Source organism: Photobacterium salinisoli, from assembly GCF_003614885.1.
GTDB lineage: Bacteria > Pseudomonadota > Gammaproteobacteria > Enterobacterales > Vibrionaceae > Photobacterium > Photobacterium salinisoli.
Genome location: NZ_QZMS01000007.1, coordinates 460,033 through 575,375, shown reverse-complemented (window position 1 = coordinate 575,375; position 115,343 = coordinate 460,033). Strand labels below are relative to the sequence as shown.

The 115,343-nt window shown below is 49.5% G+C and carries 93 protein-coding genes (1 of these 93 running past the window's edge); 36 read left to right on the top strand and 57 right to left on the bottom strand.

Features of this window, described 5'->3' with window-relative positions:
• From D6M16_RS03305 to D6M16_RS03290, 4 genes are all read left to right on the top strand, one after another.
• Positions 1-1,882, top strand: partial view of a hypothetical protein gene (locus D6M16_RS03305; protein ID WP_120510554.1) — the 3' portion only. Its footprint begins 980 nt before the window's first position; only the last 1,882 of its 2,862 coding nucleotides appear in the window; its start codon lies off the left edge, out of view; its stop codon occupies positions 1,880-1,882.
• 207 nt (positions 1,883-2,089) lie between these two features.
• Complete coding sequence (gene asnS, locus D6M16_RS03300) at positions 2,090-3,490, top strand: asparagine--tRNA ligase (protein WP_120510553.1); 1,401 nt, start codon at positions 2,090-2,092, stop codon at positions 3,488-3,490.
• 439 nt (positions 3,491-3,929) lie between these two features.
• Positions 3,930-5,474, top strand: coding sequence for a methyl-accepting chemotaxis protein (locus D6M16_RS03295; RefSeq protein WP_120510552.1), 1,545 nt, complete (start codon positions 3,930-3,932; stop codon positions 5,472-5,474).
• A 196-nt stretch (positions 5,475-5,670) separates the two neighbouring features.
• Complete coding sequence (locus tag D6M16_RS03290) at positions 5,671-7,842, top strand: tetratricopeptide repeat protein (protein ID WP_162940912.1); 2,172 nt, start codon at positions 5,671-5,673, stop codon at positions 7,840-7,842.
• A 105-nt stretch (positions 7,843-7,947) separates the two neighbouring features.
• Here the strand turns inward: D6M16_RS03290 and D6M16_RS03285 are convergent, their stop codons facing one another.
• From D6M16_RS03285 to D6M16_RS03245, 9 genes are all read right to left on the bottom strand, one after another.
• Complete coding sequence (locus D6M16_RS03285) at positions 7,948-10,323, bottom strand: arylsulfatase (protein ID WP_120510550.1); 2,376 nt, start codon at positions 10,321-10,323, stop codon at positions 7,948-7,950.
• A 221-nt stretch (positions 10,324-10,544) separates the two neighbouring features.
• Positions 10,545-11,288, bottom strand: coding sequence for a hypothetical protein (locus D6M16_RS03280; protein ID WP_120510549.1), 744 nt, complete (start codon positions 11,286-11,288; stop codon positions 10,545-10,547).
• A gap of 293 nt (positions 11,289-11,581) precedes the next feature.
• Positions 11,582-13,795 (bottom strand): chitinase, encoded by a 2,214-nt coding sequence (locus tag D6M16_RS03275; RefSeq protein ID WP_162940911.1) that lies wholly within the window; start codon positions 13,793-13,795, stop codon positions 11,582-11,584.
• 9 nt (positions 13,796-13,804) lie between these two features.
• Positions 13,805-15,745, bottom strand: coding sequence for an immunoglobulin-like domain-containing protein (locus D6M16_RS03270; protein WP_420812227.1), 1,941 nt, complete (start codon positions 15,743-15,745; stop codon positions 13,805-13,807).
• A gap of 426 nt (positions 15,746-16,171) precedes the next feature.
• Positions 16,172-17,140 carry a DUF3137 domain-containing protein gene (locus tag D6M16_RS03265; protein ID WP_120510548.1) on the bottom strand — a complete coding sequence of 323 codons (969 nt, stop codon included), beginning with the start codon at positions 17,138-17,140 and terminating at the stop codon, positions 16,172-16,174.
• Entirely contained in the window at positions 17,137-17,724 is a 588-nt protein-coding gene (locus D6M16_RS03260) for a LemA family protein (protein WP_240435516.1), read from the bottom strand. The genes D6M16_RS03265 and D6M16_RS03260 overlap by 4 nt, the downstream gene beginning before the upstream one ends.
• Positions 17,725-18,422: 698 nt before the next feature.
• The gene (locus D6M16_RS03255) at positions 18,423-19,445 is read right to left on the bottom strand and encodes a DEAD/DEAH box helicase family protein (RefSeq protein WP_120510547.1); all 1,023 of its coding nucleotides are present in this window, start codon (positions 19,443-19,445) and stop codon (positions 18,423-18,425) included.
• Positions 19,430-20,995, bottom strand: coding sequence for an ATP-dependent nuclease (locus D6M16_RS03250; RefSeq protein WP_120510546.1), 1,566 nt, complete (start codon positions 20,993-20,995; stop codon positions 19,430-19,432). Before D6M16_RS03250 ends, D6M16_RS03255 begins: the two co-directional genes overlap by 16 nt.
• A gap of 407 nt (positions 20,996-21,402) precedes the next feature.
• The gene (locus D6M16_RS03245; RefSeq protein ID WP_120510545.1) at positions 21,403-21,936 is read right to left on the bottom strand and encodes a DUF1488 family protein; all 534 of its coding nucleotides are present in this window, start codon (positions 21,934-21,936) and stop codon (positions 21,403-21,405) included.
• 134 nt (positions 21,937-22,070) lie between these two features.
• On the opposite strand from D6M16_RS03245, the gene D6M16_RS03240 reads away from it, so the two are divergent.
• Complete coding sequence (locus tag D6M16_RS03240) at positions 22,071-24,353, top strand: YgiQ family radical SAM protein (RefSeq protein ID WP_120510544.1); 2,283 nt, start codon at positions 22,071-22,073, stop codon at positions 24,351-24,353.
• 87 nt (positions 24,354-24,440) lie between these two features.
• On the opposite strand, the gene D6M16_RS03235 is transcribed toward D6M16_RS03240, so the two are convergent.
• The 6 genes from D6M16_RS03235 to D6M16_RS03215 all read right to left on the bottom strand — a co-directional run bounded on the left by D6M16_RS03235 (position 24,441) and on the right by D6M16_RS03215 (position 30,702).
• Complete coding sequence (locus D6M16_RS03235) at positions 24,441-25,874, bottom strand: aspartate kinase (RefSeq protein WP_120510543.1); 1,434 nt, start codon at positions 25,872-25,874, stop codon at positions 24,441-24,443.
• Positions 25,875-26,011: 137 nt separating this feature from the next.
• On the bottom strand, positions 26,012-26,407 hold the full coding sequence (locus D6M16_RS03230) for an ectoine synthase (protein WP_046219278.1): 396 nt from the start codon (positions 26,405-26,407) through the stop codon (positions 26,012-26,014).
• Positions 26,408-26,418: 11 nt separating this feature from the next.
• A complete protein-coding gene (gene ectB, locus D6M16_RS03225) occupies positions 26,419-27,684 on the bottom strand; it encodes a diaminobutyrate--2-oxoglutarate transaminase (protein ID WP_120510542.1) in 1,266 nt (421 codons plus the stop codon).
• 23 nt (positions 27,685-27,707) lie between these two features.
• On the bottom strand, positions 27,708-28,244 hold the full coding sequence (gene ectA, locus D6M16_RS03220; RefSeq protein WP_027252511.1) for a diaminobutyrate acetyltransferase: 537 nt from the start codon (positions 28,242-28,244) through the stop codon (positions 27,708-27,710).
• Between the two features lie 342 nt (positions 28,245-28,586).
• Positions 28,587-28,742 carry a hypothetical protein gene (locus D6M16_RS22145; RefSeq protein WP_162940910.1) on the bottom strand — a complete coding sequence of 52 codons (156 nt, stop codon included), beginning with the start codon at positions 28,740-28,742 and terminating at the stop codon, positions 28,587-28,589.
• Positions 28,743-28,845: 103 nt separating this feature from the next.
• Complete coding sequence (locus D6M16_RS03215; protein WP_120510541.1) at positions 28,846-30,702, bottom strand: diguanylate cyclase; 1,857 nt, start codon at positions 30,700-30,702, stop codon at positions 28,846-28,848.
• 225 nt (positions 30,703-30,927) lie between these two features.
• On the opposite strand from D6M16_RS03215, the gene D6M16_RS03210 reads away from it, so the two are divergent.
• A complete protein-coding gene (locus D6M16_RS03210) occupies positions 30,928-31,770 on the top strand; it encodes a UDP-2,3-diacylglucosamine diphosphatase (protein WP_120510540.1) in 843 nt (280 codons plus the stop codon).
• 59 nt (positions 31,771-31,829) lie between these two features.
• On the opposite strand, the gene ydiJ is transcribed toward D6M16_RS03210, so the two are convergent.
• Positions 31,830-34,889, bottom strand: a complete 3,060-nt coding sequence (gene ydiJ / locus D6M16_RS03205) for a D-2-hydroxyglutarate dehydrogenase YdiJ (protein ID WP_120510539.1) — start codon at positions 34,887-34,889, stop codon at positions 31,830-31,832.
• A gap of 180 nt (positions 34,890-35,069) precedes the next feature.
• Positions 35,070-36,587, bottom strand: a complete 1,518-nt coding sequence (locus D6M16_RS03200; RefSeq protein WP_120510538.1) for a bifunctional NUDIX hydrolase/phosphatase PAP2 family protein — start codon at positions 36,585-36,587, stop codon at positions 35,070-35,072.
• A gap of 186 nt (positions 36,588-36,773) precedes the next feature.
• Here D6M16_RS03200 and D6M16_RS03195 point away from each other — a divergent pair, with 186 nt between their 5' ends.
• Positions 36,774-38,429, top strand: coding sequence for a VRR-NUC domain-containing protein (locus tag D6M16_RS03195; protein ID WP_162940909.1), 1,656 nt, complete (start codon positions 36,774-36,776; stop codon positions 38,427-38,429).
• 122 nt (positions 38,430-38,551) lie between these two features.
• Entirely contained in the window at positions 38,552-39,397 is an 846-nt protein-coding gene (locus D6M16_RS03190; protein WP_240435515.1) for a pirin family protein, read from the top strand.
• 98 nt (positions 39,398-39,495) lie between these two features.
• Here the strand turns inward: D6M16_RS03190 and D6M16_RS03185 are convergent, their stop codons facing one another.
• Complete coding sequence (locus D6M16_RS03185; RefSeq protein WP_120510535.1) at positions 39,496-39,972, bottom strand: DUF2947 domain-containing protein; 477 nt, start codon at positions 39,970-39,972, stop codon at positions 39,496-39,498.
• Between the two features lie 169 nt (positions 39,973-40,141).
• On the bottom strand, positions 40,142-40,360 hold the full coding sequence (locus D6M16_RS03180; protein ID WP_120510534.1) for a hypothetical protein: 219 nt from the start codon (positions 40,358-40,360) through the stop codon (positions 40,142-40,144).
• Between the two features lie 477 nt (positions 40,361-40,837).
• Between D6M16_RS03180 and D6M16_RS03175 the strand changes: the two genes are divergently transcribed.
• Entirely contained in the window at positions 40,838-41,620 is a 783-nt protein-coding gene (locus D6M16_RS03175; protein WP_162940908.1) for a DUF3108 domain-containing protein, read from the top strand.
• 14 nt (positions 41,621-41,634) lie between these two features.
• Here the strand turns inward: D6M16_RS03175 and D6M16_RS03170 are convergent, their stop codons facing one another.
• From D6M16_RS03170 to adhP, 13 genes are all read right to left on the bottom strand, one after another.
• The gene (locus D6M16_RS03170) at positions 41,635-41,886 is read right to left on the bottom strand and encodes a hypothetical protein (RefSeq protein WP_120510532.1); all 252 of its coding nucleotides are present in this window, start codon (positions 41,884-41,886) and stop codon (positions 41,635-41,637) included.
• Entirely contained in the window at positions 41,879-42,439 is a 561-nt protein-coding gene (locus D6M16_RS03165) for a gamma-glutamylcyclotransferase family protein (protein ID WP_120510531.1), read from the bottom strand. Before D6M16_RS03165 ends, D6M16_RS03170 begins: the two co-directional genes overlap by 8 nt.
• Positions 42,440-42,490: 51 nt before the next feature.
• On the bottom strand, positions 42,491-43,417 hold the full coding sequence (locus D6M16_RS03160) for a 5-oxoprolinase subunit C family protein (protein ID WP_046219288.1): 927 nt from the start codon (positions 43,415-43,417) through the stop codon (positions 42,491-42,493).
• Positions 43,399-44,097 (bottom strand): 5-oxoprolinase subunit PxpB, encoded by a 699-nt coding sequence (pxpB, locus tag D6M16_RS03155; RefSeq protein ID WP_046219289.1) that lies wholly within the window; start codon positions 44,095-44,097, stop codon positions 43,399-43,401. Before pxpB ends, D6M16_RS03160 begins: the two co-directional genes overlap by 19 nt.
• The gene (locus tag D6M16_RS03150; protein WP_120510530.1) at positions 44,094-44,834 is read right to left on the bottom strand and encodes a 5-oxoprolinase subunit PxpA; all 741 of its coding nucleotides are present in this window, start codon (positions 44,832-44,834) and stop codon (positions 44,094-44,096) included. Before D6M16_RS03150 ends, pxpB begins: the two co-directional genes overlap by 4 nt.
• Positions 44,835-44,911: 77 nt before the next feature.
• Positions 44,912-47,098, bottom strand: a complete 2,187-nt coding sequence (locus D6M16_RS03145) for a methyl-accepting chemotaxis protein (RefSeq protein WP_120510529.1) — start codon at positions 47,096-47,098, stop codon at positions 44,912-44,914.
• A gap of 311 nt (positions 47,099-47,409) precedes the next feature.
• Positions 47,410-48,135, bottom strand: coding sequence for an amino acid ABC transporter ATP-binding protein (locus D6M16_RS03140; RefSeq protein ID WP_046219292.1), 726 nt, complete (start codon positions 48,133-48,135; stop codon positions 47,410-47,412).
• A 19-nt stretch (positions 48,136-48,154) separates the two neighbouring features.
• Positions 48,155-49,102: an amino acid ABC transporter permease gene (locus D6M16_RS03135; RefSeq protein WP_046219293.1), complete on the bottom strand. Its 948-nt coding sequence runs from the start codon at positions 49,100-49,102 to the stop codon at positions 48,155-48,157.
• 78 nt (positions 49,103-49,180) lie between these two features.
• Positions 49,181-49,978, bottom strand: a complete 798-nt coding sequence (locus D6M16_RS03130) for a transporter substrate-binding domain-containing protein (RefSeq protein ID WP_046219595.1) — start codon at positions 49,976-49,978, stop codon at positions 49,181-49,183.
• 346 nt (positions 49,979-50,324) lie between these two features.
• A complete protein-coding gene (locus D6M16_RS03125) occupies positions 50,325-50,822 on the bottom strand; it encodes a hypothetical protein (protein WP_046219294.1) in 498 nt (165 codons plus the stop codon).
• A 186-nt stretch (positions 50,823-51,008) separates the two neighbouring features.
• On the bottom strand, positions 51,009-51,581 hold the full coding sequence (efpL, locus tag D6M16_RS03120) for an elongation factor P-like protein EfpL (RefSeq protein ID WP_027252527.1): 573 nt from the start codon (positions 51,579-51,581) through the stop codon (positions 51,009-51,011).
• A gap of 169 nt (positions 51,582-51,750) precedes the next feature.
• Entirely contained in the window at positions 51,751-53,934 is a 2,184-nt protein-coding gene (locus D6M16_RS03115; protein WP_120510528.1) for a vWA domain-containing protein, read from the bottom strand.
• A 331-nt stretch (positions 53,935-54,265) separates the two neighbouring features.
• A complete protein-coding gene (gene adhP, locus D6M16_RS03110) occupies positions 54,266-55,282 on the bottom strand; it encodes an alcohol dehydrogenase AdhP (protein ID WP_120510527.1) in 1,017 nt (338 codons plus the stop codon).
• Positions 55,283-55,752: 470 nt separating this feature from the next.
• Here adhP and xapA point away from each other — a divergent pair, with 470 nt between their 5' ends.
• The 4 genes from xapA (at position 55,753) to D6M16_RS03090 (ending at position 60,050) form a co-directional block, all read left to right on the top strand.
• Positions 55,753-56,583, top strand: coding sequence for a xanthosine phosphorylase (gene xapA / locus D6M16_RS03105; protein WP_120510526.1), 831 nt, complete (start codon positions 55,753-55,755; stop codon positions 56,581-56,583).
• Positions 56,584-56,741: 158 nt separating this feature from the next.
• On the top strand, positions 56,742-57,677 hold the full coding sequence (locus D6M16_RS03100; RefSeq protein ID WP_120510525.1) for a DMT family transporter: 936 nt from the start codon (positions 56,742-56,744) through the stop codon (positions 57,675-57,677).
• A gap of 239 nt (positions 57,678-57,916) precedes the next feature.
• Entirely contained in the window at positions 57,917-59,248 is a 1,332-nt protein-coding gene (locus D6M16_RS03095; RefSeq protein ID WP_120510524.1) for a DUF2252 family protein, read from the top strand.
• Positions 59,249-59,345: 97 nt separating this feature from the next.
• Positions 59,346-60,050 carry an SDR family NAD(P)-dependent oxidoreductase gene (locus D6M16_RS03090; protein ID WP_120510523.1) on the top strand — a complete coding sequence of 235 codons (705 nt, stop codon included), beginning with the start codon at positions 59,346-59,348 and terminating at the stop codon, positions 60,048-60,050.
• Here the strand turns inward: D6M16_RS03090 and D6M16_RS03085 are convergent.
• The 7 genes from D6M16_RS03085 to D6M16_RS03055 all read right to left on the bottom strand — a co-directional run bounded on the left by D6M16_RS03085 (position 60,037) and on the right by D6M16_RS03055 (position 63,449).
• On the bottom strand, positions 60,037-60,189 hold the full coding sequence (locus tag D6M16_RS03085; RefSeq protein WP_120511849.1) for a DUF2256 domain-containing protein: 153 nt from the start codon (positions 60,187-60,189) through the stop codon (positions 60,037-60,039). The genes D6M16_RS03090 and D6M16_RS03085 overlap by 14 nt on opposite strands.
• Before the next feature lie 132 nt (positions 60,190-60,321).
• Positions 60,322-61,083: a metallophosphoesterase gene (locus D6M16_RS03080; RefSeq protein WP_162940907.1), complete on the bottom strand. Its 762-nt coding sequence runs from the start codon at positions 61,081-61,083 to the stop codon at positions 60,322-60,324.
• Between the two features lie 121 nt (positions 61,084-61,204).
• A complete protein-coding gene (locus tag D6M16_RS03075; RefSeq protein WP_120510521.1) occupies positions 61,205-61,525 on the bottom strand; it encodes a DUF7709 family protein in 321 nt (106 codons plus the stop codon).
• A 69-nt stretch (positions 61,526-61,594) separates the two neighbouring features.
• On the bottom strand, positions 61,595-62,125 hold the full coding sequence (locus tag D6M16_RS03070) for a cytochrome b (protein ID WP_120510520.1): 531 nt from the start codon (positions 62,123-62,125) through the stop codon (positions 61,595-61,597).
• Positions 62,126-62,283: 158 nt separating this feature from the next.
• Positions 62,284-62,541, bottom strand: coding sequence for a putative hemolysin (locus D6M16_RS03065; RefSeq protein WP_120510519.1), 258 nt, complete (start codon positions 62,539-62,541; stop codon positions 62,284-62,286).
• 199 nt (positions 62,542-62,740) lie between these two features.
• Positions 62,741-63,064, bottom strand: coding sequence for a hypothetical protein (locus tag D6M16_RS03060; protein ID WP_120510518.1), 324 nt, complete (start codon positions 63,062-63,064; stop codon positions 62,741-62,743).
• Positions 63,065-63,089: 25 nt separating this feature from the next.
• Positions 63,090-63,449, bottom strand: coding sequence for a hypothetical protein (locus D6M16_RS03055; RefSeq protein WP_120510517.1), 360 nt, complete (start codon positions 63,447-63,449; stop codon positions 63,090-63,092).
• 189 nt (positions 63,450-63,638) lie between these two features.
• On the opposite strand from D6M16_RS03055, the gene D6M16_RS22140 reads away from it, so the two are divergent.
• On the top strand, positions 63,639-63,815 hold the full coding sequence (locus D6M16_RS22140; RefSeq protein ID WP_162940906.1) for a hypothetical protein: 177 nt from the start codon (positions 63,639-63,641) through the stop codon (positions 63,813-63,815).
• A gap of 295 nt (positions 63,816-64,110) precedes the next feature.
• On the opposite strand, the gene D6M16_RS03050 is transcribed toward D6M16_RS22140, so the two are convergent.
• The 3 genes from D6M16_RS03050 to D6M16_RS03040 are packed head-to-tail and all read right to left on the bottom strand — an operon-like array spanning position 64,111 to position 66,669.
• Positions 64,111-64,236, bottom strand: coding sequence for a DUF2474 domain-containing protein (locus tag D6M16_RS03050; RefSeq protein ID WP_120510516.1), 126 nt, complete (start codon positions 64,234-64,236; stop codon positions 64,111-64,113).
• Positions 64,237-64,253: 17 nt separating this feature from the next.
• Positions 64,254-65,261: a cytochrome d ubiquinol oxidase subunit II gene (gene cydB / locus D6M16_RS03045; protein WP_120510515.1), complete on the bottom strand. Its 1,008-nt coding sequence runs from the start codon at positions 65,259-65,261 to the stop codon at positions 64,254-64,256.
• A 40-nt stretch (positions 65,262-65,301) separates the two neighbouring features.
• On the bottom strand, positions 65,302-66,669 hold the full coding sequence (locus tag D6M16_RS03040) for a cytochrome ubiquinol oxidase subunit I (RefSeq protein WP_120510514.1): 1,368 nt from the start codon (positions 66,667-66,669) through the stop codon (positions 65,302-65,304).
• A gap of 150 nt (positions 66,670-66,819) precedes the next feature.
• On the opposite strand from D6M16_RS03040, the gene D6M16_RS03035 reads away from it, so the two are divergent.
• From D6M16_RS03035 to fdhD, 5 genes are all read left to right on the top strand, one after another.
• Positions 66,820-68,241 (top strand): aminotransferase-like domain-containing protein, encoded by a 1,422-nt coding sequence (locus tag D6M16_RS03035; RefSeq protein ID WP_120510513.1) that lies wholly within the window; start codon positions 66,820-66,822, stop codon positions 68,239-68,241.
• 286 nt (positions 68,242-68,527) lie between these two features.
• Positions 68,528-70,738 carry a catalase/peroxidase HPI gene (gene katG, locus D6M16_RS03030; RefSeq protein ID WP_120510512.1) on the top strand — a complete coding sequence of 737 codons (2,211 nt, stop codon included), beginning with the start codon at positions 68,528-68,530 and terminating at the stop codon, positions 70,736-70,738.
• A 293-nt stretch (positions 70,739-71,031) separates the two neighbouring features.
• Complete coding sequence (locus tag D6M16_RS03025) at positions 71,032-71,244, top strand: hypothetical protein (RefSeq protein ID WP_120510511.1); 213 nt, start codon at positions 71,032-71,034, stop codon at positions 71,242-71,244.
• Between the two features lie 147 nt (positions 71,245-71,391).
• On the top strand, positions 71,392-71,982 hold the full coding sequence (mobA, locus tag D6M16_RS03020; protein WP_120510510.1) for a molybdenum cofactor guanylyltransferase MobA: 591 nt from the start codon (positions 71,392-71,394) through the stop codon (positions 71,980-71,982).
• A gap of 172 nt (positions 71,983-72,154) precedes the next feature.
• Positions 72,155-73,006, top strand: coding sequence for a formate dehydrogenase accessory sulfurtransferase FdhD (fdhD, locus tag D6M16_RS03015; protein WP_120510509.1), 852 nt, complete (start codon positions 72,155-72,157; stop codon positions 73,004-73,006).
• Between the two features lie 53 nt (positions 73,007-73,059).
• Here fdhD and D6M16_RS03010 read toward each other — a convergent pair whose 3' ends face one another.
• On the bottom strand, positions 73,060-73,569 hold the full coding sequence (locus D6M16_RS03010; protein ID WP_120510508.1) for a hypothetical protein: 510 nt from the start codon (positions 73,567-73,569) through the stop codon (positions 73,060-73,062).
• 496 nt (positions 73,570-74,065) lie between these two features.
• Between D6M16_RS03010 and D6M16_RS03005 the strand changes: the two genes are divergently transcribed.
• The 8 genes from D6M16_RS03005 to D6M16_RS02975 all read left to right on the top strand — a co-directional run bounded on the left by D6M16_RS03005 (position 74,066) and on the right by D6M16_RS02975 (position 83,729).
• Entirely contained in the window at positions 74,066-74,428 is a 363-nt protein-coding gene (locus tag D6M16_RS03005) for an adenosine deaminase (RefSeq protein WP_120510507.1), read from the top strand.
• Positions 74,429-74,462: 34 nt separating this feature from the next.
• Positions 74,463-76,277, top strand: a complete 1,815-nt coding sequence (locus tag D6M16_RS03000) for an Lnb N-terminal periplasmic domain-containing protein (protein ID WP_162940905.1) — start codon at positions 74,463-74,465, stop codon at positions 76,275-76,277.
• A 191-nt stretch (positions 76,278-76,468) separates the two neighbouring features.
• Positions 76,469-76,609, top strand: a complete 141-nt coding sequence (locus D6M16_RS22370) for a hypothetical protein (protein WP_205576822.1) — start codon at positions 76,469-76,471, stop codon at positions 76,607-76,609.
• Between the two features lie 237 nt (positions 76,610-76,846).
• The gene (locus D6M16_RS02995; protein ID WP_120510505.1) at positions 76,847-77,836 is read left to right on the top strand and encodes a DUF1852 domain-containing protein; all 990 of its coding nucleotides are present in this window, start codon (positions 76,847-76,849) and stop codon (positions 77,834-77,836) included.
• A gap of 26 nt (positions 77,837-77,862) precedes the next feature.
• Positions 77,863-78,891: a methionine synthase gene (locus D6M16_RS02990; RefSeq protein ID WP_205576821.1), complete on the top strand. Its 1,029-nt coding sequence runs from the start codon at positions 77,863-77,865 to the stop codon at positions 78,889-78,891.
• Between the two features lie 585 nt (positions 78,892-79,476).
• Entirely contained in the window at positions 79,477-80,550 is a 1,074-nt protein-coding gene (locus D6M16_RS02985; RefSeq protein WP_205576820.1) for an alcohol dehydrogenase family protein, read from the top strand.
• 200 nt (positions 80,551-80,750) lie between these two features.
• Positions 80,751-82,649 (top strand): monovalent cation:proton antiporter-2 (CPA2) family protein, encoded by a 1,899-nt coding sequence (locus D6M16_RS02980; protein ID WP_120510504.1) that lies wholly within the window; start codon positions 80,751-80,753, stop codon positions 82,647-82,649.
• Positions 82,650-82,745: 96 nt separating this feature from the next.
• Positions 82,746-83,729: an LLM class flavin-dependent oxidoreductase gene (locus D6M16_RS02975; protein WP_120510503.1), complete on the top strand. Its 984-nt coding sequence runs from the start codon at positions 82,746-82,748 to the stop codon at positions 83,727-83,729.
• Positions 83,730-83,764: 35 nt separating this feature from the next.
• On the opposite strand, the gene D6M16_RS02970 is transcribed toward D6M16_RS02975, so the two are convergent.
• The gene (locus tag D6M16_RS02970) at positions 83,765-84,685 is read right to left on the bottom strand and encodes a DMT family transporter (RefSeq protein WP_120510502.1); all 921 of its coding nucleotides are present in this window, start codon (positions 84,683-84,685) and stop codon (positions 83,765-83,767) included.
• Positions 84,686-84,778: 93 nt separating this feature from the next.
• Here D6M16_RS02970 and D6M16_RS02965 point away from each other — a divergent pair, with 93 nt between their 5' ends.
• Positions 84,779-85,675, top strand: a complete 897-nt coding sequence (locus D6M16_RS02965; protein ID WP_120510501.1) for a LysR family transcriptional regulator — start codon at positions 84,779-84,781, stop codon at positions 85,673-85,675.
• Between the two features lie 66 nt (positions 85,676-85,741).
• Here the strand turns inward: D6M16_RS02965 and D6M16_RS02960 are convergent, their stop codons facing one another.
• A complete protein-coding gene (locus D6M16_RS02960) occupies positions 85,742-86,899 on the bottom strand; it encodes a multidrug effflux MFS transporter (RefSeq protein ID WP_120510500.1) in 1,158 nt (385 codons plus the stop codon).
• Between the two features lie 99 nt (positions 86,900-86,998).
• Between D6M16_RS02960 and D6M16_RS02955 the strand changes: the two genes are divergently transcribed.
• Positions 86,999-87,775 (top strand): AraC family transcriptional regulator, encoded by a 777-nt coding sequence (locus D6M16_RS02955; RefSeq protein WP_120510499.1) that lies wholly within the window; start codon positions 86,999-87,001, stop codon positions 87,773-87,775.
• A gap of 16 nt (positions 87,776-87,791) precedes the next feature.
• Here the strand turns inward: D6M16_RS02955 and D6M16_RS02950 are convergent, their stop codons facing one another.
• Genes D6M16_RS02950 through D6M16_RS02940 form a run of 3 tightly spaced genes read right to left on the bottom strand, consistent with a single transcriptional unit; the run spans position 87,792 to position 92,518 of the window.
• Positions 87,792-88,073, bottom strand: coding sequence for a hypothetical protein (locus D6M16_RS02950; protein ID WP_120510498.1), 282 nt, complete (start codon positions 88,071-88,073; stop codon positions 87,792-87,794).
• Positions 88,070-91,249 (bottom strand): efflux RND transporter permease subunit, encoded by a 3,180-nt coding sequence (locus D6M16_RS02945; protein WP_120510497.1) that lies wholly within the window; start codon positions 91,247-91,249, stop codon positions 88,070-88,072. The genes D6M16_RS02950 and D6M16_RS02945 overlap by 4 nt, the downstream gene beginning before the upstream one ends.
• A 12-nt stretch (positions 91,250-91,261) precedes the next feature.
• A complete protein-coding gene (locus tag D6M16_RS02940; protein ID WP_205576819.1) occupies positions 91,262-92,518 on the bottom strand; it encodes an efflux RND transporter periplasmic adaptor subunit in 1,257 nt (418 codons plus the stop codon).
• 356 nt (positions 92,519-92,874) lie between these two features.
• Between D6M16_RS02940 and D6M16_RS02935 the strand changes: the two genes are divergently transcribed.
• A complete protein-coding gene (locus D6M16_RS02935) occupies positions 92,875-93,798 on the top strand; it encodes an AraC family transcriptional regulator (RefSeq protein WP_162940904.1) in 924 nt (307 codons plus the stop codon).
• Positions 93,799-93,909: 111 nt separating this feature from the next.
• On the opposite strand, the gene yghU is transcribed toward D6M16_RS02935, so the two are convergent.
• The gene (yghU, locus tag D6M16_RS02930; RefSeq protein WP_120510494.1) at positions 93,910-94,767 is read right to left on the bottom strand and encodes a glutathione-dependent disulfide-bond oxidoreductase; all 858 of its coding nucleotides are present in this window, start codon (positions 94,765-94,767) and stop codon (positions 93,910-93,912) included.
• A 933-nt stretch (positions 94,768-95,700) separates the two neighbouring features.
• Between yghU and D6M16_RS02925 the strand changes: the two genes are divergently transcribed.
• The 5 genes from D6M16_RS02925 to D6M16_RS02905 all read left to right on the top strand — a co-directional run bounded on the left by D6M16_RS02925 (position 95,701) and on the right by D6M16_RS02905 (position 101,545).
• A complete protein-coding gene (locus D6M16_RS02925) occupies positions 95,701-96,723 on the top strand; it encodes a TRAP transporter substrate-binding protein (protein WP_046219326.1) in 1,023 nt (340 codons plus the stop codon).
• 57 nt (positions 96,724-96,780) lie between these two features.
• Positions 96,781-97,362, top strand: a complete 582-nt coding sequence (locus D6M16_RS02920) for a TRAP transporter small permease (protein ID WP_046219327.1) — start codon at positions 96,781-96,783, stop codon at positions 97,360-97,362.
• A 26-nt stretch (positions 97,363-97,388) separates the two neighbouring features.
• Positions 97,389-98,675 carry a TRAP transporter large permease gene (locus D6M16_RS02915; RefSeq protein ID WP_120510493.1) on the top strand — a complete coding sequence of 429 codons (1,287 nt, stop codon included), beginning with the start codon at positions 97,389-97,391 and terminating at the stop codon, positions 98,673-98,675.
• A gap of 308 nt (positions 98,676-98,983) precedes the next feature.
• The gene (locus D6M16_RS02910) at positions 98,984-100,420 is read left to right on the top strand and encodes a 6-phospho-beta-glucosidase (RefSeq protein ID WP_120510492.1); all 1,437 of its coding nucleotides are present in this window, start codon (positions 98,984-98,986) and stop codon (positions 100,418-100,420) included.
• 96 nt (positions 100,421-100,516) lie between these two features.
• On the top strand, positions 100,517-101,545 hold the full coding sequence (locus tag D6M16_RS02905) for a LacI family DNA-binding transcriptional regulator (protein ID WP_120510491.1): 1,029 nt from the start codon (positions 100,517-100,519) through the stop codon (positions 101,543-101,545).
• 62 nt (positions 101,546-101,607) lie between these two features.
• On the opposite strand, the gene D6M16_RS02900 is transcribed toward D6M16_RS02905, so the two are convergent.
• Positions 101,608-102,870 carry an SGNH/GDSL hydrolase family protein gene (locus D6M16_RS02900; RefSeq protein WP_420812226.1) on the bottom strand — a complete coding sequence of 421 codons (1,263 nt, stop codon included), beginning with the start codon at positions 102,868-102,870 and terminating at the stop codon, positions 101,608-101,610.
• Between the two features lie 439 nt (positions 102,871-103,309).
• Between D6M16_RS02900 and D6M16_RS02895 the strand changes: the two genes are divergently transcribed.
• On the top strand, positions 103,310-103,762 hold the full coding sequence (locus D6M16_RS02895) for a hypothetical protein (protein ID WP_120510489.1): 453 nt from the start codon (positions 103,310-103,312) through the stop codon (positions 103,760-103,762).
• A 274-nt stretch (positions 103,763-104,036) separates the two neighbouring features.
• On the opposite strand, the gene D6M16_RS02890 is transcribed toward D6M16_RS02895, so the two are convergent.
• From D6M16_RS02890 to D6M16_RS02860, 7 genes are all read right to left on the bottom strand, one after another.
• A complete protein-coding gene (locus tag D6M16_RS02890) occupies positions 104,037-104,666 on the bottom strand; it encodes a hypothetical protein (protein ID WP_162940903.1) in 630 nt (209 codons plus the stop codon).
• Positions 104,667-104,675: 9 nt separating this feature from the next.
• Positions 104,676-105,401: a hypothetical protein gene (locus D6M16_RS02885; RefSeq protein WP_120510487.1), complete on the bottom strand. Its 726-nt coding sequence runs from the start codon at positions 105,399-105,401 to the stop codon at positions 104,676-104,678.
• 301 nt (positions 105,402-105,702) lie between these two features.
• Positions 105,703-106,785, bottom strand: coding sequence for a toxic anion resistance protein (locus D6M16_RS02880; RefSeq protein WP_120510486.1), 1,083 nt, complete (start codon positions 106,783-106,785; stop codon positions 105,703-105,705).
• An 11-nt stretch (positions 106,786-106,796) separates the two neighbouring features.
• Entirely contained in the window at positions 106,797-107,501 is a 705-nt protein-coding gene (locus D6M16_RS02875) for a phospholipase D-like domain-containing protein (protein ID WP_120510485.1), read from the bottom strand.
• Positions 107,498-112,369 carry a DNA repair ATPase gene (locus D6M16_RS02870; protein WP_120510484.1) on the bottom strand — a complete coding sequence of 1,624 codons (4,872 nt, stop codon included), beginning with the start codon at positions 112,367-112,369 and terminating at the stop codon, positions 107,498-107,500. Before D6M16_RS02870 ends, D6M16_RS02875 begins: the two co-directional genes overlap by 4 nt.
• Positions 112,370-112,429: 60 nt before the next feature.
• Entirely contained in the window at positions 112,430-114,517 is a 2,088-nt protein-coding gene (locus tag D6M16_RS02865; RefSeq protein ID WP_120510483.1) for a flotillin family protein, read from the bottom strand.
• Between the two features lie 16 nt (positions 114,518-114,533).
• A complete protein-coding gene (locus D6M16_RS02860; RefSeq protein WP_120510482.1) occupies positions 114,534-115,154 on the bottom strand; it encodes a DUF1449 domain-containing protein in 621 nt (206 codons plus the stop codon).
• Between the last annotated feature and the right edge of the window lie 189 nt (positions 115,155-115,343).

Sequence of the window (115,343 nt, the reverse complement as noted above, 5' to 3'; positions counted from 1 at the left end):
GCAAATTCTGACCTCCACCGGCTGGAAAGATCTGTACGAGTATTTCAAAGTGCTGATTTCTTCCAGCAGCACCGCCAGCATGACTGATGCCGGACTTGAAGAAGCCGATGGCCGCAACATCACCATGCGGGTCAACAGCTATTCACTGGCTGGCCTGAAAATGCATGACTTTCTCACCACCAAAGAAAACCATTTCATGACCCGTTACGTGCCCGCAGACACCACCTTTGGTGAAGCCGCCAAAGGCTACTATTTCACCTGGAACCCGGTGGCCACCCGTATGCTGCTGTGTAACACTCAGGTCGGTGGCGACGAGTGTACTGTAGCGCCCAGAGACAACCCGACCGTCCCTTATACCTCCCTTGAGGACATGGTGTCGGTAGAACGCGCTGGCAGTATTGAGCAGGTCAACGGTTATCATCTGACCGATAACGTGGTGGTGGAATTAGTGCTTAATGGCACCCATCAGGCCAACTATTGGGTCAATGTCGGCGGTGATGACTGGATTGTGGTTGAAACCGGTATCTGGGGTGCGGTGTCTGCACTGGGTAAAGAAATGTTCCAGTTCGCCGTGCCTGATGTCATCAAACAGCTGGCTAACCACTATCCCTTTGATACGCCCTACTTATTTTTAGTCGTCGAACAAGGTGCGGTACATCAGGGTCAGGCGATTCTGAAAGACACCGACTACCACTTCGCCGGCTTTAATCACGCCGCCAAAGAAGAGATCTATGCGGTGACCTCCCGCGATAATCTGCCTGCTTTTGGCGACTGCAGCTTTGGCAACATCTCCCCGGCCACTGAAGATCAGTTCCTCAATTCAGTAACAGAATGTGGCGGCGACGAGCGTTTCGTCACTGACAGCGTCAACAGCCTGGTTGATCAGCATCTGGTGCAAATCTCCACTGACCCGGGCTCGCTGGGCGAGCTGGAAACGCTGATCCTGAAAAGCGACAACACCTGGGAGTATTACCTCAATACCGTCTTACAACCGGGCAGCAGCAACCGCAGCTGGACACTGAATGACAATGGTTTTCTGCGCCTGACTGAAAACAGCAATGATACATTCAGCGATTACCAGTTATGGGCGCTCACCCACAAGAAATATCAGGACCGTCCGATTCTGGCCATTAAATATTTCAGCCAGACCGACTTAGGCGGGGCCAATAACAGCCTGATAGATAACCTGATGACCAAGCAATATGCTCCTGACACGCTGGTTGCCTGCACAGCCAATGATTCCGGTTGGAACAGCAGCACCCAGATGCCTGCAACAGCGAAAACCAAGGCAGCCTTCACCAGCCAGGCAGCCAGTTGCACCGTCAGCTGGGAAGGCAGAACACCCCGCTTCACCCAAAGCATGCTGGCAGGTAAGGCTCTGACATTCAGCGACACCTCACGACATTTGGTCCTGAATGCACAGGCAGACAGTCAGAGCGGCTTTAATACCGGTCGCTACAAAGACAGTGACGGCTGCGGTTTTGACATCCCGATCCGCTGGAAACTTGAAGCGGATGGCACGCTGTATTACGAAAATGCCATGGCCCAATCGGAGATCGACGCAGTGTTCACCAACGGCGCCAAACGATTCCCGACCGGCAATTTCAAAGAGTGGATTAAGGTCTCTGATACCGATGGATTGATGCTAACGGTCAAAGGCTTCAATCACTTCACCCGCTGGCAGAGTGCGACACCCGCACTGGGTGCAGACGACGGCGAGATGTGGAGCGATGTGGTTGCGCTGATCCCGGCGGCCAATGTGCCAGCAGTGACGGTGCAGACACCCACGGAAGCCCCGTTGCCTGACAGCCCATACCCCGGCACTATCTTAAGGGACGGAGAAACGTGCGACTTAACACCACCAGCGACACCCTCGCCTTAGGGTAAAAATCAATCTGGCGGCCTGAAATCGGCCGCCAGATTTGCCTCAGCGATTATTTAATCAACACAAAACACGACACAATGTGATTATTTCCCATCAGGTAATGCATCAAGGCTTGATGCTTGTGTCAAGACAGGTAATATTGCTGTTTTGGACAGTAAATTAAGCACAGCACTCAGTCGTGCCTAAACGGAGAATAATGACATCATGACTTACGCGCCTGTTTCAGACGTACTGAGCGGTAAGATTGCGGTAGACAGTGAAATCACTGTACGCGGTTGGATCCGTTCACGTCGGGATTCCAAAGCCGGAATCTCTTTCCTTGCCCTCTATGACGGCTCTTGTTTCGACCCGATTCAGGCCGTGGTCCCGAATTCACTGAATAATTACCAGGAAGAAGTACTGAAACTGACAACTGGCTGTTCAGTGGAAGTGACCGGTAAAGTGGTTGAATCTCCGGCTCAGGGCCAGGACTTCGAACTGGCAGCGACTGAGGTCAACGTCGTTGGCTGGGTTGATGACCCAGACACCTACCCAATGGCGAAAACACGTCACTCGATTGAGTACCTGCGTGAAGTGGCTCACCTGCGCCCGCGTACCAATGTCATTGGCGCGGTAGCCCGGGTACGTAACTGCCTGTCTCAGGCCATTCACCGCTTCTATCACGAACAGGGATACTTCTGGGTATCTGCCCCGCTGATCACTGCTGCTGACGCAGAAGGTGCCGGTGAAATGTTCCGCGTGTCTACGCTGGATCTGGAGAACCTGCCACGCACCGAACAAGGCAAAGTCGATTTCAACGAAGACTTCTTCGGTAAAGAGACTTTCCTGACCGTTTCCGGCCAGCTGAACGCTGAAGCCTACGCCTGTGCTCTGAGTAAAGTGTATACCTTCGGCCCGACCTTCCGTGCTGAAAACTCCAACACCAGTCGTCACCTGGCTGAATTCTGGATGGTTGAGCCAGAAGTGGCCTTCGCTGATTTGAACGATGTCGCCAAACTGGCTGAAGACATGCTCAAGTATGTATTCAAAGCCGTGTTGGCCGAGCGCCGCGATGATCTGGAATTCTTCGCACAGCGTATCAACAAAGAAGCGATCACCCGTCTGGAAAAATTCGTTGAATCTGATTTTGCTCAGGTGGATTACACGGATGCCATTGAGATCCTGAAAGCGTCCGGCCGTCAGTTCGAGTTCGACGTTGAGTGGGGTATCGACCTGTCTTCCGAGCACGAGCGCTATCTGGCCGAAGAGCACTTTAACGCCCCTGTTATCGTGAAGAACTACCCGAAAGACATCAAAGCCTTCTACATGCGTATGAACGATGATGGCAAGACGGTAGCGGCAATGGACGTTCTGGCACCTGGCATTGGTGAAATCATCGGTGGTGCTCAGCGTGAAGAACGTCTGGATATTCTTGATCAGCGCATGCGTGCAATGAACATCGACCCGGAAGATATGAACTGGTACCGCGATCTGCGCCGTTACGGCACAGTGCCGCATGCCGGTTTCGGCCTGGGCTTTGAACGTCTGGTTTCTTACGTAACTGGCGTGGCTAACGTCCGTGACGTGATTCCATTCCCACGTACACCGCGTTCCGCGAACTTCTAATCAGCCATTCGTTTGCTGAACCCTCAAACCCTGCCGGCTTTCGCTGGCAGGGTTTTTTATTATCTTTCCGTCTATATCTTCACCGCATGAGACAAAATTCAGACAAACACTCACTCAAATATCTCAGCGCCACACTTTCTATTAAATGTTAACTCAGAATTGACGCACTATTAATGCGGAATTATGGAATCCAATACATCTGACACGTTAACTGCAAAAAGATACCTGGTGAGCATAGATAATAATCGCTGATTTCAGCTTTGCTTACTTTTTATGCCACTAAATTTGCATTCTTTGAGGAAATTCAAATCCCCGGCATTTGTCCTGTGCGGTTAAATATCCCTCATCTAGAGTTGAGTCAGACGTGTCATATAAATAAAAGAACTGCAAACAGTTCAACAATGCTTACCATCTATTGCGTGACGAAGAGGGACAATTCATGCGTAAAAATCGCCAGGTCAATGACCGGGAAGTGGTGCTGGATCCTAACGCTCAGTTAGTGACAACAACGGATTTACAGGGTGTTATTACCTATGCCAATGACGAATTTGTCGAAGTCAGTGGCTACAGCTTCGACGAATTGGTTGGTCAGCACCACAATATTATCCGCCACCCGGACATGCCAAGAGCGGCATTTGGTGATTTGTGGAGCCACCTCAAAGCAGAGAAACCCTGGCGGGGCATTGTCAAAAACCGCTGTAAAGACGGCAGTCATTACTGGGTAGATGCTTACGTCACCCCGCTATACGAAAACAATCGGGTTTCTGGCTATCAATCGGTACGCCGCAAGCCAACTCAGGACATGATCAGCACAGCTACGCATGTCTATCAGCAACTGAACAATGAAAAAAATCCTTATGGATTCCGTTTATCCAGCTGGGCCAAGCTGGGACTGTCTGCTGTGCTCACCGCGCTGTGCGTGGCATTTACGCACTTTTATATCCCTCAGTTCGAATTCCTATCCGCTGCTGTTCCATTGATCTTCATTGCGATCCTTTGTAGGGGTGAACTATTTGCTGTACCCCGTTTTTTTCAGCAGCTATCCAGTGACTATGATGCCCTCACCCGCATTGTCTATAGCGGTGACAACCTGACATCGATTGCCGATTTCCATTTGAAATTAAACGATGCCCGGCTGAAAACTGTGCTTGGCCGGGTCGATGATGCCGCGCTGACCATTCGCGAAGTCACAGATGAACTCAGTAATGCCACCATATCCACCCGAGACTCGATCTCCAATCAGGACAAAGATACCCAGCATATCGCAACGTCCATTACCCAAATGTCTGCTGTCGCGAGGGAAATTGCGCAGAATACTCAGCTGACGACAGACAAAGTGCTTACCGCGCAGCAAAAATGCGCCAATACCACCAAAGTGCTGCAACTCACGCAAAACAATATCAATGATTTGGCCAAAGACACCGAAAATGCCGCTCAAACTGCCCAGTCACTGGTTAAAGTGTCGGAACAGATTGAAACCATGATGATGGAAATTCAGGGCATTGCAGAGCAAACCAACCTGCTAGCGCTCAACGCCGCGATTGAAGCGGCACGGGCCGGCGAACAAGGTCGAGGTTTTGCGGTAGTGGCTGACGAAGTGCGCGCCTTGTCTCAGCGTACCCATGGCGCGACTGAAAATATTAAAACCAGCATTGTTAATATCAACGCCACCCTGAACCAATGGCAGGCAACCTCTTCCGAGAGTATTGAAAAGACCCAACAATGTGTCACCCATACCAATGACACGGCAGCCAGTATTCTGGAAGTAGTGTCCATGGTGGATGAAATTGCTGAAATTTCAACGCAAATTGCTGCAGCCGCGGAGGAGCAAGGTACTGTGGCCCAGGAAATCAGTAACAACGTCCATCAAATTTCCACCTCTTCGTCTGACAACCTGGCGATGATGTCACGCATGGAACAGGCGGCAAGCCAAATGCGCGAGAAAGTCACGTTTCTGGAAGGATTGAGTAAATCTTTCGGTTAACCCTTTTCCCCCTGAAAAAGCAGTGCTCTACCCGACCACTGCCGTGAAATCACAAGGCCGCAATGCGGCCTTTTTATTCCTTCGTAAGCGCTCTGACGAAATCATTAGGTGAACGTCCCAACATGGCATTTACCGCTGACCTCACTTAATCTTTATTCAACGTGCTGACATTTAAAGAATAGTGAAAGGAATAAATGTGGCTACCCTTTGGATAGTACTCTGCCTGACTTTGCTTTCTCCCTTTGTCGTCGCTTCGGAATACGCCGGCTCAGAAAGTTGCCAGCAATGTCATCAGCAAGCCTATCAGGACTGGTCAACCAGCCATCATCAGGCGGCGATGCTCAAAGCCACAGACGAATCTGTTCAGGGCGATTTCAATAACACTTCCTTCACTTATGGCAAAATCACCTCCACTTTTTACCGCAAAGGCAAAGAGTTTTGGGTAAAAACAGATAATGCACTTGGCCAGTTAGAAGACTTCAAAATCAGCTATACATTCGGGGTATTTCCTCTGCAGCAATATATAGTGGATTTTGATGACGGCAGAAAACAAGTCCTGAGTATTATCTGGGACAGCAGACCCGCCTCCCAGGGCGGGCAACGCTGGTATCATTTATACCCTGAGCACGAAAGTCTCTCGCATGGTCTTCCCGCACAGTCTGCCGTTGACTTCAACGATCCGTTTCACTGGACAGGTACTCAGTTCAACTGGAATACCCGCTGTGCCAGCTGCCATTCAACCGGGTTGGTGAACAAGTTCGACGTAAAAACCAATACGTTTAATACGACCTGGAATGAAATCAACGTCAGTTGTGAGTCATGCCACGGTGCTGGCAAAGACCACATCGCCTGGGCGCATTCAGATTCGCAAGTATCTCCTCAGCATTTCGGCTTTAAACACACCATCAGCAATCCGGCACTGTGGCAATACCCAAATACCCATCACCGCATTAAATACCGTTCAAGCAGCAATAATCCGCATCAGGTCGATGTGTGCGCGCATTGTCACTCTCGCCGCCAGGAACTCAGCCAGTGGGAACCAGACCGCAGTTTTGCCGAACAGCATATTCCCCGCTTAATAGAAGCCGAGCTTTACTACCCGGACGGTCAGATGCTTGATGAAGTTTACGTGTATGGCTCATTTATGCAGAGCAAGATGCATGCAAATGGCGTGGTGTGCTCCGACTGCCATAACCCGCACAGCTTAGCACTCAAAAAACCAGGCAATCAGGTGTGCAGCCAGTGCCATAATCCTGACGTGTTCGATACTGTGGCTCATCATCATCACACAAATGACAAAGCCAGTCAGTGTGTTAACTGCCATATGACAGAGACCACCTACATGGGGGTGGATGCCAGACGAGACCACAGTTTTCGTGTTCCTGATCCGTTGTTAAGTCACCAGGTCGGCAGTCCGGACGCTTGCACGTCCTGCCACACAGAACAGACTCCCGCCTGGGCAACGAAAAAAATTCAGGCATGGGTGGCTGATTTACAAAAGCCACCTCAGAAACCTGAATTTGCGACCACCTTCATGGCTGCCGATCAGGGAATAAACAAGGACAAAGCACTGTTAAACATTGCCAATGACGGTGGTTACAGTGCCATTGTAAGAGCCAGCGCGGCACTGCGTTTAAGCCCGGTCCAAGTGGACAATGATCAGCAAAGTATCGCGGATTTGCTCAATGACGAGTCCTGGATGATCCGGCTTGGCACCGTACGCTCTTCGATGCAGTTACCTGTTTTGCAACGCTGGCAATTGTTGTCTGCGCACCTGGATGAACCCGTCAGGGCAGTACGCTATGAAATAGCCCGAGCCTTAGCTGGATTGCCGCTTTATCAGCTGACCAAAGCACAAAGCGACCAGGTGCAGATGTTGTATAAAGAGTTCATCACTGATTCAGAGTTCAATTCAGGTATGCCCGACATGCAGGTTATTCTGGGTGTGTTCAGCCTGAATCAGCAAGATACACATAGCGCCGAAACCTATTTCCGTCAGGCCCTGACCATTGCGCCTGACTATCAGGATGCTTTACTGAACCTGGCGGATTTATACCGTGCAACGGGCCGGGACGACAAAGCAGGTGATCTTCTCAAGCTTGCCGTAAAAGAGCATCCGAATGCGGTCGATCCTCACTACGCACTGGCGTTATGGTATATCCGGCAAAAATCCTTACCGGATGCTCAGGTTGAATTACAAAAAGCCTATGAGATTCAACCCGGTTTCCGGCCAACAACCCTGGCCTTGGCGTTGGTGATGGAGCAACTCAATCAAAGAGAGAAAGCCTATAAACTGGTGTCGAGCTGGCTGACAACCTATGGCAGTGACCCGCAGTTGGAACAATTACGGCAGCGGCTAGGTGACTGAAACGGTTTAATGCGCTGAGTCAATCGCCGCTCTACATGCAGTCCTGTCTTTCCCTGCGGCCTATCACTGGTGCATAAAAGCACCAGTGACTGACTTAGATTTGATTCATTTCACCTCGATCACTATCTTGTGGATCTTGCCAGTAAACTTAGTTTCCTCCGGACCATAACCTATGCCGTTGGCAACAGGCGTCTGGTTATCAAGACCCACATCAGCTGTTTCATCTGCCGAGAAAATATTGGGCTGCGTTTTTTCCACCCTGCCTTTTGCCACTTCTTTCCCATTGATCAGTAAGGTCGCTTCACCTCCCTTACCGAGCCCCCCTCCGTCGTAATCAAAGTTAAGCACGACAGTCGACTTACCACTTGGTAAAGCATCAGGGCTCTCGATAACGTAACGTTGTAGTCCGAGCCAGTTGTATTCATAGCCCGGCTTACCCTCTCGCACATGCAGCGACCAACCACCATAGCGGCTGCCCTGAACAAGTAATGCGCCTGAGGCACCACCTTCGGGAATTTCAATTTCAGCCGTGATGGTTTTAGAGCGGTTTTTCACGTTGATAAACGTATTTTCTAACATGCCATCCATACCCTCGTAGAGAGTCAATGACTTGCGATCACCGATCAAATCCGGTCGTCCGGCCAGTGCCGGATTCGTGCGCTCAATTGTGCGGTCGTCGATAGGCAACACGTGGTATTTCTCTGCTTCAGACATAAACAGTGCCTGTAACTCTTTGAGCATTTCTGGATGCTTATCCGCAAGATTATTAGCCAGGCTGAAATCCTCCCTGACATTATACAAATCCCAGATATCATCTTTCAGAGGTGTCTGTTTGCCTGTCTGCCAGGGCGCACGATGAATTGTGCGTGCAAACCAACCTTCACTGTAAATGGCACGATTTCCGAACATCTCAAAATATTGCACAGTGTGACGTTCCTTCGCTTCAGCGTCATTGAAGCTGTAGAGCATACTCGTCCCTTCCATCGGCACTTGCGGCGTACCATTGACTACGGTAGGTTCCGGCAGTTTGGCCGCTTCTAATACTGTCGGAGCAACATCAATCACATGACTGAACTGATTTCGTAACCCGCCGGGTACTTTAATGCCTTGCGGCCAGTGGACGACGAGACCGTTGCGGGTACCGCCAAAGTCGGAGGCGACCTGTTTTGTCCAGGTAAAAGGCGCATCAAAGGCCACAGCCCAGCCAGCTGACATATGCGGAAAAGTCTCAGGGCTGCCCCACTTGTCAATCAAAGGTAACAAATCTTCTACCTTTTCCTGCACACCATTAAAGTAGGTCATTTCATTGAACATCCCGACCATACCGCCTTCGGCACTGGTGCCATTATCACCAGCAATATAGAAGATCAAGGTGTTGTCCATTTCGCCGATGGCAGCCACTGCATCCATGAGTCGGCCTACGTTATGGTCAGTGTGAGCCACAAATCCAGCAAAGGTCTCAGCCTGACGACGAAACAGTTTTTTCTCATCATCAGAGAGCTGCTCCCAAGCCTTGATATCGTCAGGTCGTGGTGGCAACTGGGTATTTTCCGGAATGATGCCTGCCTTTTTTTGCCGTTCATAACTTGTTTGCCGTATCAGGTCCCATCCCTCGTCAAACTTGCCATGAAATTTCTCAATCCACTCCTTAGGTACATGGTGAGGAGCGTGCGTGGCACCCGTGGCAAAGTACATAAAAAATGGTTTGTCCGGGGTCATTGACTGCTGCGCTTTCATCCAGTTGATAGCCTGATCAGTCATGTCTTCAGTGAAGTGATATCCTTTGGTACGTGGCGGATTAATTCGTTTGACGCCATCAAAGATCAACGGTGACCACTGGTCTGTCTCACCGCCAATAAAGCCATAGAACTTGTCGAATCCCTGCCGGGTCGGCCAGCGATCAAAGGGACCGGAGACACTGGTTTCCCAGGCTGCCGTTTCGTGCCATTTACCAAACGCGCCAGTGCTGTACCCGTTCAGACGCAACATCTCCGCAAGCGGTGCAACACGATTAGGAATAGCGCCCGTGTTGCCCGGGTACGCTGTAGAGGTCTCCATAATGGAGCCGGCATTGGCTGTGTGATGGTTACGTCCGGCTTTAAGTGCTACACGGGTCGGCGAACAAAGAGAAGTAGTATGGAAATTGTTATAGCGTAATCCCCCCTGAGCAAGCTCATCAAGCGTTGGCGTTGGAATGGGACCACCGAACGTGGACGTCGCTCCAAAACCCAGATCATCGATCAGGACAATAATCACATTAGGTGCACCTTCAGGGGCTTTCACCTCAAACCGGGGAGGCGGTTTGGCGTCTCGCACATCAAGCTCTGTATAGGTTGGTGGTTCAGGTTCTGCAATGGGTAAGGTGGTACGATCCAATTCCCTGCTTGCCGCCTGACCAGGAGGCGATAGCGAAAAGCCTGACAAGGTGGCTATCATCGCTACCATCAGGATTTTCCGTGATATAACTTTGTTCACTTGCATAATCAGTCTCCTCGCTCACCCGTTCTGTATCATTGGGTTGTCAGATTTATCTTTAAATGCGTGAAACGGTAGTAACAACAGAAGGGAAGGTTGTAATTTTACACCTTAAATTGAGTCATTCAGATACAACGTCATCTCCACAGCTATTACCGAAAAAACAACTCATAGACCCGAGAATATGCTTACAAATCAGTATGAGGCTGCAAAAAATGTATAGTGAACTACCAATGAAATCGAAGTCCTAATGCCGGGCCTGCTATTTCCAGTTCATCTAATACCATTTCATCAAGCTGCCATTTAAGGTATTGATACCCAAAAGTAACATCAAGATTCTCGAAACGATAACCCACTAAAGTCGCTGCCTGCCAGGTTAAGTCAGAATCACCAGTACCAATATCCGCATAATATGACAGATACCATTGGTTAGATAACTCTGCTCGGCCCTGTACTCCTATTACTGCGTCCCAAACGTCAGTGGATTCATTAACGTTACTTGCACCAAGAGAATCTACTTCAGCAGTCAAGTCGGTATCCAGTAACAACAATCTTGCTCCAAGAACCCCATGGATCACATATGTATCACTGCGATTGAATTCCCAGCCCGCAGCGAGTGTGCTGACGACAGCTTTCAGATCAGTTTCAACCCGACGGGTCACTGAATCGCGGGTGTTAACTTTGCTATCATTCAGATTCACATAGAGAATATTTGCGATGAGAGCCAGTCTGTCGCGTTTAGCGGCTAAGGACCCAAATAAAGCAAATTCTAACTTATCAGCAATCTCATCAAAGTCAGCACTCGTGCTCAGACCACGAGCAGACTTGATATCGACACTCGCGCCCAAACCATATATTTCGGCGCTGTATGTCCAATCATTTGCCATTAGAGAAGAAGAAAATACAGCTGCTATTCCAAGGCCCGCTATACGTCCCACGTATAAAGGTTGAATTCGCAGGTTAAAATTCATCGCAGCATTCCTGCTCTCTTCGAAGTGGAATATCTTGGTAAATGATAGTTCAACACTGATTATGACAATGACTCATAATCGATAAGGTTCTGATGATCGCCTGTTCAGTTACGAATTGATTCAGGGATAAATAAATGCATTCCGACATCATATTGCGTCAGCAGACACTGATGCTCTGTGCACTAATAAAAATAGCCCCCTTACAAAAGGGGGCTTGGCATCAGTAACCACACACGTGATTCAGTATCCCAAACCGCGTGCAGCTATACCGTTTCATCTACCTGTAGCGTGAATCACAACACAGTCCAGGCATCCTGCCACGCCGTGCCTGTACCCGGCGCATAGGCCCAGGCGGCGCCACTGCACCAGGCCGAGTATGGATAAGGTTTGCACTGATAATCCACGCCTCCGGCACTGACTTTATCGCCGGCAGCATAGGCCATGCCTGCTTCATACGCCGGGTAATCTCCCGGGATCACAGGCTCTGCCGGATCTGTGGTTTCATCAGGATCAGTCGGCTCAGACGGATCAACCGGCACGGCGGGTTCTGTCGTTTCAACCGTACAGCTGGCATTGCCAATCACAGTCCATGGGCCCCACTGTTCAGCACCCGGCTCATTGCCCTGCGTCCACCACTGTGCTTGCCACTCTTTACCGTCAAAGACCACAGTATCGCCAGCGACGTACACAGCCGTTGCTGACCAGCTTTGAGCACAGGTTTCTCCTGCCTGCTGAACAGTCACTGTCTTGGTGGCCGTGACGCTGTTCCCGGCAGGATCAGATACCGTAACTGATACCGTCACAGGCGTTTCAACCGTGACTGCCGGAGCGGTAAATACAGCTGAGCGCAAATCCTGACTGATTTGCAGTGTCAGATCATTGGACACAGCCCAGCTGATCGTCAGATCGGTGTCATCGGCATCTGAGATAGCTGCCGACACTGTGACCTCTTGCTCAGCCGTGGCTGTATCAGAGGCAGTCAGAGTCACCACAGGGGCTAGATTGTCGGACACAACCTTCGCTGTGATCAGCACAGAGTCTGAAGCAGACAAGCCGGTGCTGTCTGTGACAGTCAGGGTGAACTCAAATTGCGTCTCTTCTGCCACCTCAGGCACAATCACAGTCGCCAGCGCCTGATTGGCGTTGGCCATGCTCAGTGCAGGACCGCTGGTTTGTACCCAGCTGTAGCTGACGATATCGCCATTGGCATCGCTCGACTGACTGCCATCCAGCGTCACTGCCGGGTTGTCACCGACCACACTCACATCAGCACCTGCGTTGGCAACCGGGGCAACCGGGCCAGTGTCATCAAGGATATCCACGCCGAATTTTTCACTGACACATTTGGCATAGTCCCCGGCAATAAATGCCGAATATGGCCCTTGATAGTTCACCAGCTGACAGCGGTAGGTTTGGTTATCCGGGGTATCCGGACGCCAGCCCCAATCCTGCTCCCAGTAAATCGCCAGCGCACCGGCCCCTTCGCCGTCAAATTGCTTCATGGCGGCACACCCCAGCACCTCGTCTGCCGGGACAGGCACATTCAGGTAACTGGCAAATTCCCGGTAATAGTTAATCCGGTTCTGTGACTGAATGTGCTCGGCACTGCCGCCACACTCGACGCCACCATTAATGATCTGCGTCGTGACACCAAAGCCAGGCACCAGACCGTTGGCCAAATCCGCTGCATTCGGCTGCCAGGTGCCGTCAATCACATGCAGCATGCTGGGTTTCGGCGGCTGGGGGTAGAGATAGAAGAACACCGCACTGGCCAGATTCAGCCAGGTATCGGCAACACGATCCGGATGCTCCAGCAGCACAGAGACATCGCCATAGATCATCTGCGAGAACGAACCGTAGTTATAGTTATAACTCAGTTGCTTCGCGCCACGGCCAAAGTAGCTTTTGTATGTACCATCAGCGTTGGTGCCGCACGGGTACGCATCCGCCTGCCAGACCCCGGGCGCACAGATACCGTAGCCGCCGGACATCTCTTCCGTCCAGCCTACTTCGCGCAAATAAAGCAGCCCCTGACGCCACTCCGGATTCGCGCTGTAACTGTTATGACCGCCGGTTTCCTGGGTAAAATGCGCGAACATAGTCGCCAGAGATTTGCGGCAGATCGCATCAGCATCGCGGCCATCAGAATAGTTGCCGCAGAAGGCAGGGAATTTCCCTATCCCTTTCAAAAAGTTCAGGTAAGTGTACTTTTCATTTCGTTCAGGAAACAGGAACTGCCAGTCGGACTCACTGACTATCCTTTCTACCCGCTTGACATTATCCGGATTGCTGCCTGCGCCGACCGTAATGGCTTCAACCGTTGCATTATCCAGCGTGCGAATCGCATCCCTGACCAGTTGCAGCCCCTCCGGCTGAGCCGCAATAATGGCCGCCTCATCGGCGTTGACTTCACTTTGAGTCAGCGTATACGCCTGAGCACCCGCCGTGCTCAGGCCGATGACGAGCCCAGCCAGGCTCGTCAGGTAACGTTCTTTTTGCTTTTTCATCTCGTATCCTTACAGTTTGATCCAGGCATCCTGCCAGGCTGACCCTACACCCGGCTCGTAGGCCCAGGCAGCACCGGCGCACCAGGCTGAATAAGGGTAAGGTTTACATTCAAAGTCACTGCCGAGATTGGACACGCGATCGCCTGCGCCGTAGTTCTCACCTGCCTGATAGGCGGAATACGCACCCGGCTCCACAGGATCGGTCGGTTCTGTCGGATCTGTTGGTGTTTCTGGATCAACAGGCTCAACCGGGTCGACAACAGTACCGGCACAGCCGGAACTGCCGGTTTCTTCCCACGGTCCCCATTGTTCTGCGCCGGGCACATTGTTCTGTGTCCACCACTTGGCTTTCCAGGTTTTACCGTCGTAACTGACCACATCGCCGGCGTTGTAAACCGCCGTTGCCTGCCAGGCATCGCTGCATATCTGGCTGTCGTCTGTGACAGTCACGGTTCGCTCAGCCTCAGCATTCAGTCCATCAGCATCTGACACGCTGTAAGTCAGGACATAGCTGCCAATCGTATTGACGTCGACCTGGCCCGACACAGTGACAGATGCCGTTAAATCACCGTCTTCCTCGTCAGAGGCCGACACACCCGCCAGCGGATCAAACGCTTCACCCTGCAGGACAATCACATCGCTGACACCGCTCAGCACGGGCGCACTGTTATAAACCGTTACCAAGCGGGCAGCCGAGGTTTGATTGCCATCGCTGTCGGTCACTGTGTAAGTCAGTGAATACGCCCCTGTGATTGCTGTATTTACTGTGCCCTGAACCACCACGACTTGCGTCAGAGAACCATCTTCCGCATCAGTGGCCGACACACCTGCCATGGCATCAAACTGGCCGCCAACCGGCACGCGAATATCTTCCACCCCGCTCAGTACCGGTTTGCCGTCCGGCACTGGCACCGTCTGACTGTGTACGAATGGTCCGTAATTTTTAGCAAACTGGCCGTTGTACTGCTGACCTGAGGCATTGGTGCCCACGTCCCAGTTAACCGACCAGGTCATCACACCTTTTAACGGCTGGCCCTGCGCTTTCATGCGGTCAAATGCTCGGTAAAGATCAGCCGGATTCTGAATAAACCCGGTTGCAGCGGCATCAATATTAGACGGAATACCAAAGACCAGTTTTTCGGCCGGAATTTGCGTGAAACCGCGTGTGCCGTTTGCCAGTGAGTCCGCCATATAAAAAATGAAGTCTTCTTTAACCGCATCGTTACTCTGCGCCAGCCAGCCAATACCGTCGACCCAAACGCCATCACCCCCCTGGTTGTAGAACTGCGGGTTAATATAGTCGTAATAGCCTTCCAGCCCTTTCAGGTAAGGCGTGTATTTGCCGGATGCAGTCAGATAAGGAAACTCGGGCGCCATAGTGATGACAAAATGCTGGCCCGCCTGCTGGTAATGATCTTTAACCATGCGCAGCGCTGCCGGAATCACCGTCTGGTTATCGCTGGCATCAACAGCGGCTTGCTCCAGATCGATATCCACACCATCAAAACCGTAGGTATCTACCAAGCGGATAATCTCATCGGCAAAAGCAACTTCATCACCGGCTTTTAATTCAATGTGTGCATCCGCGCCACCCAATGCCAGCAACACCGAGCGGCCCTGCGCATTCAGTGCACTGATCTGGCTGATGAATTCAGCGTCAGACAGGCCAATATTCGGGTCAAGCTTAAAGGTGGGAATCCGGCCTTCGCTGACGTCATACACTTTCATGAAGGACACATTCACCACGTTATAGTCACTGGCGACGTCAGACAGGGGCAGACACGGCGCATTGCCGCCCTGATACCCCCTTCCGTCGCACCAGTTGTGCCAGTAACCGACCAGCACAGTGCCGTCTTGTGCGACAAGTTCACTGCTGTCAGCCACGGCTGGTTGTGTCATGAATCCGAGCGCTGTTAACACAGCAAAAGCGGCGGGTTTTGCTTTAAAAATGGTTGGCATCGATTTTCCTTTTTCCTTATTGTCCACCAATTCAGACAGGTTGATTGAAAATTATCCACCTCAATTATTAGCAGAGCAAAATATGTCGGTGTTAATTTTTTTACCTGAGAAAAAAAGATTACCAATAGAGAATGTCAACACTGTCAGGGTAAATGTCATAATTAGCTTTTGATTCCAAAAAATGACGAGAAATAAAGGAAATTATTTTTAACCCATTGATGATGTGAATTAAATAACAGCTTATTATTTTATTTTTTATTAATTTACAACCTGTTCATTGAGGTGTATAGAGGCTCACCAGATGAGAGGTCACTGAGAACAATAGCGTGCCTGATTATTCTGACAGGATGGGTAGCCTCGTATGAAATACAGAGCGAGAAAGTATCATCCCGCCCTGACCACTCGATAAATTAATACTTATGCTTTAGACCAAATACGTGTGTTTAAATCCAAAGCATCTATCAGCCCCACCAATAGCTTTAACTCAGAGAAGATATCTTTTACGGTATTAAAATCAGTTGCCGAATCAGATAGCTTAGGTTCAAAATATTTCATATCGCCGCCAGAAACTGAGATGAATAACTTTCCATCGACAAACGATAGTGCCAAGTATTTTCCTGTATTTTCACGAAATGCCACAACCCGTTGCATGAAAGCCGATGTCAGCAGATATCTTGCTTCAACCTGATTGGTGCTATGGACATCGAAATATCGCTCAAACTCTGGATCTTCCAGCCGAACCAAATTGTGGGGCGTACCCACAAAACCCTGTTTGATATTCTCCAGAAACGAATCATCTTTTCCTTTGTCAATTGAAACAAAAGTCTGACTATTAAAATGCTTATTACAATCTGCGATGATGACCATGCCTCGGAATCTAGTCCGCATGTATGTTTTTGTTTTACCGTCGGCAGTTCTCCTTTTGACTTTATATTTAGTGTGAATTTCCGACATTTCTATTGCAGTCTGACCTATTTTACCACTAATAAAATCTTCGCCCTCAAACTGGCTATATCCACCAGGAGAAAGACCACTTCTGTCATAAACCTCCCGTTCAATACTGCCTGTCGGGTTATACTCCAGCGAATCATCAATACTTTGAATGATACTGGAAATTACTTTCTGCTTATAAACAACACGATACTCATTCCACTTCATTTGATAAATTAAACCCAATACAGCCAGAATGATACCAACACACACCATGATGATATTCGGGTCAATATAGGTTCCAAAAAGTACAATGGTACCAATGATCACTGCCAATACGCCGAAAAAGACACACATATCCCGTGTGACAACCACATCACAACGTTCTTGTTCAATCACTGCGAGCTGTGGTTGTAAATCCTTTTCAAAGACACTTTTCAGATCATCAATATTCATCGGGCATCCTTATTTGCACGATTCTCAAATAATTCAGCTATATCCGGGAGTTGTGTCTGTGCTTCTGGAATATCAAAAAGAATTCTTTGCGTAAGCCCCATTCTGCGAGCAAATATATTAGACGGAAACATTTCAATACCGTTATTCAGATCAGTCACCGCAGCATTGTAAGCACGCCTCGCTGCAGCAATCTGCTCTTCAGTCTCGTTAATGCTTCGTTGTAGTTGGCTGAAATTGTTGCTGGCTTTCAAATCTGGGTAGGCTTCCACCATGATGTTAAAACGAGAAAATACCTGATTCAGACGCCGGTCGAGTTCAGATTTTTTTTCTCTAGTCGCCATATCGCTCTGAAACCTGGTCCGAAGTTCTGTCAGTTCGTTCAGCACTTCTCTTTCATGAGACATGTAAGCTTTGACCGTTTCCACCATATTCGGAAGTAAATCAAAGCGCTTCTTTAACATCACAACAATTGTCGAATCAGCATTATCAACCTGATTCTTACGAGCGATCAGGCCATTGTAAATAGCCACTCCAAGAAAGAGCGCAATCACAATGAATCCGACAGCAAACCACATTCCCATCATTATCTTCTCCTAAAATCATGATCTACCGGACAGTTTTTCAGAGTCCCCGACTGGAAAAACGGTTGAGGCCTTGAGGCACAGGAGGGTACAACATGACCGAATGACATTGGCACTGACAAAATGCCTGAAATCACAGTAAAAGTGACGGTTTTAATGCCACTGGGCACTAAGTCACAATCCCGCTATCTATGCCCGCTGCAACAGGCTGTTCTCAGAAAATGATGAATTACTGCAGGAACACGGTAAGTCGTACGTTTTTTACCTCTGCCCCAAATGCCCTACATTGAGCGAGCAACAGTCAACGCATGATTTTAAATAAGATTAACGAATACCCGAAATACTGGGCGGAATGCCTCAGTAACTTTCCTTGAAACCGCATGCAGCGAAGGGTTTGTCGTAAGCCACTAATATAAAATAGCTTTTCTCACCTTTCTTAATTGTTCACACCCGTTTTTATTTGCCCCTTTTTTGTCCCCATCAACCTAAATTGACCATTTTTTCGAAGCGTTTGCCCCTTTTTTGCCCCCATAATTCCAGGTCAGACAGACGACAAATCCGCAGCCAAATTTCGTTAGATTTTCCTATCTTCCCTTTGTAAGTTTTATCTCACCAAATGATAAACTTCTAACAAGGTTCTGGACAAAACAAGTTAGGTACAAAGCGCTAACTCGGCCTTTAGGTCAAAAGACAGGGCTGGTTTAACATTTGTACTCGTCTAACAAACGTTGTGAGACAAAATACACATTACCTTTCGCTCTTGTACAAGCTACATATAGCTTATTTAACGTCGATGGTGCCAAAGTAGCCAATCGTCCTTTTGTATAGCCTGTGAATGTTGTCGGGTTTAGAACTATGCAGATGTCAGCGAAATCATCCAAGCCTTTTGTATTTCCCCAATTGTCAGTCCTTCCAACGTACTTGTAGTTTTCTTTAAAAAACAATTTAACGATGGAATCGTCGGAGAATAACCTTTCAATATGATCAGTGTCGTCAATCAGGGCAATATTGACCTCATCTTGTCGATGGGAACTTATTGTGATGCCAATTTTCTCGGTAACAAATCTGCAAACTGTAGGGCTACATCTATAACTGTGCGAGAGTGTATCTAAGTCGATTGTGTATCCTGCATCTTTGAGCTTATTAAGATATGCTTCATAGTTGTTATGTAGGTTTTTTTGAATATTACCATCTCGGCTAGTATCAAAAGTATGTTGGAAAAAATCACCAACGAATAATACCTCCACATCCATTTTCGACAACTGACAAAGCAAGTTGAAGTCATTAGCTGCGAAATCTTGAACTTCATCTACGCAGAAGAAATCAAAGTACTTTTCAATACGCTCAGTGATGTCAGACACACCATCACAATCCATCATCATCTTCGCAATACGGTTATGGTAAAGTCGGTGTCCTTGATTGAAGTAATGCTCATGAGTGTTGCGTTTCGCAAATCTAGGCGGATCACTATAGCTAACCCCCTTTATCTTCATGTCGTTACCAACTATTGGCCGTACGCAGAACGATAGTAGGAATGAGAAATAGGTGTAAACACGCACACCTTTAGGCATGACCCCAAATTTGTTTAAAATTCGTTTCTTTAGATTAGTAGTATTATTTACAGTGTAAGTAACAATCAGCGCACGACTATTTATGTCCAATTTATCAATTATATGCTGTGTTTTACCCGATCCTGCGACTGCAAGTACTACTCGCTTATCCATTCTATAGCCTCTCTAATGTATGAAGGCACAGTGATTTCGTTCGCCTTCTCCTCAAGTAACCTAAATGCTGCGGTAGTTTTGTTTTTCAACATGTACTCTTGCGGTTCTAATTGTATCCTTCCACCTGAGAATAAGTTGTCGCAAATTTCTTTATTATCCTGATACATGCATATTTCAAAAGTGCTTCTTGTATTATCTGTATCAGCGCATACGGATATGTTATCTGCCTGATAATCATGATAATTATCTACACAGTTTTTCTGATGGTCACTATCATTATCACGGATTACCGCTGTCTTAATGTTCAACAGCTTAGAAACTTCCATATATCGTTTAAAGCTAGTACCACCAACTGAGATAATATGAATTCCATCGTCGCTTGGCGGATGACCTTTAGTGCGCTCGTATAAGCACTCCATTAGAATATATTCCGAATCACCCTCAACAAGGATTACCTTTTCAGAAAGAACATGCTCTAGGATGTTATGGTTAGGAGCTTTCGCAAAGAACTTAGCAGTGTCCCTCGTAAGATCCGTTAATATAGCAGGTCTGGTTGCTGCACTATTCAGCAAAATTGATTTTCTTAAGTCTAACCTTGAGCTGATTAGGCTACTATGGGTAGTAATTATGACTTGATTATCATGTGCCTTCTCTACCTGACTAATTAGTTTATACATACTGGTGTGGCTAAGGTGGTTCTCAGGTTCTTCTAGTAATAAGACATCTATTGCCTTGCCTTCCTCACGCTCTCTCAATGCAAATGCAGTCTTAATAAAGCATTGTTTTCCTTTACCACGATTTTCAATGGGAATCCCTTCTTCTGTGAGGGTTAGGTCTGTTTCCAAATTAAACTTAGATCCAGAGCGGATAGCAAAATCGTAACCTTCTATACGATCATTAATCACATTCAGTTTAGTATCCCTGAAGGCATTTTTTTGCTGTCTGTATTCGTTCTTTAAACTGTAACGTACAGGTTGCTCCACGGTTGCTTCATACATGGCTTTTACATACTGACTGTTTGCGTACTCGTTGTTAATTTGAGTGCTATCAATAGACAAAAAGCGCAAAAACTTCCGATAACTGGAGTATGCGTCCCCATTGAACGTAATAAACTTGGCGACGTAAAATTCGAATGGAAAGTTATCACCTTCAGTATCCAAAACTTGCCGTATCTCAGCGCTTAACTCTTCGTTCGGCTCACAGATCAATTGAAGCCCGTCAGCATAAGTTCCATCACTGTTGTTTCTACCGTTTAGGTCTGGGTTATCTGCTTCGTTTAGAAATAATTCAATATGAAGAATAGGAAGGCGGTCTATATTTTTCTCACCCGCTAGAAATTCTGAAACAGAACTGGCATTAAGCAAAGTTTCGATGCCCAAGTTCTCTACCTTGCTTCTACTGCCACTCAATGCAAGCTCAATAGCCGTCAATATAGTGCTCTTTCCTGCTTCATTATCCCCAACCAGAATGTTTCTTATTGGATCAAAATAGATCTCGTACTCTCTGAATTTCTTAAAGTTTTTTATTTTTGCCTTCAAAATATGCGTCATTATAGTGCTCGCCTATCGATGGAGGTTATTAGCTAGAATGTTAATAGACTTCATAGTGATAAGAATGCTGTTGCAATCACGAGTTACAACTTGGAAAGGGACAAAGATGAGTCAACAGGTAAAGATTTCTTACCTGTTGCTAGCACGTTTTGGGGCAAAACCTTGCTAAACACCTACACATCCAATAAATCGAAATATAGAACTCCTACTATCCATTTCCACTTTCAATCAAGTAAACGTTAATCAAGTCACGTTACGCGTAACGCATTTGATAGACATCAACAAAAACGACCGCTAAGGCTACCTGTTGGTGATGACCATAGCGGCCGAAAAACTTTTCTTTCTCGAGAGTCGCCCTCGTTTGCACTAACAATAGGACGAGAAGAACCTATAACTATGTCTTCAAGCTACAACTGAAATCTACGACAATCTTCAAGTAAAATCATATAACTGGCATCTTCAGGTTGTTCATCAATGAGGCGTAAAGCCAGTGCACAAATCCGATCTCGATAGTTTTCAAAATTGTGATTTGCATCTTCCCTCGTATCTGGTGTTTTGAAATAATCTACTAATGCATTGCGAGAAATTTCAAACAGCTTCCTATCTTCACCATTGAGTAAAACAAACTTTGTACCACCAGTATCAAAATTTATGCTCGTTTCATCTTGCATGTACCATTCTTCCATATCTCCAAGCTCCCATTTAATGTAATTGCACTTCAATTCCTGATAAAACTTAGCAGATGGAAAGTAATAGAATTTAATCCAGCATGTGATATGTGTACTCAACCCCACCCGCCGGACACGTGTATGCCTGGCGGGTGACATAGGCTTTTTCAAAGAGCCGCCGCAGTAACGTACTTGCCCATGAGTTCGACAGATCGAAACGCCGCCCGTTTTGAGCCTGATAGCCCCCGCACCCCATACCTTGAACTGGCGCATTGAATAAGACGCCAGACACTACCCCTGATGCGTCCATCAATAGAAAATGATGTATTACCGCGGGAACATGGTAAAATCGTACGTTTTTTATATTTGCCCCAAATGCCCTACATTGAGCGAGCAACAGTAAACGCATGAATTTAAAGAAGATTAACGAATACCCGAAATACTGGGCGGAATGCTATGGAACAGCGCCGTTTCTGCCGACTACGCGTGAAGAAATGGACGCGTTAGGCTGGGATAGCTGTGACATTATCATTGTGACCGGTGATGCGTACGTCGATCACCCAAGCTTTGGCATGGCGGTGATCGGTCGGGTACTGGAAGCTCAAGGGTTCCGTGTCGGGATTATCGCTCAGCCCGAGTGGAACAACAAAGATGCCTTCATGGCGCTGGGTCAGCCGAACCTGTACTTTGGGATTACGGCCGGCAACATGGACTCGATGATCAACCGCTATACCGCGGATCGCAAGCTGCGCCATGATGATGCCTATACCCCGAACAATGAAGGCGGTAAGCGTCCTGATCGCGCCGTTCTGGTCTATTCGCAGCGTTGCCGCGAAGCCTATAAGGATACCCCGATTGTACTGGGTGGCATTGAAGCCAGTCTGCGCCGTCTGGCACATTATGATTACTGGTCTGATAAAGTGCGCCGTTCCGTGCTGTTTGATGCCAAAGCGGACATCCTGCTGTTCGGTAATGCCGAGCGGGCACTGGTGGAAGTGTCGCACCGCATTGCCAGCGGCGAAGACATCAGCACCATGACGGATATCGCCGGTACGGCGGTGATCCTGAAAGAAGCGCCTGCCCATTATAAAATTATCGATTCCACCCGCATCGATAAGCCGGGCAAATCTATGGTGATGCCTAATCCTTATGCCACGGAAGAAGTCTGCGAGACCAACAAATCCAAAGCCGAGGCTGAACCGGTGAAGGCTCAGACGGTGCAGATTCAGCCGTCACGTCACGACGCCTTTACCAGCGCCGTGCGTTTGCCTTCTTACGAGAAACTGCGCAACGACCGCATTTTGTACGCCCATGCCAGCCGTGTGATGCACCTGGAAGCCAACCCTTATTCTGCCCGTGCGCTGATCCAGCTGCATGGCGATCGTGAATTATGGGTGAATAAGCCGCCTATCCCGCTCACCACCGAAGAAATGGACTTTGTGTTTGGCCTGTCGTACGCGCGGGTGCCGCATCCTTCCTACGGTAAAGCCAAGATCCCGGCTTATGACATGATCAAGACCAGTGTCAACATCATGCGTGGCTGTTTTGGTGGCTGTTCTTTCTGCTCGATTACCGAGCACGAAGGCCGGATTATTCAAAACCGCTCTCACGAGTCGATTTTGCAGGAACTGGAAGACATCCGCGACAAAGTACCCGGCTTTACCGGCACTATTTCCGACTTGGGCGGCCCGACGGCGAACATGTACCGTCTGGGTTGTTCCGATCCGCGTGCCGAGCAGAACTGCCGTCGTCCGTCGTGCATCTTCCCGAAAATCTGTGAGAAGCTGGATACCGACCACAAACACACCATAGATCTGTACCGCAAAGCCCGCGAAGTGAAAGGGATCAAGAAAGTCATGATCGCCTCGGGTGTGCGTTACGATCTGGCTATCGAGTCGCCGGAGTACATTAAAGAGCTGGTAACCCACCATGTGGGTGGTTATCTGAAAATCGCGCCGGAGCATACCGAAAAAGGCACGCTGGATCTGATGATGAAGCCGGGCATGGGCACCTATGACCGCTTCAAAGAGCTGTTTGAAAAATACAGCGCCGAAGCCGGCAAGAAACAGTATCTGATCCCGTATTTTATTTCGGCCCATCCGGGTTCAACCGATGATGATATGCTGCATCTGGCATTGTGGCTCAAGAAAAATGATTACCAGTGCGATCAGGTACAAAACTTCTACCCGTCGCCTATGTGTAATGCCACCGCCATGTATCACTCGGAAACGAACCCGCTCAAGCGTGTGAAGTACAAGCAGCGTGAAGATTTGTTCGTCGCTAAAGGCGAGCGTCAGCGCCGTCTGCATAAAGCCCTGCTGCGCTATCATGATCCGGCCAACTGGCCGCTGATTCGTGAAGCCTTGATCAGCATGGGTAAAAAACACCTGATCGGTGACCGAGCCGATTGTCTGGTCCCTGCCGAAGGCAGCGAAGCAGCCCTGACACCGGCAACCCGTCGCGGTTCAAGCCGTCACGGTGCCAAGCGGTTCGCCACCAAGCACCCGAATCAGCCCGATATTCGTAAAGACGGCACGACGCAACGCAAGGGTTCTGGTAAACCGAAAACCCATAGCGGCAGCAGTGCTCAGGGTTCAGGTAAACCACAAGGTGCCGGCAAACGCCCGTCATCGCCGGGTAAACCACAGTCTCGCGGTAAACCCTCCGCAAAACGTGGCGCTCGAGCCTGATAAAGCTTTAGTGAACGGATAACAAAAAAGGCAAGAGCCATGCTCTTGCCTTTTTTATTTCAGGGGGAAAACCGGAGGAAAGCGTTACTAAGCGACGACTTTCTCTGCCGTTACTGACGCCTTGCTTTCACTCATGAAGCTCTCATGCAGCGCACAAATGGCGCCGTGATAATCGCTGTCTTTCACCACAAACTGCACATCAACATTACGCAGCGATGCATGGGCCGCTTTCGGGCTGATATCTTTATCGAGCAGGGCCAAGACACCCTGACTCATGGTTTTATTGGTATCGATAGCCGAACCAATAACCGAAATCAGCGCCACCATTTTTCCGGTGATCTTGGCCTTCGGATAACGCTTCTCCGCTTTGGACAATACCTTGTTCTGGCTTGATGTGCTGCCATCCAGGTAGTAAGTCACCGAGTTGGCGTTCATCTCTTTACTGATCAGCTGAACGTTTTCTTCGCGGATGATTTCCATCAGCTCATAGCTGACGTCTTCCACCTGGCCGACCATAGCCTGGTCAAACAGATGCAGCGCAAAAACCTTATCCCGACCGGCAATAATCTCGGCTTTACCCGTATTGGGCTGATAATGCTGAGAAATCAAAGTGCCCGGGTGTTCAGGTTCAAAGGTATTTTTCACCGCCAGCTCAATGCCGGCACGACGAAGCCCTGAAGCCGCATTGGGGTGGATTGCTTCCATACCCAGGTTGGCCAGCTGGTCAGCCACGTCATAGTTACTTTTTCCAATCGGGCGGACATGCTCAGGGCCAACGATACGGGGGTCAGCACTGCTCAGGTGATATTCTTTGTGGATCACCGCGCGGCTTGCCTTGCTCAAGACCGCCAGACGGCTGAATGTCATCTCACTGTAACCACGATCGTAGGTCTTCATCAGACCTTCATCGCAGTACACATAGCCGGTCACGATAGGCAGTTCTTTGCTCAGATCGATATCTTTAATGGCATCGAGAATCACCGCATCCAGATCGCCCTGGACATTGTTCTCGGCGCCCCAGCCCGACAGATCGACAAAGCGAGAATTAATACCCAGGTTATTCAACATCAGCGTGGTATTAAAGGCAGAATGCGCTTCACCAATAGAAGACAGAAACTCGCGAATTTGCGGTAAATAGCTGGTCAGGGAAAACTGTCCGTACTGACAGGTTTCCAGAATATTTTCGATACAGGTAATGGCGTTCGCAATACGCTCTTTGACAAAATTATCGGCACGGTTACGACAGAACAGCTCAGGGAACATGGTGTCGTTAATCAGCAGCATACGCTGCTCCAGTGCTTTTAATTTCTCGCGCCACACATCGTTGCGTTCTGCAATGTAGCGGAAGATGCCCGGTTCACCGGTTCGCTTGCATTCCAACAGTGCGTCAGTGATACCGCCGTAGGCCGAAACAACAAACATACGTTGATAAGGATTGTCTGGATAGAGCAGGATATTGTCCATTACCGCATCGAACGCAGACATGGAAGTACCGCCAATCTTTTCAACGGTATGAGTCATGGTAACTCCTTTTATTTTCATCAGCGCAGCAAGAGTGCCGGGCTTGATGGTGTTGAAAGGCGGTTTGCACCGCCTTCCGGTAACCCTCAGGTTGATATCGCAAGGAGGGTTAATCACTTGCGTCAATACAGCTGTGATTATTCGGCTGCTGGGTAGACGCCGTCTTTGTCGTGGACTTCCATGCCCGTCAGTGGCGGGTTGAAAACACAAGCCATCACCATATCGACACCTTTGTTAGCGCGCAGCTGGTGTTCATCATGCTTGTCCAGCACATACAGGGTGCCTGGCTTGATCTGGTAAGTCTTGCCATCGGCAGTGGTCTGGATTTCCCCTTCACCCGATACGCAATACACAGATTCCAGATGGTTCTTGTAATGAATGTGTGTATCGGTATTGGCAAAGATAGTGGTGATGTGGAACGAAAAGCCCATGTTGTCATCACGCAGCAACATGCGGACACTTTCCCAGTTACCGTTTTCAGCCACTACCCGGCGTTCGCTGTTCTGGCACTCTTCAAGGGTGCGTACAATCATTCTTATTCTCCTTAAGACGCTTTCTTCATGCTGGATTTTGCAAACTCGGCCACCGCTTTTTCAAAGATGTGCAGGCCTTTTTCCAGTTCTGCTTCACTGATAGTCAGCGGGCAGAAGAACTTCAGCACTTCATCATCCGGACCAGCGGTTTCGATAATCATGCCGTTTTCAAAACACAGCTTACCGATTGCACCCGCAAATTCGCCATCGTGACAGGCAATACCCTGCATCAGACCGCGGCCTTTAATTTTTTCAAATACCGCCGGGTACTGTTTGAGTACTTTTTGTAATGTAACGTTCAGCTGGGCAGCGCGTGCGTTGATGTGCTGCTCAAACTCGTCGTTGTGCCAGTAGGCTTCAATCGCAACAGCGGCTGTCACAAATGCGTGGTTATTACCACGGAAGGTGCCGTTGTGCTCACCTGGCAACCACTTATCCAGTTCCGGTTTCAGCAGTACGACCGCCATTGGCAAACCGTAACCACCGATAGATTTAGACAGGGTCACCATATCCGGTTTGATACCAGACGGCTCAAAGCTGAAGAAAGTACCGGTACGGCCACAACCCGCCTGAATGTCATCGACAATCAGCAGAATGTCGTGACGTTTACAGATAGCGCTCAGGCGCTGTAACCATTCGTTGGAAGCCGCGTTCAGACCACCCTCACCCTGTACGGTTTCGAGGATGACAGCCGCCGGTTTATCCAGGCCGCTGGAGTTATCAGTCAACATAGCTTCGAACAGTGCCAGACCATCCAGGTCGGCGTAACCTTCATATGGCAGACGGGTGACACCGCTCAGTGCCATACCCGCACCACCACGGTGATGCTGGTTACCAGTTGCCGCCAGTGCACCGTAAGACACACCGTGGAAGCCATTGGTGAAGGCAACGATGTTCTGGCGTCCTTTTACTTTACGCGCCAGTTTCAGCGCGGCTTCAACGGCGTTAGTGCCTGTTGGGCCGGTAAACTGTACTTTGTAGTCCAGACCACGAGGGGTCAGGATGTAATTTTTCAGGTTTTCAAGAAATGTCGCTTTTGCTTCGGAATGCATATCCAAACCGTGCGTCAGGCCATCTTGATCGATGTAATCCATCAGTGCTTTTTTCAGCACCGGGTTATTATGGCCATAGTTCAACGCACCAGCGCCTGCCAGGAAATCCAGGTAACGCTCACCTTCGCTGGTGTTCAACCAGCAACCCTTTGCGGATGAGAACACCACCGGGAAGTTTTTGGCGTAACATTGAACATTTGATTCCTGCGCATTAAAGATATTCATGACTTATCCTGTTTTGTCGTGATTTATTGTTTAAGTGGAATGCGATAGAGATATTCCGAGTCGTGTTCACCGTCGAAATGCTTCTCTTCATCAAGGAACAGCGAGACTTCACCTAAGTTACCGTTCGCCTGATCCACCTTCTTAAACAACGCCCAAGAGGCTTTATTGAGGCGGGTGATGGTTGTTTCGATACAGCGAATATCGCTGAGATCATCACGCGCCAGCAGTTGTTGAATCATCTTGAAAGCGAGCCCTTTACCACGCGCCTTCTCGCCGACAGCAACCTGCCAAATAAACAGAGTATTTTCCTTTTCAGGGACTCTGTAAGCCGAGACAAACCCTGCCATCTCACCGTCTGATTCAGCAACAATACATGTGTCTTTGAAGTGAGTGGTCTGCAGGAAATTGCAGTAAGAGGAGTTGGTGTCTAATGGGGGACAAGATTCGATCAGTGAATGCACTCGATTACCATCTGTTCGTTCCGGTTTTCGAAAAACAAACTCTTCCTGAGTCTTAGTCGATGTTTCTGGGGCTAATGCCCATGGTGCCATTGTAATCATTGGTCGCCACATTGTTTAGTGCTCTAATGAATTCAAAAACAATTATAGGGACTGAAACGATAAGATCAACCCCAATATTTTTAGCAACCTACTGATTGTCACGATAAGGCTTTGATATTTAAATGGTTAATACTGAAAAATGATTACAAAGCTAATAATTACAGAACTAATCATATTGCTGTCATTAAAGCGACATCAAACCGCGATAAGTGAGATCTGCAGGCCAGAAATGTTCAGTTCAGTTGTGGGAAAAGAAGAGAATGACGTTTCAAGCCGCTGTCGTCAGACTCAGCGACTTGACGTAAAGAAGGAAGAAAAATGAAGAATCCGTTGTCGCAGACATTACCTGGCAAGTTCCATTGCCATAAAAGCAGCAATCGCAATAATGGCAGAGATCACTATGCCAATATACAGCTTTTTCTGATGCCGCTCGTCCAAAAACCGAGCCATGACTACTGCCGCTGCAATCAGCAGGATTATCACTACAAATTTAAGCATGCCTCCCCCTGTGGGTGTCTGTAAATCGCCTGGTTGTTATAACAAGCATATGTCCGTGTCAGAAATTCACTGCCAACTCTTCAACTTAGCACCAATTACGGCATCAGGCTGTTACTGCTTCCGTTTCTGTTCCGATTAAACACATATCTGCACTGAGAACCTGGTTTTTACCCTGGGATTTCGCCTGATACAGTGCCCTGTCTGCAGACGAGATAGTCGATTCCATTCCCTGACGCAAAGGAGCAAAACCAATGCTGACGGTAATGGCAAAGGATCTGCCTTCATGAACCGTAATACGGCTACCCTCTACCTTTGCACGGAAATCATCCAATGTCTTGAGGGCGGTTTCTTGGTCAGGTGCTTCCATTAACACCGCAAACTCTTCCCCGCCATACCGACACAAAACAGCTTGTGGCTGAAAGCTGTGTTTCATCTGACTCGCAATGTTCAGAATGACTTCGTCGCCAATCAAGTGGCCGTAAGTATCATTGATCGACTTAAAGTCGTCCACATCTATCATGGCCAGAAAATAGCCGGCAGTGCTATCCATTAGCTTCTGATCCATATGATGACGGAGACTGTTCTTATTTTTCAGCCCTGTCATCTGATCTTCGCTACGAATGTGCTGCGTCAAAAGCAGCTGATTCAATGCACTGAGCGTGTAGTTTGCAATCATTTTCGCAAAGAATGGATAAGCCAAACCGGGCTGACATATATACAGCACCCCGATCAGCTGACTTGCCGTGTGCTGGGTGTCATGCCGCCTTGCACAGTTGACTAAAGGCAGCCGTATACAGGGCTCACTAGGGGCAATAAGACGGACAATATCGTCCTGTTCGGGTTTACAAAACCGGCCAAGCTGCTGACAACCTGCAATTCGGCACAGTAAATCTGCCGGTACTTTTGCCCGTAGGTTGTGATAGGTCTCTTCCAGCACCCCTTCTCTGGTATTCATCACGAAAAGATAAACCCGGCTGCTTCCCATAGTATCGTTCAATAACGCTGACAGTTGCTCATGCAGTTCATCGAATTCCTGCGCTTCAATTAGCTGGCCACCCACCTGATGAACGCGGGTATGCAGGTAGCCTCCCAGTAAAATAATAAAGACGACTGTCAGCAGAGCGCCGCCCACAACGCCTATCCTTAAGGCATTGGCCGCAATTTCACTATTATTGGTACCAGAGAGTAGCACCCAGTTAAAACGGTTATTGGTATCGTAAACACTGAACTTATACTGGTTGTCATATTCGTATGAAGGGATATTTCCGCTACCTTCACCCGCTTTGATTGTTGTCAGCAATTCAGGATCTATACTGACAGAATCTACGCCCAGCCGCGTTTTGTCGGGGTGAATAACAACCCTTTTCGTGTTCGGCTCAACCGCGTACACATAGCCGTTCTTCATCGTTTTCAGCCCGGAAAGATCGTCCGACATTGCACCGGCATCAAGTTCAATCATAATTCTGACGTTATTTTTCCCAGGTAACGCCAGCTTAGCCACCATAGCAATACACCACTTTTTGGTACTGTTGCTATGATAAAAATCCGACAGAAAGATATCACCGGTTTTCTGATCGTGAGAATACCAGGGTCGCCGCTTTACCCTCTCGTCAATTCCCGACAGGCGAAATCCGTCTGTTCCGTAATAATCTGAGTCAACCAGCAAACCAATTTCCAGAAATTTATTCTGATTTTTGACCACATAGTTCGCCGCATCAAGAAATGCAGGGATATTATCTGCCCCTTTGAGGATCTCAGATAATAAAAATAATTGATTCGTTGCCGCAATGTAATTCTGGTCTAAGTATTTTTTCGCCACATTCAAATTAGCCCGCGCCTGTGAGTAGGCACTGTCCCGGATGGAACGATAATCTGAATATCCTAAATACACCAGTGCCGACACCAGCAGAACGAACAATGGCAGAACCATTTTTATCAAATACTTAGGCTTAAAATCCATTTAAAATATCTATTGAATAAAACATCGGTCAAAATCTGAATGTCGGCGATTATATCTTAATCGCCGGATACCTGTCGCAACCTAATTGCCTGATAACCGCGGGTAAAAACATTCAGCAACCCTTCCATTGCAATGAAGGAGTCACTGATACGACACCCGAATGTCATGTTAGAAAATTAGTCTTATTTCTGACACTGATACCTTGATATAAGGGTTGAATCGACTATGGGAAAACACACCTACCGTACACTCTGGTTATCAGACATACACTTAGGAAACAGGGATTGTAAAGTCGACTATCTGCTGGATTTTTTATCCCGTTATCAGGCCGACACGCTCATACTGGTTGGTGATATCGTTGACCTCTGGTCTCTGAGATCCCGGTTTCACTGGCCGGAAAGCCATACCAAAGCTGTCCGCCTTTTATTGGAGCGAGCAGAGCAGGGATGCCGGATCATCTATATACCGGGTAACCACGACGAAGCCATCCGCAAATTTATTCAGTTTAATCTCGGCAATGTTGAACTGGCACACAGTTACATCCACACCAGTGCAAACGGCAACCGTATTCTGGCGCTTCACGGCGATGAATTCGACAGCATGGTTTGTCACAGCAAACTGACCTCTTTACTGGGCGATGCCGGTTACGACTTCCTCTTATTCTTAAACCGCTGGCTAAACAACTACCGGCGCTTAACCAGACAACCCTACTGGTCTCTGGCCAGCTACCTGAAAAGCAAAGTCGAAAAAGCCAATCTGGCGATTGCCAGATTCCGCCATGCTGCTGTCACTATGGCCAGGCACAAAGATGTTGATGCCATTGTCTGCGGCCATATACACCATCCGGAAATTACCGAACAAGATGGCATCGTATATCTCAATGACGGTGACTGGATTGAAAACTGCACCTTTCTGGCCGAACACCATGACGGCGTCATTGAACTGATACGGTGGACGGAACAGGCCGAGTGCCTCGACAGCACGGAGCGGTTCAGGATCAAACCTCAGATCACCAGCCTGTTTGACAAAGAGAAACAAAAAGAGAAGCAGAAAGAAAAAGTGGCCTGAAAAAACGGCGGAGGCCTGAGCACTCCGCCGTCACAGCGTTTGTTACAGACAGCCGGGCATCAGGCTGTACTCACCAGACGCAATAACACCTGAACCGGGTGCTTCATCTTAATGTGCTCAAAACGTTTTACCTGGCTTCGGCACGAATAGCCGGTTGCCATACAGCGATCGCCATCCAACTGCGCCAGGTTCGGCTGCCAGCTGAGATCAAACACCCCTTTTGAGGTTTCCAGCTTGTCTTTCTCGTGACCAAAGGTGCCCGCCATACCGCAGCAGCCGACAGAAACAGCTTTCATGCTGGCACCGAAGTGACGGAAGATTGCCGCCCACTCTTTCTCAGCATTTGGCATTTTGGTTTTCTCCGTACAGTGGGCGAATAAGTACCACTCACTGTCATTGCGTGGAGCAAGAGGAGACAATTCACTCAGTAATGGCGTCAGCCATTCATGGGCTGTCAACACTTTGAAATCACCGCGCTTATCACCCAGCATTTCATTGTATTCATCGCGGTAACAGAGCACTAATGCCGGGTCAACGCCAACCATAGGCATGCCCAGCGCATCCAGCTGATTGAGGAAATCGGCGGTGTTTTTCGCTGTTTTGGCAAACTGTCGCAGGAAACCTTTGACATGCTGCGCCTTACCATTGGGTTTAAACGGCACCAGCATAGGTTTCTTACCGAGCTTTTCTATCAGATGGACAAAATCCCTTACCACTTCCGCATCGTAGTAGCTGGTAAACGGATCCTGAACAATCAGCACATACTGCTGCCGCTCTTCCTGAGACAAGGCCTGCAGCCACTGCAGATCGAACCGGGTTGCATGGCTGCCCGCCAGTCCCTGCAACAGCGTAGGCACCGACAGTTCAGGCATATCCACATACCCGAGCACTTTCGCCGTCAAGGATTTTGACCAGCCGGGTCGCATCACTGCATTAACCAGCGACGGGGCTTTGGCCATGACCGGCAGATAACTTTCCACATAGCCGACCAGATAGTCTTTGGCAGGACGCTGATAACGGCTGTAGTACATGTTGATGAAACGCGAACGGAAACTCGGTACATCCACTTTGATCGGACACTGGCTGGCACAGGCTTTACACGCCAGACAGCCGTTCATGGCTTCCATCACTTCGTGCGAATAATCGTACGCTTTACGCTGAGGGCCGAAAGTATTGCGGAAGCGATCGATGATTTGCTTCACCGTCGGCGACTTTTCCATCAAGTCCTGCTCAAGTCTGACCGGATCAACGCCCTGATCAGCCAGCAAACGCAGCCATTCGCGAACCAGTCCGGCCCGGCCTTTCGGCGAGTGACGGCGGTCGGCGCTGACTTTCATCGACGGGCACATGGGTGAGCTGGTGTCGTAATTAAAACACAAGCCGTTGCCGTTGCACTCCATCGCCTGCTTGAAGCTGTCTCTGACTTTCACCGGGATCTGGCGGTCAAAATACCCACGTTTCAAGCCATCGACTTTCACCAGTTCAGCATTACTGTCTAATGGGGTACAGATCTTGCCCGGATTCAGCCTGTTGTGCGGGTCAAAAGCTGCCTTTATGCGACGCAGCTCAGTAAACAGTTCTTCACCGAAGAACTCAGGTCCGTACTCAGAACGGTAGCCTTTACCGTGCTCACCCCACATCAGACCGCCGTATTTGGCGACCAGAGCAACCACCTGATCCGAGATTTCCTTCATCATTTTTTCTTGCGCCGGATCGCACATGTCCAGCGCAGGACGCACATGCAATACACCGGCATCCACATGACCAAACATGCCGTAATGAAGCTGTTTCTCATCCAGCAACTGACGGAACTCAACAATGAAATCAGCCAGATTTTCCGGTGGTACGCAGGTGTCTTCTGCAAAAGGGATCGGTTTTTGCCAGCCTTTGGCAGCACCTAACAGACCCACAGCTTTTTTGCGCATGTTGTAGATCTTATTGATGCTGTCCAGATCGTCACACACCTGAAAGCCGATTATCCCCTGCTGTCCGATTAAATTTTCCAGGCGCTCGCTCAACTGTTGCACCTGCTGTTTAATCAAATCGACATCATTACCGGCAAACTCAACGATATTGATACCCTGCATGTCCTTACCCGGCACATCGGTGATCAAATCGCTGACGGTGTGCCAGACAATATCCTGACGGGCGAGATTGAGTACTTTTGAATCCACGGTTTCAACAGACAGCGCCTTAGCTTCCACCATCACAGGTGCATTGCGCAGCGCAGCATCAAAGCTGTCGTACTTGATATTCACCAGCGCCCGGGCTTTAGGGATAGGGGTGATATTGAGTTTAGCTTCGGCAATAAAGGCCAGCGAGCCTTCGGCGCCACACAGCAGACGCGCCGGGTCAAAATGAGTCAGCGTATCATTGAACACATTTTTCAGGTCGTAACCGGTCAGAAAACGGTTCAGTGGCGGGAATTTATCCAGAATTTGCTGACGCTTTTCGCGGCACACTTTCGCCGCCACACTGATAGCTTCAGCGACCTGACCGTTTTGCTGCGCAATATGCTCCAGGCCGTCTTGCGTCAAAGGTTCGGTATCCAGCACTGAGCCATCCACCAGAACCGCTTTCAGTGCCAGTACGTGATCTGAGGTTTTACCGTATTGCAGCGATCCCTGACCGGATGCATCCGTATTAACCATACCACCGATGGTTGCCCGGTTACTGGTGGACAAATCGGGGGAAAAAAAGAAACCATGCGGGCGAAGTGCGTCATTGAGCTGGTCTTTCACCACCCCTGTCTGCACTCTGACCCAGCCTTCCTGCGGGTTGATCTCAAGAATCTGGTTCATGTGACGCGAAAGGTCAACGACGATACCCGGTGTCAGCGACTGACCGTTCGTCCCGGTCCCCCCCCCTCGTGGAGAAAAGCTGACCTGCTGAAAAGCGGGCTGCTGGCCCACTTTTCCGACCAGCACCAAATCATCCACAGATTTAGGAAAAACGACAGCCTGAGGTAATTGCTGATAAATACTATTATCGGTTGCGACAGCCAGACGGCTGGCATAGGTGCGTTCAACATCGCCAGAAAATCCTGCATTTTCCAGCGCATCCAGATACGACAGTACGATGTCATCGATACTGTTCTCAAACGTCAGTGCGGGTAACATTGCTCTCCTTGTCCAGTTTTGAGCTATCCTGCTTTCACTGGCTCCATATTAATCCAGACAATGATGCCTGTTTGATATAATCGTTTGCGCTCACTTTACCGCACTCAAGTCATGAAACAAAGTGTCAGACACAGCTTACTGACATGTTTATGTTTGCTTTCCCCGCCCCCACCCGTGGCTTCATTTGGCTACGTCCGGGTCAGCCAATAATTTCAGCATGAAAGATAAGCCAGCCACCAGCCATACCGTCAGTAAAAATGCCCCTGTGGCACGCATTCCCAGCGTAATAAGACTGACAGTAGAGGTATTGGCTATAACAGTAAAAAAGTAAGCGATCGCTCCTGAACCTGCCAACAACACCAGTGCCATCAGAATATGCCGGGACACAGACAGATTCAGGCTTCCTTTAGGTAAAGCATCCAGACTGAGAAATACCCCCAGCGAAATGGCAAACAGGTAAGTATGTGCAGGCAGCAAGGTTAAGCCGGCCGCCGCCCCGGTGAGAACGGTAATCCCCAGCCATACCGCTTTTCCCCGTATGGCGGTCGGCGTGATTAGCCGGGAGAACAGGGCCAGCAGCAGAATACCGATAATGATGGCCGCTACCGTGTCTGAAATGAAATGCACGCCAAACCAAACTCGGGCTATCGCCTGACCTGTGATCAGAACAGAAACCACCAACAACCCCACCCCGGCGCGGAGCCATGATTTTCCAGCGCACAGTTTCATCCAGAACATTCCCCAGATGACAGTAGCTAATAAGGTATGCCCGCTCGGAAAACTGAATCCGTAGGCGCTGCCGTTTTGCAATGCCGGCACCAGATAAAATGGACGCGGTAAATTGAAAATTTGTTTCAGGCAAGTTGAGACCAGGATGGTAATCACAGTGGCGGCAAGCAGTTGCAACATAGCCGACGGCCCAAATAAGAAAGCAATAACAGCAATAAGCAAGAACACAAACCAGTATTCACCGGAAAGGTTGAGCAGCCACATCAGGCTGTCCAGCACAAATTTTGCGGCATTGGGCAGGTTATTACCCCAGTCCTTAAAGGCTTTGATCACAATCAATTCGGCCTGATGTAATGCGCTTGCCCGGTCACTGATATCGGTATAGAAAACCACCTCGCTTTCTGGCGTTTCCATCATCCACTGATACAAATAGGCAGTATCTTCAGGGTAACGATACTCAGCATCCTGTAAAGACAACGGTGATACCAGATATACAGCGTTAATTTCCCGGTTGAAGTCAGCCGCTTGCCAGGCTGCGATCTGATGGCGCTGATCGCTCTCCTCTTGCTCGGCAACCAGAATCGGTTGCGTCGCCACGCAAGCATATATGGCCGCTCTGTCCCTGAACTGCAAAAGCTTAACCACTTCTACATCTAATCCGGTTTCTTCCAGCGCCTCTCTCCGGGCCGCTTCACTGGCAGTATCCTGATTATCAATATAGCCGCCCGGAATGGACAGCTTCTGAGTGATAATTTCCGACACCATGACCATTTGCTTGCCATGCCGGATAACGCACGCCGCCCCTACAAGATTGGCAGGCTGTTCGTCATGTGGTTCAACAGAAACTACGCGCTGGTTGTTCGCTTCCTCGGCATGCAAGTTCCACGACAGAAAAGCAAACAAAGAAATGAACGCGGTAAGAGCGAGCATGATAAAAGCAGGCGGAAAAAGAGCACGCAGTCTGATCACTGAAAACCTTTCATTTTTAAGCTATTACCTGTAGCAAGTTTATCAATACGCAGTATATGCGACCATTAAAGAGCCATAAATGATCATGTTATGTTAATTTCATTTTGCTGCTTCTGGTATCAGAGCTTTACGGCAACGTGAGAAATTTCCACAATACATGGTATCCAATAAGCCATTGAGACAATGATGACTCAAAATACACCAACTGTGCTGGCGTCGGATTATTACCGCCACAACTTTGAGCTCCTGCTGCGCGGTGTCCGGCAGCAGTATCATGACTTATTGAGCCATTACGAGCACTGGTGGCTGAATACTTACTCCCTGCTTACGCCGGATGCCAAGCAACTGTATATCCGAATGTTGTCCCGCAAAGGTCGATACTTTCGTGTCAGCAAACTCAGCTACCCTGAAATCCGGAATAAAGAAAACGCCATTCAGGAGCTGGTGAGCAACAAACTTCTTACCTGCAATGACGCAAACTGGCCGGTTAATGAGATCTTGGATTTATTCACCAAACCAGAGCTGCTTAAGATCTTCAGCGAGAAACACTACCCTGAAGTGCACGCCAATGGCCAAGCGTTAAAGCAAGCCAGAAAATCGGCGCTCACCACAGCCATACTTGCCACGTCTCCGACCATATCGGCATTCAACGAATCCATCGTCCATGTTGAACATCAAGCGCACCTGACAACCTTTTTACTGTTGTTTTTCGGCAACCAATATCAGGATTTAAGCCAGTTTGTGCTGACAGATTTGGGGCTGCATATCTTTGAAAATTACCAGATCGACGCGACAACCCGTTTATTTCAGCAGCGGCAGCACATACTGGAATGGCTGTCCCTTGGGGCCTTAGCGGCCGAATACGAACAGCTATCGCTAAGCAAAGATGCGAAGGCATTGCGGCAGTTCGCCAGTTCCCTGCCCGGCCCCTGCACATGGTCGCCGCTTGAACGGCGCCGGCAACGGTTGTTCAACCGGGTTGCCCGGGATCTTGAACGCCTGGGCCAATATGATCTGGCGTTGTTTCTGTTTAGTCGCAGTACGCTGCCGCCCAGTCGTGAACGCCGGGTACGGATACTGGACAGACTGCAGCGCCACCCTACCGCTCTGGCTATCTGCCGGCAGATGCTGTCAGCGCCCTTTAATGAAGAAGAAGCCGAAGTCGGACAACGACTGGCGTACAAGCTCAGCCGTACCCTGAACCTGCCGGAGGCACAGACGGCCAAAGACAATTTCACGCAGGAGACACTCACACTGGCCGTCAGTGAAGAACGTGTCGAGTTAGCTGTTGCTAACCATTACCGGCAAGCAGGATGGCGTGTTCACTACACCGAAAATGCCCTGATATGTGGGTTATTTGGCCTGGCATTCTGGGACATTATTTTTGCCCCTGTTTCCGGGGCCTTTCTCAACCCCTTCCAGCGGGCGCCCCGCGATATGTACCACAGTGAATTTTCAGAGCGCAGGCGAGAAATGCTCACAGCCCGGCTCAGTGCCATCCGCACAGAAAGCTGGCACAACTGGCTGGCTGTTTTTCAGCAAAAGCAAGGGATCACTAACGACTGGGTAAACTGGGCCATTCTGACACCGGCTCTGATTGAGGAGACAGTGTCTTGCTTAAACGGCGAGCAGCTGTATGCCATGCTGTCGCGCCTGTTGTTCGATCCACGCCATAACCGCAGCGGTCAGCCTGACTTAGTGATGTTCAAAAACGGGCATATTCAATGGGTCGAAGTGAAAGGGCCGGGCGATTCCCTGCAGGCCAATCAGAAACGCTGGCTGCGGCTGTTTCAGCAGCTGGAACTGGATGCCAGAGTGAGCCATGTGGTCTGGCAAATGTGAACTGAATCAAGGATGGTAAAAATGACGTCAATTTTTAGAAAACAAAAGGGTTCAAATAGTCGTTTACTGTGAGTATAAGCTAAGCTCTATTCACAAGAAGTACAGAAAAATGGGTGGCGATCATGCAAGCGACGAGAACAATCAATAAAGTCCGCTACGGTCGGAAATCCGGGCCCATGACTGCTTACATTTACCGTGATAACCTTGCTGAACTTAACCCTTTCGTACTCTGGGATCATTTTGACGCCAATGGCATCAAACAGGAAACCGGCCTTGACTATCACGGCCACTCCGGCATTGAAGCGTTCAGCTACCCGGTAACGGGCACCCTGCATCATATTGATTCCTGTGGCTGCACAGTCACCATGCAGACCGGCGATCTTCAAATCATGACATCCGGCAACGGTGTCATTCACAAAGATACCATGCAGCCTCTCGGCGGCCGTGCTGAATCCTTCGCTCTCTGGACCGCCTTACCTGCCGGGGAGCAGGAAATGGCTGATGCCTCCAGTCAGTATGTCTGCACCCAGAACCTGCCACTGGTCGAAGAGACGGATGCAACAACCAAAGTGCTGATCGGTCAGTACAAAGACGCCACCAGCCCCATCGCTTCCAGCATACCGGTGACTTACCTGGATATTATGATTTCGCCTTACGGCGGCTGGTACTGGGAGCCGGATGAAGAGCTGGTCGCTGGCTTTGTCTATCTGCGCTCAGGATCGGTATATATAGGGGCAAACCAGCTTTATCCGCAACAAATGGGGATATTGAAACCGTCCGCATTACCCATACATATCAAAACCAGTCAGAAAGGGGCCCGCCTGTTTCTGGTGTTAGGCCAGCCGCTCAAACAACCTTTGCTCAGCTCTGGGGCATCGGTGCATTCCAACCAGGAAAATATGCATCTGGCCTGTGACAACATCACCAAACTGATGGGCGGCAAAGTCGGTTCTGAAATCAGTTCCTGAGCAGCCTGTGTTGTTCGCTGCCCGCTCTGCTGATACAGCCCGCCACGTCTTTTGTTATGTGTAACTAACAGCCGGTGGTGTTAACTGTGCATTGTTAATTAAACGGTTCTGTGGCCTATCTTGCAGGTGCCGTTTGAATGGAACCACACAGCCTGAGTTTTCTTTCTGGCAATCAGTAAGGGGCCATCATCGAAAAACAGGAAGTTTTTCCAGTTACGCTTAAACACCCCCCAGCTTGTCTCAATCAGGTTATATTTTTCATAACAAAAATAGACAGGGGTATTGTCTTCCCAGTCAAGGAAGTCTGCTAACGCCTCAGGTAATGCCGGTTCATCGTCATCCCACGCAGCTTGCCATTCGACAGTCTCTGTCCAGTTTTTCTCTTCACCGGCCCAGTCGCCTTTGCCGAAGTGATCCGAATCCGGGCTTTGGCTGCTGATGTGCTCGCGCCATAACGTGGCCGATCTGGCCTGAGACAAAGGCTTAATCTGTGCCAGATCCTCAGCCGGGACCGGCATAGAAGCATGGGTGAAAATCCATTTACGGGTATAAGTGTTGATGTCGATGTAATGCATTATCTGATTCAGAATAAAGTGAGACCGGGAAATGTACCGCAGATAAGGCTCTGATGCCAGAACCAGGCCATCAATGAAAACTAGTCTCGATAATCATCTCGGGGTCGATCCCGGAGCCGACAAGGGTCAGATCCTAACTGGCCTGACCCGGTCACGTCACTCACTCTGGTTACTTAGCGTTCCAGAAATTGCTGACCCAGCCACCCGCGCGGTCATCATAGTGATTGCCACTAAAAAGGTGTGTCTCTTCGCTGTGAGAATCCGCCGATCGGGATTCCAGTAACTGGTGGATATGGTTTGCCATTGGATCACTGCTGCCTTCAAGCTGCTTTCTTATCGCGACCTCCTTTATTATTTGCAGCCGATAGACACCATTTGCTTTTTTCATCCTGTCCTCCTGCTCATGGATCGAACCTTAACAATGCTCACTTTTTACAAGCTATGTACCTCAAGGGCCCATAAAACATAGGTTCCGATCCCCAAAGCGTCAAATTTCCGACATAAGGATGTCACATTGGTTTGTTAAGGCAGAAAAAATGACTCACCAGAGATCAATCAATTATGCAGCCACCCCGGTTGTTATCTTGCCAGCTACACTTAACACTTACGGTAAGCCACTGAATTTACTGACTGGGAAATGACATAAAAACTTCATAAATCAGATACGCTGCAAAGATACTTTATCAGGCATGCTTTACCGGAAAACCAGTCACTTACCGTACATCGGTAGCAGTAACCGGAACAGACGGCTTAAAATAGGTGTCTCATCTGTGGATTGCTTGCACAGTTCCATTAACATAATCAGACATATTGGTTACGCTTAAATAGGCCTTACTATCTGGCTGTGTACCACTGGGGAGGTTTCGTGAAAAGACTTACTTTGTCTGCATTGTTGCCGCTTTGCCTGGCATCTTCTAACCTTATGGCTTCCCCGCCCGTTGAGTGGCATCAGTGCGTAAAAACGCTGACCTACGATCTCTTCTACGGTAACCATAAGATAGGCTATTTTGAACGCAAGTTAAGCTGGCAAAACAATCAGCGCGTTGATATCCAGTCCACCAGCCGTCTGTCGGCCATTGTGGCCAAAACCCATTTTCAGCAACAAACCCGTGTTATCTGGTCTGATGTCAAAGGCTCTTTCCTGACTCAGTCTTTCAACCGCAATATCACAGGGCTGCTTGACGGTAACACCCGTGGCAGCTTCAATCAGGACGGAACCCGCTCAGACATTATTACGGATGGTGAGAAACTCAGCTTTGACAGTAATGACCTGCCGTTGCTGGATGTGGAAGCTGTTGCCAGCCAAATGCGGCTGAACCTGATTCAGGGTAAGCAGACCTTTGATTTCAAGATGCAGGAGTCAGACGAGGTTAATCACTACTTTTTCAGAGTCGCCGGCAAAGAGAAACTCCAGACCAATTACGGCAGTGTCGATACCATACGGGTTGAGCAAATTAAAAAGCCCGACAGAGAAGTCAAACTCTGGTTCTCCCCTGAGCTTGACTATCAACTGGTTCGCGGGACTTATAAACGTAAAATTCTCGATTTAAAAGCCGTATTGCGTACAAAGCGGGAAGTTTGCCCGCAAAGCTATTTCAGCAATAATCTTGATGAGATGACAGTCACCACAACCGTAAGCCCACCATAGCCTGCGCATCATGGCTATTTCTGGAATGCTTTGCCGCCAATCATCTTAAAGGCAGGCGTCCCTCGTATCAGGGTGTCGCGGGCAAACACTTGCTCACAATTCGGGCACTGGCAGGGCAAAAGCGTAAAATCTTTCACGATTCTTTCTTTGAAACACTTTACCAATGCCCCCTTTCCCCCTTTACGGTACTTAAACAGACGAGTGCGGCACTGACTGCAGAAAATCTCAACTGTGGTATCCGGCCCTTTCTTATTGGGCTTAGCCATGTATCCGCGCCGGAGAGATCAAGCGGTCAATCACGGGAATATGCGCATCTTCCACCCCGGCCAGATTGCCATATTTCGGTGACTCACGGTCATTTTCCAGCGGATGGTGCCAGCCGAACGTCGTTTCAATAAACGTCTTTGCAAACGCATCAGAAATGCTCAGGCATCCCGCCAGCACTGTGTCAACGTAGGTTTGCATAATGGGTTGATTCACGCAGGGAGGCGCTGGGTTAGCTTTCACATACACCCAGACAGGTGCGTCAAATTGCAAGATGCCATTGTGTGTAATCAAAGACGGATCCACTTCCACCCGAGAGTACCCCCTCTCCCTGCTGTCGAAATGCGCCAGTGTGTTATCTTCCACTTTCAGCAGCACGCCATTGCAGCGGCCTTCGCCCAGTGAGGCGACCAACGGCGAGATGGCATAACTTCCATCAACTTTGCCCCAATGGCGCTGCAAGCCCTCTACCACAGCCGGGACAGCCTGTCCTGTCTGCCCGGTCAGCTGGCGTGACGCGCGATTGATTAAGCTACCGTAGCCAAAGATAAACATGCTTTCCTCCATCGAAATTACCGGATTAACAACCTGGCCGGTCTGAGATGCCTAATACGGCAACCCGAAAAAGTGCGAGAAACGCTGCCAGGCTTTTCGCAATGATACCAAATCGCCACGAATAAATCGGATGTCTTTTCCGGGGCGCGCCTGTGCCAACCGGGGAAGATCAATTCTGGCGACGCAGCCGAGCTTAGGGTAACCACCTAACGTCTGCCGGTCGTTGAGCAGTACAATCGGCTGGCCATTGGGGGGAATTTGTACCGCACCCAGGGCAATGCCTTCTGAGACAATTCCCGGCGGGCCACCGAGTATGGCGTTGCCTTCCAGACGGCATCCCATCCGGTCACTCTCCGGCTTTACATGGTAATGATTATCGAAAAACTGGTTCCGGGCCTCTGGTGAGAAATAATCCCACTGAGAAGAGGCCAGCAGATGAAGTTCAATCGGCGTGTCATAATCGGGAATGAAACGAGGCGGCACATAGCGCGGACTATGCTGCACCAAGCTGGCCCGAATCGGTAACTTGTCGCCTTTTTGTAGCGGACGTCCTTCCACGCCACCTATCTGATTACGTACAACGGTTGACCGGCTGCCGAGCACGCTGGGCGTGTGAATGCCCCCCTGAACAGCCAGATACGCACGCAGCCCTGAACGTGCATAACCAAGCTGCAGTGTCTGACCCTTTCGCATCACAAACGTCTTCCAGGTATAAACCGGTTCGCCATCCAGACTGGCCTGCATCTCAGCCCCCGTCAGTGCACATTCGATATCGGCATGGGCTTTAAAGCTGGCCTGGCCCAGAGTGATTTCCAACTGAGCACAGTCCATCGGGTTACCCAGCAGGTAATTGGCCCAGCAGTATGCATGCATATCTGCCGCCCCTCCCTGACTAAGACCATGGCTGGCCACTCCCAAACGACCCGCATCCTGAACCAGTGTCAGCGTCCCTGGCCGTATTACTTCCAGTGTGGCCATATTTTCCCTCCCAGCGACTTAAAGGTTGATCGGTCTACGGGCTGAAAACAAACCTGATCGCCAACATTGAAAGGCGTCATCGGCTCCCGTTCCGGATTGAATAATGGCTTTGGACAGTTACCTATAATTTGCCAGCCGCCGGGTGACTGCGCCGGATAAACGGCAGTCTGACGGTTGGCGATCCCGACACTGCCCGGCGCCAGACTCAGTCTGGGCTCGGCATGGCGCGGCATGGCAATGGCTTCATCAACACTGGCGAGAAACGCAAAACCCGGTGCAAAACCGATGGCACACACGGTATAGGTTTGCTTGCTGTGCAGTGCAATCACCTCATCCACACTCAGCCCTTTGGCTTCAGCCAGCGGGATAAGATCCGGGCCGACATCAGGATGATAATAAACCGGCAGTTCAATCGACTTCCCGACTGTCGTCAGAGGCTTATCCTGCCATTGATGGTGACAGAGGCTGATACGTTCCCTGAGCAGCCGTTCGGTAATCTTATCCGGGTGAAAATGAATCAGGATAGAGGTATAAGAAGGTACAATTTCAATCAGCTGATGCGGAAAATCGGCCTGAAGCTGGCTGGCCAGCCTCCCTACCAAAGGAGTAAGGCTCAGATCTATCTCATCGGCCAGATGCACCATCAGGCAGGTTTCCGACACTGAATCAAAGCGAATCATAGCGCTATCGCCTTTCTGATATCAGCGATGGTTGCGATCGATTCCGGATTGTCCCCGTGTACGCACAAGGTATCGGCATGCAAAGCAAGAACAGATCCGCTGTGTGTGGTAACTGTGCCTGAAGCCAGTTCCATAGCCTGCTGCTTGATTCTGGCCGCATCATGATGCACGGCACCTGGCTGGCTGCGCGATACCAGATTGCCTGCCTCATCGTATGCCCGGTCGGCAAAGGCTTCGAACAGCAATGTCACACCGAATGCCTGCGCGGCGGTTTCTGTCTCGCTGTTGTCTGCTCTGGCCAGCACCATAAGGCTCAGCGGCGATGGCCGCAGGCGGTTCATGGCGGCGATCGCTGCCAGAATGGCGTTCAGTACGTCCGGTTTGGCCATCATGTCGTGATAAAGGGCGCCGTGAGGTTTGACATAGGACACGCTGGTGCCATGCAGTTGGCAAACCGCGTCAAGGGCGCCGGTCTGGTAGGCCACCAGATGGCTGATAGCCGCCGGACTGTGCGGAATACTGCGCCGGCCAAAACCCGGCTTATCGTCGTACCCCGGGTGCGCTCCTACCGTCACCTGATGCTCTACTGCACAGGCCACGGTGTCAGACATAATATCCGGGTCAGAAGCATGGAAGCCACAGGCAATATTAGCCATATCCACCCAGGGCATGACGGCCTTGTCATCGCCCATTTGCCAGCTTCCGTAGCTTTCACCCATATCACAGTTCAGTTTCATGCGAATCCTTAGCACTCGTTCATGTCATCATCCTACCTGATTAAATTATAACGAGTTTGTCAAAGATTCACCGCCAATCACCTATTTGTTCTGTGACCCGGCAACAGATCAGGCGCATGACTGACATCAGAGCCCGAACTGACTTCGAACCTGTCTACCATCTGGCGCAAGCGGAAAATGGCGTTCTGAACCAGCACAGTACGGCGACTGAGCTGCTGTGACGAGCGGGTCAGCAGCTCAGTGGAGTGCTGAGCGGCCTGTGCCGTATCATGATGGCGTTCGCTGTTTCCTGCCAGCTGGTTGATCACCTCAAACATAGCTTCAACCGCCTGCCGCATCTGTTTGTTGCGCTCTCCGGCATCAATCACAACTGTGCTTTGCTCCACATCCCGGATCCCCTGCTCCATCGACTGCACAGCCGCTGCCGATTCAAGGCGCAGTTTTTCCATTAACGCACCGATATGGTTCGCCGCCTCTGAAGTGCGGCTTGCCAGCTGGCGCACTTCATCCGCCACCACAGAAAAGCCCCGTCCATGCTCACCAGCCCTCGCCGCTTCAATCGCCGCATTTAATGCCAGCAAATTGGTCTGCGCCGTGATATCGGTGATCAGTTTTACAATATCGCCAATCTGGCTCATTTCGCTGTTCACCCCATTCACACTCTGTGCTGAACGCTCAACCACGCCTTTGATATTGTTGGTGTTAGCAAGCGCCTGCTGATATTCCTGCTCCGCCTCTACCACGACCAGATGCATGACATCCTGCATCTGATGCGCCGACACTGATGCTGAGCTGATATCGCTCTGCTGACTGCCCGCAAGGTTCAGCATTGCTGCAATGGCAGTCGAAGTATCATTCGCGGCGCCGTCCATCCGCTCGCAACGGCGAAGCATGGACTCACTGACTTCCCGCACCTCATTGGCCGCGTGTATCATTTCACTGATCACTCCATCCAGATTGTCGATGAAGCTGTTGATCCAGCGTCCCATCTCACCGGTTTCATCGGGTTTGAAGCGTTCGGCATTCAATCGCTGCTGAAGATTGCCGTCGCCTTCTGCGAGCGCCTGAATCACAGAGGTCATTTCCTGCATTTGCCTGACCAGCGGACCTGATGCCGTAAAACGAAATACCAGTAAGCTCAGCAAGGCGGTCAGAGCCCCCAGGCCGGCCTGAGCAAAGAGGCCCAGCCCCTGAGTAACGCTCATCAGCATAGGGAAGAAAATCGCGGCCGCGCTGCACATGAAAAAGGTTTTGCTGAGCCGGTAATGCAAGGATCGGTGGCGGTAAACTTCCTCCAGATCCGCTTCGCACATCATCCCCCAGCGATCCGGCGAGCCCGGCAACTGAAAAGTCACCCCTTTGCCGATCACAGGAATATGGCGATAATCTGAGTAGCCGGGGTAGGACACGAACAGGTTTTGTCCGTGCCGGATTGTTTCCCTGACTCCAGGATGCAGCTCTCCGGTGGCAGGATCGGTAAAGCGGATTTCAAACTCAGTATGCCGGTTGACCCTGACCGTTCCGTACTCGGTGTGAATACCGGATTTCAGATTTTCGCCGTGAGAGAAGGTGTCGTCTTCAAAACGTGAGCGTGACAGGGCCGTGCCTGGCAGCAGTTGCGGATCGAACGCAGAGTTCACCATAAAAATATAGTTATCGCCCGATTCAGGATAGATATGCCCGGCTTCGCGTTGAATTAAATCACTGATGACATCGTTAGGCAGCCTGGCACACAAACACCCCTGAACCTGATGTGTGCCGTCTGCCTGAGTCACAGTCACCGGCTGATAAAACATCAGGGTGACGGCATCATGAAACGAAGAGGTAGTGCGGCCCAGCCGCTCAGTGGCTTCGTCAACATAAGGGCCGTGCAGAAAACGCGCCTTAAGCCCGTTCTGCAGCGCTTTTTGCGCCGCCAGCGTTTGCCCCCGGTGCCCCTGATAGGTAGAGGCACAAATCAGGCCATTACTGTCAGTGATAAACAACTCAGAGAAGTGCGCCGCCCGTCCTTTCAGCCTGAGCAATGCGTCATCGCGTTCATCTTCGGCTTTAGTGGCCAGATACAGAGCGGCATCCTGCAAGAACAGCCATTGGTTCTCCACCCAGGTTTCTAAAATTCTCACCCGGGTGAGTGCCACACTGGTGAAGGTTTGTTGCAAATCATCCTGACGCTTACGATTGAGCCAGCAAGCCCGTCGCATGGCCAGTTTTCCCGTACGCCCCCAAATGGGTAACCAATGTTTTTCCTGAGCGGACAAATCCATTGTGCAAACTCCCTGCATCTCGCATTTTATGTGTCGTGTTTGTCGTAACTTATTGTTGTTTATATCGACTGGCTGCAATTTCAGTGCCACTGCAATCGATGTTTTCAGGCGGGAATTGCGTAATATTTACGCCATCAATGCACCAATAAGGTTCAACCAGGACAACTGTGCATCTTTAGGGTGCAATACAATGATTTTATTATGGAAAGCAATGAGCACCGCCATAGACAATGGTTCAGAGGGGATAACGAAAAGGCAGACTCACAGAGTCTGCCTTTGGTTTTTACGCCTGTAAGAATAACGTGTGGCTGCTAGAGAATTTTTGACAGGAACTGGGCCAGTCGCGGATGCTTGGGCGAATCAAAAATGTTCTCGGGCGAATCACTGACCAGCAGTTCACCCTCTTCCATGAACAGCACGCGATCAGCCACTTCACGGGCAAAGCCCATCTCGTGCGTCACCACCACCATGGTCATACCTTCTGCGGCCAGATCTTTCATCACATCCAGCACCTCGCCGACCATTTCAGGGTCGAGCGCAGAGGTCGGCTCATCAAACAGCATCACATCCGGCCGCATTGCCAGTGCCCGGGCAATAGCCACCCGTTGTTGCTGGCCACCGGATAGCTGCGATGGATAGACATTCATTTTGTCTGCCAGACCGACCCGCTTGAGCAGTTTTTCAGCTTCCGGCTCTATCTCCGCTTTCGTGCGTCCCCTGACCTTCTGGGGTGCCAGCATCACATTGCCTTTCACCGTTTTATGAGGAAACAGATTAAACGATTGAAAGACCATGCCAACGTTCGCACGCAATTCGTTGATATTGGTGCTTTTGGCGTACATGTTCATCCCATCAATCTGAATCTGCCCCGAGGTAATCACTTCCAGCTGGTTGAGCGTACGCAGAAAGGTCGATTTACCCGAGCCTGACGGCCCGATGATGACCACTACCTCGCCACGCTTCACCGTTGCACTGACATCTTTCAGGGCATGGCACAGATTGGGATAAATTTTATTAACCTTGTCGGCGACTATCATGTCGTCGCCCTGATATGTATTAGTCACTGCTCGCCAACCTCTTCTCAATTCGCTGTACTGCCCACGACAGGCTGGTTGTCAGGAGCAGATACAGTCCTGCAACCACAAACCACACCTCAAAGGTGGCGAAACTGCCGCTGATGACCTCACGGCCTGCCTTGGTCAAATCGGTAATCGAGATGACCGATACCAGAGATGAGTCTTTGATCAACGTAATCAACTGACCCGCCATAGGTGGCAAGGTGCGTTTAAAGGCCTGGGGCAGGATGACATACATCATTGCCTTGGGGTAACTCATGCCCAGCGAGCGGGCCGCTTCCATCTGCCCTGGCGGGATCGACTGAATACCGGCCCGGATAATTTCCGCAATGTAGGCACCGGTGAAAATGGACAACGCCACCACACCTGCCGTAAAACGCTCCAGTTCGAAAATCGTCCCCAGGAAAAAGTACACGATGAAAATTTGTACCAGTAAGGGGGTGCCACGGATGATTTCAACGTACAGGAAAGCCAGATTTTTGGTCACAGGATTATGGGAAATCCGCATTAAACCGGCCATCAACCCCAGAATAATGGCAAAAAAGAGTGAGAGCACCGAGATTTTGAGGGTCACCCATAACCCTAGAGTGACCGGACCAATCGTCCACTGATTGCTGCTTGCAACCACATCACCTTCAAACACCAGATCGCCCTGTTGCACCAGGCGGGCATCATAAGCGGGGATCTGCTGCGGCACATTGCTGTAGTCAAGGTTGATGGTAATTGAGTTATCAGCGTTGATTTGAACCGTGCCATCCCCCTGCGCCCTAAACTCTTTAGGGGTGGTATCAACGATGAATGGCAAGACACGGTGCCATTGCCAATTGTAATTTATGCTTTGCGAAGCCTGGTACAGCCCCGTCATCAGCAGCGCCATGATGACGACAAATACAGCTTGCCAGAGCCATCGGTTAGACGTCCTAATCATATACTTCTTCCTTAGGCGTGTCGGAATGAGAAAACAGCGAGATTGCACGGCTGGCTCAGCGGCCAGCCGTTATCGGGTTTATTGCACCTGGCTCAGCCAGCTGTTGTCTTTAAACCATTTGTCGTAGATGCGCTCATACGTCCCGTCGCCTTTGATCTGACGCAGGAAGTTATTGAGGAAGTTCAGCATATCCATATCGCCCTGGGCGACCGCCCAGCCTAAGGGTTCATAAGTGAATGGCTGCTCAAGGTGGACCACCTTGCCGGTATTCTGCGAGGCATAAATAGCGTTAAACGGCATGTCGTAAATGAAGGCATCCGCTTTGCCGTTTGCCACTTCCAGCACGGCATCAGACTGAGTTTCAAACACATTGAGCTTAGCTTTGCTGATCATACGCTTGATTGCTTGCTCGCCTGTGGTGCCAAGCTTAGTCGCAATGGTGTATTTGCTGTCGTTCAGGTCTTTGTAGCTTTTGATCTTACCTTCAAGCTCAGGATTGAGCAGAATAGTCTGACCGACAATGATGTAGGGTTCTGCGAAATTTACGCGCATATTGCGCTGCGCATTGATGGTCATACCTGCATTAATAATGTGGCACTTACCTGTCAGAAGAGTGGGAATAATACCGTCCCAGGCGGTGTTAACCGGCACATATTTCACCCCCATCTGGCGGGCCATCATTTTACCGATATCAATATCAAAACCGACAAAAGAGCCGTTTTTGCTTTTCATTTCAAACGGCATATAACCGGCGTCAAAACAGACGCGAAGCTCGCCGGTTTTAACAATATCATCCAGTACCGGGCCTGCAGTGGCAGACACTGACGTGCCTAACAATGCACAGGCTGCCACAACACTGCTTACAAATTTACGCATAGACATCCTTGTATCCTTATCGTTATCAAAATGCTGATGTATCGAACTAATACGAGGATGGTTATAGCAAATTAAATCTTGCAAACTCAATTGAGATTGAACAGAAAACAATCAGGGCAAATTTCAGCCTCATGCTGATTTATGGCATAAATAGTCATATTGATGGCATTAGCCAGTACTAAATCACGATATAAACAGCAGCGGGTAGCACAGATTGCGGAAGTTGAAGCCAATCACAATGGATGATATTTAAGTTGATTATTTGACAGTGGGCTCATTATTAACAAATTTAACACCACGGATAACAGGAAAACCTACCGATACGGCAGACAGATAAGCAAAAATATTATAAATCCAGATATGTGACACACAGTTCATTAATATCAATGCTGTCAGGCATTTCATTCAGCGTTTTTGCCACTGCCCTGTCCTGTATGCCTTCAATAACACGCAGACCTGAACCTTCATCCGCCCGCAGCGCATTCACACTGTCATCACTTAAAAACAGCAACCATAAAAAACCATAGAATGTGTGAATACGACTGACATCTTCTCTGGCATATACCTCTTTGCCCTGAGCTTCGATCGTGACTTTGCTGTGTACTTCAGACAGCCAGTAGGTCGGAAACAGTCCTAAGGTATAAGTGGCAATAATGCCGGAGATGTTTTCATCAGCGTAGTCATTCTTCGCATCGGTATACACTTTCATTTCATAATAGGTGGGCGTATACCGGCACTGATCAAGATAGGTATCAACAACGACATCTTCCAGATCGCCTCCCACATATCCGGCACAACCCTGAAGCATAAATAAAGTAATGAGGCTGGACAGTGCCTTTTTCATATTAACTCTTCCGAACAGAAGCTGGGTCAGCAGATAAAAGTGTGTTGCATATCTTAACGATAGTTAATGGCAGTGCAAACAGAAGCAGGCATGCTGGGAGGCTGTTCAAAAAAAACCGCATAACAAAAGTGTCCGGCATTCAGGGAGCACATCTTGCTGCGGCTTTTTCCAGCAATGCAGAGAAATTTACTTCTCTACACGGTTCATATATTTGTGTTCCAGGGTATTCACACGAATGCGATCACCGGTGGCAATATACTCTGGCACCTGTACCGATAAACCTGTGCTCAGCACAGCAGGTTTTGTTCGCGCACTGGCAGAAGCCCCTTTGATGGAAGGGTCGGTTTCTACAATTTCCAAATCAACGGTAGACGGCAATTCCAGCGCCACCGGCGCACCATTCACTACCAGCACATGCAGGCCCTGAATGTCTTCTGTAATAAACAGCAACTCTTCTTCAATCACATCTTTGTGGAAGTGATAAGGGGTGTAATCCTCATTGTCCATGAAGATATACTCTTCACCGTCAATGTAAGAGAAAGACGCGGCATGGCGACTAAAGTCTGCCAATGTGATGATGTCATCGGCTTTGAAGCTCACATCCGCTTTCGCGTTGGTTGCCACATCATACATACGCATACGGTAAAGGCTGTTACCGGCGCGGCCACTTGGTGTTAGTTTGTTGATTTCTTTAACAAAATACACCTTACCTTCGTGTTCAATAGCTGCAGACTTTTTAATATCACTTGCCTTAGGCATAGTCATAAACTCCAGATAGACATTTGTCGCGAGAAAATAGCACGAAACGGTATGAAGACAAGTAGACAGTGAAAAAAAAGTGACCTTTCTTACCGTTCCACTTGAACAAACGAAACAACACGCTAAAAACAGCGGGCTGACCCCTGTCAGCCCGGCTGTGATGCATCATTTATGGTGTGGTTTGTACATATTGATAGGCAATAGTAATTGTGGCACCTACCGCCGGAATCGCGGCACCGGTGAACACAACAGCTTGCGACAACGGATAGTACTGCCAGCCATTTGCCGTGCTGCGCTGTACCGCAACACCATCCACTTTCACTGATAAAGAAGAAGACAGGATCTGATGGGTTGCGGCCAACGACAATTTGTAGCCTGCACTGGTTGCCCCTGCATTATTTGCCACCGTATTCATGAAGTTGTCGTATTCGGAAATCAAATCAATGTTCAGTATTTTTCCAAGCGTAGATACCGCTAAATCATCATATTGACTGATACTGGCATGCCCCGGTTTCACAATGGCATAGACGCGATAGCCGTTATCCACGAACAGGTTTTGACTTGGGTCAAACGGCGGATTATTGCCGTACTGACTTGGCTCATCACTGACAATAATGACTGAAAGTGACGCGCCAACCCGGGGATATCCGGCCTGAGTGACCGTCCCGTTAACCGGATCCAGTGCCTTCTCAGCAAAAAATATCCCTCGCTCCGTCGCACTCCCGTGAGTACCCGGGATGAAGTCCGCTTCAATTTGCGTCGCATCATGGGTAAACCCAACGCCACGTAGCTGATCCGAGTCTGTTGTGATCGTACCGACCTGATAATCGATTCCGGAAGCCCCTATGGTTTGAATAAAACTTTGAGTCAAGCGGCTCAGCTCATTCTGTTCATCTGACATGCTGCCCGAGTTATCAATAACAAAGAAAAAATCTGCTTTCGAGCGAGTCTGTTCAACAGCGGTGAACTGATCTGACTGTAACAGCAAGGTTGAACCCAGCGCCGCACTGATAGTTTCGGATGTCGTGGCACTGATGACATCCGCATAACGTCCGACATGATTTTTATCCACCAGTGTGGCCGTCATAATCAGGCTATCTTGCAACGGGTTATAACTCACAACCAGATCAAACTGAAACGACGAGACTGCCACTTCTGTCGACGCTGGCATTAACGTATCTGTCGCGCCACCAATCACATTCACAGCCATTTGCTGAAGCAGGAGATGGAGCAAATTGGTTGGCAGCATGGCAGTATTGAGTGTGATGTTATAGCTGGCAGACACATTGCCATTTTCCAGCACAGTCTGAGAAAGCTGTTCGATCCGATCTCCCGCTGATGGTAAATGCTGGCTGACCGCATTCACCATGGTTTGCAAAATTTGCTGAGCTGTAGTGCCCTGATTCAGTGCGCCTCGTTCAACGACAAAGCCCACCAGCTCAGTCTCTTCCGGTGTTGGAATTGCCATCATTCGCGAACTCGCAGACTCCGTTTTCGGATCCCCGTAAATCACGGTGCCAGAGATATCCCCAGTCACTGGCGACATCGTAAAATCATCCGGCAGAAAGACCTGACGGGTTTCAAGCGACACTGTTTGAGTGGCCGACGGAGCTTGGCTGACCGTGATCGTAATCGATTTTGACTGCAGTACCTGCTTACCGCCGGCGTTCTGCTTTTCAATACTCACCGTGAATGTAAACTGCCCGAGATCCGGACCCGCCTGCAGATCCAGGATATGTGGCTCGCTACTGCTTCTTGGAGACAACAATTTACCGTTCTGATCTGTCCATTGGATCTCATCCACTTGCGAAGCATTGGATATCGTTGCCTCAAGCACAGAAACACCGTTACTCACTACTGTCGCAGGCGAGGCAGTCAGCGCATTAATCACAGACTCCGGCGCATTCAGCGTTCCGTCGCTGCAGAGAATTTCTGTGTCAGTAATTTCATCACTGTCCAGTATCTGATTGTTATTCTTATCCACTCCCATGTAGATCTTCTGCCCGCCTGCCGGGCAATTCACATCCTCTTTGGCAATAAAGGCAATCCCAACCAATGCCTCATCAAAGATTGGGTTCCCTTCACCATCTGAACTTTGCTGACCGTCGTTACATACATACTTTGACGATACGTATTCTGCCTCATCCAGCTGCGCATTCTGGTTTTCATCGTAACCGGCAATAATCCGCAGCCCCCCGGAGGCGCAGTGCGAATCGTTGATAGCTAACGCTTCCGTTCGAATCAACGCATTTCTCTCGGCTCCGGATGAATCATCATCTTTATCATCATCCCAGCAGGCAGTTAATACGCTGGTCAGTACTGCCAGCATCGCGATTTGAATATCCTTTCTCATGTTTTCACCTAACACATTGACGTTTATTTGTTCTGTAAACACAACAAATCACCATCAACACCTGATGCAGAACATCAGGCGTACGTCAGACAGACTTCGATTTGATATGGCGGCAAGCTGCACAAGCTGATAAGTGCAACTATGCAACAGAGTGTGGTTTAGTTCATTGAGAATTGGAATCTGTGCGGGTATTTCAGCTGGTGAAATTCATAATTTCACCAAAAAAGTTTGATGTAATCGACACCATTGACATTCAACAAAGACGATAACGCCGCTGAAAATAAAATCCCTCCGGGTTTGCACCAAGAGGGATTTAGCCAAAGTCAGATGATTATGACTCCAGGTTCATCACTATTCGTCCTGTGATTTCACCTTTGATCATGTCATCAAAAATCTCATTAATATCTTCCAGCGCTTTCACTTCAGTAATGGCTTTCACCTTGCCTTCCGCGGCAAATTGCAGGCATTCCTGTAAGTCCTGACGCGTGCCGACAATTGAGCCAATCACTTTGGTGCCATTCAGTACGGTATCAAAGATAGGTATTGGCATGTCTTCCGGCGGCAAGCCCACCAGCACACAGCTGCCACCACGGCGCACCGAGCGGTAAGCCTCTTCGAACGCAGGCTTGGACACTGCCGTACACACAACACCATGCGCGCCGCCCACCAGCCGGTGAATGGCTTCGGACGGCTTTTCTTGCATGAAATCGATACAGTGTTCAGCGCCCAGTTCTTTCGCCAGCGCCATTTTCTCGGCGCCGGTATCCACCGCGATGACGTTCATTCCCATGGCTTTGGCATACTGAACGGCCAGGTGGCCTAAACCGCCCACACCGATAATAGCGACCCACTGGCCAGGTTTGACCTCAGTCACTTTCAGCGCTTTGTAGGTGGTCACCCCCGCGCAGAACAAAGGCGCGGCATCGACATAAGACAATCCGTCCGGAATTTTCACTACATATTCACCATGCGCCAGGCAGTACTCAGCATAACCGCCATCGACAGAATAGCCGGCATTTTGCTGATCCAGACACAGCGTTTCACGACCGGACAGACAATACTCACAATGACCGCACGCCGAATACAGCCAGGGCACGCCTACCCGATCACCTATCTTGAGATGATGGATTTCACTGCCCACCTGGACAATTTCGCCGACCCCTTCATGGCCCGGCACCAAAGGCATTTTGGGTTTCACCGGCCAGTCGCCGTGACAGGCATGTAAATCGGTATGACACACCCCACAGGCATGAATTTTCACCAGTATGTCACGGGGTTTGACAGCAGGCAGAGGAATATCTTTGATTTCCAGTTTCCCTTTGAATTTATTCACAACAGCGGCTTTCATGTCTGCGACTCCTTACGAGTGGTTGAACAGCCATTGTTGGTGAAAAATTCACCCTTTTTATAGATCTGGATCAATACACATCAAGTTGAGTATTGTTTTGGTGTTCGGAAGGACAAAAATGTGAACATCGGCACAGGCTTTACGTTGAATACCTGCATAGTAAAAAGACATTCAGCACGACTCAGCCTGATTCTTCAGTAGAGCCGCGACAGTGTTTAAAAAATTTTCAGCTGCGGGTGTGCTGTCTTCCCTGGCAATAACGCGAATATGTCAGCAGCGATACAACTTTTTCAACGTAATACGCTGGCTCCATGTCATGCCTTTTAGCCTCTTACTTTTCATCCCTGGCAGGCGTTGTTCTTTTTTCAAAACAAATACCGCCATTTTAACGACATTTCACAGACAAATGATCGACTACATTGGCGTTATCAGCAAGCTGCACTTCAGTGCCATTACCCAAGGACACAGACATGACCATAGATCCTGTTAACAATGCACTCGATACCATCTATGCCCGTAAGCCAGGTTTCAAACCTCAAGCCGCTTTTATTCTTGGCTCCGGCCTCGGTGTACTGGCCGATGAACTGGACGATCGCGTCGTTATTCCTTACCAAGAGCTGGATGGCTTCCCAATCAGTACCGTTGAAGGCCATTCCGGCGAACTGGTACTGGGTAAAATGTTTGGTATAGATGTGGTTTGCATGAAAGGCCGCGGACATTTTTATGAACACCAGACCATGAAAGTGATGACTAACCCGGTACGTACTTTCAAACGACTGGGCTGCGAATTCATGCTGGTCACCAACGCGGCAGGATCATTACAGCCTGAGCGCATAGGCGTCGGCTCGCTGGTGATCTTCAGTGACCACATCAACACCATGCCAGACTCACCGATGACCGGACCGAACGATCCTGCTTACGGCCCGCGTTTCTTCAGTCTGGCCAATGCTTATGACAAAACATTGCGTGAAGAAGCCAAAACAGTAGCGGCAGCAGAGAAGATTGAGGTCAACGAAGGGGTATTCGTTTCTTACACCGGCCCGAACTTCGAAACGGCGGCTGAGATCCGGATGATGCAAATCATGGGCGGTGATGTAGTCGGCATGTCAGTGGTGCCTGAAGTGATCGCTGCAGCTCACTGCGGTCTGCCGGTTCTGGCTATCTGCGCCATTACCAATATGGCTGAAGGACTTGGCGATGTGGCATTGTCACACGAACAGACTCTGAGCTGCGCCAAACTTGCAGAGCATGACTTTATCCAACTGATTAAAGCCTTCATCAAGCATCATTTCAGTCAATAAGTTGTAATTTTACAACAAACAGACTGATAGAGATCACAACTGGCAACTAATATTGCCAGTTTTTTATTTAACTTTCGGGTCAAACTTTCTTGTCTTGTGGGTCAGGTTTTGGTTAAATGCTCTGGTTTTCGAGTTAATCTTAGTCATAGAGAAGTTGAATGTTGTCATTGAACCAAATTTCACACCTGAAGTTATTTTTCTTCACTGTGCTGATTAGCCTGTCATTCCCGATTGGTAGCTATATTATGGCTTCCATGGATCCACTCGTGGTGACTTGGGTACGTTACCTGCTGGCCAGCCTGCTGTTTGTCGGGATTCTGGTTGCTAAAAGACAGTTCCGTATCCCCTCCGCGAAAGATCTGGGCCGATACACGCTGATCAGCTTGCCGGCACTGGGCTATTTTGTTGCCATGTTTATTGCTCTGCGCGACACCAGCCCGCTGGACGCCAGTGCCCTGTATACAACTGTGCCGTTAATGAGCGCCATTCTGGCTGCGTTCGTGTTCAAGCGCAGCACCTCAATGTCTGTCACGCTTGCTTTACTGGGCGGTATGCTGGGTGCCGGTCTGATTATTTTCCGTGGCGATCTGAGTGCTGCTGGCTCTATCGCGATGACAGCCTCTAACAAAATTTATCTGCTGGGCTGTCTGGGTATGGCGCTTAATCCGATCATTGTCAAAAAGTGCTACAGAGGCGAATCCTTCGTCCACCTGACCTGCTGGACACTGATCTGCGCAACAGGCTTACTGACCATCGCCACAGCACCTCAGCTGGTGCAAGTGCAATGGACGCAAATTCCTGCTGATATTTGGCTGGGTATCGGGTATCTGGCGGTGTTCGCCACAGCTATCAGTTTCTTCCTGTTCCAGCAAGGCAGCGTCGCGCTGGCCCCTGAACAGGTATCGGCCTACACCTATCTGATCCCTGTACTGGTACTGCTGGTTAACCGATTCAGCGGTAATCTGGTTCCCTGGGAAGAAGTCAGCTATGGCGTGGTCACTGTCTTGTTATCAATGACGGTCATGATCCGCCGCGGCTCGCCTGCTGCACAGGCAGCGGTTGCCAAACCAGAACAAGAAGCGCTGGCAAAATAGTCTCAAGTCATCAAAAAAATACCGCCCGAGTAACTCGGGCGGTATTTTTATATCAAAGAAAACAGGCCGATATCTCTACTGCCGGCTGCCTTGTAACCCACCCGCTGCTGACCCAGTCTCAACACAGCAAAATGCAACCGGCATCTGCTTATTGAGTACAAACCTGCCCCCTTTAGCTAGATTTCTTTTGATCATCAACAATACTGGTAAGGGTATAGCCACCAAACCAGAAGATGATTATGACAACCCGACGCGAGTTTCTGTGCCAACAAATCTGTCTTATTGACGGCGTCGCCCCCAACGCCGCGATGGCGCTCAACAAACACCAGAAAATGGCCTGGAGCCCGTTCCAGTTCTTTCGCGGCACAGCACAGCTGTTTTATGCCGATCTTGCTCAGGGGATGTTGGTACTGCCCGACTTATTGCTGGCCAAACCCGGCCAGACTTTCATCATGGGTGACTGCCACCTGACTAACTTTGGCTTTCTGACCGAAGAAGGATCACAAAGCGATCAGGTTATCTTCTCTCCTAACGATTTTGATGATGCCTGTGTCGGGTATGGTGTCTGGGATCTGGCCCGCTACCTGACCAGTCTGGCACTGGCCAGCGATTTCGGCTGCGGGTTACTGGAAGGACGCTATCTCACAGACGAGCTGGCTATCGACGACGATTTAAACGCCGTCAATAAGGACGACATCCACCAGGCCTGTGGGGCATTTCTGTCGGCTTACTTAAAAACACTGCAGCATGTCATCGAGGACAACAATGCCAGATACAATGTCCTGAAAAAATTCGATGATGATCATGTACTTGATAAATATTGTCGCAAAGCCATGAAGCGAGCTGCTGGCGGGAAGGATTTTCTGAGCAAAAGCCAGTTAGCCAAATCCACCACTTTTGAAAGTGGCAGGCTGCGTTTTGCTGACAAGCCGTTAAAATACCAGCGAATCGAGACGACTGAGTATGAGGAGGCGGAAACAACATTCCGGCCGTATCTGGATGATGAGATACTGGATATTGTGATCCGCCTTGATGCCGGAACTGGCTCGAACAATGTCGGGCGTTATTATTTTCTGGTTGGCCCAAATGACGTCAGAAGTATAGACGACTTGCCCCTGTGCCATATTGTGGAAGTGAAACAACAACGCCAGGCTGCCCCCATATTCGCTTTCCCTGATATCAATCCTGTCAACTCGCTCAATCCGGCTCATCTGACCGCTGACTGCCAGCGGTTCATGCAGCGACAACCGGATTTATTGCTTGATGAGGTTATCTGGCGGGATAAACACTGGCTGGTTCGCTCACGGCATCATGCTCGTTTGTCGGTCAAACCCGAAGATCTGGTTTTAAATGACAAAGATCCCTGCACTGCCTTTTGCCAATACGCCTCTGCCTGTGGCGAGGCATTGGCGCTGGCCCATTCGCGCGGCGACAGGCGCTCAGTGCGTTTCGAACATTTCATGGTCGAAAGCCTGCCCGGTAACGAGGACGCGTTAATCACCGCCTGCCAGCAATACAGTGAACAGGTGATTGAAGATTATAAAATCCATTGTGCGCTGCTCGAAAAATAAAGGTTCGTCTTTCTCCCTCAGCGCCCCGTTCTGTCTCTTGCGCTGTCAGGCAACAATCATCACCAAACGATATAACAACCAGTGAAGGAAAGCGGTTATGGATATCTTAGTCACAGGCGGAACCGGCGGCATTGGTCATGCGATGGTAGAAAGACTCAGCCAGCTTGACTCAGTGAATGTCCATGCTGTTTGGCATAGCACACCACCGCCAGTGCTTTCTTGCCCCGTCCAATGGCACCGTGCCGACATCACTGACGAAAAAGACGTCTCCGAGCTCGCCCGCAAGTTGGAGCGAGTAGACTGGATCATTAATACGGCAGGCAAATTACACTCGGCAACCATTAAACCCGAAAAGAATCTGCAACAATTTGAAGCCGCGGCCTTTGAGGAGATGATTCGCGTTAATACCTTACCGACATTATTACTGGCGAAGCATTTCACCAACGCATTCAAACACAGCCCTTCTCCTCGGCTGGCTGTCTTATCAGCCCGGGTTGGCAGTATCAGCGATAACCGGCTGGGCGGCTGGTACAGCTACCGCTGTGCCAAAGCTGCACTCAATATGGCAGTTAAATCGATTAGTATTGAATGGCAACGCACAATACCCAAAAGTTGTGTCGTCGCACTCCATCCCGGCACGACTGATACACCACTGTCTAAACCATTCCAGCACAATGTGCCTGCAGGTAAACTGTTCACTTCACACCGTGTAGCCAATGACCTGATAACTATCATTCAATCGCTGACACCTGCTCAGACCGGCCAGTTTCTGGCTTACGACGGCACTGTCATTGATTGGTAATTTTCTGCTTGCGTTTATTGCGACGACAGCGCTCAGAACAGTATTTCACCTCTTCCCAGCAACGTGCCCATTTCTTGCGCCAGCTAAACGGCCTATGACAATGAAGACACATTTTTGAAGGTAAATTGTCACCTGCCATAATCCCCCCAAAGCACCGGAGCATCTCAACATGATTCACTCTCTCTTCACCAATATTCCGGCTCAGTGAATTTGACCATTTTTGTGAAAACTGACGCCATATTTCGCTCGCTGAGTTGAACGATCGTGCATGTTAAATCCACAGTAAGCCATCGGTCGATTGTTCCCGCAGGAAAGAATAGGCCTGAAACAGTTCCAGCACTTCACCTCCCCGGCGGTATTTCAGTAACAGCCCTCTGTCTCCCATTGACATGCCGCCATCAATATACACCCGGTTACCACTGACTTTAGGTTTCAGCCCAGACACTATGTTGTGCCCCATCAACACCGCGTCAATATGAGCGACAACACTGTGTTCATCATGGGTGAAAATAGCCCGATCCCAGACAGAATGATGCTGCTCTTCTTTGCTCAGAGTCTGCTCGTTACAGCACTGTGTGAACTGTTGCCAGTCATAAGGCGCAGGTACGGCTGCGTGGACAAGGCCAATTCGGTGGCCGTTAATTTGCAGGGTATAACAAAGGGGTAAGCCCGCCGCGAAATCCAGCATTTTTCTGACATCAGCAATAGCAACATCTTGATGCCAGCGGCCGCCATTCATGATCCATAAAGATCTATCGGCATTATCTTTCATCGCGTTCAGCGCCATTTGTTCATGGTTGCCCTGAATGGCATAAATGGCCGGGCAATTCTGCACGGCTTTCAATAACGCCAGTGATTCCGGGCCTCGATCTATCATATCGCCCAGAATAAACAATCTGTCTCGCACTTCACCATCAAGCGGGTAACGAAACCCCACCTCCTTCAGAACATCTTGCAGCAGCGCATACTGTCCGTGTGGATCAGACAGAAAATATATGTCGTAATGGGGGTCGAGCTGAAGGTATTCGTGCATGGAGCCGCCCGGAATCATTGCCTATTCTTAACTTAAGTTTAGCAAGGGACAATGTTGCCGGGCAGAATGCTTGCTTTGTCTTTTCTTTACTCAAATGTCAAATCGTTACTTTTCTCGCCTTTTAGCCAGCCAGGTATTGCTTGGCTTTTAAACCGACGAAGCGGCGACCCGGGTTTGCTCCGTTAACCCACTCATCAGGACTAAAGAGATCAAATAATCCGACTTTTATCAATGTAGGGATTGCCAGCTCCAGCTCTTTCTCGATGATTCCCCGCTGACCCGCATTATAAAGCTCAATGTTATGCAGCATAGTCGCGACGGTTCCGGTCTGTACCTTGCTGCCATCTTTGAGTGTCACCGCAGGCAGGTTTTCCCCGTCTGCGACGACTTTCTGATTAATGGCTCCGAGCTGCTCTGTGTTTTCCAAAATAGGTGCTGACATCATTCTCTCCACAGGTATTTGGTATGAGAATGATTGTACAACAAAGCAACTGATTTCATAAACAGTCCGTTAACGCCACATGCGCGCCAGTACATCCTGATGGCTTTTACGGATACGATGCCAGAACGCCATCACAATGTGTCCAAGCGTGAAGGCTAAAAGCAGCCAGGCCAGCTCTCCGTGCAGCAGATTGCCCAGCCCAACCATCCACTCAATTTTTGCGCTTTCAAACCCGTCCATTAGGGGAATTCCGAAAGGCGAAAAGGCACGGCCAGAACCATACTGTCTGATCAGTGCCAGAGTAGGAATGACTATCATCAGTGCATATAAGGCTTTATGACCCAGTGCAGCGAGTCGGCTGATTGAAGCGGGCCGGCGCGACACATTAAGCACCGTCCACACAAGGCGTAAAGTAATGATGATTAGCAGCAGAAAACCCAGCGGCTTATGCGTTGCCCACATCAGCTCATCCAGCCACGAATCTTCAAGCAATGCGTGTGTAGCTGCGGTCATAAACTGCCAGAGCAGTAATAATGCCACCCCCCAATGTAAAAACCGGCTTATCACACCATAGCGCTGAGCATTATCCAGAACTGACATAACATTATCCTTATTACTTCCTAATAAGCACTTTAGACGCTGATCTGCAGAAAAATTTCCCGTGAAAGTGGCACATTTACATTTACTTACGTAAACGAACCTGAAGGGATCAGCGCAGATAAAAAAAGCCACGCTAATCACGTGGCCCTGATTCAAGTTTACATTGCTTCTGCTTCTGAAACCTGAGGATGGTTATCACGGAAATATTGCCATTGCTCAACGCGACGTCCGTCAGACAGAATACAGTAAGTCACTCGCTTGCCATCTTCTGTCACCATGTCCAGCTTGCCACCCTTCTGAACACAATACACGGCAGCCGGGTTTGCGGATCCAACCGGTTCGCTCGCTGGCTGACTCACACACCCAAACAGCAAAGAGGCTGCCGCCATTGAAACGAATACATACGCTTTATTCATTCTTATCTCCAATTGATACGCTTTATTATGGCTACCAGTATAAAGACAATAAGCCACATCATGTCTTGCTCTTGTTAAAACTCATGTAACCGGCAATGACTGACATCCAGACGATGAATAAATCCCTAGCTCTGCTGAGTGAAAGTATCTTATCGCTGTTTACCGCAACCAAAAGCAATCGCTGAACGCAGACAACCTTTCAGCCAATATAATTAACCAGTGATGCCAACATAATGCATGACAATAACAAACCTGCCCATCCCAACCTGACAGTCACGTCTTGTGAGAAACGGGTATTCCAGTCAGGAAATAAAATGGCGCAAAGCGATGATGCAGGCAGTAGTTCAAAAATAAAGCCTGCGCGTTTGATATGCGGGGGAAAGTGAGCAGAAAAATAAATATAAGCCGTAATATAAAAAACAACCAGTAGCAAAGAAAGCAATGCATCAAAATAAACGACATCATCTTTATTGCAATAAAAATATGATGTCACCAGACACAGCGCTATTATTGTTAATATCATTGTTATCTCTTGCGTTGCTTAGTGATCATTTCGACGCTTTGCGTAATGCTTTCAACGCTTCACTTTCAAGATCCCGGGCTTTGCCGGATACCCCGAGCATACATACAATGGCAACCATCATGATCACAAGGTTTACCGCGCTCTCTGCCACAAACAACATACATAAGGTGTTGATTAACCCCACCAACGCGATGGCTGTTGTTTGATAAGCGATCGATTTTACCTGCCTGATGGCTTTTTCCTCAGATTCGGCAACAACGGTATCTGACACAAGGGTCACAGAAGCCGCTTTGCATGCTTCAAACTGAAGGTTAAGCTCATCATCGCTGACTTTTTCACTCGCCGAGTATTGATGACCGTCCTTCATCACAAAGTAAGTATTCATTATCACTCCTGATCGGGTTGGGAAATACACCAACAGGCCCTTCCGCCTGACTGGATTGTCAATGTGTAGGCGGCAATTAAATGAAACATATGTAATATTCCTGCGTCAGCGCAGATTTCAGATCACTGATTTGCTAAAACACTATCGCGTGTATATACATTGTATATGTGCGTGTAATAGTGAGCCGGCATGGTTAGTCGCAAGAAATCCAAAGCAACGAAGAAAGACAGCCAGTTAATCATCAGAATTAATGGTGAGGAGCGTGACGCCTTTGTTGTTTTATGCGAAGAAATGGATACCAGCGCCGCACGTGAAGTGCGACGTTTCATCCGTCAGTTTGTGAAAGAAAATTCGCATCCTCAGTGACCAGCGGCTTATCACATGCATGTGGCCAGGTTGATAGGTTAGGTGAAAGCAGTTCCTTTCATGTCAGCCATTTTTCCTCAAACGTTATTTAAACCGGAGAATGAAAATGGCAAAAGTGTCCAAAAAAGCAAAGAAACTGAAGAAAGAAATTAAAGTGCGCAAAGCAAAAGTTGCCAAGCACGAAGGCAAACTTAAAAAACTGAAGAAAAAACTGAAGAAAGCCTGATTTTTCAGTGAAAATAAATCCGATGACGACGCGTCATCGGATTTTTTGGTTATTCGAGCTGTGATTCGCTTACACGGTTAAACCTGCAGCTGTCATCAGCGCACGAAACAGCCAGGAGATAGCGGTTAAAGCTGCCACACTCATGCTCCAGATCAGCACCAGCCAACCGTATTGTTTCACCGTATCTGTCATCATTTTCCTCTTTGCTCCTGTCAGTGATAGCTTTCCTGCGGATCCACTTTGCCGCTGAACACTGTGTAGCTCCAAAAGGTATACAGCAGAATGAAGGGAATAATGAACAAGGCACCGACCAGCATAAATCCCTGACTTTGGGGCGGAGATGCTGCCTGCCAGATTGACACGTCCGGTGGAATAATATTCGGCCATAAGCTGATACCCAGCCCGCTGAACCCCAGAAAAATGATCCCCAGAGAAACCACAAACGGCTGAACCTCAAGGCGTTTTTTCACTGATGTGACTAACAGTGTAGCCAGAAACGCAGTCAGAATCGGCACAGGGGCAAAATAGATTAAATTCGGCAAACTGAACCATCGCGCAGCAATATCCGGGTGCGCCAAGGGAGTCCACACACTGACAACCCCAATGACGGCCAACAGTTGCAACAGCAGTTTTGGTGCCAGCCGGTACATCGTTGCTTGTAACTCTCCTTCTGTTTTCATGGTCAGCCAGGTACATCCCAGTAATGCGTAGGCAATCACCAGTCCCAGACCGCAAAACAGCGGAAACGGTGCCAGCCAGTCGAATCCCCCCCCTGCAAACTGCCTGCCCTCAACCGGAAACCCTTCTACGACGGCACCAACCACAACCCCCTGACAGAAGGTAGCCACCAGCGAACCTGCCATAAAGGCTTTATCCCAGAATCCCAGATGTGAAGGCAATGCTTTAAAGCGGAACTCAAACGCCACCCCTCTGAAAATAAGCGCAATCAGCATGACAGTTAATGGGATTGTCAGGGCATCAATAATCACCGCATAAGCCAGTGGAAAAGCTCCTAATAAGCTGGCTCCACCCAATACCAGCCAGGTTTCATTGCCATCCCAGACTGGCGCCACTGAATTCACCATGACATCTTTTTGTTCATCACTTTTGACCAGAGGCATCAAAATACCGATCCCCAGATCAAAGCCATCCATAGTGATATACATCAGCGTGGCAAACACAATAATGCCAAACCACAGTATCGATAAATCCACACCCATCGCTGTGTTTCTCCTTCTTAATCATTCAAACATTCAGGAATTAAATCCGACCGGACACTGTCGGCAAATCATGGGCAACCTCTTCCTCACCCGGCTGCGGCCCTTTCTGAATCTGATGGACCATGTAGTAATAACCAAATCCAAATACCAGGCTGTACACCACAAAGAACGTCATCAGGCTGATACTCATATGCAAGTCGCCATGGGAAGACACGGCGGCATCCGTTCTCAGCAGCCCGTGAACCACCCAAGGCTGACGCCCTACTTCCGTGGTGATCCAGCCCGCCAGAATGGCAATCAGCCCGGCAGGCCCCATCCAGAGAGAAAACGTCAGGAATCCTTTATGCTGATACAGCCTGTTTTTCTTGCGCAACCACACACTGACCAGTCCCTGCCCAATCATCAGCAACCCCAAAGCCACCATGATGCGAAATGACCAGAAGATCAGTGGCGAGTACGGACGTTCATCTGCCGGAAAATCCTTTAACGCCGGAATGGGCTCGGTCAGGCTGTGCTTGAGAATCAGGCTCGCCATGGCAGGGATCTCAATCGCATAATCGGTGCGCTCTGCCTCCATGTTCGGCCAGCCGAACAGAATCAGCGGCGTCGGTTCTCCGGTGCTGTTATCCCAGTGTCCTTCAATCGCTGCGATTTTGGCTGGCTGATACTTCAGGGTATTGAGTCCATGTAAATCGCCGATAAATGCCTGAATGGGCGCTACCAACACCAGCATCCACATCGACATAGAAAACATAGTCCGCACCGCACTGCTCTGATTGCCCTTCAGCAGATGCCATGCCGCTGACGCACCGACAAACAGCGCACAGCTGAGAAAAGCTGCCACGCCCATATGCATCAACCGATACGGAAATGACGGGTTAAAGATCACCGCAAACCAGTCAACGGGAACCACTTGTCCGTCAATGATTTCATGGCCCTGCGGCGTATGCATCCAGCTGTTCGACGCCAGAATCCAGAACGTTGAAATAATAGTGCCGAGCGCCACCATGCAGGTCGCAAAGAAGTGCAAATTATCCCCTACACGCTTCCAGCCAAACAGCATCACGCCCAGAAAGCCGGCTTCGAGGAAAAATGCGGTCAGCACCTCGTAGGTCAGTAACGGCCCGGTAATACTGCCGGCAAACTCAGAAAAACCACTCCAGTTTGTGCCAAACTGGTAAGCCATGACTAACCCGGAAACCACACCCATACCGAAGTTCACAGCAAAAATTTTTGACCAGAAGTGGTACAGCGTTTTGTAATCTTCCTGACGGGTTTTCAACCAAAGACCTTCCAGTACCGCGAGATAGCTGGCCAACCCAATGGTGATGGCTGGAAAAATGATGTGAAAAGAAACGGTAAATGCAAACTGAATTCGCGCGAGCATGAACGCATCAAGTCCAAACATAAGCTTCCTATTGAGACATTGAAAAGTACGCTTATATTGAAAGAACCTGACTGAAAAAAAAGATACAGAACCAAACTTAAAACCTATAACAGTTTTATTAAAAAATTGTTATATTTTCAGTAAATTCAGCCACGGGATCTGAGGCTAAGATTGGCGAAATATGAACAGTTGGCGTCTCAAATCCGCCATCAAATTGAATCGGGTATCTGGCGTGCCGGTGAAAAAATGCCCTCACTCCGCCAGCAGGCAGCGCACTCTGGCATGAGTCTGATGACCGTCATGCATGCTTATCAGCAACTGGAATCTCAGGGCTGGCTGCTCGCGCATCCCCGTTCCGGTTATACCGTGACCGAAAATATTCGGATCAGCCCCCTGCCTCACAACGCTGCAGTCGAAACAGCCGAGGCGGTCGATATCAACAGTTTCATATTCGATGTGCTGCAAGCCAGCAGAAAGCCCTATATGGTCAACTTTGCTTTTGCCTACCCGGATCCCAACCTGTATCCACGACATCAGGTGAATAAATCCCTGATGCATGCCGCCCGAAACCTGCCGGTTTCCAATGCACTGGACAACCTACCACCGGGCAATGACACACTGCGTACCATGATTGCGCAGCGTTACGCTGCCAAAGGTATCCGTATTGTCCCGGATGAAATTGTGATCACCGCTGGTGCGCTCGAAGCGCTGAATCTGAGCCTGCAGGCAGTGACCCGCCCCGGCGACTGGGTGGTGGTGGAATCTCCGACATTTTATGGTGCGCTTCAGTCGCTGGAGCGTTTCGGGCTGAAAGCGCTGTCTGTCAGAACAGATCCCAGGACCGGCATTGATCTTGATTCGCTTGAACGAGCGCTCCAGTCTCATCCGGTCAAGGCCTGCTGGCTGATGACCAATCACCAAAACCCGCTCGGGTTCACACTGACGGCGCAAAAAAAGCGGCAGTTAATATCACTGCTGAAAAAGTATCAGGTTGCGCTCATTGAAGATGATGTTTACAGCGAACTCTACGCCGGGAATGAGCAACCCCTTCCGGCCAAAGCCTTTGATGACAGCGGAGATGTGATGCTGTGTTCATCCTTTTCCAAATCATTGGTCGCCGGTTTCAGAATCGGCTGGGTGGCCGCCGGAAAACGGGCCACAGACATTCAAAAGCTTCAACTGATGAGTACCCTGACCACCAGCGTACCAATTCAGCTCGCACTGGTTGATTACCTCAGTACCCGGAACTACGAGCACCACCTGAGACAGCTGAGACGAACCTTAGACAAACGTAAAAGAGCCATGTGCAGGCTACTTACACAAACGCTTTCCCATGCTGTCGACATTGAGCCTGCGCAAGGCAGTTATTTTGTCTGGCTGCGATTACCCGCTACCTCAGACACCATGGCCATTTACACGCAGGCGCTGGCAGAAAACATTACGATCGCACCGGGTAAGATGTTTTCGCCCGGCAAGCAATTTAACCACTGCCTCCGGCTGAATACTTCTTTTGAACTGGATGAAAGGCACACAGATGCCATTCGACGTCTGGCAGAGATCATTCATCAACATCTGGCACAGCAACATAAATAGCTTGATGACTCTGCCGCCGGCTTTGGTTATCTGACACGTCGATGAACATATGACAGCGTCACGTTACCGGGAAATTTTCCACCACTCATATCCTTAGATAACCAACAGCACGGATTACCTGCGCCATAGGATGGTCCCCCTCACTTGGCACCATCCTCTGCACTCTATTGAAAAAACCGATTGTAGTCATTGATAAAAACGTCTTTATTCGATTGCCAGTCGGTCTATATTGAAGTGTGTAACTGAGACAGACCTACACCCTACACTAATTCTCAAGGAGCAATGTATGAGCAACGGCAAAGGTACCACTACGGGTGGATGCCCAGTAATGCATGGCAGCAATACCAACCTTCGCGGCGCAGGGACCAGAAACGAAGATTGGTGGCCCAATCAGCTGAACCTCAAAATCCTCCATCAGAACGACAAAAAGTCAAACCCTCTGGGTGAAGATTTCAACTACGCCGAAGAATTCAAAAAACTCGACCTCAAAGCCGTTAAACAAGATATTGAGAATGTGCTGACCGACTCTCAGGACTGGTGGCCAGCTGACTACGGGCACTATGGCCCGCTCATGATACGTATGGCCTGGCACGCAGCGGGCACCTACCGTACCGGCGACGGCCGTGGCGGCGCATCCACCGGGAATCAGCGTTTCGCGCCATTGAACAGCTGGCCGGATAACGGCAACCTGGATAAAGCCCGCCGTCTGCTGTGGCCGGTGAAACAAAAATACGGCAACAAACTCTCCTGGGCCGATCTCTTTATCCTTACCGGCAACGTTGCCCTTGAATCCATGGGGTTCAAGACCTTTGGTTTTGGCGGCGGACGTGCCGATATCTGGGAGCCAGAAGAAGATATCTACTGGGGTACTGAAGACGTCTGGCTCGATAACAAACGTTACAGCGGCGAACGTGATTTGGAAAACCCGCTGGCCGCTGTGCAGATGGGCCTGATTTACGTTAATCCGGAAGGACCAGACGGCAACCCTGACCCGTTGGGATCCGGCCGCGATGTTCGCGAAACCTTCGCCCGAATGGCGATGAACGATTATGAAACCGTCGCGCTGACGGCAGGTGGACACACCTTTGGTAAATGTCATGGTGCCGGTGATGCAGCGCTGGTTGGCCCTGATCCGGAAGCGGCGCCTATCGAGCAAATGGGCCTTGGCTGGAAAAACGCCCACGGCAGCGGTAAAGGCCGCGACTCAATCACCAGTGGACTGGAAGGTGCCTGGACGCCGACCCCGACCAAGTGGGACAACACCTATTTCGAAATGCTGCTGGGTAATGAGTGGGAACTGACCAAAAGCCCGGCCGGTGCCAACCAATGGAAAGTGAAAAACGTTACGGATAAAAACCAGGCGCCCGATCCGGAAGATGCTTCTAAACGCGTCAATATCATGATGACAACGGCGGATATGTCGATGCGTGAAGATCCTGAATATCGCAAGATTTCAGAACACTTCCGCGCCAATCCTGAAGAATTTGCCGATGCCTTTGCCCGGGCATGGTTCAAACTGACTCACCGTGATATGGGCCCCAAAGCGCGCTATCTTGGTCCTGAAGTACCGGCAGAAGATCTGATTTGGCAAGATCCGGTGCCAGCCGTCGATCACGATCTGATCAATGACAGTGATATTGCTGCACTGAAGCAAACCATTCTCAACTCTGGCTTAAGCGTGACAGAGCTGGTGTACACTGCCTGGTCGTCAGCCGCGACGTTCCGTGGTTCTGACTGCCGCGGTGGGGCAAATGGCGCCCGTATCCGCCTGGCACCACAGAATAACTGGGAAGTGAACCAACCCGGACAATTGAAAAAAGTACTGAGCACTTTTGAAGGCATTCAAAAAGACTTCAATTCAGCGCAATCCGGTAACAAAGCCGTGTCACTGGCTGATTTGATTGTTCTTGGTGGTGTGGCCGCGGTTGAGAAAGCCGCAAAAGATGCAGGCTTCAGCGTGAATGTACCTTTTTCACCGGGCCGTACCGACGCCACCGACGATCAGACAGATGCAGAATCGTTCGACGTGCTCGAACCTGTTGCTGATGGTTTCCGTAATTATATGAAAACCAAATACACGGTTTCTGCCGAAGAAATGCTGCTGGACCGTGCCCAACTACTCACCCTGACTGCACCGGAAATGACAGTGCTGCTCGGCGGTATGCGCGCCCTGAATGCCAACTTCGGAGGTTCGAAACACGGTGTTCTCACCGACAAACCGGGCGTACTGACCAACGACTTCTTTGTCAATCTGCTGGATATGAACACCGAGTGGCAACCTACCTCGGAAGCGGCTGATGAGTTCGAAGGCCGTGACAGGAAAACAGATCAGGTGAAATGGACGGCAACCCGCGTGGATCTGGTCTTCGGCGCCAATTCACAACTGCGCGCTATCTCGGAAGTGTATGGCGGCAGTGATGGACAGGAGAAGTTCGTTAACGACTTTGTCAGCGCCTGGACAAAAGTCATGAACGCTGATCGTTTTGATCTGAAATAACTCTGAATCTCCCCCCCTCCCTATCCTGGGAGGGGGGAGATTTTATCTTCAGAGACTTAACGTCATACCCAGATAAACACCTTCTCGTTTTCCAGATTTTTTCTCAGACACTTCCCTGCAAGCCAGTACCAACAAGTCTCCCCCTCTCCGGCTTTCCTGTTGAGCAGAAAGTCAGAAATCCAAATAAACCTGTCATATACTTCAGAGAATAAAACGTAAAAACCTCAAACTGACTATAGGGGTTAATGCTCTGAAAGATGCATTTTCTGTAATTTAGACGATAGAAGAGGCTTATGATGATTGTAGGATATGCGAAATTTTCTAAAAGACACCCTTACTTTCATATTTTTCTCATTTCATCTCTCACTCTGGCCTTTTTAATTTCCGCTTTTATACTGATTGAATATGAAACCATTGAAATGGCTGCAGTGATTATTTTCATTGGCAGTACCTTGCCCTTTTTTGCTAAAGCGTCTAAATACAAACAGCAATATTTGTCTGATTAACCAAATGGCTTCAGCAATCATGTACCGAACTCAGGTGCTGAGCGCCAGACGAATCAACTGTCAGGCGATGCATCGGTCTCCTTTATTGGACTGACACGCAAAAACGTTATATTTTTTAGGGGTATTTTTTACCAGGCCGCTCTCACCATGACACTCACTCCCCCATCCTTTTCCGTACTCCTTCTTGCCGGCGGACAGGGTTCCCGAATGGGAGGCAAAGACAAGGGGTTGGTTTCCTTTCGCGGCAGGCCGTTAATTGCCAGCCTGTTTGACGTTGTCAGGCCGCTGACAGATGACCTGCTCATCTCCTGCAACCGCAACACCGATCAGTACGCCCGTTACTGCGACCATATACTGACAGACGATATCTCCGGCTTTCCCGGCCCGTTAACCGGCATTCTGAAAGGACTGGCTGCGGCAAAACACGACTGGCTGCTGCTGTTTCCCTGCGATGCACCCATGATAGACCAATCCCTTGTGCGTCAGCTTCTGGATGCCGCCTCTGCCGACATGCCGCGGCCCGCCATGATTCGACAGGGCAGCCAGTGGCAACCTATGTTCAGCCTGATCCCCAAACGTCTGCTTCCTGCATTGCAACAGGCCTGGCATTCAGGTGAGCGCAGCCTGATGGCGATTCTCACCCGCCATCAGGTGGTGGCCGTCGACTGCGCGCTGAACGATCCCCGGCTGCAAAACATCAATACTGCGCAGCAGTTACTTGATTTACATCATGATTAAGCATGGCCGCTTTTCTCTGAGATTCGAAGACTTATAGCACCACCAGAAACAGAACAGCAGCAAAGCGCAAAAGTCGCGCTTATCAGTCCATCAAAACAAGCCATTGGACTTCCGCCGGGCTGTTGAGTAGCCTGTTTAATATCTGCATTTAACACCAACATCAGGCAACAAGATGAACGACATTGATAACCAGCAATCTGAAATCACGGATGTGAATGCCGCTCCGCCTTCGCCTGATGCATTCCGCTATGTTGAGCTGCACGATGACATTGAGCCTGGTGGCACTCCAATCTCAGACAGTGCCGTATTAGCCTGCGAAACCGCACTGTCGATCAGCTATAACGGCATCAGTCAGGCGGTGATGATGGTGACACCGGGCAATATTGAAGATTTCGTCAAAGGCTTCAGTCTGAGCAATGACATTGTCCGTTCAGTAGGTGAAATTTACGAGATCACCCTGACCGCCGGATGCGATTCGCATCATGCCGAGGTGGAAATTTCTAACCGGGCTTTCTGGTCGCTGAAAAACCACCGTCGGCAACTGGCGGGCACCAGCGGTTGCGGGATCTGTGGTGTGGAAGCCATCGAACAGGCACTGCCGCCTTTAACACCACTCACGCCTGTCCCGCCACCTCAAGCCAGCCTGCTGCACAATTTACGTGCGCGGATCAGTGAAGCGCAGGAAGTCGCCCGCAGCAGTGGCGCACTGCACGCCGCGTTATACGTCGATGCCGCAGGAGACATTCAACTCTGCCGGGAAGACATCGGCCGGCATAACGCACTGGACAAACTGATCGGCGCCATGGCAACCGCCCGCATCAATCCGCAATCCGGCTTCGCCGTCATGACCAGCCGGTGCAGTCTGGAGCTGATCCAGAAGGCAGTCCGCGCCAAAATCAGCACCCTGGTAACCTTATCCGCCCCCACCGCCATGACAGTGCGCTGGGCACGACACAATAATCTGAATTTAATCCATTTACCGCACCGCAGTGCGCCGAGGTTGTATAGTGGTAAAGGCATTTAAGTCATCAGCGCAATTATGCTCTCTTACAGAGAAATATCAGCCATGCGGGGAAGCTAGTCCTTTACCTCATAAGTTTTCCGCCATACTCTCACTTGTTTCACTTGCGATGCGTCGCCGTAAAAAGTGAAGGCATATTTTTTCGCAGCTTCGTTGGGCACGATGAACTCAATCTGAAGCCCGTTTGACAGGGTATGAGAAAAGCCGTCTTTATCAATAGTCAGTAAAGCGCCTTCTTCACTCAGCCCTGTGATTTTCACCGGCTTGTGATGACGATTTTTGAAGCTGAGTTCGACAACCGTCTGATTCGAATCTTTCTTAGGAGACAAGCTCAACAAATCAATGTCGATATACTCAAGTGTCTCTTTTTCATTCGTCACGACAATGGAGCCATCGGAACTTTCTGTCGCGCTTCTTCCCTCTTTGAAACCCTCAGTGACACCACTTGAGATTTCTTTCGTAAATTTCACAAGTCCCTTTGTCATATCACTAATAGTGTCTTTAACTTCGGCATGAGCACTCATTGCGGAAAACCCAAGAATGATCAGTAACGTTAGTTTTTTCATTTTCCTTTAATCCTTTGATGCCAACTGACAAGTATCATTGCTTTAATCCGGCCACAGCCCCCAGCCGTTAACTCCCAGTACAGAATAGTACAACATGCGACCTGCAGACATGGAATATGAAGCAACACTCCTCCGATGAAACTAAACATTCCGGCTTTCCGGACAAAATCAAATGTATTTCAAACAGTACCAGCCTAGAAATCCACCTTCAATGAAACCAAAAACCGCACTCTGACTGAACATCAAAGATATTCTTTATTCGAATAATATAATACCTTAAAGGAAGATACAGACTCTAAAGAGCAATGTGAAACTTAGGATGATATGAAGACACATTTGAATATTGTATCTTTGCAATAAACAGATTTAATTTTAATTAAAAAATCAACACAAATATTTAACAAAATAAAAAACACCCCATGTCAGATTATTGTCAAATACAAAATTAAATGTATAATCTTCGCGCTTATTATCATTATTATCTATTGGATATCTCATGCAAGTATTGAAAAGCCTAGTTATTGCAGGTGCGGCACTGACTGCTGTTGGTTGTTCAACAATTTTGACTGACGAAAATCAGCGCATTAATGTTGTGTCTTCTTCTGGTAAGAAATTCACCGTGGAAGTTGATGGCATCGAGCAAACTGCGCCGGGCATTATCACAGTGAAGAAAGAAAATAAAAACAAAACGCTGAAAGTAACTTCAGAACAATGTGAGCAGCAAATCGCACTGAACAAAGAAGTTGAGCCTACTTTCTTTGTGAACATCCTGTCTGGTGGTGCATTCGGCTCAACAACCGACTTCGCTTCTGAAAAGATGTGGCGTTACCAGGATACCCTGCAAATTAACTGTAACTAAGTTTCAGCTAACCATGCAGTTTGATGAACAACTGATGTTGAGAAGCCTCTTCGGGGCTTCTTTTTTTTGTGTCTCGGCCTTCCAGCCTGCAGTCGCGTTAAGCATTGTGCCTTCTGCCGCTGTGAGCGATGACGCCTTTGCCTTAGCCCAGTTCGCCACATTGCTTCACGTGAGTGATCAGTCACTCAATATCGACGACGCCAGTTTTTATTTCTCGTCCCAGCCAACCAATATTCAGGTAGAAATTGAAGCCAATTTAGCGCAACTGACAAACCCTGCAAAGGCTCAGGATTACACCTGTCGTTTTCCGGCCAGAGCACAGTGGTTGTCTGAATACCGTCCCCAGATCGCCCCCCCGGATTTTTCCCGCTGCCCTGAATTACAGGAGTTTTTAGATGCGGTGTCTGCAAAGACAATCAGTCTTGCCTATGCATCAGAAAACCTGATGAGCCCCAGCAGCTTCATGGGCCATACTTTTATCAAGCTCAGTGAGAATGAAGCAGATCCAGGTCATGCTGTCTCATTTTTTACGGAAGTCGATGGATTCAATTTACCCAAAATCATGTTCGATTCTCTGGTCGTAGGGAAAGAAGGTTATTTTATTGTTTCGCCCTATCAGGAAAGCCTGAATTTTTATAAAGACATCGAAGGCAGAAATGTATTTGAATACCAGCTGGATATTTCAGAAAGAACTAAACAACTTATTCAATTACATTTGTGGGAATTAAAAGAAACCCGGATTGATTATTTTTTCCACAACCAAAATTGTGCATCCATTACGCTGAATTTACTCGCAATTGCCAACCCGGATCTAATGAAACACCGCCGTGACTGGCTTAGCCCACTGGATGTGATACAACTGGCAAGCCAGCATCACATGATTCAGCAAACCAGCATTACGCCTTCAACCGGTTGGAAGTTGCGTGCATATGGTGCCAATCAGCAAGATTCGACCAAGCAATCGCTGCTGGATCAACTCAGTAAAGGCGATTTACAAACCCGCTTCAACGGCACAGACGTTCCCGCCGAAGAGCAATTCCTAACCTGGGAATTCACCCAGGCAATGAATCAATATTTGCTGGACAATGGGAGCATCACTCCTGAGTCTTATAGTGAAAACAACAGACGACTGGCTGGCTATGAGACGCATTTTTCGTCCTACGCAGTCGATTTGAGTGAATTCAAAAATCCGATCAAACGGAATAAAGATGCCCAATGGCAGATCGGTACGCGATGGTCGACAGAAGGCGATCAAGCGCTCACAACAACCTGGTTACCGGCCTCGCATATACTGGCTGATGACAACCGCAACGCATTCAGCGAATCATCGCTGGCGTTGATGAAAATATCAGTCAGTGCCAGTGAACATACTTTCAAACTCGACAACTTTACGCTGTACGGCATACAAAGCTATCTGCCTTATGATCCCTTTTTTGGGGGACTGTCTGGTCATTTTTCCGTTCAATGGGATCGGGGAACTGATTTTACCGAAAGGGATAATCAGCGCTTTTTTATCGCTGGCGGATTAGGGCTGAGTCATCAGGTAAACAATGCGGTTAATATCTTTGCAACTTTCGGTACTGAGTTGTCAATGAATACCGAAAAGGCCTGGGGAGCATTCGCTATTGATATGGGTCTGTTCAGCTACCTCCGCCACGATATAAAAATGGCCTTTTTGGCGAACACAGTCTGGAATCAATATGCGAGCAGTGATTTCAAACATAAAGCCTCTGTCTCGATGACTTATCTTGGCCTTGAAAACAGTGCAGTTGATCTTGGCGTTCAATATGCTGACATGACGGGTCTGAGCGAAGGCCAGTTCAATGTGGTCTATCGCCACTTCTACTAGCAGTGATGCAGTCCATTACCCGCCCAACTGCCATGACAGTGCACCGAGGTTGTATAGTGGTGTGATCTGATGGTATGTCTGGGTGAGAACCATGCCCGGGTATGAGCTATGCCGCGCTTGAGTTCTGTGTTCCTCTCAGCATAGTTAGCCGCGCGCCAGTTACTCTTTGCTGGCACAAGCAGTAACCAGAAATGTCTTTGATTTCGCGGGTGTTGTCCGGACCGGTTGCAGGCGCTCCCGGTACCGCCGGGCAGCCGTCACTTCGTCCTGCATTTCTCCCCTGTCTGATTGGGTTGCCCCAGCTGAAATCGTTCGATGACCACGACTTATGAGCCTGGCTCATAGATTGATGAAATAAAATCAATTTTATTCATGTAACGAGCCAAGTATAAAACAAGCTCAGCGGTTAACTTTGTGCAATGTGACAGTTGATTCTTAGTTAGGCGATAAGACGAAAATCAAAAAGGCTGTGAAAGCTTCTGACTGAAAATATTAAAAACAAATTATAACGTCCAGAAGAACAAAAAATACATGCAGGCTTTTTCTCAGGAAATTGGATACCGAACACAATGAATAATGATTTTAGATTTACGATAAAGAAGATTTGTTTCGATGAGAATTATCATCCTTTAGACAATACTCGTATCACAACTAACTTTGCTAACTTGGCCAGAGGAAATAATCGCCAAGAGAACCTGCGTAATACGCTAAAGATGATTGACAATCGTTTTAATGCCCTGGCACATTGGGATAATCCCAAAGGAGACCGCTATTCTGTCGAGCTTGAAATCATTTCCGTTGACATGAATATCAATGCTGATATCAAAGGTAATGATAATGCATTTCCTATGATTGAAATTTTGAAAACGAATATTGTTGATCACAAAACCAACCAACGCATTGAAGGCATTGTCGGCAATAATTTTTCTTCCTATGTCCGGGATTATGATTTTAGTGTCTTACTGCTGGAGCATAATAAAGACAAAGCCAGCTTTAGCATTCCGGATAATTTTGGCAACTTACATGGCAACCTGTTTAAATGTTTCTTAAATTCAGAAGCCTATAAAGAACACTTTCACAAGCCACCTGTGATATGTCTGAGTGTTTCTGATAACAAAACCTATCACCGGACTGAAAATAAGCATCCTGTATTAGGTGTTGAATACCAACCAAATGAATCATCTCTGACTGAGCAATACTTCAAAAAAATGGGTTTGCAGGTTCGATATTTTATGCCACCAAATAGTGTTTCGCCTTTGGCATTTTTCTTTTATGGTGATTTGCTGAGTGATTATACGAACCTTGAGCTTATCAGCACCATCAGCACGATGGAAAGCTTTCAAAAGATTTACAGGCCTGAGATTTATAATGCAAATTCTGCTGCCGGACAATGTTATAAGCCGAATTTGAAGAATCAGGACCATTCATTAACTCAAATTGTTTATGACCGGGAAGAACGCAGCCGGTTGGCTATTGAGCAGGGAAAATTCGCTGAAGAGCAATTCATAAAACCCTATCAAGCTATTCTTGATCAATGGTCAGCCAATTACGTTCTTTGATTAACCAAAATATAAGATTATTTATTATGAAAAAATTATTACCTACTTCGACTTCAGGCAGTTTACCAAAACCTTCCTGGCTCGCGCAGCCTGAGACGCTTTGGTCTCCCTGGAAACTGCAGGATCAGGCCCTCATTGAAGGCAAACAGGATGCGTTACGTTTGTCATTGCATGAACAACAACATGCCGGGATTGATATTGTCAGTGATGGCGAGCAGTCGCGCCAGCACTTTGTCACTACCTTTATTGAGCACCTGAGCGGTGTTGATTTTGAGAATCGTAAGACAGTTAAAATTCGTGACCGCTATGAGGCGAGTGTACCGACAGTTGTTGGGCCGGTCAGCCGTCAAAAGCCGGTGTTTGTTGAAGATGCCAAATTTTTACGTCAGCAAACCAAGCAGCCGATAAAATGGGCTCTGCCAGGCCCTATGACAATGATAGATACCCTTTATGATGCCCATTATCAAAGTCGTGAAAAACTCGCCTGGGAATTTGCCAAAATTCTTAATCAGGAAGCCAAAGAATTGGAAGCGGCAGGTGTGGATATTATTCAATTTGATGAACCCGCTTTTAATGTGTTCTTTGATGAGGTCAATGACTGGGGGATCGCGACCTTAGAAAGAGCCATTGAAGGCCTGAAATGCGAAACCGCTGTCCATATTTGCTATGGCTATGGCATTAAAGCCAACACAGATTGGAAAAAGACCCTGGGTTCTGAGTGGCGGCAATACGAAGAAATTTTCCCTAAACTGCAACAATCGAATATTGATATTATCTCTCTGGAATGTCACAACTCTCGTGTGCCCATCGAGCTGCTTGAACTGATTCGGGGTAAAAAAGTAATGGTCGGTGCCATTGATGTGGCAACCAATGCCATTGAAACACCCGAGGAAGTCGCTGATACGCTGCGAAAAGCACTCCAGTTTGTTGATGCCGACAAGCTCTATCCGTGTACCAACTGTGGCATGGCTCCCCTGCCTCGTGAAATCGCACAAGGCAAGCTCAATGCTTTAAGCGCAGGCGCTGAAATTGTTCGAAAAGAACTCTCCGCTTAGGCGCTGATATAGTGCAGTGAACAGGGTTACCTTTTTGTTGGATTGGGTTCGCCAGCCATGAACAAATCGGTAACCCGTGATAGATCAATATTGCGCATAATCTGGGTCTGATCGTATCTCTAAACTTGAAGAGATGTTTAGATCTGTTGGTGTGTCCGCTTGAGCCCGGTGTGTCTTTTATATTCAGAAAGTGCATGGTAATAAAAAAACCATTACCATTTTGCTGCTCAAACTAACTGTTAAAAGCATAAAAGTGTGACAACGACGGCCACCTCTCCGCTCCCCTTCATCAATCTGCCTGGCACTTTCCAATTATCTGAGCTTTTGGGTTTCAATAATGGCTAAGAGTAAAGCTTCTGTACTCGAAGAGTGATTATACAGTGCCAGCTACCTTGTACTGACATACTGTGCGATTTCTGCAACGGAAGTGCTTCAAAATCCTTCTTAATAAAGCAATATCTCCGCAGCTTGAAGAAAATCTGCTTTGTTGAAGATTCATACCTCACCGCGAAACTACGGCGATTACTATACTTAGCGTTATCGACTCGACACTGTACTACCCGTTTATCTTGCCGGAATTCGGATATGAAACCACATAAAACAATGAAAGCAGTTGTCACCATTGAGCAAGGTGGTCTCGATAAACTCGTTTATCAAGATATGCCTGTTCCGGAACTTACTGCCGGAGAGGTGCTGATAAAGGTACTTGCTGCAGGTGTCAACAACACTGAAATCAATACGCGAATGGGTTGGTACTCCGGTAACGTAAACACCTCGACGAATGAAATGGCCAAGCAAAGTGATTTTAATACGTTAAGTGATGGTGGCTGGAGTAAAGAAACCCCTTTCCCTCTCATTCAGGGGACAGATTGCTGTGGCATCGTGGTAGAGGCAGCGAACAGCACAGATAAACCGCTCATCGGGCAACGCGTCTTGGTAAGACCCTGCATGAGAACGAACGGCTTTAACGACTTTGATAACATCTGGATGGCATCGGACTTTGATGGTGCGTTTGCTGAATTCGTGAAAGTGCCCGCTCATGAAGTTTTTCCTGTTCATACTCAATGGAGCGATGTGGAACTCGCTAGCATACCTTGTGCATTCGGTACTGCAGAGAACATGCTGCACAGAGCTAACGTCCAGCATTCTGATACAGTTTTAGTCATGGGCGCATCTGGCGGGGTCGGATCCGCCGCTATTCAACTCGCGAAACGTCGCGGAGCGCGTGTTTTTGCCGTTGCTTCAAAAAGCAATCACCAATCTTTACAAACATTAGGCGTTGATAACGTTATAGACCGCAATGCCGATCTCCTTCACACACTGGGAGAGAACAGTGTTGATGTCGTCATCGATAATGTTGCTGGTGAAAACTTTGGTCAGCAATTGACAATACTGAAACGAGGAGGGCGTCTTGTAACATCAGGGGCTATCGCTGGGCCGATTGTAAACATTGATCTTCGTAAACTCTATCTCAAAGATATCTCTCTTATAGGTACAACGGCATGGGATGAGCCAGTTTTCCCGAACATAGTTCGCTACATAGAGAAAAACGAAATTAGACCGTTAGTGGCTAAAACCTTTCCTCTTGCACAGATAGCGCAAGCTCAGACTGAGTTTTTGCAACGGCAGCACTTTGGAAAATTTGTTCTTATTCCCTGATGCTGACTTCAAAGCCCCCATGTTTTATCACTGCATTGCTGTGAGATATTGAGTGAGACGGACCCACGAGAGATCATTGATCGCTCAACGTCTCCACTCACACCAACACCAAAAGACACCTTTGAAAATACCTCTCACTGACATATAACTGTCAGTCTGTACACAACATTCACCCGCTACGTCAGTCAAAGGGAAGCAACATGACGGAATATCTTATCTATGCCTTTATTTATCTGAGTGCCGCCGTGATTGCCGTACCGCTGGCGCAGCGTTTTGGCCTCGGCTCAGTACTTGGCTATCTGATTGCTGGTGTGGTCATTGGGCCGGTGATTGGCTTAGTGGGCGAAGAAACCACCTCTATTCAGCATTTTGCCGAGTTTGGTGTGGTAATTATGCTGTTTCTGGTCGGCCTGGAACTGGAGCCAAAATCACTCTGGGCCATGCGACACAGGCTCATCGGGCTGGGTGGCTTACAGATCGGTCTGACTGCCCTTGCTTTTACCGGCGCGGGACTGCTTTTCGAATTGCCCTGGACGCTGGCGCTGGCCATTGGCCTGATACTGGCGATGTCCTCTACGGCCATTGTGTTGCAAACCTTCAACGAAAAAAGACTGGGCCGGACCGAAGGCGGTAAAAATGCTTTTTCAGTACTCCTGTTTCAGGACATCGCCGTGATCCCTATGCTGGCGCTGTTACCACTGCTGGCATTGCCCGAGTTAATTGCGCAGGCACAATCGGCAACAGCGGCGGCGGCAGAACATCATGAAGAACTGAGTCTGGTGGCCGGATTACCCGGCTGGGCTTATGGTCTGGTCATTACAGCCTCCATTGCCTTTGTGGTAGTTGGCGGCCACTACCTCAGCAGGCCCTTATTTCGCTTTGTTGCCAGTTCTGGCCTGCGGGAAATTTTTACCGCCACCGCTCTGATGCTGGTACTGGGCGTCTCTATCCTGATGAGTCTGGTTGGCCTGTCTCCTGCGCTGGGCACCTTTCTTGCCGGTGTGGTGCTGGCGAACAGTGAATTCCGACATGAACTGGAATCCAACATCGATCCCTTTAAAGGGCTGCTGCTGGGCCTGTTCTTTATAACGGTTGGTGCCGGGATCAATTTCAGCATTCTGTTCAGCGAATTCTTTACTGTAATTGGTCTGACGCTGGGCATCATGCTGATCAAAGCACTGGTGCTCTTCCTGCTGGCGTTGATTTTCCGGATTCGTAACAGTAACCGCTGGCTGTTTGCCCTGAGTCTGGCGCAAGCCGGTGAGTTCGGGTTCGTTCTGATCAGTTTCACCGTCCAGAACCATGTGCTGCCCCCGGAGCTGGCGCAAACCTTGTCTCTGGTGGTTGCGCTGTCGATGATGTTCACCCCCGGACTGTTCATTTTCTACGACAAAGTCATCTTGCCGCGCTTTGAGCACTCTTCCAACGAACGCGAAGCGGATAATATTGATGAACAAGGTACTGTGATCATTGCCGGGATCGGCCGCTTCGGGCAAATTGTCAACCGCCTGCTGATCGCCAACGGCGTGAAAACTGTGGTGCTGGATCACCAGTCAACCATCATAGATACCATGCGAAGAATCAACACCAAGGCCTATTTTGGCGATGCCACCCGCCCGGACCTGCTGCACACTGCAGGGATAGAACAGGCCGCTATGGTAGTGGTTGCGATGGACAATCAGGAAAGCAGCATCATGCTGGTCAAACATATCAAGCACAGCTATCCGCACGTCAAGGTGCTGGCCCGGGCCTATGACCGGGGCCACAGTTACCGGCTACGTCAGGCAGGTGCCGATGTGATTGAATCTGAAACCTATCATTCCGCGCTGGAAATTGGCGCCGCCGCCCTGCGTGAGCTGGGCCACCCGCCTCGTCTGGCCCAGCAACAGAAATCTGCGTACAAACGGGTCGATGACGAGCTGTCTGCCGGTCTCTATCAAGCCTGGCTGGGCGAGTCCAAAGAAGGCGAGCGGTTTGATAATAACTACCTCAAACTCTTCATGCAGTTTGAAGACAGGATCCACGAAGAAATGGCCTTTGAGCGCTCGAATCATGTCCCAGAGCAGGTTCAGGCCGGCATTGAACAATCAGCAAAATAGTCAATAGATGTAAGCAATATTCTGTCTGTTTACCGGGCTAAAATAAACAGGCATAGTCAGGCAATCATGCATTGTTGATATGAAAAAGAAGGGTCCATGACGCTACCGCCTCGCTCAATTTTAGATCTAGCCCCTGTTGCTGAAGGGGCTGATTTCTCGTCCACTTACGCGCGATCTGTCTCTTTAGCGCAACATGCTGAAAAATGGGGTTACAAGCGGTTCTGGCTGGCTGAACACCACAATATGCCCGATATTGCCAGTGCCGCCACCGCTGTGCTGCTCAGCCACATCGGTGCGCAAACCAGTTCCATCCGGCTGGGTTCGGGCGGGGTAATGCTGCCCAATCATGCGCCACTGGTGATTGCCGAGCAGTTCGGCACACTGGAGGCACTGTATCCCAATCGTATCGATCTCGGGCTGGGCCGCGCGCCGGGCACCGACTACCCGACCATGCATGCATTGCGCCGCGATCCGGATCGCATGGAGCCCAACTTTGATGAACTGCTGGAAGAGTTGCAGTTTTTCATGGGGCCAGTCTCGCCCAATCAGCCGGTCAGGGCCTACCCTGGCTCAGACTCTTCTGTGCCGATCTGGCTGCTGGGCTCCAGCACTTACAGTGCCCGGCTGGCAGGCATCAAAGGCCTACCGTTTGCGTTTGCCTCTCACTTCGCACCGGATGCCATGATGAGCGCGATACAGATCTACCGTGAGCATTTCCAGCCTTCAGAGCAGCTGTATAAACCGTATGTCATGATAGGCGTGAACATCATAGTGGCGGACACAAATGACGAAGCGCAGTATCTGGGCACCACGGAAAAGCAGAAGTTTCTTAATATGATACGCGGCGTCCAGGGCAAAATTCCGCCTCCGGTCTGGAGCATGGAATCGGTCTGGCTGCCCCATGAAAAGTACCAGATCGAAAAACAACTGCGGGAATCTATTCACGGTGATCAGGACACTGTCCGGACCCGATTGATCGAATTGACTGAGCGTACCCAGGCCGATGAAATCATGGCCAATGCCCTGATTTTCGATCATGAGAAAAAGCTGCGATCTTATGAGCTGCTGGCGGGGCTGTAATCATGGCCGGGAGTAATGTCACTCCCGGCTCGTATTTATACCGCCTGCGTCGCTTTTCTGAATACCGGCAACCTTGGCAACAGTAACCCCAGAATGACAATCGCAATGCCGATCAGCTGCAGTTGCGTCACTGCCTGCCCCATCATATAGGCGGTGAGCACCGCAAATACTGGGACAAAATTAAAGAACAGCGCCGCCGTTGGCGAGCCCAGTTCCCGCACACCGTTCAGCCACAGCAGGTAACCGGCCACAGTACCGAACAAGCCGATGTACGCCACTTCAAGCAGGCCGACTGATGAGCTGCCCAGCAACTCGGCGAACGGTTTCACCTCAGGTGTGGCCAGACACATCAGGCCAATCACGGCAGCCCCACTGACCATACCGACAAGGGTATAGGGGATCACAGGTATCCAGCGGCTGATCCCCTGGCTGCAATAGGTGTAAAAGCTCCAGGCCAGCATGCCGGAGAAAATCATCTTATCACCCTGATTGAATTCCATCTTGAGCAGCGCCTCCAGGTGGCCATTCGTGATCACCATCAGCACGCCAGACAAACTGACCACCAGGCTGAGACATTGCGGCAAGGTGGGTAAAGACCGCATTGCTATACAAGCGATCAGCGCCGTCATCAGAGGACTGAGGGCCATAATCAGCGAACCGTTGGTGGCCTCCGTGTGCTCCAGCCCGGTAAACAGCCCCAGATTCAGGCCACCGACACCGACTGCACTCACGCCAATCACCCAACACCATTGCTTAACGGATAACACAAAACGCTCTGCGCCAAACAGTTTCAGATAGACCACGAGGCAGAGCGCCGCAATAACAAAACGCCAGAATACCAGCGTGAGTGCATGCACTTCATTCAGTGCATGTTTACCAATAGGAAAGCAGCTGCCCCAGAAAAAGGTGCAGATAATGAGCAGAACAACGGCTTTCATTGTTGAGGAAGCATTCATAGTCACTCCGGATGACTTGTCACAAGATAACCGCTAGTCTATTGGTTTCACTATCTGAATAAACAAGCATTATCAGCATGGTAAATACCAAATATGAAATCTAACTATTCTCTCGACGATCTGCGCTGTTTTTGTACTGTTGCCCGGCTGGGCAGTTTTAAAGCAGCTGCAGAACATTTAAGTATGCCACTGTCGACACTCAGCCGGCGGATTCGTCAGTTAGAGACAGATCTGCAATTGCGATTGCTGAACCGGGATGCCCACAAAATATCGCTGACCCATACCGGCCAGCAATATTTTGAACGCTCCAGCACACTGTTTGATGAGTTGAGTGACATAGGAGAAGATCTGCACAGAGACAAGCATGAGCCGAAGGGAAAAATTCGTATCAGCGCGCCGATCAATGCGGGCTCTCAGTTTCTGCGTGGTATCTTTTTCGACTTTTTGCTGCAGTACCCTGACATTCAGTTAGATCTGCAGTTTTCCAACACTCTGATTGATATTGAAGCCCAGGCAATGGATGTGGTATTTCGTGTTGGCACACCCGTGGTGGAAAACTGGATAGCCCGCCCGCTCAAAGACATTCACTTCATTGTCTGTGCCCATCCCGATTATCCGGTGCAGGACATCACGCACCCGGCAATGTTAAGCGATCACCCGTCGATCCTCTGTCATCCCATGTCGCCCTGGCAACTGGTTCATACTGAGACAGGGATGGAATATGATCACCAACCGGTAAAAGGCCTGCGTCTGGAAGTTGACGAAATCCGCATGCTGACTCATGCCATCCAGTCTGGCCTGGGCATAGGTTATATTCCTGATTATTTTGCTCTGCCTATGATCGCTAATGGCGAACTCAGCAGAGTCCTGCCGGATTGGTGCAGCAAACCCCGCACCCTGTTTATGCTTTACCGCGACCGCGATCATCTGCCAATGCGGGTACGCTTATTTGTTGAGTTCGTGATGGCGCGCTTTGAGTCTATGACATAATCCGTTACCTGCTCACGAAACGCGTTAACGGCTTCCGCAATGTAAACGCTGCTTACCAGTAAATAATTACCGTCTGAGTCTTTGTTCAGCCGCCATAGAGGGGGCTTTCACTGACACGCTCAGCAAGACCATCAGAGCAGCAATGATAACCTGAAAGCCGCTGAACTCAGGTGTCATGCCAGCAACCGACAGCCCCACTCCGATCAACAGGTAGTACTGAAGCCCAAATAATGCTCCCGCTGACCCGGCCTGCGCCTGATACGCCTGCAAAGACTGACTGAGAATATTCGGAATGCCCATGCCGTACCCCACCACAATCAGCAGCATAGGCAACAAAAACCACAAACTGTCCTGTAAGAGAACGACACCGACAGCGCCTGCCAGTGCGAAGCCCGAAGCAAGCTGAACCAACATACGCTGTGAGCGTCCTTGGTAGCACCACTGCTTGTTGATAAGACTGCCTGATACAGTCCCAATCGCTAATACAACACCACTGTAACCAAACACCTGCGGACTGTACCCCAGTCGCGCAAACACAAAGGGGCCCTGCAGATAAAAAGAAAACAACAACACATTGAATCCCGCTACCAGCGTTGCATGTCGCCAGAGATGCGCATCAACAGCCATTCGTTTTCCCAGCGTCAGCACGGATGGCCTGATAACAACATCCGGCCTGGTTTCAGTTAAACCCAGCAGGCAAAGCAGCCACAAGATGCCCGCCAGAAGACTCAGCGCAGCAAAAACAGCCGGGTATCCGCCATACTCCGTCAGTACACCACCAGCCAGCAGGCCAATCACAGGGCTGACAGAAACACCAATCCCCACATAAGAAAACGCTTTTGCAAGCGCGGCTCTGTCACAGCTGTCCCGAAGCATGGTTTGTGTGACCACAGAGCCCGCGGCAGCCCCAAAAGCCGACAGTACCCTGCACAGCAACAAAAATTCAAATTGTTGCGTATGCATCGCAGTCAGTGCCGCGGCGCCGTACACCGTCAGCCCAGCCAGCATGGCTTTACGACGGCCAATCCGGTCAGACATGATTCCCCAGAACACAACACCTGCCGCAAAGGCTGTGAAGTAAACAGACAGTGTCTGACTGGCAACAGATAAAGACACACCAAAACCAGATGCAAGCTCCGGTAACGCCGGGCTGTATATGGTCTCGACAATCTGAGGGAACATGATCAAAACCACCATCAGCCACATAGCAGGAGGGGTATTCATTATTTTGCGCTCATCTGAAGAAAAGATGCGCCAAGTCTACTCAATCCTGTTAATGTCCCAATAACATCACTCAGACAAAAAACATCAAGATAAAGACACATGGCCTTGATCGAGCAATCCACTTACTTTGATGCAGATGATTTTGCAGCCGACGTGATCGGTATTGCCGCCCGTGTCGGAAAGCATGACTCGGGGATGCACCGGCACAGGAAAGCACAACTGCTCTATGCCCCGCAGGGATGCATGAACATTACCCTGAACGGGATGCGCTGTGTGCTACCGCCGACGCGGGCGGCATGGATTCCGGCCGGTACACTTCACTGTGCGGAAATGTATCAGGTGGTGGAATATCGTTCGCTTTATTTTGATCCCAAACTCACCACTCACATTGAGGACAGGGTGAAAATCATTGAGGTTAATCCACTGCTTCGGGCCCTGATTGAACGCATGGCTTTCTGGCCGTGGGACAAGCCCGGTGACAGCATGCAACTCACACACGCCTTATTTTTTGAGGAACTGCGTTATGCCAGCGAAACTTGTTTATTCCTGCCTCTGCCATCTGACAGACGGCTGACTGCATGGCTCAATGCACTGCACCTGAATCAGCAAAATGCCCCGTCACTGAAGGTATTAAGTGAGCAAATTGGTGCCAGCAGTAAAACCATCAGCCGGCTGTTTATACGTGAAACCGGGATGCCTTATCAGGACTGGCGCCAGCAATGGCGGTTACTGAAAGCCATCGAACTGCTATCTGCCAATCTTCAGGTAAATGACGTGGCATACCGGCTTGAATTTTCCAGCGACAGTGCTTTTATCGCGTTTTTTAAACAGCAAACCGGACACACTCCGCTGCAATATCTCCGCGCCGGACATTGAGCCTTCTGCAACAACGTCAGATTTCAGACGCTTCAAGCTGCCAGATAATCTGGCCGCCCTGATCGCCCGGACAGACGTTCATGATCATTGTCTCTGCCACCCCAGCTCTCTGCTCAGACAGGCTGTTCAGAGCGGCCGGATTCATCAGATTCTGCCAGGCTCCCCCATCGTATTGCGAAGCCTCCCGAGAGGCCTGAAACAGGCTCTCGGGCGACAGTGAGCGGTCAAGCACAGGAGAGAGACTGACCGCACAGCACAGCAGTATGCCAACGCATGTATCCTGCCAGATCTCACTCATGATGCCTCTTGAACGCTTTCCAGTGCGGGGGACGCTGTGGCCACCGGTACTTTCTGCTGCCCACGTTTTGCCAGCAGGTAATAGAACAGCGGTGTCAGCAACAAGCCAAACACAGTGACCCCTATCATGCCCGAGAAGACCGCAACACCCATGGCCTGACGCATCTCGGCGCCTGCGCCGGTGGAATACACCAGCGGTGCCACCCCCATAATAAAAGCGATAGACGTCATCAGAATCGGACGCAGCCGCAGACGGCTGGCTTCCAGAATCGCGTCTTTCACCGAGTAACCCCGATCCTGCAGCTCTTTAGCGAACTCAACGATCAGAATCGCATTCTTAGTGGCCAGCCCGACCAACACGATAAAGCCGATCTGGGTCAGGATGTTGTTATCGCCGCCGTAGAGCACCACCCCGCTTAAGGCTGACAGCAGAGTGAGCGGAATAATCAGAATGATCGCCAGCGGCAGACGGACACTTTCATACTGCGCCGCCAGTACCATGAACACCAGCAGGATCACCAATGGATACACATACAGGTTGGAATCCCCGGTGATCATCTGCTGATAAGTCAGTTCGGTCCACTCGTAATCCATGCCCCGCGGCAGGGTGTCAGCCAGAATTTTCTCAATTGCCGCCTGCGCCTCCCCGGAGCTGTAACCGGGAGCCGGCCCGCCATTAATTTCAGCCGTCATAAAGCCGTTATAATGCATCACGCGATCCGGCCCGGCAGTGTCTTTGACATGAATAAAAGAATCAATCGGCACCATGTCCCCCTGTGCATTACGCACTTTGATCTGACCCACCTGCGCGGCATCCTGACGAAACGCCTGATCCGCCTGCATATTCACCTGATAAGTCCGGCCAAACAGGTTCAGATCATTGACGTACGTTGAGCTGAGATACCCTTGCAAAGTCTGGAAAAGTACATCCAGGTTCACGCCCTGCTGCATCGCTTTGGTTCGATCGACCTCGATATCCAGTTGCGGCACGTTGACCTGATAGCCCGAAAAGACCCCGGCCAGCTCAGGGGTCGATGCTGCCTTTTGCATCACCGTCATGGTTGCCTGATGTAAAGCCTCAAAACCCAAGCCGTTTCTGTCTTCAATCTGCAGCCGGAATCCGCCAATCGTGCCCAAGCCCATCACAGGTGGCGGCGGGAAAACAGCAACGAACGCCTCTTCAATGCCGGCATACTGCTGATTGAGCCGGGCAGCAATCGCGCTGGCACTGGCCGCCGGATCCTGACGTGTGTCGAAATCATCCAGCGTCACAAACACAATGCCGCTGTTGGATGCATTGGTAAAACCGTTGATGCTCAGTCCGGGAAAGCCCAGTGTATTCGTGACACCGTCCTGTGCCAGTGCCAGATCGGACATCTTTTCCAGCACCGCATCCGTACGGTCCAGCGACGCAGCATTCGGCAGTTGCGCAAAGGCGATCAGATACTGTTTGTCCTGCGCCGGAATATAGCCGGTTGGCGTGGTGGCAAACTGATAGCCTGTGAAACCCAGTAATGCCACATACGCCACCGAGGCAATGGCACCGGCCCGGATGACTTTGCGCACCACCACACCATAGCCGCCCGACAAGGCACTGAAAAAGCGGTTAAACGGATTGAACAGCCAGCGGCCGAACAGCCGGTCCATGCCTCGGGTCAGCCAGTCTTTCGGCGCATCATGGCCTTTGAGCAACAGCGCCGATAACGCCGGGCTCAGGGTCAGCGAATTTATGGCGGAAATAAAAGTCGAAATGGTGATAGTCAGTGCAAACTGCTTGTAAAACTGGCCGGTCAGTCCGGTCATAAAGGCCGTCGGAATAAACACCGCCGCCAGTACCAGTGTGGTCGCGACAATCGGGCCGGTCACCTCGCGCATGGCTTTTACTGTGGCATCGACCGGAGACAGGCCTTCACTGATGTTCCGCTCAACGTTTTCCACCACCACGATGGCATCATCCACCACTATGCCGATCGCCAGCACCAGGCCAAAGAGCGACAGCGCATTGAGAGAAAATCCCATCAGCAGCATAAAGGCGAAAGTGCCGATCAGCGACACAGGTACCGCCACCAGCGGTATAATGGACGCCCGCCAGGTTTGCAAAAACAGCACCACCACAGCAACCACCAGCAAGACAGCTTCCAGCAGTGTCTGAATCACAGCTTCAATTGAGCCGCGCACAAATACCGTCGGGTCATAAGCAATCTCGTAAGAGACCCCTTCCGGGAAGTCTTCCGCCAGACGCACCATGGTGTCGCGAACATCATTAGAGATCTGAATTGCATTCGAGCCTGCGGCCTGAAAAATACCGATGGCGGCAGCATCATTATTATCGAGCGTAGAGCGCAACGCGTAGGAATCTGCCCCCAGCTCAATCCGCGCCACATCTCTCAGTCGGCTGATTTCACCCTGCTCCCCGACGCGGATGATGATATTTTCAAATTCCTCGACCGTCGACAAACGCCCTTTGACATTGATCAGCAACTGATAATCAGAATGGCTTGCAGGCTGGGTACCCAGACTGCCTGCTACAGCCTGCTGGTTCTGCTGGCGGATCGCGTCGGCGATGTCAGACGGCGTGAGGTTCAGCGCCGCAACCTGATTAGGATCCAGCCAGACCCGCATACTGAAATTGCCGGCACCAAAGGATCTTACCGAGCCAACACCACTGACTTTCGCCAGCTCATCTTTGACCTTGAGATTGGCAAAATTGGATAAATACAGCATGTCATAGCGTTCGTCAGGCGAGAACAAATGCACCACCATAGTCAGGTTCGGCGATGATTTTTCCGTCACCACACCCAGCCGCTGCACCTGCTGTGGCAGACGCGGCAGTGCCCGATCGACCCGGCTTTGCACCTGCGAGACGGCGAGATCAACATCTGTGCCGATGGCAAAAGTGATGGTCAGCGTCATCATGCCGTCTGCGGTGGACTGCGAAGACATGTACAGCATGTTCTCCACACCATTAATTTCCTGCTCCAGCGGCGAGGCCACGGTCTGGGCAATCACCCCCGGATTGGCACCGGGATACTTGGCCGTGACCACCACTGTAGGTGGCACCACTTCCGGGTATTCAGTCACCGGCAACTGCCAGACCGCGATGCTGCCGACAATGACAAACAGCAGCGACAGCACAGAAGCAAATACCGGTCTGCGGATAAAAAATTGTGAAAACATAGTCTGTCCTGATTACTGTGCGTCTGTCGGTTGGCGGGCGGTCAGCACATGGATTTCTTCCACAGCGCTGTCTTCTGTGTGCCATTGCTGAAAGCGGTGAATATCGGCCAGTTGTTCTGTGGTGGCCATCTCCACGGTTTTCGGCGCAACCTGCATACTCGGCCGGATCTTCTGCAGCCCGCTGACCACGATTCTGTCCTGCGCTGTCAGGCCGGACTGCACCACACGCAAGCCGGCGACTTTCTCACCCAGAGTCACTGGCTGGTAAGTCACCACATTGGCGTCATCCAGTTTGAGGACATACTTTCTGTTGAGATCGGTGCCGACGGCTTTTTCATCAATCAGAATGGCGTCATAAGGTTTGCTGGCGATCAGCCGTAAACGGGCAAACAGCCCTGGCATCAGCACCTGATCTTTGTTCTCAAAGCTCGCCCGCATCCGAATCGATCCGGTCTGCTGATTCACTGTGTTGTTGATAAAATCGATATGGCCCTGAAATGCATAACCGTCGTCACCGGACAAGGCCATGCTCACCGGGCTGGAATCACTGGTTTCCGACACACGCACCAGATGATTGCGGACATAATTGAGGTAAGTTTGCTCATCAACATCAAACCAGGCGTACATTTGTTCGGTCGACACTATAGTTGTCAGTTCGCTCTGGCCACTGGTGACATAGTTGCCCTGCGTAACCTGCGCGTGTGAGACTCTGCCGTCAATCGGCGACACCACCTCGGTGAATGACAACTGCAACCGCGCGTGCTTCAGCGACGCTTTCAGCGCATCCAGTTCGGCCCTGGCCTGTTGTAATGCAGCCTGGCGGTTGTCATAAACATCGGCAGAAATGGCTTTGGTCGCGTTCAGCCGTTTAGCGCGGACAAACTCGCTCTCGGCCAGTTTTAACTGGCTCTGCAAACTGGCCTGCTGCGCCTCCAGCCGTTCAACTTCTGCGCGAAACAGACGATCGTCAATGCTGAACAGCACATCGCCTTCCTGAACCAGGTCACCTTCGCGGTAAGCCACCTCGGTCACGTATCCGGAGACGCGGGGTTTGAGCACCACGGTCTCGGGTGCCTGCAAGCGGCCTGTGTATTCATCCCACTCGGTAATACGTTCACTGAGCACAGTCGCCACACTGATGACAGGCAGTGGCGGGGATGTCGGAGATTCATTGCTAAACGCTGCCCCGGAGGCGGACACCAGAAATACAGACATGCCACCAAGAAGCCGTTGCCGGAACACGTTTCGAAATGGGGTGAATAGGGTCATCAGGCAATCCTCTCTGACTTTGATACGCGAAAATCGATAAATGCAATGTCTTACCCGACCCGTCACAGAAGGATCGGGTGTCACCTTGTCATTCTATGTGCCATTCAGCGTATTGATATTGTCGAAAGCTCGGAGAAGATTGCCTATTTCTACAAACAGTCAGAGTCAACAAGCCGCCATGGCAGTTGCGACACAAGTTACAGACTCTTGGGCCTATAAAAGCTGAATTCGCGCCACACCTGATATCTTGCCTTTTTCTACACAATCCTTGCCTAATCCTCCAATTGTCATCATGCGTTAAAACAGTGACAGCAAGCTTGCCTTATACTCTATAATCGCATGTGGATGAGACAAGGGTGAGTGACACAGTGACGGGTATCCAACAAGAATTAATCAACCTGGTGAATCGGCATACTGACGGGCCAGGACTGACCGAAACGGCGCTGCCGGACATTAAACTGGTGCACAGCACGGAAAATACCTCCTGCTCACCAACTATCTACAGCCCGATGCTGTGTTTGCTGCTGCAAGGTGAAAAGCGCATTACGGCCGGGGCGCGTGAATTGCTACTCAAAGAAGGCGATTTATTACTGGTGCCTGTGATGATGCCTGTGGTCGGCGAGATCCTTCGCGCTTCAGAAGAGCAACCTTACATTGGCGTCAGTATTGCGCTCGACCTCAAAGAACTGACCGATTTATTGATCGTCATGAACGAACCGCCCGAAGCCATCACCAAGTGCCCTTACTGCATCAGAACCGTGACATCTGATGAGGATATGCTATCGGTGTTCAAACGTTTCCTGACCTTACTCGACCATCCGGAAGATGTCCCCGTCATGATGCCGCTGCTGAAACGGGAGCTCATGTTCAGGCTGCTGAAAAGCCCGGTTGGGGTTCAGCTTCGCCAGTTCCTGCTCCGGGATACCCAGGCCAACCGCATCAGCAAAGTAGTCGAGATGATTCAGCAACGATACCGGGAACCGATCCGGGTTCAGGAGCTGGCGGATATGGTTCACATGAGCCAGTCTTCACTGTTCAACGCCTTCAAAGCCGTGACATCCATGACGCCGCTGCAGTTTCAGAAACAGCTCAGGCTCAATGAAGCGCGCCGGATCATGTTACAGGACGGCATAGATGCCTCCGCTGCCAGCTACAGAGTCGGCTATGAAAGCCCCTCCCATTTCAACCGGGAATACAGCCGCCTGTTTGGTATTCCACCGATGACGGACATCAGCCGCCTGCGCGGCCACAAACCAATGATGGAAGACAGAGTACAGTAATCATTTTATCCATTGAATTGGTCTGTTCGCACACCGAAAAACCATAAAAAAAGTGGCAGACAACACTGCCACTTCAAAGCTGAATAAACTGGCTAACTATGGCTGAATAAATCAGGGCTTCAGTTTGAGCACTGCGTCAATATCCGCCGCGCTGTGGCGCTCTGGCAGCACTTCCCATTCTTCACCGGATGTTTTGTTCACAATACGGCCGCGCTGTACCGCCGGGCGTTGTAGAATGGATTTCGCCCACCGCTGTACATGCTGGTAACTGGCGGCATCGAGAAACTCGGCCGCATCGTAGGCATAACCCAATACCAGGTTGCCGTACCAGGGCCAGATCGCGATATCTGCAATGCTGTATTCTTCACCGGCGATATAAGTGTTGTTTGCCAGTTGCTTGTCCAGCACATCCAGTTGCCGTTTGGTTTCCATGGTGAAGCGATTGATCGGGTATTCGAACTTCTCCGGGGCATACGCATAAAAGTGCCCGAAGCCACCGCCCAGGTAAGGCGCAGATCCTTGCAGCCAGAACAACCAATTCATTACTTGGGTACGCTCGGCAATATCGACCGGTAGAAAGTAACCAAATTTTTCCGCCAGGTAGACCAGAATAGAACCAGACTCGAACACATTGACGGGGCTTGGCCCGGATTGATCCACCAAAGCCGGAATTTTTGAGTTCGGATTGACCGCCACAAAGCCTGAGGAAAACTGATCGCCATCGCCTATGTTAATCAGGTGCGCATCATACTCGGCATCGGTAACCCCCAGCGCCAGCAGCTCTTCAAGCATAATGGTAATCTTCTGTCCATTTGGCGTAGCCAGAGAATAGAGCTGTAAGGGATGGGAACCCACAGGCAATGCCTGCTCATACCGGGCACCGGAATCGGGGCGGTTGATACTCGCCCACTCGCCGCCGTTTTCAGCGTCCATCGTCCAGACTTTCGGTGGTACATATTCATTTGCCATTCTGTTTACCCTCATTGAATAAAGTCGACCCTGACTGATAGATATTGGGTCATTCTCTGCCAAATCACGGCCTCAAACCGCTTAGAGTTAGAACCGTTTACTATTAACAAGTTTCACAAAGTATATAAGCCTGAGAGACAAGGTTGCAGAGGACGTTCTTTTAATCCCGTCAGGACAATATAAACCAGAGAGCATATGTCACCTGCCCTGTTTCTTTTTTCTCTGACTCTTTCATAATCTCTTGTATTGGCACTTGCATTGGCTGAGACAGACCGATGCACAAACCGAATATTGCAAAGCCTGTGGAACAGTCAGGTACATTCTTCATTATTTGTCCTTTTCAGATATATCCCTGAGCCAAGGTACAGAAACAAACATGCTTTTACTTAGCATCAGGCTCCTTCTTATAAATAAACTGCTTTATCGATCACCCCCATTTGCTGCTATCGCTGCACTGAACTTACACTTATCCTCTGTGAATAATAAACCGATACGTTAAAAACTCAGTGGCTAAAAATAGTCAAATAATCATAGAAAAACCGACAATAATGAGTGATAAAAATAGGCATAACATTTCCTGACTTTTCTAACCATCAGATGAGAAAACTATTTTTAATTAATCGTTCAATTAAAAATAAATGATTACAACCACGTCTCAATAAACCCAATAAAAATAATGTCAACCTCTTTGAGGTTATTATTTGATACATCAAAAAACCTGACAAATAATCGTGACACAAGTCACAGCAGAAGACATTCCATCGACGAATTACTTTAATAAAAACAATAATATTGTCAGGGTATTAAAGGACTGAAACTGAAAATTGCCACTGTTCAACTGGATAAAAATCACAATTAACCGTGTTTTAAACCGTCACGGATTAATTACTTTTATCTGGCATGGCTTTAACGCATTCCATAAGGAGGGACGTGATGTTTATTCACCGTCATATCAAGCAAATTGCTGCACTGTCTTGTATTGCTGCAACTTTAGGGTTTTCCACTCTGGCTAATGCAGACACATGGCGTTACGCTCACGAAGAATATGAGGGCGATGTACAAGACGTTTATGCGCATAAGTTTAAAGATTATATTGAAGAGCACTCTGACCATAATCTTAAAATATACCGCTTTGGCGAACTGGGTGAATCAGACGATATTATGGAGCAAACTCAGGCCGGTATTCTGCAGTTTGTTAACCAGTCACCCGGCTTTACCGGCTCGCTCATTCCTGAGGCACAAATTTTCTTCATTCCTTATCTGATGCCCACAGATATGAAAGCCGTGATCAATTTCTTCAAAACCAGTAAAGCTGTAAATAGCAACTTCCCTGCGTTGTATGAAGAACAAGGCTTAGAGTTGCTTAAGATGTACCCTGAAGGTGAAATGGTAATGACGGTTGATGAGCCTATTACCTCTCCGGAAGAGTTGAAGGGCAAGAAAATCCGTGTCATGACTAACCCTCTGCTTTCGTCCACCTATGAAGCCTTTGGCGCTACCCCGACCCCACTGCCTTGGGGTGAGGTATACGGTGCCCTGCAGACCAATATGATTCAGGGCCAGGAAAACCCTATTTTCTGGATTGAGTCTGGCGGTTTGTACGAAGTCTCACCAAACCTGATCTTTACGCACCACGGCTGGTTCACCACAGCTTCGATGGCAAACAAGAAATTCTTTGATGGCCTGTCGGACGAAGACCAGAAAATGGTACGCCAAGCAGCGGAATATGCCTTCAGTGAGACCATGAAACACATTACGGGCCTGGCTGAAAAATCCCTCGCGAAAATCGAGCAAGCCAGTGACGATGTAACAGTAACACGCTTATCTGCAGAGCAAATTGCCAAATTCAAAGCACGTGCACCTCAGGTAGAAAAAACCTTTATTGATATGACAGGGTCGGATGGTCAGGAACTGCTGGACCAGTTCAAAGCTGACTTGAAAGCTGCTCAACAATAATAAAGTCGTACGAGGTACCGCCTGACCCGCGGTACCTTACTGTTTGAGGAAGTTGTTATGTCCGATTCCGAATCATTGGAATACCACTCGGAATTGCCTGGTGTTATCGGCAAAATCGATACACTGATCAGTAAAATTGAATCCTTCATGCTTGCTACAGGTGTGCTGCTCATGGCCCTGAACACCTGTGTTAACGTAGTGGCGCGGTTCGGCTTTGGCCAGGGCCTGTTCTTCTCCGGCGAAATCAATCGCATACTCATTATTCTGATTACTTTTGCCGGCATTGGTTATGCTGCCCGCCATGGCCGCCACATCCGCATGTCTGCGTTGTACGACATGCTGCCTTTCACCGGCCGGAAAATCGTCATGATCCTGATTGCCGTCATCACTGCTGCGATCATGTTCCTGCTGGCTTATTTTTCTTTCCAATATGTGGTGTCCGTGTTTGAGCGCGGCCGTATTTTACCGGCACTCGGTTTTGAAATCTGGTGGATATATATCTGGGTTCCACTCGGTTTTGCTGTCACAGGTGTGCAGTACCTGCTGACTGCCTATAAAAATGCCACCAGCCCGGATATCTACCTCTCCACCGGTGTGCTTGACCAGTACACAAAGACTGAAAGTGACATACAGAAATAAAAAATGAAGTATAAAAGGTATTCACCATGGCTATGACCTTAATGCTGATCATGATAGTGATGCTGTTGATCGGCTTCCCTATGATGATCCCTCTGATTACCGCCGCCCTGACCGGTTTCTACATGATGTTTGGCGGAATGGGACAAATGGATACCTTTATCCAGCAAGTGCTGGGCGGGATCCGCCCGGCCTCTCTGATTGCCGTCCCCATGTTTATTCTGGCTGCGGATATCATGACCCGCGGCCACTCAGCCAACCGCCTGATAGATATGGTAATGACCTTTATCGGTCATATCCGGGGTGGCCTGGCTATCAGTACCGCGGCTTCCTGCACCCTGTTCGGCGCAGTATCAGGTTCCACCCAGGCCACTGTGGTTGCTGTAGGTTCCACACTGCGCCCCAAGCTGCTCAAAGCCGGTTACAGCGATTCTTTTTCCCTGGCCCTGATCATCAACGCCAGTGATATTGCGTTCCTGATCCCACCCAGTATCGGGATGATCATTTATGGTGTCATTTCAGAAACGTCTATCGCAGAGCTTTTCATCGCAGGCGTCGGCCCTGGTCTGATGATTCTGCTGTTCTTCTCTCTGTATTGTCTGGCTTACGCCACCATCAATAAGGTGCCGACAGAAGAGCGTGCTAGCTGGTCTGAGCGCATTAATGCGGCTAAAAACGCCATCTGGCCGCTGATGTTTCCGGTGATTATCGTCGGCGGGATTTACGGCGGGATTTTCAGCCCGACCGAAGCCGCAGCTGTGTGTGTGCTTTACGCTGTCTTTCTGGAGTTCATTGTTTTTCGCTCTCTGGGCAGCAAAGATATTTACGCCATCGCCAAATCCACCGGCTTGATCACTGCGGTCGTTTTCATTCTGGTCGGTGTCGGCAATGGCTTTTCCTGGATTATTTCGTTCGCGCAAATTCCGCAGATGATCCTGGATGCGGTCGGCATTGATGAAATGGGTCCGCTTGGTGTGCTGGCTTCTATTTCTGTTGCCTTTTTTATCGCCTGCATGTTTGTCGACCCGATTGTGGTGATTCTGGTGCTGACACCCATTTTTGCGCCGGCCATCGAAGCCACCAATCTCGATCCTGTTCATGTCGGGATCATTATTACCTTGCAGGTGGCCATTGGTTCTGCCACACCGCCATTCGGCTGTGACATCTTTACCGCCATTGCCGTGTTCAAAAAGCCCTACTGGGAAGTGGTGCGAGGCACTGCCCCCTTTATCGCCATCTTGCTGATTTCAGCCGCACTGCTGGTGTTCTTCCCAGAGATTGCCCTGTTCCTGAGGGACATCGCATTCGCTGAATAGCCTCCGCAGCAGCTTTAAGTTCACGGGCGACTAAGGCACAGACTGAATAACGCTTCCCGCCTTAGGCCCTGGCAGTATGTCAGCCAATGTATTTACGTACTCAGGTTGGCATACTGCCTGCTCCTCAGCGCCTTTTCTCCGGCGCTCCCCAATACCACCCTCTGACCCGCAAGCACAATACTTTCTCTGTCCCACTAAAAAGAAACCGGTTACAGAAACCGGTTACATTTTCAGTTTTAATGATCTACACTGCGCTCAGTATCCAATATTGTTCATGAGATCGTTTTACTGACACAAGGGGGTTACAGATGTCACAACAAGGCTTTCCAACGGATTTTCTCTGGGGCGGTGCCGTGGCTGCCCATCAGGTCGAAGGTGGGTGGGATCAGGGAGGCAAGGGCGTCAGCGTAGTGGATGTGCTGACCAAAGGTGCCCATGAAGTGCCGCGAGTGATCACAGAAACAGTCGAAGCGGAACACTTCTATCCCAACCATGAAGCCGTTGATTTCTATCACAGGTATAAAGAGGACATCGCGCTGTTTGCCGAGATGGGCTTTAAATGTTTTCGGACCTCCATTGCCTGGACTCGCATTTTTCCTAATGGCGATGAAAAAGAACCCAATGAAGCCGGTTTGCAGTTTTATGACGATCTGTTTGATGAATTGCTCAAACACGGGATCGAACCTGTGATCACCCTCTCTCACTTTGAGATGCCGAACCATCTGGTGAAGCACTACGGAAGCTGGCTGAACCGCGAGGTTGTCGACTTCTTCGTGACCTTCAGCCAGGCCGTAATGGAGCGTTATCAACACAAGGTGAAATACTGGATCACCTTCAACGAAATCAATAACCAGCGCAACTGGAAATTACCTATCTGGGGTTACTGCAACTCAGGGATGATCTATACCGATCATGACAACCCGGAACAAGTGATGTATCAGGTGTTACACCACCAGTTTCTGGCCAGTGCAAAAGTGGTGAAACTGGGCCATGCGATCAACCCGGATTTCAAAATCGGCAGCATGATTCACATGATGCCGCTCTATCCTGCTACCTGCCATCCGGATGACGTGCTGCTGGCACAAGAGCTGATGCGGCAGAAATACCTGTTCAGTGACGTTCAGGTACGGGGCTACTATCCCAGCTATCTGCGCAAAGAGTGGGAACGCAAAGGCATCAAGGTTGAGATGCAGGCAGACGATGAGGCCATTTTACGCGAAGGCTGCGCCGATTATCTCGCCATCAGCTATTACATGACCAACATAGTATCGGCGAAAAAAGATCAGGACGGCGAAACCACTTCCCTGTTTGAAGACAGTAAGCTGAACCCTTACCTTCCAGCTTCTGACTGGGGCTGGCAAATTGATCCCGATGGTCTGCGCGTTGCGCTGTCTGATCTGTACGAACGCTACCAGAAACCTATCTTCATTGTAGAAAACGGTTTTGGTGCCATTGATCAGGTTGGCGATGATGGCGCCATCAATGACGACTACCGGATCGACTACCTGAGTGCGCATATCCGGGCCGTGAAAGAAGCCATCACCCTTGAAGGCGTTGATGTCATGGGTTACACCCCGTGGGGCTGCATCGACTGCGTGTCTTTCACAACCGGCGAATACAGAAAACGCTACGGCTTTATTTATGTCGATAAGCATGATGACGGCAGTGGCACCATGGCACGGTCGAAGAAAAAAAGTTTCTTCTGGTACCAGAACGTCATCGCCAGCAACGGTGAAAACCTGTAACGACAGATAAAGCATTCTAACCACAGCTAAAGTTCGTTACACTCGCCATCCGGCTGCGGCTTACTGTCCGTAGCCGGATGATAAAGAGGACAGGCAATGGCAACCATAAACGATGTGTGTAAAGCAACCGGCTACTCCAAAGCCACAGTGTCACGTGTTTTAAATGGCACCGGGCAGGTCAAAGCCGCTACCCGCGACGCTGTGCTTGCTGCCATGCAAACTCTCGGTTATCAGCCCAACGCACTGGCGCAGGCACTGGCAACCAATACCTCCAATACCATTGGCCTGATTTTGCCCCACTTTCAAAGCAGCTATTTTGGCAGCATTCTGCACCATGCCGAGCAAAGCACGCAGCGGGACAACAAAAAACTGTTGGTGGTTAACAGCCGCAACACTGCTGACGGAGAAAGGGAAGCCGTTGCCACCTTAGCCAGTCAGCGCTGTGATGCCATATTGCTCTACAGCCGCCATTTAAGCCTTGCCGATCTGGCTGCTCTGCAGCAAAGCGTACTGCCGCCGCTGATCATCCTGAACCGTCAGTCAGAAGATAGCACTCTGCACAGTTTCGGCTTGGATCAGCGTCAACTGGCAGAGATTGCCATGCAGCACTTGCTTGATCTCGGCCACCGTAACATAGCCTGTATTACTTCCCCACTGGCCAGCGAAACCGGCCAGATCCGGTATGCTGTGTACCGGAAAATGCTGGAGCAGCAACGGATAAGCATACAGCCCGGCTGGGTTTATAAAGGAACCAACACTCTGGCGAGCGGTTATCAGGCCGTTGAGCAACTCCTGGGCAGCCAGCAGAGCTTCAGCGCCATTTTTGCCTGTAACGATGACATGGCAATCGGCGCCATTCGGGCTCTGCATGATCACAGCTTGCGTGTGCCACAGGATATCTCAGTAATGGGTATCGATAATGAGCCTGCTGCCGCTTATGCCATTCCCAGCCTCACTACCGTCTCATTACCTATTGTCCGGCTTACTCAGGATGCCATGACACTGGCGATAGCCTTAGCCAATAAACAGTCCGTCCAAACGCATCACCAGACCTATACCGGGGAGCTGGTTTTACGGGAATCAACGCAGGCTCTGGCATCGGAAACTCGCCATACTGAGAGCTGAATCACCTTCCCTTCACTGAAAAAGCAGGGCGAATGCCCTGCTTGCCAAGATCCAGTATGTCGTTAAGGCTGGATGTTAAAGGTGGAAATCACCGGCAGGTACATGGCATTAGCGATGTATTGATGGGTGGCTGTGGTTGGGTGCGTGACGCCCCAGAACACATACTTATCCGACCCGTGATACGCACATTCATCGGTAAAACTGTGGCTGTACAGGTAGTCTGCCGCGGAGCTGCGATTAATATCCAGACAGGCATCTTTGGCATTGGCAAAACCGTGTGATGCCGGATTAGACGTAATCTGCTCAAACAAATGGTGTGCATCAAACAGCACGACCTTGATTCCTTTGCCCTGATAATGTTTGGCCTCGGTCTTAATGAAAGCATTAAAGGCCAGAATTTTCGCCTGCACCTTATCGATCTCTTCCTGCGTCGAATACTTAAACTGCGGTGCACGGGTGGCATCCGGCAAGGTCATCAGCAAAATGTTTTGAGCGCCCGATTCGGTTAAGCGCTTCATGGCCGAGCTGTAATCGGCTTTGGCTTCTTCCACCGTGCGATCGTAATTCATGAAATCGTTCAGCCCGAACTCCAGCGTAAACAAGGTATTGGCCGGATGGTAATTCTGAGCCAGTTGCATGTACTCAAGATATGACGTGACTTGCTCTGTCACCCCCGTCAGAGCAACATACTGATTGGAACCCGCCGCTCCCCCTACCGCCCAGTTGTACAGCGGCAGATTCAAACTCTCCGCCAGATACTCTGTCCAGACAAAACCGTTTGAGAAGTGCCCCAGAAACCAGGAATTGCGGTTCGGAAACACCCATTGAGAGGCGTTGAACAGATTGCCGGTGTCCGACAGGCTGTCACCAAAAGCGACCACTTTATTAATGCCCATAAAGACACCCAGATCATTGGTCCAGATGGAATGGTTATAAGACAAGCTGTTATCGGCAGCAAAATAGGTCATGTCAGCCGTGTCATGGCTGACCCCTAAGGTTTCTGCACAGCGCGCTTTGATCTCTGACTGCGGCGTATGAGTATAGAACATATTCTTAAACGACCAGGATGACCACCAGTAACCGCTCAGCTGGTAATACTCGCCGTTTTCATCCAGCGCCCACTCCCAGGTGGTGGCCGGATCATCGTGCGTCTGCGCCGGACGATACCAGCAACGAACATAAGTATAAGTGTTACTGCTTTGCACCTGCTCAATCTGCGCCGCCGACAAAGGTACAGCGCTGGACTGAGACACAGTTTGAACAAATGGATGATGTAAAGCAGGTCCATCTCCAGTTTGTGCAGCAGCGGAAAAAGGTAACAGCATGAAGAGTAATGATTTTTTCATAATGAGCCATACGTTATTGGTAAGAGGTATGACCTATAGATGATGGTAACGGAGGGTGTCAAAGTTGCAGTGAAACTGCGAGCAATAAAATGGAACCCACTTCAAACCGGGGTGAGTTTGTAAGCGATTTTTGGCGATTAACTGAAACCGGGCAAAAACGAGGCTGATGCTGATGAAGGTTTTGTGATAAAAAACGGGATAACAACATGAAAAATTGGCTCTTTAGCGACCACTCAACAATTCGATACAACACATCATCACAGTGAATTTAAAAGGATGAATCCACGACTTAAGATGATAATATCGCTGAATAACCTTTAGCAGAAAAAATAACGCTTCTTATTCTGAACAGATACCTCGGTTCCTCATGGGGTGCTATCCCCTGTGATAGCAGGCTTACACAACACAGTGAATGATGATGACAGACAATAATCCACATGCTGACCATGCCTTTGAACTCGCAAATAAAGCACTTTTTCTTGAATTGGACGGGAGTTTGTCTGAAGCCTTACACATGTGGCAGCAAGCTTCAGCATATGCCGATGAACACTTACCCGATGATGATCTGAATCACTGGATCAAAAGTGGTTACGGCTCAGTATTACTGGAAAATCAAGACTATGAACATGCTATTGCTATCTCCGGACAGGCTTTGAACTGGTGTCGAGAAAAACAACAACCTCTTCCCTTTCTGATCTCGGCCAAAGCCTGTCTAAAGCTTGGCAACGCCAAGCAAGCAGCACAATTCGCCCTGCAGGCACAGCAGATCTCGGGAGATGAGATTTTCGATCAATTTGACCCCAATGATCGAAAAATCATCCTCTCGATATTGAAGGCTCATTCATCGGTAATCCCCGGTTTGGGCCAGTAAGACGAATTTCAGCAAGCACGTTATCTTTTCAGCGGACAAAGGGAAAAAACAACTTCAATGACCTATCACATGCACAACACCTGAATCAACCAGGGTAGTTTTAGGAATCCCAAAGATGTTCTGGTTCTGGGATACCTTCCCTACCGCTATGAGAGGCACACCTCATCCGGGTGCGGATAGAGGCTACCCCAGTGATCTACTCTCGATTCATAGCATTGGTCAGTAGCGCAGGAACAGCAGGTTTAATAAAGCCTGGAGATTACGCCTATATTCGTCATTGCTTTTCACGCCAGATGGCATCCTGGAATAACACAACCTTTTCATCGGATTGAGCGGGTAGACAGTTGATGCCAAGTTCATCATGAATGGCTTTACTTTTTTGATCGTTCAACTCATCAAGTTCAACGCCGGTGTTCAGGCTGATATTGCAGGAACCATAAATGCGACTGATTTTTTTCATCGTTGCCGTTAATTCAACTTCAGCCGTATGTGTCGGTAACACTTCTAACGTATAATTCTCTATGAATCGATGGCGCTGAATAAACAGAGCCGATTTTGGTTTAAATCTCAGAATGAAGTGCGACGAATCGGATTCCGTTCTGTTCCAGATGAGTGTCAGCGTATCATTCGGAGTCATTTCATATTGAACTTCACGCCACTTCCAAAAGTGTCGGGTTCGGTAAACCCATTTCGCCTCATTGGCACACCAGAGAATCTCTCTTTTTCGCAACACAGACCATAGCCCCAGCACACCCAATGAAGCCTGCAAGGGGTGAAGCGACACAAAAGGCAGGAAGATGGCGAACACAACCGTCCAAAACCAACCAAATGGCTTATGCCAGACCTTTAAGTTGCAGATGACACTATCGTCTGTGTTTTTTGTTATTTTCATCTCGTCTGTCATCCATTAACATTATTGGCGCTGTTCGGCCGATATCATTTCATCTCTCATTTGACTGGATGTCAGCCTGTATCGCTTCACTTCATAATAAGCAGCATTCTTATCATCTTTATTGCCCTCCCCTTCATCAAGAAGGACGCGAGATGGATCAATGCCAAGTGCTGTTTGGATAGCCCTATATCTTTCCTCATCCAGATCTGTCAATCCGAAGGCGATTCGGACATCCATATTGCTGGCACGGTAGACCTCGATAATTTGTTTCATCATCTCCGTTAACTCAGGCGCTTGGGCATCTTGATCGAATTTCTTTAAACGATATTGAGTGCCTGTTTGATATTCAGACTGACTATCCGGATCAAACCGACTGGCTTGTGGTTCGAACTCAAGTTCGAAACGGCCATAACTCGTCATGATCGTGCCATCTCTTTCTTCCTCAACAGGCTTTTCGTAATACAGAATCAATGCATCGCGCTCTGTCATCGGATGGCTGGTTTGGCGCCATAATAAAAAACTTCGCACTCGAAAAGACCACTGACGCTCCTTTTTTCGCCATACCATTTCTTTTTTTCTTAATACGGACCAAAGGCTAAGTAAAGCCGTCAGGTACTGAACCGGAAAATAAGGAAACAGCACAACCAATACAGTAGACGCAAGGAAAAAGACCAAACCAACTGGCCTGTGCCAGATACTCAAGTTACAAATGACGATATCGTCTTTTTTCGTTTTTTGCTTTGCCATTCCAACCCCACGATTCAAAAAACAGCTTCACTTTAGATGCACTGGCAATGCGCTGCCGATGCGATTCAATTTGTGCTTCATGGCGACACTTGATTCGTTAAAGAATTATTGATATCCCCCAAGAAAGCCTCGGCATACTGACTTATATTCCTGTGAATTTGCTCTATATCGTTATACATCACGTCACCTAACACTGATTAAAGCGCAGCAGGCTGACAATCATCGGAAAACTCAACCATAAAAAACGGCAGTGTTAACTGCCGTTCTGATTAATGCCCACCTATGATGCAGCCCAACATCATCATTCAAGCGTTTGCTGCAACGCCACTTTCAATTCTTGCTCGGCTTTCGCAATCACTTTTTCGGCCTGCTCACGTTGCTGACGACCTTCTTTGACGCGGGATAACGTGTTGTTCAGCGTTTCAATCGTCAATTGGTTGACCGCCTGCAGGGATTCGATATCCAGAATGCCGCGCTGGTAGTTTTCAGCAATTTGCTCTTCCAGCACTTTCAGGTGTTCCGCGTTTTTCACGTACTGTTTGTTAGTGTAATCCTTCACAGTGCGGGTGACTCGCAACGCCTTTTCTTTCTCGTAGTTGGAAATCGCAATCAGGAACTGGCGTTTCCACAAAGGAAAGGTGTTATGAACGATATCCTGGATATCTTCCATCAACATTTTATTGCCTTCCTGCGACAAACGGATTTGCGGCGCGGTTTGCACCGCAGCAAGCCGGGTAAGCTCCAGATTATGAATCCGTTTTTCCAGTCGCGCGACTGCCTGACTGGCGTCACGGTATTTCTGTGCGTCCAGCGCATCGCCGGATTGAACAGACGCCGCGTGCAAGGCAGGTAATACATCCGTGTTCAGCTGATTGAGTTTGTATTTACCCGCGGCAATGAAGTGCTCCAGACCTTTGAGCAACTCAAGGTTGTTATCGTACAGGCCATCCAACTGCGTGATATCGTGCGCCAGTTTCACTTCCTGCGCTTCCAGTTGCTGCGACAGCTGCTCAAGCTGCTGCTTGACCGAATCGAAGCTGCGGGAGAACTTTTTGAAGGAATCAAACAGTTCGCCAATCAGCGGCAGATTCGCCAGAAAGCTATTGCCTTTGAGCTGATCAAACGCAGCGCTGTCCATCGACTCCACCATAGATTGCAGAATTTCTCCGGCATCTCCGGTATCACGGACCCGAACTTGTTCAAGCACGTTGTCGGAAAACGCGGTGATTTTCTCCAGCGCTTCTTTACCAAAAGTGATGGTTGCAACAGCGTCGAAAGGATCAAAGCTGTCAGACAAAGCAACGATTTCGGGTGTCACTTCCAACATGTCGGCTGGATTGTCTGAGCGGACAGGTTGCAGCTCCGGGTTCAACATATCATTCATCTGGGCTTTCCTTAACTCGGCTGATGACAAGGAAAACGCTGCCACAGCTCTTCGAACTGCTGCTCGAACGCTGTCAGAAAACGGCGGTCATCCGTCAGCGTAATGTCTTCCTGATTATATCTGGACGCGCTTCGCGTCCAGTTGAAACTGCCGTTGATGAGCCGGGTGCCATCAAATACGGCAAACTTATGATGCATATGATAAGCCGTGGTATCGATTTTCACGGCGACGCCTTTGCGTGCGAGATAATCAATGTCACTGCCAGTGTCATTGAGTTTGTCGTTATCGGTGATCACCCGTACCTGCACGCCGCGTTCATGCGCTGCCAGAATGTGCTTGGTCAGTTCATCATCTGCAATCGTAAAGACACAAATGTCCACTTTACTGCGCACCTGACGCAGTTGCTCAATGATTCCGCCTGCGCAGTCACGCCCCGGTGAAAACCAACTGGTCGCCACCTCTGCAATGGCAGAGCTGCGGGTGTTATCGAGCACTTTCACGACACGTTCCAGCCAGCGAAGTACAGCAAGGGACTCTGTCCCTTCCTGTATGGCTTGTTGCGCCAGTTTGAAGCTCTGGTTGCGCAAAAAAGCACGATCATCATCCGATAACCCCTCTTCCACCAGTGAAGCCTGTAATTCACGCCGCTCGCTGTCATCCAGCCGGCCATCGTCAAGCGACGCTTTCAGCCAGTCGAGCCACTGTTGCTGATTCATTCCAAATCCTCCAATTTGACAGGCTGAGCGAACCGCGCAACGTGCTGATTCAGCATCGCTAATTGCTGAACGACCTGTCCTGCACGGTCACTTTCATCGCCCATCATTTGCTTGCGCTGATAGGCCTGTTTGATGTCTTCCCAGCGGGCTTTCTGTTCAGCGCTCATATTGCCGCGCAACTCCGCCAGCTTGAGCAGGTTTTCTTCTGTGCCATTGGCCAGCGTCTGCGCTTCCCCCTGATAGTGGTCCTGAAGTAGCGTACTGAGTTCATCATCTGTCATCACCGAAGCGATTTTCTCAGCCAGTTTGTTCATGTTCCGGTAAGAACCCTGAAGCTTAAACGGCGGCTCAACGCGGTAATCATCTGCCGTTGCGGCCGACAGAATGTACTGCTGATTGACTTTCAGAACCGTCTGCTGAACCAGCATGAGTTTCTGCAGCGTTGCCACAATTTCGTTGGCTTCGGTGGATGAATACGAGTGCGACATATCGCTCAGGGCAACACCATCCCCCTGCGCCATTTTCACAAAACGATACAGATCATTGAGATCCCGTGTTGCCAGTGGTGCCAGCACCGGATTGGAAGTGAGCGAGTTCTCAATGAAGCTCAGCTCAAACGCATGTTGCTGATCCGACAGCATGTCACCCAGGTTATAGATATCGGCCCGGTTGGCCAGCATGTCCGGAATCCGGAACGCTTCACCGGTTTCTGTGTACGGGTTCCCGGCCATGACCACAGCAAACTTCTTGCCGCGCATATCATAGGTTTTGGTTTTTCCCTGCCAGGTCCCTTCAATCCGTCGGGTACCGTCACAGAGCGAGATGAATTTCTGCAGCAGTTCAGGACTGGTGTGCTGAATATCATCCAGATACAGCAACACGTTGTTGCCCATCTCGAAAGCCAGATTGATCTTCTCGATTTCACGCGCTGAGTTTTGATCCGGGGCATCAGCCGGATCCAGCGAGGTAACCTGATGGCCAATCGACGGGCCGTTGACCTTCATGAAGACCAGGCCCAGTTTGTGCGCCACATATTCAATCAGGGTGGTTTTACCGTAGCCCGGCGGAGAAATCAGCAGCAGCATCCCCATCAGATCGGTTCGTTTCTTGTCGCCGACTGTACCCATCTGCTTGGCAAAGTTGTCGCCAATCAGGTGCAGGTAGCTGTCGCTGATCAGCTTGTTGCGAACGAAAGACGTCAGCGGACGCGGTTTAAACTCACTCAGCCTGAATTGATCTTTGGCCTGATTCAGCAATGCCGTCCGTTGATTCAGATAGGCGTCAAACTGAGGAACCACCACGCTGCGGTGATGTTCACAGCGCTGGATGAAATCATCCAGTACCAGGGTTAATGTGCCGCCTTCAATCCGGTCGTGCTCACCCAGCAGTCCCTTCACAGGACAAGCCAGTGAGAAATCGACAGGACTCAACAAGCGGTCTGAATACGTTTTACATACCGCAATCGCTGCAGCTTCGACCACAAACGCCTGACCGTATTGCTTCTGAGCGGTGTAAGCACTCAGCCATTGCTGATGATCGGCAAAGGCAGCATCCAGTGCCAGTTGCTCGCCGTTCCAGCCCAGACTGCGACGAAATTGCAGGTAATCTTCACTCAGTTCAAAGCCATCCTGACTGACTTCAATCCGCACATCCGTCCCCGCCAGTAACCGAATCAGGTAATCGCTGCTCTCCATAGCGGCCGACCCCTGAACCGACTCAGCCAGCGTTTGCTGCAGCGACTGAAAAGCATCGGCTGAATTGAGATGCTCTTTCAGCAGCTGTGCATTTTTCGCTTTTTCCTGCCAAGCCTGCAGTTCAGTCTCTTCCTGCATCATCAGCCAGAGCAATGCATTGGCCCGTGCCTGCTGGCTGAATCGCAACAGTCCGGCCTGCTCAAAGGTCGGCAGAACGCCCTGCAATATCAGAGCGGCATCGTGATCGTGGATCCCTTTGACATACCCTTCTTTGTAGCGCGGCGCCGAAAAGCGCTGAACCAGAGGCAACAAGGATTTGTCACGACCAGCCTGATAAAGCTGGGCAAGCGACAGATCTTCAGCTTTATTCATCGCACTGTGCAGCATCAAATAGGCCAGGTATTCAGCGCGGTAAACTTCGTCACTTTCAGAAGACACATCAAGGCGCGCTATCTGCTGCAGCGACAGGAAGGTTTCATCTTCGATGGGCTGATAAAAATCGGTACCGGAAATATGCGTGCAAAGTTGTTTGTTGTGCTCCACCAGACTCAGATCAAGCGCCTGCTGATTGACACTGAACTTGTGACGACCCAACCGCAGTATTTTGCCGCCATCTTCGAAGATATCCTGATTATCACGAAGCGAACGCAGCGACTGGTCTTGCAGCGATTTGAGCTTAGCATCCAGACTGTCTGCCTTGACGCTGTCGCCCAGATCACGAATCGACTGCGACAGCTGATGCAGTTTCAGCACCATGGCGTCGGTGGCGAAATAACTGTTCAGTGCTTTCACATCATCAAAGCGGGACACCCGCTTTTCAACACTGCCCATAGTGACATTGGCAGCCTGCATCAGGTTCTGTACCCGGCGCTGCTGCGCTGCAATCAGTTGTTGCTTGTGGTTGTCCAGGGTTGACTGAATCTCATCGCGCTTGGCGTAAATCTCTACCAGAAACTGATCGAAATCTGCAAAACGGGACTCCAGCTTGTCCAGCTGACCAACCAGTTTCGCCAGTTGGGTGTCACATTCATCTGGCGTCGTCGCCTGTTCCATCGCGCTGCTGACCGACTGACCCAGCAGTTTAAATTGCGCACTGAACTCGGCCTGTGCTTCATGGCTTTGCAGGCTCTGTGATTTATTTCTCAGCCTGGCCGATACAGCATTCAGTAATGACGAGACTTCGGTGGTTAAATCCAGAATCCGGGTCGACTGGGTCGGATCATCGGTTTCAATGTCCGTGACCTCTTCAGACACCAACTGCAAGTCTGCGCGCAAAGTGTCAACCTGCTGCTGAAGGGCCTGAATGTCTGCTGTCTTACTGACATCCGCCAGCGAAGATTCAATGTCGTGGATCTGTTGCTTAAACGGCTGATACGCCTTCTCTTCCTGTAACAACGCCAGTAACTGCTGATTCAATTGCTCGCGGTACTGCTGCAGATTTGCCAGTAAACCATCAACACTGTCGCTGTCCATATAATGCTGCTGACGCAGCGCCATGGTCGCACCAACCTGTGCTTTCAACTCTGACAGCAAGGACAACAGGACATTTGCCTGCTCTTTGGGTGCCAGTTTGATTTTCGCAATCAGATCCGCCACAACCTGCTGATGCTCAGCCAGACTCTCTTCAGCGTGACGCTGCATCTGGAGCACTTTGGCAAACTCATCGATGATCTTGTTTGCCGTGTCCATCAGGCTGTTAATCACCTCACCCATGCCCAGCGCATAGTGATGATTCAGCCAGTGATAGTGATCCAGCGTGGTCTGGCACTCTTTCAGCAGTACTTCAAAAGCCGCCTGAGTGACTTCTTCTGTCTGGGCAAGCTGGCAGATTGACAATACGGAAGACAAGGCACGAACCAGTTCGGCATTGCCCAGATTAAACAGCGGGCTGGTGCTGTCAGCACTGGCATTCTGCGCGGCATAGTGTTCCGGCGTAGAAAACGGCGTGTCCCAGATCCGCAGCGGGTGGATGGTTGACGCTTCTGCATTTTCAGACAGCTGAAATACCAGCATCCGTCCATCGGGATAGAGGCTGAATCCGTGGCTTTCCAGAGGCGCCGCAAACTTCTTCTCAATCATGTTATAGGTAAAGCCAACGTAATGGCCTTCCAGCATGTTGAAGAAGAAATACAGGATATCCTCACCGTTTGGCGAGGCAATTTTCTGGAAGAACTTCAGGTGCTGCCACGGCATGTCAAACTGCTTACTCTCGCCGTTGGCCAGCACGAAACCGTGGGAATACAGCACACCGTGATCTTCCGGCAGCGCTTTGGCACTCAGTCCTAACGCATCAGCACGGACAACAGACTGATTGATCGGGTTATAAATAAAATAGCGCGAGTGCTTTTCACGGTGCGGTTTGATTTTTAACGCGATCAGCTCACCAATAAAGGCGTATTCAATGAAAGCATCGGCAACACTCTGATGCGGATCGTCCACCGATTCACTGTAGATCCCTTTACCGTCATCTGTGTTGTCTTCCACCTTGATGGTCAGATCGCCGCCAATGCATTCGACAAACAATTTGTCGCGGATCGACACGTGCGGATGAGTACCCGCAACCTGATCGTCCCGGGTTGTGGCAATCCAGTCAAAGTCATGCTGCTGAACATTTTCCAGCTGTTTGTTACCCAGCGAGTCAATATATTCAATCGAATTGGCATTGAGCTGGAAACGGAAGACTTTACGGTCTTCAGGACGCATCCCGATCTGGAATGCAATGTACAGAATGCTTTCCTGACGAGAGATCTGTGTCAGGCGGGCATCGCTGTAGTAAGTAAAAAGTTCGGTGAATTCGTGCAGAAAACGGGCATCCGTCAGAAAACTGTTTTCCAACGATAAAGGTTCAATCCGGAACGTGCCGTCCTGCTCGTGTAATTGATATAAACCAAACACATCCTCTAGGGACGGAGAGGATTTCAGGCCGACATGAACCTGATAACCGAACAGCAATTGCTGATTGACCTGCGCCATATCGATGGGAATGGAGCGGGCCTGTGTCTGGACATTCGCTTTGCCAACCAGTTGACTTTCCCGGCTGCCAAAGATTGTCTGACGATTTTGATTAAAGGTTTGAGACAGGGACTTGAGCTGTTTACCTTGCTGAAATAGACGGGATTTCAGTATTTCGTACGCCCCACCCTCGCTCACCGCTTGTTGAGTTGTTTCGGACATGCAATTACCTAATAAATCCCGCCTCATAAGAGGCGGGAAGCGTGGGATGATTGACGTAAATTACAGTTTGTCTTCTGAGTGAGTGCTCAGTGTGCTTTGAATTTTCTTCAGCAATTCTGATGCACCGCCCTGTGAATTCAGCAAACCGGCCAGCGCAACGTTACTCAGGTCGCTGCTTTTCAGATCCGTGTTTTCCAGGATGTCTTTAATGTCCTGAGGCATGCTGCGCAGGCCTTCAACATATTCAGAAACCAGTGGATTCAGTACTTTAGATTCGGCAAACTTCGCATCCATTGAAGCGGCATCCATAATAGTACGACGGATTTGCTCCATGCCTTCACCACCGAACAGCTTGATGTCCGCCTGAGACAGGGCCTGAGCCAGCGCTTTCGCGTTCTCGCCCACCACAGATTTCTGTGCGTCGATACGCGCGATTTCCAGCTCTTTATCCTGTTGCAGCTTCATCACCCACTTATCATGCTCACGTGTGTGCTCATCGTACTGCTGAGCAGCTTCGAAGCGAGCTGTCTGAGCCTCTGCTTCCGCCAGACCTTTCGCTCGCATTGCCTGCGCTTCGGCTTCACCGGCACTCTGCAGTGCGAAAGCCTCTGCTTCACCCACTTCACGGATCGCCAGCGCACGCTCGCGTTCCACTTCAATTTCAGCCAGACCCGTTGAGCTGATCACTTCTTTCTCAGCTTTCGCCATCCGCTCTTTCGCCGCCGCTTCACGTTCTTTCGCGATAAATTCTGCTTCAGCACGCTTGGTCGCGACAATTTGATCAGCTTCCGCTTCACGGGTCTTCACAGCCAGTGCATTTTCTGCATCACGGGTCTTAATCTTCAGCGCAGCGTCATTCTCAATCAGCAGGCGTTCTGCTTTCTCACGGGCAGCGTCTTTCTCTGCACGGGCAGCAACCAGCAGTTCCAGCTGTTTCGCTTCAGCAATCGCTTCTGCTTCTGTGAGCGTCACGCGTTTCTGACGGTTCACTTGTTCGTGAACGCGCAGGTTCTGTGTTTCTTCCTCTTCACGAGCAATCTTACGTTCAATTTCAACACGTTGAGAACGGGTTTCTGCCACAGCTTTCAGCGATTCCTCCACTGTGGTTTCTTTGTGCATTTCTTTCTCTGCCACTTCCGTTGCGGTACGGACTTTCTCCGTTTCAACGGCGCGGTTCAGTTCTTCCTGCTGGATGGCCACCTGACGCTGATTGGTAATGCGCGTCATTTCGACTTCCATCTGAACGCTTTCGCGTTTCTTGGCCACTTCTTCTTCGGTTTCCAGCTTCGCCAGCTGCGTTACGCGTTCATATTCTTCACGCTTCTCGGAAGACAAGGCTTCCTCCTGCGCTTTGATAATATCGATTTCGCGTTTCGCGCGGGCAATGCTTTCCTGCTCCTGCTTATCCAGTTGCAAACGGTTGGCTTCGGCTTCAACATTTTTCTTCTTGATGGTTGTGCGCTCGTCCTGACGAATCGCATTGGTTTCCGTGTTCTTTTGCGCGGTGATCATGGAGATCTTACGGATACCTTCAACATCCAGAATATTGTGCGGGCTATGTGCGTCCAGAGAAGTCTGGTCAATTTTATCAATGACAACGTCATAAATTTTGAAGCCATCCATTTCGCTGCCGATCACTTCAACCACAGCATCGCGGAACGTACGGCGATTGGTCAGCAGTTCCTCAAATTCAAACTGCTTAACGGCTGTTTTCAGTGCTTCAGAAAATTTAGGCTGGAAATGTTCTTTCAGGCGTTCAATATTTGATGCTTCATGCGCGGTAAACAACTTGGCCACACGAATGATATCTTCTTCTTCGTGATTGACACCAATATAGAAATCCACTTTCAGGTCGGCACGAATATTATCGCGGCAGTGCAGACCTTCGTATTCTTCGCCTTCCTGATCTTTACGACCGCTGCGAATCACAGAAATCTTCTTACGTGTGATATCCATATATTCGTGCTGGTTAATGACCGGCCAGACGAAAGTACCGGTCAGCGAAGCACGGGTGGCATGCAGACCATTGACGATCAGTGCATCACCTTCCCCTCGAACCTTTTTATATCTGGATGTGAGAAAAATTAAAATCAGTAAAAATATACCGACTCCAGCACTAATAAAGATAACGCTTGGAGAGATTTGCATAGCCAACTCCTTATACTTAGCTATTTTTCGCTACTATATAATGTTTTGTTGTTTTATTTTGAGAAACGATGATCACTTCATCGCCATATTCCATTGACATCTCAGGCTCAATCACCCGGACATCAAGTAAGAATTCGCTGCCGTTATGCTGCACGACAACTTCACCCCGGTTCTGGTTCACCAAGCTGCTGTGAACCCGGCCTTTCAGGCCAATAAAATCAACCCTGGCAAAGCTTTTCTTTTTATCAAACAAAGGTGCCAAAGGTTTGAGCATCCAGGCAGCAATGAAAAGAGCCAGATAAGCCGTCAATGGCATCGACACCACTTCGACAACCATCATCCAACCAGCGTCAGAGACGACACTCAGTGCTTGTGCCAGATAAAAAGAGACAATGGTCCCGACAAAGAAGCTGACACACAGGGCCACCATGAGTGGCACTTTCGACAAAATTGGTGGCAGAATCAGACCGGCACCCGGGATATTTTCCGCATCAAACAGATCAACATCCGGTGCGACACTTTCCACAATGTTGAATACCAAATCCACCAGCATGACGAGCAAAAAGATGACAAAAGGAACGAAAAAGACATTCGTTGGAAAAGAGAGCAATATCGAGAGCATTTCTTGGATGGTCATGCGCACCAACTAATTTATAGAATTATCAATTTCAGTTTATTTCAGGAAGCCAGTCACATCTTGCGACCGTATATAAGAAAACGTTAAACAAGGTTTTGGGAATTTATCACCCCCTTTCTTTGCCGACAATTCATTTTGCCCAAAAGGAGAAAGTGAGACATAGCGTCATGGCGATGAATAATTCACAAA

Excerpts from the sequence above, each read along its gene's own strand:
- asnS (WP_120510553.1), top strand. The coding sequence starts at position 2,090 with ATGACTTACGCGCCTGTTTCAGACGTACTGAGCGGTAAGATTGCGGTA.
- D6M16_RS03295 (WP_120510552.1), top strand. The coding sequence starts at position 3,930 with ATGCGTAAAAATCGCCAGGTCAATGACCGGGAAGTGGTGCTGGATCCT.
- D6M16_RS03285 (WP_120510550.1), bottom strand. The coding sequence starts at position 10,323 with ATGCAAGTGAACAAAGTTATATCACGGAAAATCCTGATGGTAGCGATG.
- D6M16_RS03280 (WP_120510549.1), bottom strand. The coding sequence starts at position 11,288 with ATGAATTTTAACCTGCGAATTCAACCTTTATACGTGGGACGTATAGCG.
- D6M16_RS03275 (WP_162940911.1), bottom strand. The coding sequence starts at position 13,795 with ATGAAAAAGCAAAAAGAACGTTACCTGACGAGCCTGGCTGGGCTCGTC.
- D6M16_RS03265 (WP_120510548.1), bottom strand. The coding sequence starts at position 17,140 with ATGAATATTGATGATCTGAAAAGTGTCTTTGAAAAGGATTTACAACCA.
- D6M16_RS03260 (WP_240435516.1), bottom strand. The coding sequence starts at position 17,724 with ATGATGGGAATGTGGTTTGCTGTCGGATTCATTGTGATTGCGCTCTTT.
- D6M16_RS03255 (WP_120510547.1), bottom strand. The coding sequence starts at position 19,445 with ATGGATAAGCGAGTAGTACTTGCAGTCGCAGGATCGGGTAAAACACAG.
- D6M16_RS03250 (WP_120510546.1), bottom strand. The coding sequence starts at position 20,995 with ATGACGCATATTTTGAAGGCAAAAATAAAAAACTTTAAGAAATTCAGA.
- D6M16_RS03245 (WP_120510545.1), bottom strand. The coding sequence starts at position 21,936 with ATGCGCCAGTTCAAGGTATGGGGTGCGGGGGCTATCAGGCTCAAAACG.
- D6M16_RS03240 (WP_120510544.1), top strand. The coding sequence starts at position 22,071 with ATGAATTTAAAGAAGATTAACGAATACCCGAAATACTGGGCGGAATGC.
- D6M16_RS03235 (WP_120510543.1), bottom strand. The coding sequence starts at position 25,874 with ATGACTCATACCGTTGAAAAGATTGGCGGTACTTCCATGTCTGCGTTC.
- D6M16_RS03230 (WP_046219278.1), bottom strand. The coding sequence starts at position 26,407 with ATGATTGTACGCACCCTTGAAGAGTGCCAGAACAGCGAACGCCGGGTA.
- ectB (WP_120510542.1), bottom strand. The coding sequence starts at position 27,684 with ATGAATATCTTTAATGCGCAGGAATCAAATGTTCAATGTTACGCCAAA.
- ectA (WP_027252511.1), bottom strand. The coding sequence starts at position 28,244 with ATGATTACAATGGCACCATGGGCATTAGCCCCAGAAACATCGACTAAG.
- D6M16_RS22145 (WP_162940910.1), bottom strand. The coding sequence starts at position 28,742 with ATGCTTAAATTTGTAGTGATAATCCTGCTGATTGCAGCGGCAGTAGTC.
- D6M16_RS03215 (WP_120510541.1), bottom strand. The coding sequence starts at position 30,702 with ATGGATTTTAAGCCTAAGTATTTGATAAAAATGGTTCTGCCATTGTTC.
- D6M16_RS03210 (WP_120510540.1), top strand. The coding sequence starts at position 30,928 with ATGGGAAAACACACCTACCGTACACTCTGGTTATCAGACATACACTTA.
- ydiJ (WP_120510539.1), bottom strand. The coding sequence starts at position 34,889 with ATGTTACCCGCACTGACGTTTGAGAACAGTATCGATGACATCGTACTG.
- D6M16_RS03195 (WP_162940909.1), top strand. The coding sequence starts at position 36,774 with ATGACTCAAAATACACCAACTGTGCTGGCGTCGGATTATTACCGCCAC.
- D6M16_RS03190 (WP_240435515.1), top strand. The coding sequence starts at position 38,552 with ATGCAAGCGACGAGAACAATCAATAAAGTCCGCTACGGTCGGAAATCC.
- D6M16_RS03185 (WP_120510535.1), bottom strand. The coding sequence starts at position 39,972 with ATGCATTACATCGACATCAACACTTATACCCGTAAATGGATTTTCACC.
- D6M16_RS03180 (WP_120510534.1), bottom strand. The coding sequence starts at position 40,360 with ATGAAAAAAGCAAATGGTGTCTATCGGCTGCAAATAATAAAGGAGGTC.
- D6M16_RS03170 (WP_120510532.1), bottom strand. The coding sequence starts at position 41,886 with ATGGCTAAGCCCAATAAGAAAGGGCCGGATACCACAGTTGAGATTTTC.
- D6M16_RS03165 (WP_120510531.1), bottom strand. The coding sequence starts at position 42,439 with ATGTTTATCTTTGGCTACGGTAGCTTAATCAATCGCGCGTCACGCCAG.
- D6M16_RS03160 (WP_046219288.1), bottom strand. The coding sequence starts at position 43,417 with ATGGCCACACTGGAAGTAATACGGCCAGGGACGCTGACACTGGTTCAG.
- pxpB (WP_046219289.1), bottom strand. The coding sequence starts at position 44,097 with ATGATTCGCTTTGATTCAGTGTCGGAAACCTGCCTGATGGTGCATCTG.
- D6M16_RS03150 (WP_120510530.1), bottom strand. The coding sequence starts at position 44,834 with ATGAAACTGAACTGTGATATGGGTGAAAGCTACGGAAGCTGGCAAATG.
- D6M16_RS03145 (WP_120510529.1), bottom strand. The coding sequence starts at position 47,098 with ATGGATTTGTCCGCTCAGGAAAAACATTGGTTACCCATTTGGGGGCGT.
- D6M16_RS03140 (WP_046219292.1), bottom strand. The coding sequence starts at position 48,135 with ATGATAGTCGCCGACAAGGTTAATAAAATTTATCCCAATCTGTGCCAT.
- D6M16_RS03135 (WP_046219293.1), bottom strand. The coding sequence starts at position 49,102 with ATGATTAGGACGTCTAACCGATGGCTCTGGCAAGCTGTATTTGTCGTC.
- D6M16_RS03130 (WP_046219595.1), bottom strand. The coding sequence starts at position 49,978 with ATGCGTAAATTTGTAAGCAGTGTTGTGGCAGCCTGTGCATTGTTAGGC.
- D6M16_RS03125 (WP_046219294.1), bottom strand. The coding sequence starts at position 50,822 with ATGAAAAAGGCACTGTCCAGCCTCATTACTTTATTTATGCTTCAGGGT.
- efpL (WP_027252527.1), bottom strand. The coding sequence starts at position 51,581 with ATGCCTAAGGCAAGTGATATTAAAAAGTCTGCAGCTATTGAACACGAA.
- D6M16_RS03115 (WP_120510528.1), bottom strand. The coding sequence starts at position 53,934 with ATGAGAAAGGATATTCAAATCGCGATGCTGGCAGTACTGACCAGCGTA.
- adhP (WP_120510527.1), bottom strand. The coding sequence starts at position 55,282 with ATGAAAGCCGCTGTTGTGAATAAATTCAAAGGGAAACTGGAAATCAAA.
- xapA (WP_120510526.1), top strand. The coding sequence starts at position 55,753 with ATGACCATAGATCCTGTTAACAATGCACTCGATACCATCTATGCCCGT.
- D6M16_RS03100 (WP_120510525.1), top strand. The coding sequence starts at position 56,742 with ATGTTGTCATTGAACCAAATTTCACACCTGAAGTTATTTTTCTTCACT.
- D6M16_RS03095 (WP_120510524.1), top strand. The coding sequence starts at position 57,917 with ATGACAACCCGACGCGAGTTTCTGTGCCAACAAATCTGTCTTATTGAC.
- D6M16_RS03090 (WP_120510523.1), top strand. The coding sequence starts at position 59,346 with ATGGATATCTTAGTCACAGGCGGAACCGGCGGCATTGGTCATGCGATG.
- D6M16_RS03085 (WP_120511849.1), bottom strand. The coding sequence starts at position 60,189 with ATGGCAGGTGACAATTTACCTTCAAAAATGTGTCTTCATTGTCATAGG.
- D6M16_RS03080 (WP_162940907.1), bottom strand. The coding sequence starts at position 61,083 with ATGCACGAATACCTTCAGCTCGACCCCCATTACGACATATATTTTCTG.
- D6M16_RS03075 (WP_120510521.1), bottom strand. The coding sequence starts at position 61,525 with ATGTCAGCACCTATTTTGGAAAACACAGAGCAGCTCGGAGCCATTAAT.
- D6M16_RS03070 (WP_120510520.1), bottom strand. The coding sequence starts at position 62,125 with ATGTCAGTTCTGGATAATGCTCAGCGCTATGGTGTGATAAGCCGGTTT.
- D6M16_RS03065 (WP_120510519.1), bottom strand. The coding sequence starts at position 62,541 with ATGAATAAAGCGTATGTATTCGTTTCAATGGCGGCAGCCTCTTTGCTG.
- D6M16_RS03060 (WP_120510518.1), bottom strand. The coding sequence starts at position 63,064 with ATGATATTAACAATAATAGCGCTGTGTCTGGTGACATCATATTTTTAT.
- D6M16_RS03055 (WP_120510517.1), bottom strand. The coding sequence starts at position 63,449 with ATGAATACTTACTTTGTGATGAAGGACGGTCATCAATACTCGGCGAGT.
- D6M16_RS22140 (WP_162940906.1), top strand. The coding sequence starts at position 63,639 with ATGGTTAGTCGCAAGAAATCCAAAGCAACGAAGAAAGACAGCCAGTTA.
- D6M16_RS03050 (WP_120510516.1), bottom strand. The coding sequence starts at position 64,236 with ATGATGACAGATACGGTGAAACAATACGGTTGGCTGGTGCTGATCTGG.
- cydB (WP_120510515.1), bottom strand. The coding sequence starts at position 65,261 with ATGGGTGTGGATTTATCGATACTGTGGTTTGGCATTATTGTGTTTGCC.
- D6M16_RS03040 (WP_120510514.1), bottom strand. The coding sequence starts at position 66,669 with ATGTTTGGACTTGATGCGTTCATGCTCGCGCGAATTCAGTTTGCATTT.
- katG (WP_120510512.1), top strand. The coding sequence starts at position 68,528 with ATGAGCAACGGCAAAGGTACCACTACGGGTGGATGCCCAGTAATGCAT.
- D6M16_RS03025 (WP_120510511.1), top strand. The coding sequence starts at position 71,032 with ATGATGATTGTAGGATATGCGAAATTTTCTAAAAGACACCCTTACTTT.
- mobA (WP_120510510.1), top strand. The coding sequence starts at position 71,392 with ATGACACTCACTCCCCCATCCTTTTCCGTACTCCTTCTTGCCGGCGGA.
- fdhD (WP_120510509.1), top strand. The coding sequence starts at position 72,155 with ATGAACGACATTGATAACCAGCAATCTGAAATCACGGATGTGAATGCC.
- D6M16_RS03010 (WP_120510508.1), bottom strand. The coding sequence starts at position 73,569 with ATGAAAAAACTAACGTTACTGATCATTCTTGGGTTTTCCGCAATGAGT.
- D6M16_RS03005 (WP_120510507.1), top strand. The coding sequence starts at position 74,066 with ATGCAAGTATTGAAAAGCCTAGTTATTGCAGGTGCGGCACTGACTGCT.
- D6M16_RS03000 (WP_162940905.1), top strand. The coding sequence starts at position 74,463 with ATGTTGAGAAGCCTCTTCGGGGCTTCTTTTTTTTGTGTCTCGGCCTTC.
- D6M16_RS22370 (WP_205576822.1), top strand. The coding sequence starts at position 76,469 with ATGTCTTTGATTTCGCGGGTGTTGTCCGGACCGGTTGCAGGCGCTCCC.
- D6M16_RS02995 (WP_120510505.1), top strand. The coding sequence starts at position 76,847 with ATGAATAATGATTTTAGATTTACGATAAAGAAGATTTGTTTCGATGAG.
- D6M16_RS02990 (WP_205576821.1), top strand. The coding sequence starts at position 77,863 with ATGAAAAAATTATTACCTACTTCGACTTCAGGCAGTTTACCAAAACCT.
- D6M16_RS02985 (WP_205576820.1), top strand. The coding sequence starts at position 79,477 with ATGAAACCACATAAAACAATGAAAGCAGTTGTCACCATTGAGCAAGGT.
- D6M16_RS02980 (WP_120510504.1), top strand. The coding sequence starts at position 80,751 with ATGACGGAATATCTTATCTATGCCTTTATTTATCTGAGTGCCGCCGTG.
- D6M16_RS02975 (WP_120510503.1), top strand. The coding sequence starts at position 82,746 with ATGACGCTACCGCCTCGCTCAATTTTAGATCTAGCCCCTGTTGCTGAA.
- D6M16_RS02970 (WP_120510502.1), bottom strand. The coding sequence starts at position 84,685 with ATGAATGCTTCCTCAACAATGAAAGCCGTTGTTCTGCTCATTATCTGC.
- D6M16_RS02965 (WP_120510501.1), top strand. The coding sequence starts at position 84,779 with ATGAAATCTAACTATTCTCTCGACGATCTGCGCTGTTTTTGTACTGTT.
- D6M16_RS02960 (WP_120510500.1), bottom strand. The coding sequence starts at position 86,899 with ATGAATACCCCTCCTGCTATGTGGCTGATGGTGGTTTTGATCATGTTC.
- D6M16_RS02955 (WP_120510499.1), top strand. The coding sequence starts at position 86,999 with ATGGCCTTGATCGAGCAATCCACTTACTTTGATGCAGATGATTTTGCA.
- D6M16_RS02950 (WP_120510498.1), bottom strand. The coding sequence starts at position 88,073 with ATGAGTGAGATCTGGCAGGATACATGCGTTGGCATACTGCTGTGCTGT.
- D6M16_RS02945 (WP_120510497.1), bottom strand. The coding sequence starts at position 91,249 with ATGTTTTCACAATTTTTTATCCGCAGACCGGTATTTGCTTCTGTGCTG.
- D6M16_RS02940 (WP_205576819.1), bottom strand. The coding sequence starts at position 92,518 with ATGACCCTATTCACCCCATTTCGAAACGTGTTCCGGCAACGGCTTCTT.
- yghU (WP_120510494.1), bottom strand. The coding sequence starts at position 94,767 with ATGGCAAATGAATATGTACCACCGAAAGTCTGGACGATGGACGCTGAA.
- D6M16_RS02925 (WP_046219326.1), top strand. The coding sequence starts at position 95,701 with ATGTTTATTCACCGTCATATCAAGCAAATTGCTGCACTGTCTTGTATT.
- D6M16_RS02920 (WP_046219327.1), top strand. The coding sequence starts at position 96,781 with ATGTCCGATTCCGAATCATTGGAATACCACTCGGAATTGCCTGGTGTT.
- D6M16_RS02915 (WP_120510493.1), top strand. The coding sequence starts at position 97,389 with ATGGCTATGACCTTAATGCTGATCATGATAGTGATGCTGTTGATCGGC.
- D6M16_RS02910 (WP_120510492.1), top strand. The coding sequence starts at position 98,984 with ATGTCACAACAAGGCTTTCCAACGGATTTTCTCTGGGGCGGTGCCGTG.
- D6M16_RS02905 (WP_120510491.1), top strand. The coding sequence starts at position 100,517 with ATGGCAACCATAAACGATGTGTGTAAAGCAACCGGCTACTCCAAAGCC.
- D6M16_RS02900 (WP_420812226.1), bottom strand. The coding sequence starts at position 102,870 with ATGCTGTTACCTTTTTCCGCTGCTGCACAAACTGGAGATGGACCTGCT.
- D6M16_RS02895 (WP_120510489.1), top strand. The coding sequence starts at position 103,310 with ATGACAGACAATAATCCACATGCTGACCATGCCTTTGAACTCGCAAAT.
- D6M16_RS02890 (WP_162940903.1), bottom strand. The coding sequence starts at position 104,666 with ATGACAGACGAGATGAAAATAACAAAAAACACAGACGATAGTGTCATC.
- D6M16_RS02885 (WP_120510487.1), bottom strand. The coding sequence starts at position 105,401 with ATGGCAAAGCAAAAAACGAAAAAAGACGATATCGTCATTTGTAACTTG.
- D6M16_RS02880 (WP_120510486.1), bottom strand. The coding sequence starts at position 106,785 with ATGAATGATATGTTGAACCCGGAGCTGCAACCTGTCCGCTCAGACAAT.
- D6M16_RS02875 (WP_120510485.1), bottom strand. The coding sequence starts at position 107,501 with ATGAATCAGCAACAGTGGCTCGACTGGCTGAAAGCGTCGCTTGACGAT.
- D6M16_RS02870 (WP_120510484.1), bottom strand. The coding sequence starts at position 112,369 with ATGTCCGAAACAACTCAACAAGCGGTGAGCGAGGGTGGGGCGTACGAA.
- D6M16_RS02865 (WP_120510483.1), bottom strand. The coding sequence starts at position 114,517 with ATGCAAATCTCTCCAAGCGTTATCTTTATTAGTGCTGGAGTCGGTATA.
- D6M16_RS02860 (WP_120510482.1), bottom strand. The coding sequence starts at position 115,154 with ATGACCATCCAAGAAATGCTCTCGATATTGCTCTCTTTTCCAACGAAT.